Genomic DNA, 111,307 nt, shown 5'->3' on the forward strand with positions numbered 1-111,307 from the left:
GGTGGGGGGGGGCCGTCCGGCGGGGGGGGCCCTCTGGTGCGGGCGGGGGGGTGGTGGGGGGGCCGTTGGGCTCCCCGGTGGGGGGGGCGGGCGCCGAGTGTCTCGGCGCCGACCCGCTGGGGCCGCGGTCAGTTGGGGTTGTTGGCGTGCCGAGGGGCACCGACGTGGTCAGGGGTGCATGGTCGTGCCCTTGAACACCTTGTCCACCACGTTTCGTGGGGCGTGCAGCGCCAGGCCCACCAGGTCGAGCTTTTCCCGACCGACCGCCTGCACGGCTGCGCGGTTGTCCCGGTCGTTGCCGGTGGCGAACAGCTCAGACGTGAAGATCGACAGACGCAACCCGCGGGTGAGTGCGCGCGAGTGCGCGCCGACCAGTGCCGCCCGATCGCCGGCGAAGACCAGCACCGGCTGGCCGAACATCGGCAGGTAACGGGTGCCGTCCGCATCGCGGTACTCCTCGCCGAGCAGTTCCGGCTCGGCGTTCGCGATGCCGCTGACCAGGAAGGCGGTGACGTTCAGGCGCTGCCAGCTCGCCAGGTCGTTGCGGAGCAGCACGGCGATCTTGGTGGAAAATCGGATCGGTTCGGTCATGGCATCGAGCCTGCTCGCCCGCCGCCGACCGGTCTTGTACGTTCTTAGCGTGGCCACCCGCCCGACGGGCTCGCACGTCAGCGCGTGGCGACCCGCGGTAAGTGGGGTCGCCGAGGTCTTCCACGCCCACTTTGTGGATCACGCCTACCCCCGGCACATCCACGACGTGTGGACGTTGTTGATCGTCGACGACGGCGCGGTCCGCTTCGACCTTGACCGGCACCGGCACGGCGCGCTGCGCACGTCGGTCACCCTGCTGCCGCCGTACGTGCCGCACGACGGCCGCTCCGCCACACCGGACGGCTTCCGCAAGCGGGTCCTGTACCTCGACACCTCGGCGCTCGGTGCCGAGCTGGTCGGTCGGGCGGTCGACGAGCCGGACGTGGCCGATCCGCACCTGCGGGACCGGATCCACCACCTGCACCAGGTGCTCGCCGCACCCGGAGACGAGTTCGAGGCCGAGAGTCGGCTCGCGCTCATCCTGGACCGGCTTCGCCAGCAGTTGCGGCAGCGTGCCCCGGTCAGCGTCCAACCGGTCGTATGCGGCCTCGCGGTCCGACTACGTGAGCTGCTGGACGCCCGGACCATCGAGGGCATCACCCTGAGGGAGGCCGCCGAGGTGCTGCACGCCCACCCGACCCACCTGGTCCGGGCGTTCACCCACGTGCACGGAGTGCCCCCACACGCGTACCTGACCGGTCGCCGGGTCGAGCTCGCGCGCCGCCTACTCCTGGCCGGGCAGCGCCCCGCCGAGGCCGCCGCCGAGGCCGGTTTCTTCGACCAGGCGCACCTGACCCGCCACTTCCGGCGGTACCTGGGCGTCAGCCCGGCCCGATTCCCGGCCTTACGGTCTGGGCGCCGATGACGGAGAGCAGCCGCAGCTTCTCGTCGCTCTCCGACCCGGGTACGGCGGTGAAGACCAGCAACGTCTGGGACTGGTCGGGATCCACCAGGGTCTGGCAGTGCAGCTCCAGCGGCCCCACCTCGGGGTGGATGAAGTGCTTCGACGGGCAGTAGCCGCCCGGCACCGGGTGCTCCCGCCAAAACTGCGCGAACTCCGGGCTCGTGGCCAGCAGCGAATCGACGATCGTCGCGGCCCGCGAGCCCCGGCCGTCGCGGGTGTACGACGCGTGCAGGTGCGCCACGAGGAGCCGGCTCTGCGTCTGGTGGTCCTCCGCCGGGTGCAACTGCCGCGCCTGCGTGTCGGTGAACCAGCGGTGGTGTGCGCTGCGCGCCAGCCCGGTGTGCCGGGTCTCGTCGCCGAGCAGGGCGATGGCCGGTGCGGTCTGCGCCAGGGTTTCGCCGAGGTGGTTCACCACCTGGGCGGGAGTGTCGTGCAGCCGGTCGAGGATGCGCATCATTCCCGGGTTGACGTGATCGGCCCGGACCGTACGGTGCGGGACGGCGTGCCCGGCGAGCTGGAACAGGTGGTCCCGTTCGGTCAGGGAGAGCCGCAGGCCCCGGGCCAGGGCGGCGAGCATCTGCTCGGAGGGGTGCGGCCCCCGCTGCTGCTCCAGCCGGCTGTAGTAGTCGGTGGACATACCGCTCAACGCGGCGACTTCCTCGCGCCGCAACCCTTCGGTACGCCGGCGCTGACCCCGGGGCAGCCCCACGTCCTCAGGCTGGAGCGCCTCCCGTCGCGTACGCAGGAAGCTGGCCAGTTGGGCGCGGTCCACGGTGCCTCCGATCGGCGGACGCCGGCGGTGGACCGGCACGTTGAATGCAACACGCGTGCCGGGCCGCAGTGTTCCGCCTAGCGGGTCGACGCCCGGATCCTGGCCGGGCCAGGTCCGCCTCAGAGGGCGAGGACGATACGGCCGGAGGCGGTGCCGGCGTCCTGCCGGGCCCAGGCATCCGCGACCGAGTCGAACGGCACGATCTCGTGGTCGACGGTGAGCCGGCCCGCCGCCGCGTGCTCGGCCACCACAGTCAGCGCCGCCGCCCGCTGCTCGGTCGACAACCCGTTGTTGGTGTAGCCAATCATCCGCAGCGAGCCGCTGCGCAGCACGGCGGACTCGATGGGCGCGGTCGCGCCGCCGGCACTGCCCAGGTTGACCAGGCGGCCACCCGGACGCAGCACCCGCAGCGCCGCCGCGGCCGGAACACCGAAGACCGGGTCGAGGACGAGGTCGACCGGGCCGTCGGCGACGTGGCGCAGCCGGTCGGCCATGGACGCGACGTCGTCGTCGGGGAGCAGCGGGATGGCGACGGCGGCGCCGAGCTCCTCCGCGCGGGCCCGCGCGGAGGCCGAGCGGGCCACCGCGATGACCCGGCGGGCCCCGCCGAGCAGAGCCAGCTGGACTGCCGCCTGGCCGACCACACCGCCGGCGCCGAGCACGATGACCTGCTCGCCGACGCCCAGACCGCCGTCGTGGGTCAGGGCCGCGTGCGCGGCGACCGCGGAGAGGCCCAGGGCCGCGAGCAGGGTCAGGGGTACGCCGGGCGGCAGCGCCACCACGTCGACGGCAGGCACCGCGACCGTGGTCGCCATGCTGCCGTCGACGCCCGGCCTCATCCCGGCCGAGGTGCCGAACCACACGGGTGCGCCATCGGCAAGGCGGCCGACACCCTGCACGCCCGGCACGTACGGGGTGGTCGGCGTGCCGAAGTAGCTGGTGCCGCTGGCACAGAGCACGTCCAGCGGGGTGATCGGCACGGCCTCGACGGTGACCGCCGCCTCGCCGTCGACCGGTACGGGGGCCGGCCGCTCGGCAATCGTCGGTGGGGTGCCGCAGGCGTTGAGCAGGGCCGCGCGGATCACGTCGCGATGTCCGGGTAGGGCAGCGCGAAGTGGGCCAGCCGGGCGCCGTAGGACTTCTGGTACTCCAGCGGCTCGGTGTTGTCCCGTTCGAAGAGGGCGATGAAGAGGGTCAGGGTGAGGAACGGGTGCGCCCCCAACTCGAACAGCTTCACGTGGTCGTGGGTGGCCAGCGCCTCACGCTCCACCTCGTCGAAGCGCAGCCAGGTGCTCGCCTCGCCGGTGTGGCAGTTCAGCACCGTGTTGGCGCACTCGGCCTCCCACCAGGTGACCAGCTCGCGCGGGTCGCTCCGATAGCGCTCGACCAGCTCGGGGTCCCGGTCGACCATGAAGAGGAACTTGTTCAGCAGGTATTTGCTCATGCCGCCGGCGCTCCGTTCGGGTACCAGGTGAAGTACGCCTCCATGGTGTGGAACAGATCGAAGGTGTCGACGTAGTCGGCCTTCACGCCGGCCCCGGCCACACCCATCATGAGCATGAAGTCCATGAAGCCGTGGGTGGCATTGCCCGGGGAGTGCAGGCTGTCCAACGTGACCTCGCGCAGGCACCCGTCCAGGTCGCCGTTGGCGATCCACTCGACGGCGCGCTGGTCGAACTCCGGGTCCGGGCCGTGCGGACCGAACTGCCGGGGGCCGCCCAGCTCCAGGGAGAGGTGGCCGGTGCCGATGACGGCCACCCGCAGGTGCGACGGCCAGGACTCGACGATCTCGCGGATGGCCTCGCCGAGCTGGACGAAGCGCTTCGGCTGCGGCAGGGGCGGCGCGAAGATGTTCGTGTAGATCGGCACGATCGGCAGGTCGGCCTCGGGCCGCAGCGTGATGATCGGGCAGGTGATGCTGTGGTCGATTCGCAGCTCGTTGCTGAACGCGAGGTCGAACCCGGAGTCGAGCCCGGCTCGCAGGATGTGCCCGGACAGGTCCTCCTGGCCCTTGAGCAGCATCCGGGGCAGCCCGAACTCGCGCTCCTCGTTGTACCAGTTGGCGTCGTAGCTGGGCGCCTTGCCGACCAGGAACTGCGGCATGTTGTCCAGCCAGAGCTGGTGGAAGTGGTCGGAGCCGACCATCACCAGCACGTCGGGCCTGGCCCGCGTCAACGTCTCGCGGAAGGCCAGGATCTTGCGGGTCCACTCGTCGGCGAACGGTGGTCGATCCTCGCCGGTGGCCGTGCTGGCCCGGTAGTAGAAGGGGTGATGGGTGGAGGCGATGACCGCGACGACGGTAGCCATTCCGCTCCTTTCGCTGCAGCAGAGGGGGTCTCAGGGCTCGTAGACGGCGTTGCGGTCCACGGTGCGGTAGATGTCCATGCCGAGCGGCCGCCGCCGCTCCTCGGCGAGGTGCCCGAGCAGCCCCGCCGCGCGGGCCAGCAGGGCGAAACCGCGCAGCATCTCGACGGGAAGCCCGAGGTCGGCGAGCGCCGCGCCGCAGACCCCGGCGCCGTTGAGCGGCAGGGTCCGGCCGAGCACCTGCGGGTGCACCCGCCCGATCGCCTCGAACAGCCGCAGGTGCGGCCCGTGCAGGCCCTCCTCGGTGGCGATCCGGATCAGCACGGGGGTGCGCGGGTCCTGCTCCTTGTGCACGGGGTGCCCGAGCCCGGGGACCAGCCGGCGCTCCTGCTTGGCCCGGGTGACCGCGTCGAGCGCCACCGCGTCGTAGTCGGTCACCTCGCCGGCCTGCGCGAGCGTGTCGGCGAGGAACCGTCCACAGTCCTCGGTGACGCCGAGGAAGCGGGAACCACCGCCGAGCAGGCCCGCGGCGAGCGCGCCCTGCAACGACTCGGGCGCTGACAGGTACGTCAGCCGGGCCGCGATCGCCGTCGGGGTGAAACCGTGGTCGGCGAGCGCCACCAGCACCGCCTCGAAGACCCGTACCTCACCGGGGGTGGGACGGCGGCCGGCGACCAGCCAGTACGCCAGCTCGCCGAAGCCGACCTTGCCCATGAGGTCGCCGGCCAGGTCCTGCCCGAGCAGCGAGATGGTCGTCGGGTCGGACGTGCCGATCCCGGTCGGGAAGCTCAGCTCTTCAGCCACGCGCGGATCTCCTCGCCGTGTTCGTCGAGCCCGGGCGGCGGCAGCTCGTACCGGGCCGGGGTGTCGGAGAAGGTGATGGGGTTGCGGACACCGGGCACGTCGCCGACGGCGACGACCGGGTCGAGCCCCAGCTCCTGCGCGAGTGCCACACCGCCGTCGATGGTGTTGATCGGCGCGCACGGGACGCCCGCGGCGAGCAGGTCCCGGAACCACTCGTCCTTGGTCCGCTTGGCGAGTCGTTCGACCAGCAGGGGTCGCAACTCCTCGCGGTTGGCGGTGCGGTCCTGGTTGCGGCCGAAGCGTGGGTCGTCGGGCAGGCCGGGCAGGTCGAGCACCTGGCAGAGCTTGCGGAACTGCCCGTCGTTGCCGGCGATGACGATCAGCTCGCCGTCGGCGGTGGGCAGTGGCTCGTACGGGAAGAGGCTGGGGTGCGCGTTGCCCATCCGGAACGGGACGGTGCCGCCGGCGACGTAGCCGCTGGAGTGGTTGACCAGCCCGGACAGCGCCGAGCTGAGCAGGTTGACCTCGACGTGCTGACCCCGCCCGGTCTCTCCACGGTGGTGCAGCGCGGCGAGGATGCCGATGCTCGCGTGCAGCCCGGCCATCACGTCGAAGACGGAGATCCCGGCCCGGTACGGCGAACCGTCCGGGTCGCCGGTGAGGCTCATCAGGCCGGAGATCGCCTGCACCATCAGGTCGTAGCCGGGAAAGTCCTTGCCGGCGCCCGTGCCGAAACCGCTGATGCTCGCGTACACGATCTTCTCGTTGCTCGCGGTGACGCTGTCGTAGTCGAGGCCGAACCGGGCGAGGCCACCGGGCCGGAAGTTCTCGATCATCACGTCGGCGCGGCGGGCCAGCTCCTGCGCGGCGGCCAGGTCGTCGGGCTTCTTGAGGTCCAGGGCGACCGACCGCTTGTTGCGGTTGATGCCGAGGTAGTACGTCGAGACGCCGTCGCGGGTGGGCGGCATCCAGGTGCGGGTGTCGTCGCCACCGGGGCTCTCCACTTTGATCACCTGTGCGCCCAGGTCTGCCAGGAGCATCGTCGCGTACGGCCCGGCGAGGATGCGGGAGAAGTCCGCGACGAGCAGGCCGGCCAACGGCCCCGTCGAATGCTGCACCATGTTTCCGCCCGTTCTGCGGACACCTGTCCGCCCGAACAGCTTGCGTCACCTCGCAGTGCCTGTCAACGACTGGTTCAGCGTGCGGAACCATGCCCTTGACACCAATCGTGACCGGGACCACACTTGCGCCACTCGGGCTGGCCGCACAGCGGACAACGGTCCGGATCCCTCGTACCCGGAAAGGAATGGGTGGCGATGAGCGCAACCGACCGGCCGGTGGTCTTCCGTAACGGCCTGGTTCTCACCATGGACGACGCGCACACGGTGCTGCCCGGCGCCGACGTGCTGGTCGTCGGCGACCGGATCGCGGAGGTCGGTGTCGGCCTCACCGCACCCGACGACGCCCTGGAGATCGATGCCACCGACGGCATCCTCATGCCGGGCATGGTCGACACCCACCGGCACATGTGGCAGACGGCCATGCGCGGGTACGGCGCCGACTGGACCCTCACGCAGTACTTCGTCTGGTACTACCTCGAGTCCGGCAAGCTGTTCCGGCCCGAGGACGTCTACGCCGGCAACCTGCTCGGCGCGATCGAGGCGATCGACGCGGGTGTCACCACCACCGTCGACTGGTCGCACGGGCTGCAGACGCCCGAGCACGCCGACGCCGCCGTCGACGCCCTGGAGGCGGTCGACGGACGGTTCGTGCTCGCCTACGGCAACATCCAGCAGGGCCCCTGGGAGTGGGCCACCTCGCCGGAGTTCCGCGACTTCCATCGCCGCCGCATCGACGGTGGCAAGCTGGCCGGCTTCCAGATGGCGTTCGACGTCACCGGCGATCCCGCCTTCCCGGAGCGGGCCGCCTTCGAGGTGGCCCGGGAGTTGGGCGCCGCGGTGACCACGCACGCCGGCGTCTGGGGCGCCACCAACGACGACGGCATCCGGCTGATGCACGAGAACGGGTTCATGAACCCCTCGACCGTCTACGTGCACGCGGCGACGCTCACCCACGACTCGTACAACCGGATCGCCGCGACCGGCGGGTCCGTCTCCGTCTCGACCGAGAGCGAGCAGAGCGCCGGGCAGGGCTACCCGCCCACCTGGCAGCTGCGCCACCACGACATTCCCGTGTCGCTGTCGATGGACACCAGCGTGTGGTGGAGCGGTGACCTCTTCTCGGCGATGCGGAGCACGCTCGGCGCGGACCGCTCCCGGGAGCACCTGGAGGCGCACGCCAAGCAGGAGACCATCACCCACTGCCACCTGCGCGCCGAGCAGGTCGTCGAGTGGGCCACCCGAGGTGGCGCGCGTGCGCTCGGCATGGACTCCACGATCGGCGCCCTCACCCCCGGCCGGCAGGCCGACGTCGTCCTGATCAAGAACGACGCCTCGCCGGTGATGTTCCCGATCCTGAACCCGCACGGTCACGTCGTCTTCCAGGCTCAGCGTGGCGACGTGCACACCGTGCTGGTGGGCGGCCGGGTCGTCAAGCAGGACGGCCGCCTCGTCGGCGTCGACCTCGCCGCCGCGCGGGCCAGGGTGGTCTCCACCATCGACCACCTTCGCGAGGCGATGGGGGAGGAGGCGTGGCAGCGGGGCATGGACCCGGACATCCCCGAGACCGCGATCCTGGAGAACCCGTACCAGTACACCGAGTGGGACGCCGGCTCGGCGCAGTGGAAGCATTAGGACATGAGTGACACCGGAAGGGGCGCCGGACCCGACTTCATCGAGGCTCTCGCCCGTGGTCTCGACGTCCTGCGCTCCTTCCGTCCGGCCTGCCCGTCGATGACGCTCAGCGAGATCGCCGCCGCCACCGGCCTCGCCCGACCCACGGTCCGGCGCATCCTCATCACGCTCGAGGCGCTGGGCTACGTCCGCGCGGTCGGCCGTGGACACACCCTCACCCCGCGCGTCCTGGAACTGGGGATGGCGTACGTCAACGCGCTGAACATGTGGGACGTGGCCCGTCCGCACATGGAGAAGCTGGTCGCGCAGACCAACGAGTCGACCTCGATGGCCCAGCTCGACGGCAGCGACATCGTCTACGTCGCCCGCGTGGCCGTCCCGAAGATCGTCACGCTCGCCGTCACCATCGGCACCCGATTCCCGGCCCCCGCGACGTCGATGGGCAAGGTGCTGCTCGCGGCGCTGCCCCCGCAGACCCTGGCCGCCGTGCTCGCCGAGCCGACCCGCTCCGGCATCACGCCGCGCTTGCAGCCCTCGCCGGGCGACCTGGACGCCGCGCTGCGTGAGGTCCGGGCGAAGGGCTGGGCGCTCGCCGACCAGGACCTGGCCCCGGGAATCCGGTCCGTCGCCACCGGCGTACGCGACGGCGACGGCCGGGTCGTCGCCGCGATCAACGTGACCGTGCACGCGGCCGAGACCTCGTTGGAGACCCTGCGGGAAGAGCACCTTCCGAGGTTGCTGCGCGCCGCCGCCGACATCGGGCACGACTGGGCGCTGACCGCCGCCGTGCCGGTGGTCACCGCCTGATCGACACCCCGACGTCCGGTTGTAATCGGACGGCCGTTCGGATGCGCCGCCGGGTGGTCACGAAATTCGGCGGCGAATCGTCACACCTGGCGGATAGTCTGCCTCCGCGCTTCGTTGCCTCGGTACGTCGCGCCCCGCGCCTGGTCGGCGCGGCATCGCCGCCACCGCCCACCATGGCCGGCTCAATCGACTTCAGGAGAGTCTGTGACACAGCAATCCGTCGCGACGTCGGACAAACTCGACGCCGCGGTGCTCAAGGTGGCCGGCGTCGTCGTCCTTGGCGCGATCATGTCGATCCTCGACGTCACGGTGGTCAGCGTGGCGCTGCCCACCTTCCAGAGTGAGTTCGACGCGAGCTACGCGCGCGTCGCGTGGACGATGACCGGTTACACCCTCGCGCTCGCCACCGTGATCCCGCTCAGCGGGTGGGCGGCAGACCGGTTCGGCACCAAACGGCTCTACATGGTGGCGCTGGCCCTGTTCACGATCGGGTCGGGGCTCTGCGCCACGGCCGACACGATCGGTGAGCTGATCGGCTACCGCGTCCTGCAGGGTCTCGGCGGCGGCATGCTCATGCCGCTGGGCATGACCATCATGACCCGGGCGGCCGGCCCGCACCGGATCGGCCGGTTGATGGCCGTCCTCGGCATCCCGATGCTGCTCGGGCCGATCGGCGGCCCGATCCTCGGTGGTTGGCTGATCGACGTCGCGAGCTGGCACTGGATCTTCCTGATCAACCTGCCGATCGGCGTCGTCGCGCTGATCTACGCGCAGATGGCGCTCCCGAAGGACGCTCCCGAGCCGTCCCAGTCGTTCGACTTCATCGGCATGATCATGCTCTCGCCGGGCCTCGCCCTGTTCCTCTACGGCGTCTCGTCGCTGCCGGAGGCGGGCACCTTCTCCGAGGCCAAGGTATGGGCCCCGATGCTGGTCGGCGGCGCGCTGGTGGTGGCGTTCGTTCTCTACTCGTTCAAGCCCCGGCATCCACTGCTCGACCTGCGGCTGTTCCGCAACCGCAGTCTGACCATCGCCTCGGTGACCCTGTTCGTGTTCATCATCGCGTTCATGGGCGCCGGCCTGCTGTTCCCGAGCTACTTCCTGCAGGTGCGCGGTGAGACGACGCTGGCCGCCGGTCTGCTGATGGCCCCGCAGGGCATCGGCGCGATGATGACCATGCCGATCGCCGGCACGCTGGCCGACCGGGTGCCGATCGGCCGCACCGTCCCGTTCGCGCTGGCCCTCATCGTCATCGGGTTCTTCGGCTTCACCCAGGTCGACCCGCAGACCTCGTACTGGCTGCTCGGTGGGTCGCTGTTCGTGATGGGCCTGGGCATGGGCGGCACGATGATGCCGATCATGACGTCGGCGCTGCGGACGTTGCAGGCCCAGGAGGTGGCGCGCGGCTCGACGTTGGTCAACATCCTCCAACAGATCGGCGGGTCGGTCGGCGCCGCCGTGATGTCGGTGATCCTCACCAACGAGCTGAACGGCTCCCGGCCGATCCCCGGCATGGTCGACCCCAGCGGTAAGCCGGTCACCGAGGCCGGGCTGGCCATCGCCGCCCAGCAGCGGCCAGAGCTGCTCCAGCAGATGCCGGTGGACCCGTCGATCATCGAGCGCGGGCTCGACTTCGCCGCCAAGTCGTTCGCGACCACGTTCTGGGTCGCGTTCGCGCTGGTCCTGCTCACGTTCATCCCGGCCGCGCTGCTGCCGCGTCGGCGTCAGCCGGCGCAGCTCGACGACCCGCAGGGCGAGCAGGTCAAGACGCCCGTCGTCATCCACTGACCGACACCGCCGCGCTCAGCACCCGGTGCGGTGCTGAGCGCGGCGGGTACGGCGTCAGCGCAACGGGCCGTCGCCGGGCCCGTCGGGGTCCTCGACCACGTGCATCGCGGCTTCCTCCGCGCTGGCGGCACCCGCGTCGATTCCGGCGTCCCACGCCACCGACTCGGCTTCCTCGTCCTCGCGGACGCCCTCGTCGTAGGCGACGAGACGGCCCGCGCGGGCCTCCCGCTCGTACCCCCGGCGGGTCAGCTCGTCCTCGTCGTCGCCGCCCTCGGCGTACGGGTCGACGTCCGGTACCTCCTGGGCGAGGTACTGCTCCACAGACTCGCCCGCCCGCTGCTCGGCGGGCGTGGTGCCGAACCGGTTCGCCGCCGTCCAGTGGTCCTCGGCGATGATGCCGGTGTCGAGGGGGTCGCCGACCCGGTCGTCGTCCAGGGTGTCGGAGGCGTCCAGAACTCCGTCGTCCTCTGCCACGTTCCACTCGTCAACGGAATCCATCCGCTCGGTCTGGCTCACGGTGGTCTCCTCTTCGTCACGGTGTAGCGATGGACCCAGCCTATGGCTGTTCAACGCCGCCGCATCTTGAGGCCTGCCCGGTGTGACGGACGGACCTCGGGGCGCGTCGTGCGGCGAGGATCAGCGCCGCAGCAGCTCCACCACGGCCTGGGTGAACTCCACCGGCTGCTCGATGTGCCCGAAGTGCCCGCTCTGCTCCAGCAGCACCAGGCGGGAATCCTTGAGCCCCGCGTGCAACTGCTCGGCCCGGCGAGGGCCGCAGATGAAGTCGTACGCCCCCACGATCACCACGACGGGTGCGCTGATCTCACCCAGGTCGTCCCGCACGTCGAAGGGCGTGGGGTCCTGCGCGCCCGCTGGCGCCGACCAGATCCGCACAGCGGCCTGGAACGGGGCGAACTCGTCCTGGCGGCCCCAGAAGTCCGCGAAGTAGACCGGCACGGCCGCCCGCAGTGCCGCGCTCAACGTCTCGTCGTCGGTGGCAGCGCCGATCTGCCCGAAGGCCGCCGGGACCACCGCCGCCTCCGGCCGGTCCGGGTGCCGCTGCGGGTAGGCGGCGAGACCGGCCATCGCCTCGGCCCAGAACTCGGCGCCGGTGACGGGCGAGGTGTCGTACAGGGCGAGACCGGCGACCCGGTCCGGGTGCGTCAGCGCGTACCGCTGGACGACGAAACCGCCGTGCGAGTGCCCGAGGAAGTACACCCGGGGCTCCCCGAGATGCGCGACGACGGCGTCGAGGAACCGGACGTACGTGTCGAGACGGTAGTCGTCGGGGCTGCCGAGCCGCCCCGAGGCGCCCGTGCCGACCGGCTCGACGTACACCATCGTGAAGTGCTCTTCGAGGCTGGGCGTCCGCAGGTAGGCCCACTCGATGCCGGGGCCGCCGGAGTGCGCCACGCACACCGGGCCGGTGCCGGCGACGTGGTAGACCTGCCGAACGTCGTCGACGGTGAACGTGTGGGCACCCGGTGCGAGGGCGCTGACGTCGTGGTTTGTGGGACCCATGAACTATCTCCCGATCCGAGACCCGCGCGGCGTGTGCCGACACGGCAACTGGTGCATGACGCGGACCAGATGCGGGGGTCGAGGAAAAAGTTCGCTGGGACGGGAAAGTTCTTCTCAGATCAGCGCCGGCTGGCGGATCTCCCGCGCCGCGACGGGGTGGAAGAGGGTGAGCTGGCGCACCCGGCCCTCGCGCAGTACCTGCAACCACAGCGCCGCGGGCGGGCAGTGCTCCGGGTCGTCGGGCGGGCTGATCAGGTCGGTCTACGGCGGACGGGTGTGCCGTCGCCCCGGGTGGGCGCCCGCCCTACGCCACTGGTTGGCCGGCGGCGCGGGTGGCCCGGGTGCCGATCTGCCGCAGGTACGCGATCAGCTCAGGCGGCTCGTGCACCTCGACCTCACAACCGAGGGTCAGGAGGCGCCACGCCAGCCATTCCAGGGTGTCCGCGTCGCTACGCAACCGGCACGAGTTCGCGTCGATCGGCTCCAGGTCGACCCCGGCACCGCTGAGCGGTTCGGCCACCCGCTCGACGGGTGCGTGCAGTGTCACCACCGCCCGGTAGACGGGCGTCAGCTCAAGCAGCTTCTCCGTCATGAACGACGCGGCGTCAGGTGCCGGCAGTTGACGGGCGGCGACACGCGTCCGGGTGGGCCGCTGGTCGCTGATCCGGTCGACCCGGAAGATCCTCCAGTCGTCGCGGTCGTTGTCGTAACCCACCAGGTACCAGCGCCGGCCCGCCGACACCAGCTTGTACGGCTCGACGAGCCGTTCGCTGTGCACGCCGTCGCGGCGGCGGTAGGTGAATCGCAGTTGCTCCCGGTTGGTCACGGCGACGGCCAGGGCGGTCAGGTGCGCGGGATCAACCGTCGGGCGGTCCCAGGTGAGCAGGGGTTCGGTGGCAGCGCCCAGAACGCGCACCCGCTGGCGCAGTCGTGACGGCAGGACCTGTTCCAGTTTCGCCAGCGCCCGTACCGACGCTTCCTCGATGCCGGCCACCGAGTGACCGGCGGCGGTACGCAGACCGACCGCGATCGCCACCGCTTCCTCGTCGTCGAGTAACAGCGGCGGCATCGCCTTGCCCGCGACCAGGCGGTATCCGCCGACCGAGCCCATCGTCGCCTGCACCGGGTAGCCGAGGTCACGCAGTCGTTCCACGTCGCGACGGATGGTGCGCAGGCTGACGCCGAGCCGGGTGGCGAGTTCGCTGCCGGGCCACTCACGCGGGGTCTGCAACAGCGACAGCAGGCCCAGCAGCCGGGCGGGGGTGTCGGACATGGCTCCAGAATGCCAGCGATGTGTGCCAGAACCTGACCTAGATGGGTCGTAGCGTGGCCCGCATGACGCCATTCCGCATCGACATCCCCCAGTCGGACCTCGACGACCTGCGCGACCGCCTCGCCCGGACCCGGTGGCCCCGCTCGTTGCCCGGCGCCGGTTGGGACCGTGGGGTGCCGGTGGACTACCTCCGCGAGCTGGCCGCGTACTGGGCGAACAGTTACGACTGGCGGGCGCACGAGGCCCGGCTGAACGAGTTCCCCCAACTCGTCACCGAGATCGACGGGCTGGACGTGCACCTGCTGCACGTCCGCTCGCCCGAGCCGGACGCGCTGCCGTTGCTGCTCACGCACGGCTGGCCGAACTCCATGGTCGAGTTCACCGAGCTCATCGGCCCGCTGACCGACCCGCGTGCCCACGGCGCGGACCCGGCGCAGGCGTTCCACGTGGTGGTGCCGTCGGTGCCCGGCTACGGTTTCTCGCAGGCGCCCCCGGCCGGGTTCACTGTCGACCGGCTCGCCCGGATGTGGACCGAGCTGATGGCCGGCCTCGGCTACCACCGGTACGGCACCCAGGGCGGCGACCTCGGGGCGTACGTCGCGCCGGCGGTGGCGACGGTCGCACCGGAGGAGGTGGTGGGCGTGCACATCGACGGAGGTTTCGGCTTCCCGACCGCAGCCGACGTGCCGGGCATGAGTGAGCCGGAACGCGCCGAGTGGGAGCAGATGCAGCAGTGGATGAGCGGCGGCGTGGACCATCACGCGTTGCTGCGGGCCGCGCCGCAGACCTTCTCGTACGCCTGGAACGACTCGCCGGTCGGGCTGCTGGCCTGGATGATGCACAAGTTCAAGGAGTTCACCATGACGGTGCCGACGCCGGAGCAGGCCATCGACCGCGACCACCTGCTCACGAACGTGAGCCTCTACTGGTTCACCGGCACGTCGGGGTCGTCGTCGTGGCCCATGTACGAGCGCCTCACACTGGCCGATGACGGCGGGTTCGCCTGGCCCAGGGGCCAGCAGCGGGTGCCGTCCGGCGTGTACGGCGGCGGGTCCGCACTGATGCGCCGCCTCGCGGAGCGAGACAACAAGATCGTCCACTGGCCGCAGGGCAACCCGGGCAGCCACTTCGTGGCGATGGACGAGCCGCTGGCACACGCGGCGGACATCCGCGCCTTCTTCGCGGGCCTGCGATGACCGACCTGACCTGGGCTCAGGTATCCGCCCGGCGTCTTGCTCGGCACGGGCTCTCGGCACCGGCGTCATCCGAGGCGGAAGCGGCACCGGACGCCGAAGGCGTCGCCGACGTGGTGTCCGCGATGTGCGGCGCGCACGCCCAGGTCGCCTCCGCCGCCGAGTTGTCCGTCGGGCTCCGGGTCCCGGGTGCCACCCGTGCTCTGGTGCGCCAGGCGGTCTGGAGGGATCGCACCCTGGTCAAGACACGCGGGCCGCGCGGGACCGTCCATCTGCTCGCCGCCGCCGACCTGCCGATGTGGATCGGCGCGCTGTCCGCGTTGCCGGCCCCGGCGTGGGAGCAGAGCCGCGACCTGTTGACCCCCGAGCAGACCGAGCAGGTCCTCGCCGCCATCGCTGACGCGGTGGCCGAGGCCGAGTTGACGACCGTCGAGCTGACCGAGGAGGTCGTCGCCCGCACCGGCCCGTGGGCGGGCGAGCGGGTCATGGAGGCGTTCCAGGACAGGTGGCCCCGCTGGATCGCGGCGATGACTGCGGCCACCCGGGGCGGGGTGATCTGTTTCGGCCCGAACCGGGGCCGCGCCATCACCTACACCAGCCCGGCGCGTTGGCTACCCGGGTTCACGCCGATGGACGGCCGTGCCGCGCTGGCCGATCTCGTCCGCCGCTACCTCTACGCGTACGGGCCGGCCACCCCGGCGCAGTTCGCCCAGTGGCTGTCGGTGCCCCTGCGGTGGGCGACGTGGCTGTTCGGCTCACTGGAGCTGACCGAGGTGACGGTGGAGGGCGTTCCGGCGTGGGTGGCGGCCGGCGACACCGACTTTCCGGACGACCGGCCGTCGGGGTTGCGGTTACTGCCCTACTTCGACGCGTACGCAGTCGGCTGCCACCCGCGTGAACGGCTCTATCCCGGCGCCGCCGCCGAACGGGCGCTGGCTCGTGGGCAGGCCGGCAACTATCCGGTGCTGCTGGTCGAAGGGGTGGTCGCCGGAGTGTGGCACCAACGCCGCTCCGGCCGCGCCATCCACGTCACTGTCGAGCCGCTGCGGGCGCTCGACGCCGGTCGGCAGCAGGAGTTGGAGGAGGAGGTCGAGCGGGTCGGTCAGATCCTCGAAGGTAGAACCTCCCTGACCGTCGGCACGGTGAGCGTCGGTCCGCACGCCTGAGACCGCTACTGCCGATCCCCTCAGGCAGGATGAGTGTGTGGACATCGAACCGGTCGACTGCGCGCCCCGGCAGATCTTCCCCTGGGCGATCCTGCGGCAGCGCTGGGAGGACCTCACCTTCCTGCACTGGGCCGTCGCTCCGGAACTCGTCGCACCGCTGCTGCCTGCCGGCACTCGTCCGGACACTGTCGACGGTGTCAGCTACGTCGGGCTGATCGGCTTCCGGATGGTCGGGCTGGGCTTTGGCCGCGGCCCCGGGGTGCCGTACTTCGGCACCTTCTGGGAGACCAACGTCCGGCTCTACTCGGTCGACGACACCGGCCGGCGAGCTGTGGTGTTCCGGTCGCTCGACGCGTCCCGCCTGGTGCCGGTGCTGGTCGCCCGCGCGACGCTGCGGCTGCCGTACCTGTGGTCGTCGATGCGGTTGGACCGTGACGGCGACCGACTCACCTACCGGTGCCGGCGTCGCTGGCCCGGGCCCGCGGGTGCGGCGAGCCGGATGGTGGTGCGGGTGGGGGAGCAGATCGCCGAACCGACCCCGCTCGAGCACTTCGTCACCGCCCGCTGGGGGCTGCACACCCGGGCGTACGGCCGCACGCTGCACCTGCCGAACTGGCATCCGCGCTGGCCGCTGCACCGGGCCGAGCTTCTGCACCTCGACGACGAGTTGGTCACCGCCGCCGGGCTGCCGGTACCGGTCGGGCCGCCGGCCAGCGTGCTCTACTCGCCCGGTGTCGGGGTCAGGTTCGGCCCGCCGGTGGCGGTCCGGCGGCCCGGCTGAGTGAGGCCGGGCCGCCGGCCTGTCAGTATCGGCCGCCCTCGGGTGCGGGCAGGGCGTCGAGGTCGGTCAGGTCCTCGGCGCTGAGTCGGACGTCGCCGGCCGCGCAGTTGTCCACCAGGTACTTCGGGGTCTTGGTGCCGGGGATTGGAATGACCTGGTCACCCTGGGAGACCGCCCACGCGAGCGCGACCTGCGCGGGGCTGACCCCGGCCCGGTCGGCGATCTCCCGGACCCGGGCGACGATGGCGAGGTTGGCGCGTAGCGCGTCCTGCTGGAAACGCGGCAGGCCGCGGCGGAAGTCGTCGGCGGGCAGGTCGTCGAACGAGGTGAACCGGCCGGCGAGGAAACCGCGACCGAGCGGGGAGAACGGCAGGAAGCCGATGCCCTGCGCCACGCAGTACGGCAGCACCTCGGCCAGCGGGTCGCGGGTCCACAGCGACAACTCGGACTGCACCGCCGCCACCGGGTGGACCGCCTGGGCCCGCTCGATCTGGGCCACCGTCACCTCGGACAGACCAATCTGTCGTGCCTTGCCCGCCGCCACGACCTCCGCCATCGCACCCCAGGTCTCCTCGATGGGCACCTCTGGGTCGACGCGATGCAGCTGGTAGAGGTCGACGTGGTCGGTGGCGAGGCGGCGCAGGCTGTCGTCGATCGCCGTGCGGATGTGCTCCGGGCGGCCGTTGTTGCCGATCTTCGGGGAGTTGCCGGGACCGCCGGTGGGGGAGGTGACCACCAGGCCGGCCTTCGTCGCCAGAACGGCCCGTTCCCGGTGACCGCCGGCCAGGGCCCTGCCGACCAGTTCCTCGTTCGTGTACGGCCCGTACACGTCCGATGTGTCGATCAACGTCGCGCCCAGGTCCAGTGCCTGCCGGATGACGGAGATCGAGGTGTCGTCGTCACGGGGGCCGGTGATGTCGTATCCATGAGTCATGCCCATGCAGCCAAGGCCGATGACGCCGACCTCGGGACCTGCTTTGCCCAGCGTGGTTGTTCGCATGCGTCCTACGCTACGACCGGAATGCGCTTCGCGTCCCGGCGCGGGTGACACGGACGCAGCGTCCCGGCCCAGTAGCGTCGGCTGCGTCGACTACTCTCGCCGTCTCGCGACTGGCAGGGGGCTACGACATGATTCGCGTTCGTGAGTTCGGTTGGCCGGACTACGAGCGCGTCGCGGCACTGTGGACGGCGACGGGTCGCGACGTGCTGCCCCGCGCCGAGCTGACGGCGAAACTGACGCGTGACCCGCAGTTGTTCCTGGTCGCCGAGGTTGACCAGGCTGTCGCAGGGGTGGTGCTGGGCACCTATGACGGCCGACGCGGGATGATCCTGCGCCTGGCCGTCGATCCGGCGTACCGCCGACGGGGTCTTGCCACCCTGCTCGTCGCCGACCTGGAGGGACGGTTCGCGGCGTTGGGTTGTCCGCGGGTCAACCTGCTGGTCCTGCCGAAGGACACGGCGGCACTCAGGTTCTGGCAGGCGCTGGGGTATGTGCCGCAGCCCGACGTTCTCTGTTCCAAGCCGATGGGCGTCACCCGGGTCGGTAGGGCGTCGGGGGCGGTCTGACCGCCCCAACTTTCACTTAGGCCTTGACCTAAGTGACGTGTGCCGGCATAGTTAGGCACATGCCTAAGCATGTGGGTGGGGAGGACGGCGCACTCGACCGTGTGCTCCACGCGTTGTCCGACCCCACGCGCCGCCAGGTCATCGAGCGCCTCACCGAGGGGCCGGCCACGACCAGCGACCTGGCTCGTCCGTTCGACATGGCACTGCCGTCCTTCACCCAGCATCTGCACGTCCTCGAACACGCCGGCCTGGTGACGTCCGAGAAGAAGGGCCGGGTGCGCACCTACCGGCTCGCGCCCCAGCCGCTCGAACACCTCGACACCTGGCTCGCCGCGCAGCGCACGCGGTGGACCCGACGTCTCGACCAACTCGATTCGCTTCTCTACGACCTGAAGGAGCAACAGCGATGATCGCCTACACCGTGAACCCCGACCTCGACCTCGTCCTGGAGCGCACCGTCGACGTGGCGCCCGAGCTGGTCTGGCGGGCCTGGACCACGCCTGAGTTAATCGTGCAGTGGTTCAGCCCGAAGCCCTGGTCGACCGTCGCCTGCGAGATCGACCTGCGTCCCGGCGGCAGGTTCGACACGACCATGCGCTCGCCCGAGGGCGAGGAATTCCCGAGCAGCGGCTGCATCCTGGTGGCCGACGAGGGCTCGACGCTGGTCTTCACCTCCGGCCTTGGACCCGGCTTCCGTCCGCAGATCGCCGAGGACGGCTTTCTGTTCACCGCGGTGGTCCGGATCGAGCCGGACGGCGCGGGCACGAAGTACACCGCCATCGCCATCCACCCCGACGCGTCGGCGAAGAAGTCGCACGAGGAGATGGGCTTCCACCATGGCTGGGGCGCGGCGCTGGACCAGCTGGTCGACCTCATGAAGGCGCGCTGAACGCCGCCCGCCCCCCCACCAGGGCCGGTGCAGCTCCCGGCCAGCGGGAAATCAGCCGCCCGACCTTGAGTCGAATAGGCGATGATCGATAGGCTCGACCGTAGGCGCCGCCCCGCCTCAGTCCATCGCCATCGATCGACCGAAGCGGGTTCAGCATGCGCAAACTGAGATTTGTCACGGCTATGGCCGTCGCCGGCCTGCTCGCCGCTGTGGTGGCGATGGTCGCCACACCGGCCAGCGCGGCGACCGCCGTGTTCTCCGTGACGAACAGCTGGGGCAGTGGCTATCAGGGCCAGGTAACCGTCACCAACAACACCTCCACACAGATCACCAGCTGGCGGGTCGAGTTCGACCTGCCGTCCTCCTCGAGCGTCAGCCAGTCGTGGAACGTGCAGCAGGCGACCTCCGGCAGCCACTACACCTTCACCAACGTGTCCTGGAACGGGACACTCGCCGCCGGCGCCTCGACCTCGTTCGGCTTCCTCGTCAACGGCTCCGGCACCCCGGCGAACTGCACGGTGAACGGCGCGTCCTGCGCAGGCGGCCCGCCTCCGACGCCCACCCCCACCACGCCGAGGCCCACCCCCACCCCCACCACCCCGACCCCCACTCCGACGGTGCCGCCGACCTCCGGCACCCCGGTCGAGCGGTACGGGCAGCTACGGGTCTGCGGCACCGCCATGTGCGACAAGAACGGCGCGCGGGTCCAGTTGCGCGGTATCAGCAGCATGTGGCTCAACTGGGAAACCGCCCCGTACGCCGAGAACCTCTCCGCGCTGACCTGGATGCGGGACAACTGGAACCTCCAGGTGATCCGCGCGGCCATGGGCGTGGAGCCGGCGGGCGCTTACCTCAGTGACCCCGTCAAGGCACGTACGCAGGTGGAGACCATCATCAACAACGCGGTCACCGCCGGGGTGTACGTGATCGTCGACTGGCACGCACACGAGGCGCAGAACAACCAGTCCCAGGCGGTGGCGTTCTTCGGTGACCTGGCTCGCCGTTACGGCAACCTGCCCAACGTCATCTGGGAGCCCTACAACGAGCCGTTGCAGGTGAGCTGGACCAGCGTCATCAAGCCGTACCACCAGGCGGTGGTGTCCGCGATCCGCGCCGCCGACCCGGACAACATCGTCGTGCTCGGCACCCCGACCTGGTCGCAGGACGTGGATGCCGCGGCGGCCAGCCCGGTCGCCGGCACCAACCTGATGTACACACTGCACTTCTACTCGTGCACCCACGGGGCGTCGCTGCGCGCCAAGGGCGACGCCGCGATCCGCGCGGGCCTGGCGCTGTTCGTCACGGAGTGGGGTGCCAGCCACGCCGATGGCGGCCTCGACGGCCGGGCGTGCCTGCCGGAGGCGCAGTCCTGGATCGACTGGATGAAGGCGAACGGCATCTCCTGGACGGCGTGGAAGCTCGACGTCGGCACCGACACCACCAACCTGCTCAGCCCCGGCGCGCCGGTGACCGGCGGGTGGACCAACTACCTGCACGGCCACGCGCCGTTCGTGGTGGCGAACATGAGGTGACCCGAGCCCTTCTCGGGTTGTGATCAACTCCAGGTCGGCGATGTCGGGGTGCCTAGGTCGGCGGGATGCCCCGACATCGCCGATCTCGTGTCGATCACGCACGGGCAGCCCTCGCAGGGGCAACGCGTCGGTAGGCGTTATGCCTGTGAGTCATATAAATGCCCCTGAGGTATATCGCTTTGGACCGCGGCGGGGGCGGGGGCGGGGCGATCAGCGTGACGCTGGCGCCGGTGGTCGAGATGCAACATGCGCGAAGATCCGCCGAGCCCCGCCGTGCGCCTCACGCACGGTGGCCCGGAGGCGCAGGAGCGTCCCGGTTGCAACCCGCTGTTCCAGGCCCTCGTCGCGCAGGGTGTCGCGGTCTTCGCGCCCAACGTACGGGGATCGTCCGGGTTCGGCCGATCCTTCGTCGCCGCCGACACCCTCGCCGGCCGGTACGGCGCGATCGCCGACGTGGCGGCCTGCGCCGACTTCCTGGTCGACAGCCGCGTCGCCCGGCCCGGCCAGCGCCACTGACCCACATCGACCGGCTCGACGTGCCGGTGCTGCTCATCCACGGCGCCAACGCCACCAACGTGCCGGCCGGCGAGTCGACGCAGGTGGCGCAGGCGCTGCGGCCCGGGACGTGCCCCACGGACACCTGGTGCTCGTGGGCGAGGGGCACGACTTCCTGGCGCGCGCCAACCAGGAGGCGGCTCGTACGGCCACCACCGCCTGGCTCACCCGGCACCTCGCCGTGACCGCGAGCCCTTTCGGCTGAGGCGATATCCTGCGCCGGTGGAGGTCACGGCACAGGGGGAGCGGTTGGCCGCCGAGCTGGGTCGCTGGCTGGCCGACCTGACCTTCGTCGACCTGGACACCGACGAGGTCACCGCGCGGGTGATCGACTCGGTGGTGCGGTGGGCCGAGGCCCAGGGCTGGCGGGTCTACCGGCGCGCGCCCAGCGTGCTGCCGTTGCCACCGCCGCTGGCGCAGCGGCACTCGGTCCTCGACGTGGCGTGTGCCCGCCCCGACGGCCCGCCGGTGGTGGTGGAGGTCGACCACACCGACCGGGCCCGGACGGTGCAGAAACTACGCGCGGAGGCGGACGCCGGTCGGATTCCGATCTGGGTGCGGTGGGGCGTCGGGCGTTTAACCGCGCCGCCACTGCCAGTGCGGATGGTGACCGTCGAGGTGACCCGGCGTGCAGGGCCGGCGGGGCGCGGACGGTTGCACAGTCGTACCGGCGAACGCCCCGCGCCGGCGCACTCGACCGGAGGCGGCACGGCGGACGCGCAGGCACTGCCCATCCCGCTGTCCGACCCGGTTGCGGACGCGTAAGGGCATCTGAAGCGAATCGTAAGCGGGAGTTGGCAGAGTCCTGGATGTCACCGGAGAACACGACCGACACCCAGGAGATCCCGATGCGCAAGCTCATCAACTCGACCTATATCACCCTCGACGGCGTCATCGAGAACCCCATGTGGACCGGGCCGTACTTCGAGGAGGAGGCCGCCGCCCTCGCCGGCTCACAGACGGACGACGCCGACGCGATGCTGATGGGTCGGGCCACCTACGACGGCATGTCGGTCGCCTGGCCGAGCATGGACGAGAGCGACCCGAGCACCGGCGCGGCGTACTTCAACAACGTCAAGAAGTACGTCGCCTCGACCACCCTGACCAACCCCACCTGGAACAACACGGAGGTGCTCCAGGGCGACCTGGTCGAGGCGGTCACCAAGCTCAAGGCCCAGGAGGGCAAGGACATCATCCAGTACGGCTACGGCTCGGTCACCGCGCAGCTGGTCCGGGCGGGCCTGGTGGACGAGGTCCGGTTCTGGATCCACCCCGTGCTGGAGGGCGGCGCCAGCCTGACCACGCCGCTGACGGACGTCAAGGCCTCGTTCGAGCTGATCGACACCCGGGTGCACAAGAACGGCGTGATCATCGCCTCGTACCGGCCGAAGACGGCCGGCTGACCACCGATCAGAGCTGGGCCCGGGCCTCGCCCGGGCTCAGCTTCGCGCCCTCGGCGACCAGCGCGTCGAAGTGCTCCCGCCCCAGGGCGGCCAGCACGCGTCCGGCCACCCGGTCAATGTCGTCGCGTTCCGCCGGGGCGGCCGGGGCCTGTGCGGCGACCCGGGCGGCGGCCGCCGTGCCCAGCAGCCGGGCGGCGACCTCCGGGGAGCGCACCGCCGCCGCCATCCCCTCCAGGGGGTTGATCGCGTCCCGTGGGGTCGCCATCGCCTCCGCGGCGTCGAACGCCTCGATGTGCAGGGCCAACGCGGCATCCGGGTCGCCGCCCTGCTCGACCGCGTAGCCCAGCTCGACCAGGATCATCGGCAGGTAGAGCGCGGGCTGTGTCTCGCCGCGGCCCTGTTCGGCGAGGTGGGTGAGGTGGGCGACGGCCACGTCGAGCTTGCCGTCGCGGCGGGCGGCCATACCGAGGCTCATCTCCGCGAAGACCAGCGCACTGGGGGCGCCCTGCTCCACCGCCAGGCCGTAGGCGCGCTCGGCCAGCTCCCGGCCCTGCGCGTAGTCGCGGGTCTGCACGGCGAGCCAGGCCAGCCACGACAGTTTGCTGCAGACCTGCGGCCACAGCGCCAGCTCCTCGGCCCAGCGCAGCCCCTCCTGGTGCAGGGCGGCGGCGCGCTCGTGTTCACCGCGCATGTCGGCCAGCCCACCCACCCACTCGGTCGCCCGAAGCCGGCCCCACCGGTCGCCGATGTCGGCGAACAGCGCGGCGCTGCGCGTCGCGGTGCGCTCCAGGGTGGCCTGGTCACCGTTGGCGTGTGCGATGTGGGCCAGGGAGGTGAGCACCGCGGCTTCGGTCCACGGGTCGACGACGGCGGTGGGCAGCAGCTCCGACGCCAGGGCCAGGTCGCCGTGCTCGATCACCGCGTTGGCCGCGAACCAGGCGGCGTGGCCGTCCGGGGCGGCGGCCACCGCGGCGCGTACGTCGTCGGGTGCGACCGCCTCGCCCTGCGACAGGGCGAAGCCGATCCGCCAGGGGGCCGCGCGGGTCTCCTGCTCCGGATCACCGGGCACGGCCAGGGCTCGCCGTGCCTCGGTGAGCCGGCCGCGCAGGTGCCAGTACCAGCTCAGGGCGACCGCCAAGCGCAACCCGCCACCGTGCGACAGGGCCGATCGCAGGTTTGCCGTCTCGGCGTCCAGTTGTGCCAGCCACCGATGCTGGTCTGCCCCGCGCAGCCCGGGGTCGGCGCGTTCGGCCAGCTCGGTGTAGTAGGCGGCGTGCCGTGTGCGTACGTCGTCGGCGTCGGTCAGGCGGTCCAGGCAGAACGCGGCGACCGATTCGAGCAGCCGGTAGCGCGGCCCGGCGCCGGAGTCGTCGAGCACCACCAGCGACCGGTCCACCAGCCGAGCGAGGGTGTCCAGGTCGGTGCGGCAGACGTGCTCGGCGGCCTCCGGGGTGCAGCCGTCCCGGAACACCGCCAGTCGGGCGAGCACTGCCCGGTCGGTCTCGTCCAGCAGGTCCCAACTCCAGCCGATCACCGCGGTCAGCGTGCGCTGCCGGGCTGGCACGTCCCGTTGTGAGGTGGTGAGCAGCCGGAACCGGTCGTCGAGGCGGTCCACCACTCCCCGCAGGCCCAGGGCGCGAACCCGGGTCGCGGCCAGTTCCAACGCCAGCGGCAGGCCGTCGAGGCGGCGGCAGAGCTGGGCCACCGCGGGTGCGGTCCGCGCGTCGAGGCGGAAACCGCGCTGCTGCGCGGCGGCGCGGGCGGCGAACAACCGGGCCGCCGCCGAGCGCCGGACCGCGTCCAGGTCACCGTCGTCCGGCACGGGCAGTGGGGGTACCTGCCAGAGCAGTTCACCGGTCAGCCCGAGCGGCTCCCTGCTGGTGGCCAGCACGCTCACCCCGGGCGCATCCCGCAGCAGCCGGGCGACCAGCTCGGCGACCGGCTCGATCACGTGTTCGCAGTTGTCCAGCACGAGCAGCAGATGCCGGTGCCGCAGGGCCGTGACCACCCGGTCGGCGGGGGACAGACTCGTGCCGGCAGCCTCGTAGGTGCCCAGTGCGCCGAGCACCTGCTCGGCGACGCGTGCGTCGCCGGTCGGCAGCGGGGCCAACTCGACCAGCTGAACGCCGTCCGGAAAGGACTGCGTACGGGCCGTCTCGGTGGCCAGCCGGGTCTTGCCGACGCCACCCGGCCCGACCAGCGTGACCAGCCGCTGCCGGGGCAGCAGCGCCCGCAGCTCGGCCAGCGCCTCAGCTCGCCCGACCAGCTCGTCGAGCTGTGCCGGCAGGCCGTTGCGGATGATCGCGCCCTTGGGCGACGCGCTGAGGCCGGCGTCCTGTTCGAGGATCCTGCGCTGCAGGGCGACCAGCTCCGGGCCGGGGTCGAGGCCCAGCTCATCGGCGAGCCGGTCACGCAGGTCGGCGTAGCTGTCCAGCGCCTCGGACTGGCGGCCTGCCGCGTACAGCGCGCGGAGCTGCACTGCCCGCAGCCCTTCGCGCAGCGGATGCCGGGCGACCAGTTCGGCCAGGTCGGCGGCGACCAGATCGTGCTCACCCCGGGCCAGCCGTGCCTCGGCCAGCCGTTCGTGCACGGCAAGGCGCTGCTCGCCGAGGCGGGTCGCCTCCGCCCGGACGAACTCGGCGTCAGCCACGTCGGCGTACGTCTCGCCGCGCCACAACGCGAGGGCCTCGGTCAGTCGCTCGACGTCGGTGCAGCGGGCCAGTTCGGCGAACCGGTCGGCGTCGACCGCGTCGGCCCGCAGCAGGTAGCCGGGTGGCCGCGACTCGACCAGCTCGCGGGCGCCGGACTCGGCGTCGTTGAGTGCCTTGCGCAACTGGGACACCCGCACCTGCAGGGCGCCGGCGGGGTTGGCGGGGGAGTCCTCACCCCACAGATCGTCGATGAGGCGGTCAGCCGAGACCACCTGGTTGCGGTTGGTCAGCAGGTCGGCCAGCAACGCCCGTACCTTCGTGCCGGGCACCACCACCGGCTCGCCGGCGTCCGTGGTGACGGCGAGCGGCCCGAGCACCCCGAACTGCACGGCGGTCATCCTAGCGGCGCGGCGGTGACCTGAAGTCGACCGTGAGCGCGCCGAGGCACCGGCTGGCTGGCTCCGATCGACGAGGTCCTGGACGGCCGACCGTCCATTCCCGCCCGCCGGCCGTGAAGTTCGCCGTCCCCGGTCATAGCGTGCGGCCGATTTACCAGGTAGAAACATGCCAACCCCTTCGACCGGCCCCAACCACCGGTCGGAGGGATCAGAGAGCGCTCTCACGCCCCAGCTGTGCCGGGAGCACGATCCGGCCCGGAGAGGACTAACCGCATGACAACCCAGCCCCGACAGGTGCGCCGGCGATCCGGCCGCACCCTCATTCTCGCTCTGGTGCTGACCACCGCCGTCACGATGACCAGCACCGCCGCCAGCGCCGGTCGGCCGACGCATGGGGCCCCGGACTTCGGACCCAACGTCACGATCTTCGACCCGGGCATGCCGATCAGCGAGATCCAGCAGACCCTCGACGCGGCGCACGCCCGGCAGGTCGACAACGAGATGGGCACCGAGCGGCACGCCTACCTGTTCAAGCCGGGCACGTACGGCACGGCCGAGCAGCCGTTGCAGGCCAAGGTCGGCTACTACACCGAGGTGTCCGGTCTGGGCGCCTCGCCCACCGACGTCAGCGTCAACGGCAAGCTCGAGGTCTACAACCGCTGCCTGGCCGACGGCGGGACCGGCAACTGCATCGCGCTGGTCAACTTCTGGCGCACCCTGTCCAACCTCTCGCTCACCATCAACGCGGCAGGCCAGGACGGCTGTCGGTCGACGGCGAACTTCTGGGCGGTGTCCCAGGCGGTGTCGATGCGCCGGCTGAACATCAACGGCGGCGGCCTGTCGCTGATGGACTACTGCACCGCCGGCCCCCAGTTCGCCAGCGGCGGCTTCATCGCCGACTCCCGGCTGCCGGCCACCACCAACGGATCCCAGCAGCAGTGGCTGACCCGCAACAGCGAGGTCGCGGGCTGGTCCAACGCCGTGTGGAACCAGGTGTTCGCGGGGGTCGAGGGCGCGCCGGACGACGCCACCTTCCCCGACCCGCCGTACACCACCCTGGAGACCACCCCGCTGAGCCGGGAGAAGCCGTACCTGTACGTCGACGGCAAGGGCCGCTACAACGTGCGGGTGCCCGCGGCGCAACGTGACAGCCGGGGCGTCTCCTGGGCCGACGGCATGACGCCGGGGCGGACCATCGGGATCGGCGACTTCTTCATCGCGAAGCCGTCCGACTCGGTGCGCGTCATCAACAGCCAACTCGCGCGAGGCAAGCACCTGCTGCTCACCCCCGGCACGTACGACATCGCGCGCAGCATCGAGATCCGCCGCCCCAACACGGTGGTGCTCGGCATCGGGCACGCCACTCTCACCGCGGTGAACGGCGCCATCCCGCTGGACGTCGCCGGTGTCCCCGGCGTGGTCGTCGCCGGCGTCACGATCGACGCCGGCACCGTCGAGTCGCCGGTCCTGCTGCGGGTGGGGCGGCAGCACGGGCACAACGCCAGCAGCGCGGCCAACCCGACCACTCTGTCCGACGTGTACTTCCGGGTCGGCGGCCCGCACATCGGCCGGACGAACACCGCGCTGGAGGTCAACAGCGACAACGTGCTCATCGACCACACCTGGGTGTGGCGCGGCGACCACGGCGTCGAGGGCTTCACCGAGGGCGTCAACGGTGACACCGACCGCTGGCGCACCAACACCGGTCGCTACGGCGCCGTCATCAACGGCGACCACGTGACCGCCACCGGCCTGTTCGTCGAGCACTTCCAGCGCTACAACACGGTCTGGAACGGCGAGCACGGCACCACGATCCTCTACCAGAACGAGTTGCCGTACGACCCGCCGACGCAGGCCGACTGGATGAACGGCAAGGTCGAGGGCTGGGCCGGCTACAAGGTGGGCGACCGGGTGCGCCACCACACCCTGTACGGCGGCGGTGTCTACGTCTTCAACCAGAACAACCCGTCCATCCACACGGAGAACGGCTTCGAGGTCCCGAACAGGCCGGGCGTGAAGCTGCACCACATCATGACCGTCAACCTCAGCGCCGGCACGATCGACCACGTGGTCAACGGCGTCGGCGACGCGGCTGACATGACCAAGGTCGGGGTGCCGGTCTACCTCACGCAGTACCCGACTCCGTAGCGATCTCGGGCGTACCGACGGGGCCGGAGCCACAAGGCTCCGGCCCCGTCCGGTTTCGTCAAGGTCGACGCCCACACCCATCTTTTCGGCAGCTTGACAATTTATTCCATTGATTAGTCGAACTCTTGCGAGTCGGCATTCGCTGCTGCCACGATGACCGTCAATGCCTTCCGTCCCGAAGGAGTGGTCGTCATGGCGGTCTCCCGCCGCAGGTTCGTCACATCGGTGCTGGCGGGGTCCGCCCTCGCCGCCACCTCCACCACCGAGCTGCTCACCACCGTGGCCAGCCCCGCACACGCCGCCAGTCCCCCTGGGGACGTGGTCGGCAAGGTGACGGTCGGCTACCAGGGCTGGTTCAGCGCCCCCGGCGACGGGGCTCCGATCGGCGGGTGGTGGCACTGGGGCCGCGACCGGTTCCAGCCGCCCTCACCGGCCAACACCACAATCGTGTCCTGGCCGGACATGCGCGAGTACACGCGCACCTATCCCACCGCGTACCCCAACCTGGGCAACGGCTCGCCGGCCACCCTCTTCTCCTCCTACGACCAGCAGACGGTGGACACCCACTTCCGGTGGATGCAGGAGTACGGCTGCGACACCGCCGCGCTGCAACGGTTCAACCCGATGGGCGACGAGGGCCCGACCCGCGACGCGATGGCACAGAAGGTGCGCTCCGCCGCCGAGCGTTACAACCGCAAGTTCTACATCATGTACGACGTCACCGACTGGCTGACCTTCCAGTCGGAGATCAAGACCGACTGGAACACGAAGATGGCGGCGCACACCGCGTCCTCCGCGTACGCCCGGCAGAACGGCAAACCGGTCGTCTGCATCTGGGGTTTCGGCTTCAGCGAGCCGAGCCGGCCCTTCACCCCCGGGCCCTGCCTGGAGGTCATCAACTGGTTCAAGGCCCAGGGCTGTTACGTCATCGGTGGCGTGCCCACCTGGTGGCGGCAGGGCATCGAGGACTCCCGCCCCGGCTTCCTCGACGTCTACCACGCGTTCAACGCGATCTCGCCGTGGATGGTCTACCGGGCCAGGACCGTGGAGGAGCTGGACTCCTACTACAACAACGTCAACGTCGGTGACATGGCCGACTGCGCGGCACGCGGCATCGACTACCTGCCCTGCATAATGCCTGGCGACCTCGCCGGAGGGCACCGCAAGCACGGCGACTTCTACTGGCGGCACATCTACAACATGGTCCGGCTCGGCTCCCAGGGCCTGTACGTGTCCATGTACGACGAGTACAACGAGGGCAACCAGATCGCCAAGACGTCCGAGACCCAGGCCACCACCCCGGCCGGCGCGAACATCCGTGCGTTGGACGAGGACGGTGTCGCCTGCTCCTCCGACTACTACCTGCGGATCACCGCCGACGGCGGCCGGATGCTCAAGGGGCAGCTCGCCCTCACCGCCGTACGCCCGACGCCACCGACGGTTGGCACCCCGCCCCCGACCGGCGGCAACCTGGCCGCCGGTCGACCCACCTCGGCGAGCAGCCAGGGCGGCGGGTTCCCGTCGGGCAACGCGGTGGACTCGAACGTCGGCAGCTACTGGGAGAGCGCCAACGGCGCGTTCCCCCAGTGGTGGCAGGTCGACCTCGGCGCCAGCCACCAGATCAACCGACTCGTGCTGCGGGTCCCCGCCGGCTGGGGCGCGCGTACCCAGACGATCACCGTGCAGGGCAGCGTCGACGGCGGCAGCTTCAACACCATCAGCCCGGCCGCCGGATTCGCCTTCGACCCGGCCACCGGCAACACCATCACCCGCACGCTGCCGACCACCACGGCCCGCTACGTCCGCCTCAGCATCGGCGGCAACACCGGCTGGCCGGCCGCGCAACTCGCCCAGGTCGAGGTGTACGCCGGGACCACCGCACCGGACAACCCGCCGACCGCCCCGAGCGGCCTCACGGTGACCGGCAGGACGTCGACCAGCGTGTCCCTGTCCTGGACGGCCTCCACCGACGACACCGGAGTGACCGGTTACCAGGTACGCCAGGGCGGCACAGTGGTCGCCACCGTCACGGGCACCACGGCGACCGTGAGCGGGCTCAGCCCGTCCACCGCGTACACCTTCACGGTCACCGCCCGCGACGCCGCCGGCAACACCTCCAGCGCGTCCAACGCGGTCACCGCCACCACGGACGCCCCGGCCACCGCGGACCTCGCCCGGGGTCGGCCCACCAGCGAGAGCAGCCACGTCCAGAGCTACGCATCGGGCAACGCGGTCGACGGTGACCCGAACAGCTACTGGGAGAGCGCCAACAGCGCGTTCCCGCAGTGGGTCCAGGTCGACCTTGGTGCCTCGCGCACGGTCGGACGGGTGGTGCTGAAGCTGCCTCCGTCATCGGCCTGGGGGAGTCGGACGCAGACCCTATCCGTGCAGGGCAGCGTCGACGGGGGCAGCTTCAGCACGCTGGTCGGATCGGCACAGCGGACCTTCGACCCGGCGACCGGCAACCAGGTGACGCTCACGTTCACCGCCGCGCAGGCCCGCTACGTGCGGATCACCGTCACCGGCAACACCGGCTGGCCGGCTGGGCAGTTGTCGACCCTGGAGGTCTACGCCAGCTGACCGAGCGTGGGGCGGCCGCCGGACGCCGACCGGCGGCCACCCATAGCGACGGAGGCGCAACCCGCGCCTCGCCAAGGTCCACGTCATCCTGGCCCTGATCTCCCGGCGTGCGGGTGGTTGACACCGCCTCGCTGGACCCCTGGGATAGAAGGCGAACCTCGTAGCGCAAGGAGGAGTGCCATGCCTCATATCCCTGACCGCGTCATCCTTAGGGCATGGCGTCAGAGCGGCGAGTCTGGCCGCATCCACTACGTTGCCGCCAAGGCCGGCGGCGGGGAGCGGCGCCTCTACGTGGACGAAAGCAGCGCCCTGTACACCGTCCTTGAGGGTCACCTTCTCGCCCAGAGCTACACCGGACCTGCGAGCGGTAAGCCTGAGGAGTGAGCAAAGACGCCGGACTTCCCCCGGACATGTTGACCCAACCGCTGATCTTAGGCTCGTCGATGTCGATGTCGATGTCGATGTCGATGGGTCCGCTCGCCTCGCCCATGAATACGGCCCTGCCCGTCTCGTGCCCGATACGGCGGTCAACACCGGACAACGCCCCCGTACGTCGATGGCGTCAACTCCGACGTTCCGTGTTGCTCAGCCAGCCAGTACGGCCTCCCGACGTGTAGATCAATCCGATTTCTAAACTAAGAGTGCGCGACCGCCCCGCCAGGACCAGGATTCCGGCGGGTGGTAAAACGGGGCGTGGAGATCGCGCAGCTCAGCCAGGCGTTGGACGACATCTTCGACGGCGCGATCGTGTACCACGGGTACACCGACTACATTCGCGACTACGAAGTCATCGTCTACGTCACCACAGACCCGCGTACCGGCATCCCGCCCGTCCACCTCCGCTACCTCTTCAAGTACTGCGTCGCCGCCGAGGTGCAAACGGCGGTGAGTCCCGATACCTGGCGTTGCTCACTCGACGAGCGACTGACCGACAGGGAGACCGGTCCTGAGCTGGACGGCTTCGTGTGGGCAGTGCGCTGGCAGCCGCTCTATCCAGGTGCGAAGGTAGTGGCCGACTCCGAACGTGCGCGGTCGTGGGCCGACAAGATCGGCATTCCCTTTCACGAGGTCCGGTTCGCGACGAACGCTCACGCCATCACTCTCGTCTTCAGCGACCTTGACGTGACGGAGGTGGGGGAGGGTTACGCGCCCTTCACCGTCACCCAGGATGACTGACGAAGGATCTTGCAACCCGGGTGGGTGACGAACTTGGTGACGATCGGGACGGACGCCAAGCCGTAGCCGAGGATCGCTGCGACCTCGGCCGGGGAGTGCCACTTCGAAATGATCGGGACCAGGCTCCAAGGTGGTAGCGACGGCTGGTGGGGTGACGGTTGCGCCGGTCACGATGCGGGGCGGTTCCTGAATTTGCCCTGCCGGGGTGAACCTCGGGAGGGGCTGTAGGTCAAGATCGTGGTCATGAGCGCCTCTGACGTTGTAGCGGTCGACCTCACCTCGGACGAGCGATTCCTGTTGCGCCGCGGGCTTGGTGAGTGGGGCGGACCCGCGAGTCCAACGGATGATCTCGCCCGGGCTATGGGTTTCGACAACAAGGAGGACCTGTGGCAAGGCGAGGGACGCAGACTGCGGGAGGTGCTGGATTCCGGAGGGCCGCTGACGAGTTCGCAGTGGCGAAAGGCGCTGCTGTCCCTTGAGATCGTCTTCGCAAGCGACGTACTCGGTTCTGGCTGCGACTGGTCGATCACCACTGGCATCTCCGATGAGGAGACGATCAAGCTCCTGCGGGTGGTGCAGCGGAAGCTGGCTCGCGCAATATGGATCGCTTAGACGCGGGTCAGTCACCTTGCAGGTCGGCTGGCTACGAGGGGCTGATCGCCGTTGAGCTGGCGCGGGTGCTGGTGGCGGCGCAACGGGGTGACGCCGCCGAGGCGCTACGAAGGCACTCGACAGTGGTGCGGCGGGAGGGGTGGCGGCGACTACCGGCCGAGTATCGGGGTGCGTACCTGGTCGACGTCGCTCGGGCGTACCTCCAGGTAGGTGATCTGCGTGGGGCGGCCCGCGCGCTGGTTGACGCGGACAGTGTCGCGCCGGCTGAGGTTCGGTGTCGGCCGTTGGCGCGTACCGTGATCGCCGACGTTGCGCGCGCTCAGCCGGCGCCGGCCGGCGTGGCGCGGCTGGCCACGTTGGTCGGCCTCACCCGCTGACCGGCGGCTGATGGGAGAGCCGGCGGTGTACGTCGTCGGCTGGGCGGATGGTGCGGATCGGGCGGGGCACCGGCCCACGCCGCCTCCACTCGCGTGGATAGCCGAGGGAGACCTCCTCGAAACGCACCCCGTCGTGGAATGTGGTGCGGGGGATGTGCAGGTGTCCGTACACCACGGTGGCCGCACCGAAACGCAGGTGCCAGTCGCTGGTGCGCACGGTGCCGCACCACTGGGCGAACAGCGGGTACCGCAGGACGTCGGTGGGTGCCCGCACCAGCGGGTAGTGGTTGACCAGCACGGTCGGCAGCGCCGGATCGCGCTCGGCCAGCCGGCGTTCGGTCTCGGCCACCCGGGCCGCGCACCACGCCTCCCGGCTCGGGTGGGGGTCGGGGTGCAGCAGCGCCTCGTCCGTGCACACCACCCCGGCCGCGTACGCCAGGTCGAGCGACTCCTGCCGGGTGCGCGCCTCCGGGACCCGGAACGTGTAGTCGTAGAGCACGAAGAGCGGGGCGATCAGGGCGGGCCCGCCGTCGCCGTCCCACACCGGGTACGGATCCTCCGGGGTGACGACCCCCAACCGCCGGCACAGCCGGACCAGCTCGCGGTAGCGCTCCTCGCCGCGCAACGTGACCGGGTCGCCGGGTGGCGTCCACAGCTCGTGGTTGCCCGGCGCCCAGACGACGCGTGCGAACCGACTGCTCAGCAGCCCGAGCGCCCACTCGATGTCGGCGAACCGGTCGGCGACATCCCCGGCGACGAGCAGCCAGTCGCCGTCGTTGTCCGGGTGTAGCTCCTGGACGAACGCGCGGTTCTGTGGGTGCCCGACGTGCAGGTCGCTGACAGCCCGCAGTCGGGGCGGAAGGCTCACCACCCGAGGTTAGGCCGTCCCGGCCCGATTAGGACACCCCTGTCCCGCCAGCGGGCACGGTCAGCAGAACCAGCCGTCCTGCACCCAGCCGCGCCGGTTGATGTGCCCGTAGGCGAAGCCGTAGACGTAGCCGCCGCTGCGGGGACCCTCGACCAGGAACGTCTGACCCTGGTAGAGGGTGCCCATCCAGGCGCCGTTGGGCTGGGTGCGGACGAACAGATCACTTGCGCACACCGTCTCCCGTTGGCCGATCGTGCCGTTGGCGGCCCGGGCGGGGGCTGGCAGGGCGACTGTCGCGGCGACGATCCCGGCGAGCAGGCCGGCGATTGCCCGGGTGCGCCGTCGGGTCACCATGAGTCGTACCCGCCGATGCACTCGGCGCGCAGGTAGCCCCAGTCGTTGGGGCCGAAGTCGAACGAGGCCGCCCACCCGTTGTAGACCGGGTGCGCGCCCGGGGTGTGGCCGATCTTGTTGCCGTAGGTCAGAGTGCGTTTGAGGCCGGTAGGCCCGCGAGCGGAGTCGTAGTTCGCGTAGAAGCTGGCGCTCTGGCAGACCACGATGGCGTGCCGTGGCACCACCGGGTCGGCGTGGGCCGGCGTGGCGCCCAGCGCGACCGTGGCTGCTCCGATGGCCAACGCGGCGACCCTCGCGTGCATTCGTCGAGGCATGCCCACCTCCCGTACGCCGAAACTTTCTACCGGCGAGCGTACCGATGGGGTTGATAGATGTCGATGGGTGAGCTGGCCCCGGAGGTGCTTCCGGTGGTCCGCATATCCGTCGACCGGGCGGGAAAGCGCGCTGACGTCCGACAGCCCGAGACCGGAGCAGGAGACGACATGCCTTTCATCACCGTGGGAACGGAAAACTCCGCGCCCGTCGACCTGTACTACGAGGATCACGGTTCCGGTAAGCCGGTGGTGCTGATCCACGGTTTCCCGTTCAACGGCGCGACCTGGGAGAAGGAGACCACCGCGCTGCTCAACGCCGGATACCGGACGATCACCTACGACCGGCGCGGTAACGGCAACTCCGCCCAGCCGGCCTTCGGGTACGACTACAACACGTTCGCGGCCGACCTGGACGTGCTGATGACCGAGCTGGACCTGAACGAGGTGACCCTGATCGGTCACTCGATGGGCACCGGCGAGGTGGTCCGCTACCTGGCCAACTACGGCTCGCGACGGGTCAGCCGAGCCGTGCTGCTCAGCCCGCTGCAACCGATGCTGGCGAAGGCCAAGGACAACCCGGAGGGCGTCGACACGAGCCTGTTCAAGGGCTTCCAGGACGCCATCATCAAGGACCGCTTCGCCTACCTGACGTCGTTCTGCGACGCGTTCTTCAACCCGGATCAGAACATGGGCAAGCGGGTCAGCGAGGAGGCGTACCGGGCGCACTGGCAGATCGGCGCGATGGCCTCCGGTAAGGCCACCCACGACAGTGTGAACGCCTGGCAGGAAGACTTCCGCCCGGACCTGCCGAAGATCGACATCCCGGTGTTGATCGTGCAGGGTGACCAGGACCGGGTGCTGCCGTACCCGGTGACCGGTCAGCGGCTCGGGCCGATGATGCCAACCGGTCAGCTCATCACGCTCAAGGGCGCGCCCCACGGTATCCCGTGGACGCACGCCGACGAGGTCAACAAGGCGATCATGGACTTCATGAAGCAGCCGGCCAAGGCTCGCGCCTGACCCGGACCGGTAGCCGATCGGACACCAGCGTTGCGAGGACGCTGCGACACCCGGCCCTTCCTGGGCCGGGTGTCGTCGGCGGTCAGGGCCGGCGGGCCACGACCGCACCGTTGGCGCCGGGAGCGTCGAACGGCACCGTGCGGACGTCGACGAAGCCGGCGTCGGTGAGCCAGGCTGCGTACTCGGCGCCCGAGTAGTTCCGGCCGCCCTCGGTCTCCACCAGCATGTTCATGCCCATCAGCGCCGCCTCGGGCGGCCCGGTGCGCTCGTCGTTGAGCAGCAGCTCGCAGACGACGATCGCCCCACCGGGCGGCAACGCCGCGTGGCAGCGGGCCAGCAGCGCCCGGTTCGTCGGCTCGTCCCAGTCGTGCAGGATCATGCTCAGCAGGATGACGTCATGCCCGTCCGGCAACGCCGGGTCGGCGAGGAAGTCGCCGCCCACCGCGTCGATCCGCCCGGTCAGGCCGGCCTCCGCGATCCGCTCCTGTGCCCGGACGCAGACGTGCGGGAGGTCCAGGACGGTCGCCCGCAGATCGGGCAGGCGACGGCAGAGCTCGATCGGGAACGCGCCGGCCCCGCCGCCTACGTCGAGCAACCGGCGATGCGCGGAGAAGTCGTATGCGTCGGCCAAGGCGCTGGCGGTGAAGCTGGACGTGGAGTACATGGCGTCCCAGAACTGGGCCAGCATGTCCGGGTCGGCGGTGTCGAACATCGACTGCTGGGCCTGCGGGTCCCAGGTCAGCGGCCGGTCGGTGCGTAGAGCCTCGCCGATGCGGTGCCAGGGCAGGTAGGTGCGCAGGTCGGAGTAGCGGACCTGGGCCCCGAAGTAGTACGGGCTCCCCTCGACCAGGAACTGTTCGGCCAACTCGGAGTTGCGGTATCCGTCGCCGGCCTTCTCCAGCAGGCCGAGCGAGGCACTCGCGGCCAGCAGCAGGTCAGCGGGCCGGTCGGCCAGCCCGAACTCGACGGCGGCCTCCTCGACGGTCATCGTCCGCCCGCCGGCCAGCCGGGTGAACAGGCCGAGCTCGACGCCGACCGCGAGGGTCTTGAACCCCCACACGCCGGCCACCAGGCGCATGAGGGGAGTCGGGGTGATCATGGCGTCATGAGATCACACATACCGTCCATCCACTATGGCGCGTCGATGGACGGTCAGGCCCGGATCAGTGTCACCAGCCCGGCCGCGACCAGCACGCCGGCCCAGAGCCGATCGACGTTGAACCACGCCCGACGTAGCACCCCGACCCCGAGCACCTGGTAGACCAGCATCGCGATGGCCAGGGCCGTGCCGAGCATGGCCACGGTGTGCACCCCGGCCGCGGCGAGACCCGGCAGCGCACCCACCGGTGCGGCGGCCAGGTGCCCGGAGTGGCCCCCGGGCACCGGCTCGGCGACCAGCAGCGGCAGCAGCATCAGCCCCGCGCCGTGCGCCGACGACATGAGGAACGACCAGCCCGCGAGTTGCGCCGCGGACAGCCGCATCCCCGCCCAGCGGAAGTGCCGCTCGGAGAGCAGCCGCCACAGCCCGAAGGCGACCAGCAGCACCCCGCCGACCACCGCCAGGGCGCTGCTCGCCGTCACCGACCGGGTCGCGGTCACCAGTGCGGCGACGATCCCCACCGAGGCGAGATGCCCCGCCGCGATCGGCAGCAGCGAACGCAGCAGGACCGCCCGACTGCGCTCCTGCAGGCCGCGGGCCACCGCGAACAGCCAGCCCATCGCCGGGTTCAGGCCGTGGAACGCGCCGAGCGCGGCGAGCGTCGCCCAGGTCGTGACGGTCACGGAAAGCAGTACGAGTCGGAGGACGCGTCCCCGCCCTGCAGCCGGGTCTGGTGCACCCGCAGCCCCCGGAACTCGTCCCCGTGCGGGAAGAACCTCGAGTCCGGGGTGAGCCCGCCCGCGTCGACATCGACGTCGAGCTTGGCCAGCCAGGCGCCCACCCCGTCGGGGTAGAACTGGTCGTCCCAGGCGCCGTAGAGGGAGTTGCTGACGTAGACCCGCCGGCCGTCCCGGCTGACCTCCACCATCTGCGGTCCGCCGGCCAACGCCTCGTCGGGCGCGGACGGGTGTGCCGTGCGGCGGACGATCCCGCCGAGGTGCACCGAGCCCGTCTGCACGGGGTGCAGCGGGTCACTGACGTCGTACTGGCGTAGCTCCCCGGTGCCCCAGCAGGAGACGTAGAGGAACCGGTCGTCGACCGACAGGTCGATGTCGGTCACCAGCGGCGGCACCGCTCCGAACGGCTTGAGCAGGTCGGGCAGGTCCGCCGGGTCCGCCGGTTCGGCCGGGATGTCGATCACCTTGGTGACCGCCCAGGCATCACCGTCGCGGTGCCACAGCCAGACCGAGGCGGACAGGTCCTCGACGCTGATCACCACCCCGACGAACCCGTACGACTTCGTCGGGTCGTGCGCCGGGCGTAGCTCCAGCGGCATCTGGTACTGGTCGCCCAGGTCGACCCGCTGCACGTGTCGACGTTTCGCCAGGTCCCAGAAGTGGATGGCGTGGCCGTACCGCCGGCCCAGCAGCAACTCACCGATGATGCCGTCCTCGATCATCGACGGAGTGCCCCACTCGCTGGTCACCAGCACGTCCTGAGTGAGGTGCCACCACACGTCGTACGCCAGGAACTGTGGGCCCCGGTCGGCCTCCCACGCCCCGCGTACCTCGAAGGTGGTGTGGTCGAGGATGGCGATTCCTCCCGGGCCCTCCGCGCCGTCGGCGCCACCGAGGGCGGAGAGGTAGATGCCGTCCGGGCCACAGTGCACGGTGTGCGGACGGGAGTAACCGGCTCGCTTCGCCAGCTCCTCCGGCCCTATCACCTTGATGACCTGTGGCTGGCGCGGGTCGGGTTGGGTGTCGATGACGTGGATCCGCGACGAACGCAGACCCGGCACGATCAGGTACCGCCGCTCGACGTGCGGGTGTGGAGCGGTCGGGCAGAGTGCGCTGCTGCACGCGTTCCAACCGAAGTGGTGCAGCTCGTCGCCGAGGTGCGGCAGGTCGGTCCAACCGACGACTGTGCCGTAGTCGGGGGAGTCGGGGTCGGTGTCCAGCACCACGATGGCGTCCGGGCGGCTGGCCGTACGGTCGAAGGCCGCCACGTAGGCGAGCTTCTCCGCCGGCGCGGTCGCCGCCTCTCGGGGGGAGGGGTAGAAGGTGGGATCGGGAGTCCAGCGGGTCATCGGGTCTCCGCTCGTCAGGTGGTGGGAACGCCGAGTCGGTGGAGTAGGTGCCGGCGCAGCGCGCCGAAGGCCGGGTCGTCCGGCGTACGGGTGGGGGCCAGGTCGACGGGCAGGTCCGCGGCGATGCCGCCCAGCAGGGTCACCACCTCGCCTCGCGCGATGGTCAGGTCGACCCCGGCCGGCACGACCGTCGGCCCGAACGCCCGGCGCACCGCGTGGGCGGTCAACACCGGCGTCGCGCCGGTCAGGTGGCCCGCAGTCCGCGACGCCATGCCAACATCCTCCTCTCCAGCACGCGCAGCGCAAGGTCGGATATCAGCCGGATGGAACGTGGCGGTGAGGCGCTCGAAAACCAGTGGCGCAGCGCCGCCGCGTGCCCTTACGGTGCCGCCGAACCACGTCGTCTAGTCAAAGGTGTCCCGTTGTACACCCTGTGAGACCTCCCGAGCGCTGATTTGTCGCGCGTCGCGCCATGCGCGCCGCGCTCCTTTTGCTGCGGACTTCTCACTGAAACCGGTGTACTTCTGTGCTCAAAATCTGGGCGGTCGTGCCCACCTGCCTGCCACTCCTTCGCCGCCGTTGCCACGCGTGCGCATCCGAGCGCTTCCGGGCAAGCGGTAAATTTCGCGTCAACGCAAACCACAAGCTCATCGACGCCTGGCTCCTCGCGCTCTGTATCGCTTGCGGGGAAACCGCAAAGATCACGGTCCTGGAGCGGATGACTGTGCGCTCCATACGACCTGAGCTGCTGGACCGGTTGCATGACAACGACCCCGGCCTGACAGCTGAGCTGCTCCAGGATCCGGTCGTGCAGCACCGTAATCACATCGCCCTTGACTGGCGCAATGCCTGGCGCCTCGACACCGGCGGAACCGATCACCTGCACCGCGAGATGATCGACGTCTCGGTCCGCTTCGCGGCGCGGATCCCTGTCCGGCCGGTGCGACTGATCGCTGAAGGTTGCGGTCTTTCGCGGGCCGAGGTCGACAGACTGATCGCGGAGGGGAAACTCGTTTCGGCAGTCCGGCTCAGCGGCAAGCTTTCCAGCGACTTCACCTTCACGCTCAAGCGCTGAGCCTCCTCGGGACCACGGGTCTGTCCGGCATGATCCGCCGGGCAGGCCCTAGCCGCGGCGGCCGGCCGGACGACGGCTGAGCCGCCGCGCCGCGAGGCTCACCAGGGTGCTGCCGATCGCCATCCCGATCAGCACCAGCACCGCCCCGACAGCCCACAGCCCGCTGTCGTCACTGGACGCCGCCTGCCACGTCCAGGCCGCCGTGAAGGCCACCGCCATCACCGCCCCCACCAACCACGGGCTGAGTCGCGTACCGGCGAGGGCGGCCAGCAGCACGAGCGTCAGCACGCAACCGATCACCTGCCAGGGCTCGTAAGGGCCGCTGGTGTTGCCGGTCTCGGCATCGACCGTGTACTCGGTGTCCCAGCCCAGCCAGAGCAACCACACCCCGACCGTGGCAGCCGCCAGGAACAGAACACCGAGCAGTGCGCGCGTACCCCTCATCGCCGTCATCCGGTGATCATGCCCGGCGTGGCACCAGAAGCGGAATGAGCACCGGTACCCAGATGCGTACCTGACCACCCTCAGCGTCGCCAAGGTGATCGTTTTCGTGTCGGGACGTCGAACTGGGCACCGGTCCCGCCGCCACCCGGCGGCCCGGTCCGGCGACCTGGCCCGCAGGACCAGGTCCGGTTCGTAGAATCCCTGCCATGCCGCAGATCGTCGAGTTGTTGGCCTCGCCCGTGCACCGCTTCCTGGGCCGGCCCGCCGATGGTCCGGCGCCCGCCCCGCCCGGTGAGCTGGTCGAGATGGTCCAGATCCGGGCCGGCCTCGGCATCGTCGGCGACCGGTACTTCGGCCAGGAGGCGCACCGCGACGCCAGCGTCACGGTCATCGCCCGGGAGTCATTGCCGGTCGGCGTCGGCCTGGCGGAGGTCCGGCGCAACATCCTCACCACGGGGATCGCCGTGGACGAACTGATCGGCCGGGTGCTGGTCCTGGACTCCGGAGACGGGCCGGTCAGCCTGCGGGTCAACCGGGCGGCCCGGCCCTGCGCCTGGATGGACGTCACCGTCGGCCCGGGGGCGTGGAAGGCGCTGCGCACCACGGGTGGCATCCGCTGCACGCCCCTCAACGACGGCACCCTGCGCATCGGCCCGGTCGACGCCGTTGTGAGCTGAGGAGACGCCGAACGCGACCTCGCCGAGTTGCTGTCGCGGCTCGACCAGCGCAACACGACACCCGGCTGCCCGAGCAACCGGCCGGGTCGGCTCAGCTCAACGACCTGGTGGTGGCGGCACGGCTGGCGGATCCGCAGACAACCGGTGGGCCGGTCAGACCGGGCTGATGTGTGCCGCGATGACCCGCCAGCCGTGCAGGTCGTCGTGGACCCAGGTCCGGGTGTAGCGCAGGCGCGCGGCGACCGGTGCCCCCTCGAACACGCCAGCCACCCGGCCAAGGAAGAACGTCACTCCGGTCGACCCGACGACGAGCAGGTCAAGCTCCTCCTCGACCAACTCCTCCACCACCGACCGGCGGTCCCGGTACGCGGCCAGGTCATCCTGCTTGGTGTACGTACGGCCGTCCGGGCCGATGGCGATCAGCTGGTCGACGAGCAACTGGTCGAGGGCGGCGACGTCGCCGGCCCGCTGGGCGGCCTGCAGGGTGCGCTCGGCATCGAGCAGCTCTGCCTCGCGTGCGCTGTCCGGCATCGTGCCGTCCTCCCGATCGGGGCCAACCCGGTGTCACCGTCGGCCCGGGCTGTCCGCATTGTGGCAGCCAAGGTGGCCCGAGCGGGTGTGGATCGCCGCCCGGTTCACAGACTCAGGCGGATCCGTACGACGGTCCCATCGGGGCCGGTGAGCACGGCGACCTCGTCGCAGACCTGCTCCACGATTGCCAGCCCTCGACCCCGCAGCGCGTCAGCGGCCGGCATGCCCCGGCCGAACACCCGCGTCGGCCCATGGTCGACGACGTCGCAGAACAGCTGGCCCGGTTCGGCCCAGAGTCGGACCCGGCCGCCGTCGGTGGTGTGCTGCAAGGTGTTGGTGGCCAGCTCGCTGACCGCCAGCGTCAGCAGCTCCACGCGCTCGGGTGGCAAGCCCCGGGCCAGCGCCCCGGCGCTGACGAACGCGCGTAGCACTCGCACATCGGTCGCCACCTCGTACGCCATGGTGTCCGCGAGGCGGGCGGAGACGCGCTGCTCGGTCACGGTCTCCCGTCGCTCGGCTGGCATCAGCCCGCCGGTCGCGGGTCGCCGGTCATCGTCACCACGACCCGTCCGGGTGCCGCGGACGTGCGAGCCTCCAAGTGCGCCATCGGGCAGCAACAACCCTTCTCCTAGCGCCAGCTGGTTTCGCGACATCATGTCACCCGCCGGCCCCTTGGCTGTCTCGTCCGTTCGGGGGTCGATCAGCCCGGCCCTACGGACGGATGTCCAGGGCACCGATCAGGTCGTCGCGCAGTGTGAACCGGTACCGCAGTTCGACCGGGCTACCGGGAAAGTCGCCGGACACCCGGGTGAGGACCAGGTATGAGTCGCCCGCCTGCGGCGTGACACGTACCGGCTCGGACGTGTACGCGTAGGCATCCATCGTCTTCTGCCGCCAGGCGCGGATGGAGGCCCGTCCGTCGTACAGCCGGTCCTCGTCGGCAACGCTCGCGGTGTCCGAGAAGCAGGCGACGAAGGCATCCAGGTCCTGGTCGTTGATGGCCCGGAAGTACCGATCGATCACGTAGGGCAGGTCGACCGCCATCTGTTCCTCCTGCGGCACGGACCGCCGCCGGGCAGCGGCCGGGTTCCCGGTCCGACCTCACCGTACGAGAAGGGGACAGCGTGGCGCGGAGCAACCAACAGAACCATCGCGCTCCGGCTGCCGGGTTTGCTGCCGGTGGGCACGGGTAGCCACGCGTTTCCGGAACGAAGGGCGGGGGCATGGCCGAGCTGACGTTCGTCGACAAGGTTGCGGCGCGGGCGGGCGTCCCGCCGGAGCAGGCGCGCCCACTGACCGAGGCCGTTCTGCGGACTCTCACCGAGCGGCTCAGCGGCGGTGAGGCGGGCGCGTTGGCCCCCCACCTGGCCGACGAGCTGAGCCCGCTGCTGGTCAAGGCCGCCGAGCCGCCGGAAGCGTTCGGCTACGACGAGTTCCTGCGTCGGGTGGCCGACCGCGCCGGGATCGACCGGCCCACCGCCGAGCGGGGCATCCGGGCCGTCCTCCAGACGATGCACCGGGTGGTCGGGCATCGGGAGTTCGAGGACGCGCTGGCCCAACTCCCGGCGGATCTGCGGGCGTTGGCCCAGCCGCTGCCGCACGGCCCCTGACCGACAATTTCACCGGCGGACGCCCAGGCATCGATGACCGTTCGGTCCCTGGCGCGCCGTCGCGGCACCACGTCTACTGTGCGTTACCGATCGAACGCGCAGTGGTGGTGCCTGGTCGCGCCTACTCGCCGGGCCTCCGCCGCTCCGAGCCGAGGAGCGCCCCCTTGATGCCCATGGTGTCCCCGCGCACCCTGCTGACCGCTGCGGCGGCGACCGTCGTCGCGCTGACCACCCTTGCCCCCGCTCCCGCCGCCGCGTCCCCGCACACCTACCGGGTCATCGACCTCGGCACCCTGAGCGGGGGCGACGGCGCCGCGACGGCGATGAACGACCGCGGCGACATCGTCGGGTGGAGCACCGTCGCCAGCGGCGCCCGGCACGCCGTGCTCTGGCGCCACGGCGTCATCACCGACCTCGGCGTGCTGCCGGGCGACACGGATTCCACCGCCGTGGACGTCAACGAGTTCGGCGACGTGGCCATCACTTCCTTCGGCACGGATTACCTGACTCGTGCGGTGCTCTGGCGCGACGGCCACCTTCTCGACCTGGGCACCCTGGGCGGGGAGAACAGCGTGGCGATCGGCGTCAACGACCGGCGGCAGGTGCTCGGCACCAGCGAACCGGGTGGCGACATGCCGCACCGCTTCCTGTGGCGCAACGGCGTCTTCACCGACCTGGGTCGGGAGTACTTCTACGAGTTCACCAGCGACTTCAACAACTCAGGCGACGTCGTGGGCGGGTTCAACGTGCCACCGCAGGACTACCCGTGCACCTGCGTCGGCGGCCGGTTGCGCGACGGGGTGTTCACCCAGATCGGCGGCGAGGCCCTCGGGGTCAACAACCGGGGTCAGGTGGTGGGCTCGGCTGACGGACGGGCGTTCCGCTGGCAGAACGGGACGCTGACCGACCTGGGCACCCTCGGTGGAAGCTGGAGCCGAGCCACCGCCATCAACGACCGGGGCGTGGTGGTGGGCCTCAGCACCACCACCTCTCAGTGGCACCCGTTTCTCTGGCGCAACGGGGTGATGACCGACCTGACCACCCGGGGTGTGCTGGTGACGGACACGATCGAGGACATCAACATCCGGGGTCAGCTGGTCGGCGCCCGGGCGAATCGACCGGTGCTCTTCCGCTGAGCGACCGGGCGTGGCCTGACCAGCGGCCAGACCACGCCCCTCACCCACCGTCAGCCGGTTACCCCACTACTGACCACCCACTTCTGGTGGGCGCCGCCCGCGTACGTGCCGAGCTGGATCTGTGTGCCGTCCGCGGTGCTACCGCCTGCGGCCTCCAGGACCTTGCCGGACTGCGGATTGCGGATCGACCCATCGGCTTGCGGCTGCCATACCTGTGCGCCGGTGCCGTTGCAGGTCCAGAGCTGAACCTTCGTGCCGTTGGCGGTGCCGCCGTTGTCCACATCCAGGCACTTGCCCAGCACCCGGTACGTCTCGCCGACCCGGGTCCACAGTTGCGCTCCGGTGCCGTTGCAGTTCCAGAGCTGGATCTTCGTGCCGTCCGCGGTGCCGGCGTTGTCGACGTCCAGGCACTTGCCGCCCACCCCGGTGATGGTCCCTCCAGCCGGCGGTGGGGGACTGCCCGGGATCGAGTTGAGCGTGTACCACGCCTCGGTGCTCCACAGTGACTGGCCGCTGGTGGAGGTGAACGGGCGAGGCGAGCGCAGGTGGACGACCCGCCCGGCCTTGCGACCGGCCACCGCGAGGGTGACCTTCTTCCCGTCCGCCGAGAGGGTGGCCGAGGTGACGGTCAGCGTCTCCTCGTCGATCTTCGGGCCGCCGTAGCTTGCCGTCGCCTGGTACCGCCACTGCTTGATCTTGTAGTGCGCGGCCAGGTCGGCGGCGGTGTCGGTCGAGACGGGCTGGGTGTACTCCACCTCGAAGCCGGCCGTGGTGGCCCGCATGGCGAGCATCTCGAACGCGGTGGTGCTGTTCGGGGTGAGCTTCTGCAGGCCGTACGACAGCTTGCCGGTCTGGCCCCAGTTGCCGCCCGCGCCGAGCCCACCGACGTAGATGGCGCCGTCCGGGCCGAGGTTGACCTCGGAGACGCCCGCCTCCAGGCCCTGGGTGAGCCGGAACAGCGCGCCCTGGTACTCGCCGTTGACCTTCTCCACCGAGGCCCGTTGAAGGCCGCCGTACGTCACGTCGCCGATGACGAACTGGCCGGCGTATCGACCGCTGGTCAGGTACAGCGGCGTACTGGGCGAGTTGGCGATCTCGTTCTGTGGCATCCAGAGCACCGGCGGGGTGACCGGGTTGGTGTCGAACGGGCCGGCCGGGTTCGTGAAGTGGTTGAAGAACCGGCCCTGCTTGATGTGCACCAGCTTCGACGAGGGCAGCCAGCCGCCCTGGTTGTCGGTGACGAAGATGCCACCCTCCGGGCCCCATCCGATGCCGTGCGGGGTGCGCAAACCGCCGGCGACGTAGCTGACCGCGCCGGTGTCCTTGTTGACCTTGAGGGTGGTGCCCCGATTGGCGGCGGGCTGCGGGTTGGTGGTCGCGCCGCCGGAGTTGATCGACACCGACAGGTTCAGGTAGAAGAAGCCTCCCTGGTAGAGCAGGCCGAACGCGAACTCGTGGAAGTTCCCGCCGTACGGCCAGGTGGCGACCGTCTGGAGCTGGTCGGCCACCTCGTCGCCGGTCGTGTCCACCAGCCGGGTCAGCCGCTGCTTCTCCGAGACGTAGACGACCCCGTCGACGACCTTGAGCCCCATCGGCTCCTTGAGGCCGCCGGCGATCTTCTTGGTGGTCACGGTGCCCGGCCCGGTCGTGCCGCCGGTGTTGCTCATGATCCAGACCTCGCCGTCCTGCGAGGTGCCGGACTGGTCGCTGCCACCCCAGGTGGAGATGACCAGCCGGCCGTCGGTCAGCCAGTCCATGCCGGTGACCTTGGGCTGGAAGCCGGAGGGCCGCAGGTTGGTCAGCGTGTAGCCGGGGTGCACAGCGGTCAGCGGCAGGCCGTCACCGGGGGAGTCGGTGATCCCCAGGCACTCCTTGCGGCCCGGTGCGGTCACCCGGACCACGCCGGCGTCGGTGCTCAGCGCCGAGTTCGGCACGACCACGAAGGACGACGACCCGGGGGTCTTCCATTCCAGGGTGATCTGCTGCCCGCCGTCGCGCTCGAAGTGGTCGATGCGCAGGGGGTGCAGCCCGGCGGCGAGGGTGACGGTGCCCTCCTTCGGCGGGGTTGCGCCGTGCAGGCCGTCGTGGTTGATCACCACGGTGTTGCCGATCGACAGCTTGGATCCGTCGTCGCTGCTGAGCCGGAACGTGTAGCTGCCGGCCTGGGTGGTGGTGATGTTGCCGAGCACCTGCGAGACGAAGTTGTTGTCGAAGCCGAAGTCGGCGGTCGACGTCCAGTTGATCGTGGACATCAGCCTGTCCACGTTCGGGGTCTGTGCGGGCTTGAGGGTGCAGATCTCGGAGAGCGGCACCTGCACGTCGAAGACGCGCAGCGTGACACCCGGTTCCTGGGCGGGGGCTGCGGTAGCCGGGACGGCCCAGAGGCCGGCGGCGAGGACGAGTGTCAGCGCACCCAGGACAGGACTGCGGAGTCGGCGTAGCAGGCGTGTGCCCATCGTTCCTCCAGGAGAGAGCGGAGTGTCCGACGGCCTGTGGATCAGTGGTGGGGGTGGCCGCCGGCCCGGCTCCGAAACGTCCTCGACGCCGACGAGTGACGATGCGGAAACACCGGGTTGATGGGTCGAGACATTAAGGCGTTTCGATGGGACTGTCCATGGCTTCGCGTCGATACATCAAAAGTTCTCAATGTTCGTGCGAAAGTTCATGGCGGTACGCGAAGAATGCCGGGTACGGCGGCCTAGCGCCGCCCGCGCCGGGCCGGACCGCCGGCCCGATTGGCGGCCTTGCGGGCCGGAGCGCCGGCCTTGCGTGTCGAACTGGCGGGCCGGCGGCTCGGGGTCGAGGCCGAGCGCGCGGCGGGTCGACGGCGGGCCGCCACCAGCACGATGGCGGCGACCACGGCGACGATCAGGGCCGGCACCAGCCAGGCCGGGAACCCACCGTCCTGCTGCTTCTCGGTGGCGCCGGCCGGATCGTTCGCCGGGGCAGGGGTAACGGCCGCCGGACTGCCGGCCGCACCCGGGTTCGCCGATGGCGTGCCCTCCATCAGGGCGAGCAGTGCCGGCTCCGGCCCGGCCGTGGGCGCCGTCCAGCCGGCCGGCGCCGCCGTGCTCGCACCCTGGTAGTCGAAGGTGACGGTGCCGCGTACCGCCTCACCGTCGGAGGCGACGGAGAGGTAGTTGGCCGTGTAGCGGCCCTTCGCCGGCCAGTGCGCGACGGTCACCATGGCCGGGAAGCCCGTGTGGTAGAGCCGCGGCTCGAACACGCCGTTGACCATGAAATATTCCTGGACCGGCTTGTCCAGGCGCTTCGGCTCGCCGTTCGACCAGCCGCTGTCCACTCGCGACCCATTCGGCCCGGTGATGGTGAAGTGGGCGTTGGAGGCCGGCTTCTCGGTGAAGTACAACGCCACCTGCGTCAGTGGCTCGCGCACAACGGTGCCGGTCAGCGGCGTGGAGGTCGCCAACTGGCCGTGCGCGGAAGCCGGAGCGGCGGGCAGCAGCAGCGACACCACCAGCGTCGCGGCCAGCGCCGCCATCGTGCGGCTCAGGACGTGACGCGCAGTGACCAGTCTCGATCGCATTCGTTCATCATGGTCATTTCCCCGTTGCCGAACAAGACGTAGAGTTCTCACCCCGACGATCAACTCGACACCCCGTCCCCCTCGCGTCGTTCGGAGTCCGCCCGTGTTCGTCCGTACCCCCGCCTTCCGCACCTCCGCCGCCCTCGCCGCCAGCGTCCTCACCGCGCTGCTCCTCACGGGTTGCGGGCAGGGCGACGACCCCTCCGTGGCCACCCCCTCAACGCCACCGACGTCCGCCGCGCCGCCAAGCGCCGCCACGACCAGCCCCAGCGCCAGCGCCATTGCCAGCACCCCGGCCGCGGACCGGCAGATCACCGTGACGATCGCGAAGCGGCGGGTCGACCCACCGACCGGGCGGGTGACCGTGGGTAAGGGCGAGCTGGTCCGGATCACTGTCACCTCCGATGTGGCGGACGAGCTGCACGTGCACGGCTACGACCTGGGCGCCCGACTGCCGGCCGGCACGCCCGGCTCGGTGGAGTTCCGGGCCGACAAGACCGGGCTGTTCGAGGTGGAGACGCACGAGACCGAGCTGGTGCTGTTCCAGCTCGTCGTCCGCTGAGCGACATGACGGCCGCTCCCACGCTGCTGGCACACGGCGTCGGTGGCCGCCAGGACCTGCCGATCACGCTGCCGCAGCTCGTCATCGCCGCCGCACTGACCCTTGTCGTCACGTTCCTCGCGCTGGGCCTGCTCTGGCGCGAACCCCGACTCGACCGGGACGCCACCGGTGGCCGCCCGGTGCCGCAATGGCTCACCCGGCTCGTCGACGCGCCCACATCCCGGCGGGCACTGCGCGGGCTCGGCCTGCTCGCCGCCGCCTGGTTCTGCCTGGGTCTGCTGGGCGGGCCGGACACCGCGGACAACCCGACGGCGGGCGCGCTGTACGTGCTGCTCTGGGTCGGGCTGGCGCCGCTGTCGCTACTGCTCGGCCCCGTCTGGCGGACAGTCAACCCGCTGCGTACCGTGCACCTGCTCGCCGCACTGGCAGCGCGGCGCGACCCGAACCGTGGAATCCGAGCGCTGCCGGCCGGCATGGGCTTGTGGCCGGCCGCCGTCACCCTGTTCGGCTTCGTCTGGCTGGAACTGGTCGCACCCGACCGGGCCACCCTGCCGGTCATCACCGCCTGGCTCGCCGCGTACGCGGTGGTCATGCTGGCGGGGGCGGCGGTGTTCGGCGCCGGCTGGTTCGACCGCGCCGACCCGTTCGAGGTGTACAGCGCGCTGATCGGTCAGCTCGCCCCGATCGGCCGGGCCACGGATGGCGTGCTGGTGTGGCGCAACCCGCTCGACGGGATCGCCGGGCTGCGACCTCGCCCCGGGCTGGTCGCCGTGGTGACCGTGCTGCTCGGCTCGACCATGTACGACAGCCTCTCCAACGCGCCGGCCTGGCTGCGCTTCAGTCAGGAGAACGGCCTGCACCCGGCGGTCACCGGCAGCGTCGGGCTGATCCTCGTCGTCGCCGCCGTCGCGGTGGCGTACCTCGCCGCCACCCGAGCCGCGGCCCGCATCGGCCGCGCCGACCCGACCGACGCCCGAGGGGTGCCGGGCGAGATCGCCCACTCGATCGTGCCGATCGCGGTGGGCTACGTGGTGGCGCACTACTACTCGCTGCTGATCCTGGAAGGTCAGCGCACCGTGGCGCTGCTCTCCGACCCTCTGGGCACCGGTGCCAACTGGCTCGGCACCGCCGGCTGGGAGCCGTACACCGGGCTGGTCACGCCCTCCGGGGTGGCCACCCTCCAGATCACCGTCATCATCCTCGGGCACCTGCTCGGCACGCTGCTCGCCCACGACCGCGCCCTGTACCTGTTCCCCCGGGCCAGGGCGGTGGCCGGCCAACTCCCGCTGCTGGGGCTGATGGTCGCGTACACCGTCGCTGGTCTGCTGTTGCTCTACGCGGGGTAGTTCAGCCCGGTCCCGGCCCTTGAGTCAAGATGGCTCGTGGACTCCGAACTTCAGCGCTACCTCGATGACCTGGTCGACGCCGCCCGGGACGTGCTCGGGGCCGATCTGGTCGGCGCGTACGCGGCCGGGTCGGTGGGGCTCGGCGCGTACCAGGCCGGCCGCAGCGACGTGGACGTGGCGCTGGTCAGCGCCGGGCCGCTCACCGAGGCCGCCAAACGGGCGTTGGTGGCACGCCTGCGGCACGAGGCGTTGCCCTGCCCGGCGCGCGGGCTGGAGTTGGTCGTCTACCGACGGGCGGTGGCCGCCTCCGGCACCCCGGAGCCTGGTTTCGAGGTCGAGCTGAACACCGGGTCCGGCATGCCGTTCCGCTGCACCCTCGACCCCGCCGACCGGCCGGCCGCCGACGGCCGGTTCTGGTACGGGCTGGATCGCAGCATCCTGCACCAGAGTGGGCTGCCGCTGCTCGGGCCGCCAGCGGGGGAGGCCTTCGCCGACCTCACCCCGGCTGACCTGCGCCGCCTGCTGATCGAGGCGCTGTCCTGGTGGCTGGCCCTGCCGACACCGCCGGACGACCAGCCCGCACCCGGTACGGAGGACGCGGTGCTCGGCGCCTGCCGATCGCTGGTGCGTCACCGCGACGGCGTCTGGCTCGCGAAGGTGGCGGCCGGTCAGCGGCTGATCGACGCCGGTGACCGGGCCGAGGTGATCCGTCGCGCGGTCGCCGCGCGACACGGTGGTCCGCCGCCCACCGGGGTCCAGGCCCGGGCCTTCCAACAACGGGTACGCGACGAGATCGCCGCCTCCGCGCCAGCCGGCCGCGTCACCGTCAGCGGACCGGGCGGGACTGGATCGAGGCGAAGAGCAGATTGAGGCCCTCGGCCATCGTCGGGTGGGTGATGACCGCGTCCCGTAGGGCGGTCCACGGCATTCCGGCGAGCATGGCCAGTTGCACCGAGGTGATCACCTCACCGACTTCGGCGCCGAGCAGCGCCGCGCCGAGGATCCGGTCGGTGCCGGTGTCGATGACCGCCTTCCACATGCCCTCGGTCTGGCGCAGGGTGCGCGCCCGGGGGATCGCGGCGACCGGCAGGTGGGCGACCTGGACGTCATACCCGGCGCGGCGCGCCTCGGTCTCGGTGAGCCCCACGCGGGCCAGCTCCGGGGTGGTGAACACGGTGTACGGGATCAGCCGGTCGGCGGTGCTGCGCTGCCCACCCGCGAGATTCGCCCGGATGATCCGGTAGTCGTCCAGCGAGACGTGGGTGAACTGTGGGCTGCCGGCGACGTCCCCGGCCGCCCAGGTCCGCTCGGCGCTGGTACGCAGCTGCTCGTCGACCACCACGAAGCCCCGGTCGTCGAGCCGGACGCCGGCCGCGTCCAGGCCCAGCCCGTCGGTGACCGGTTCCCGGCCGACCGCCACCAGCACGTCATCCCCGGTCACCAGGCTGCCGTCGTCCAGCGTCACCTGGATCGTGTCGTCGGCGTCACGGTCGACGCGGGCGACCGTGACGCCGACGCGCACGTCGATGCCGTCGTCCAGGAAGACGCGCGTCACCGCGTCGCTCACGTCGGGATCCTCGCGGGTGAGCAGCCGGGGGCCGCCCTCGATCAGCGTCACCGTGCTGCCGAACGACGCGAACATCTGCGCGAACTCCACCCCGACGGCGCCGCCGCCGAGCACCACCAGCCGGGCCGGCAGCCGGTCCAGGCGCAGCAGCGTGTCGCTGGTCAGCACCCCGGCCTGGTCCATTCCGGGCACCGACGGCAGATGCGGGCGGGTACCCGTGTTGATCACCACGTCGGCGCCGCGCAGCAGCCGCTCACCGCCGTCGGCGAGCGACACCCGCACGGTCCGAGGGCCGACGAACCGGGCCTGGCCGATCACCAGGTGCAGACCGGAGTCGAGGAACTGCTGCCGGTTGGCGGCCACCATCCCCTCGACGACGTCCTGCTTGTGCGCGCGCAACAGGTCCACGTCGACCCGGCCGCCCTCGACCACCAGGCCGAGCGCGGAGGCGCCACGCAGGTGACGTGCCGCCCGCGCGCTGGTCACCAGCGCCTTCGTCGGGATGCACGCGACGTTGATGCAGCTGCCGCCGATCATGCCGCGTTCGACCATGGCTACCCGCTGCCCGGACCGGGCCACGTCCATGCTCAACGTCTTTCCGGCCTTGCCGCCGCCCACGACGAGCAGGTCGAACTCCTCCGGTCGGTCGGTCACCGGGCGCTCCTCTCGGTCGCCAGCCCGGGCCGGCAGGCCGCCGCTGATGGGCGGCGGCCAGCCCAGCCTGCCAGCTCCGACGGGACCGCCGCCCCGGATCCGGGCAGAAGCGCCTCGCTACCGCCGTGGAGCTCAGTCCTGGACGGCCGTTCTCGCTGACTGGCTGCCGTCCACCGCCCCTACCTCGATCAATTGATCACCACATATCGCCGCTGAGGTCAGTGCCGGGACGCGCCGTTTTCGCTGACCGGCTGCCCGAAGGCCAGGAACGGCACGGGCGTTGGGGCGTCAGGTCGGGTGAAGATCCGCTCGGCGACCGGCTCGGCATCGTCGGTGGGCCCGTCCGGGACGGCTGTCCGATCGGCGGACACGTTCGCCGGTACGTCCGCGATGGCCGGTCCGCCACGGTGCTCATCACCGAGCTGGTCGCTGCCGGCGTGGTCGATCACGGAATCGTCACTGCCGGCGTGATCGGCCACGGGCTGATCAGTGGAGGGTCGCTCAGCGACGCTCCGGTCGCCGGGTCGCTCGGCTCCGGGCCGGTCGAGGGTGTGCCGGTCGATAGTCTGCCGGTCGAAGGTGTGCCGGTCGGCGCTGGAACGGGAACCCACCATCGGGTATTCGGCGGTCTCCGGACCGCCGGCGGCCGCGGCCATGACCGCGGCGGAGGCGAGGTCGGCCACCCGCTTCGCTTCCCGTTGCACCCGGGCACGAACCTCCTTGGCGTGCCGCTCGGCGGAATCCCCGGCCCGTCGGGCCTCGTCCAGCCGGGCGCTCTCGGCGGTCAGATCCCGGCGGACCTCGCTCAGCCGCTGCTGCATCCGCGACAGCTCGTTCTCCAGCGTCTCGCCCTCCTGGCGGACCTCGGCGAGCTGCTCGCGGGCGGTGTCCAGCTCGGCGTGCAGCTGGGTGGCCTCCTCCTGGCGCTCCTCGATCTCCTGCTGCAGGGCGGTGAGCTGCTCCTGGTGGCTGGCGGCCTGCTCGTCGGCGCGGTTGCGCAGCTCGGTCACGTGCTGTTGCGCCTCGGCCAGCAGGGCGGCGATCTGCTGCTCGGTCGCGTTGCTCTGCTCGGCAAGCTCCTGCTCAGCGGCGGCCTGCTGCTCGGCGATCTCCTGCTCGGCGGCGGTCCGCCGCTCGTTGACCTCCCGCTCCACGGCGGCCTGCCACTGGGCCATCTCCTGCTGGTTCTTGGAGCGGGCGGACTGGAGCTCCTGCTGGATCTGGGTACGGGCCGACTTCATCAGCGCGTCGGCGGCGACCCGGGTCTGGTTGAGCTGCTGGGCGCTCTGTTCGGTGATCCGCTTCGCCTCGTGCTGGGCGCGCTCGTGCGTGGCCTCACCGTCGGCGCGCAGCTGCTCCGCGTGCTCGCGGATCGCGGTCAACTCGGCCTCGGCCAGGGCGCGCCGCTCCTCGTACGCCTGCTCCTGCTCGGCTCGCCGGGCCGCCACCTCCTCCGCCAGGTCCTGGCGTGCCTGCGCGGCCCGTTCTCGGGTGTCGGCGAGGATTCGCTCCGACTCGCTGCGCAGTTCGTTCGCCCGGTCGGTGGCCGACTCGGTGATCATCCCGGCCTGCTTCTCGGCGAGCGCCATGATCTCGCCGACCATCGGGCCCAGATCGTGGAATGAGGCGCGGTCCACCTGCACCGGTTGCTCCTGTAGGTCGGCCAGTTCGGCACGCAGCCGCTGCACCTCGGCGGTCAGCTCACGGACCCGTACGGCGGACTGCCCATGCTCCCGGCTCAGCATCGCGATCTGCCCGTCGAGCTGCTCCAGGTGCCGGTCCACCTGACGTTTGTCGTAGCCGCGCAGGGCGAGCTCGAAGCTCGGCCGCGAGGCCGCGTCGTCGCGTACTGCGTGCGGCTCAGCGCCGATGGACATGCACCATCCTCCGTATGATCGGGGTGCCAGGGTCGGCGGCCGCCTGCCCCGCGCGAGCCGTCAGTGTGGCGCAACGCTACCGCCGAGCCGACCCCATGCGAAGTCCCGCCCCTCCACCTTTCACACCACCGCGCAACGTCGCCCCCTTCCCGCGTCGATCATGGACTTGTGGTGCCGGGAAGCTGGCGATCCGCCACCTTTGTCACCCGCCACCACTCCATGATCGACGCGGGGTTGCCGACTAGCGGCGGCGAGCCAGGAGGACCGCGTCGTGGAGGGTTATGTCCTGGTCGTTCGGGTCGGTGGCCGGGCGGGGGCGGGCCTCGGCGGCCAGCACCTCCCAGCGCGACGGGTCCAGGGCGGCGGCGACGTCCTCGGCGGTGTACATCATGTCCGGCATGTGCATCCGGCGCGCCGACGTCCACAGATCCGACGGGTGGTGCCCGACGATCAGCAGGACACCGCCCGGTGCCACCGCTGCGGCCAACCGGGCGAACAACTCCTGCCGCTGCACCGGGGGCAGGTGCATGAACTGCGCGGACACCAGGTCGTACGCCTCCTCGGCGGGCGGCTTGTCGCGCAGGTCGGCGTGCGTGAACTCGATCCGGTCGCCGACGCCAGCGGCGTCGGCGTGCTCCGAGGCCCGGCCCAGCGCGGTGGCGGAGATGTCCACCGCCGTCACCCGCCAACCGCGCTCGGCCAGCCACACCGCGTCGGCGCCCTCGCCGCTACCCACGTCCAGCGCGCGCCCAGGGGCCAGGTCCGCGACCTCGGCGACCAACTGCGGGTTCGGCCGCCCACTCCACACCGCCGGCCGGGACTGATAACGCTCCTCCCACGCCGGCTCCTCGAACGTCGTGGCCACCAACTGCCGGTACGCGGCCACCGCGTCGCGGGTCTCCTCGGCGATGAGATCGGCGTTGATCGCCGCCCCGGCGTTCAGGCCGGCAGCGGCGGACGTGATGACCTGGCCACGCAGGTCGGCGACATTGCCGGCCACCCAGACACCCGGGACGGTTGTCGCCCCGGTGGCGTCGGCCGGGATCTGGGCACCGATCACGTGCTCACCCATCATCACCTCCTCCGGGGCCAGACCCAGCCCCACCAGCAGGTCGGCGCGGGGAGTCAACCGCGTCGCCACCACGACCGCGTCCAGCGCCACCACCCGGCCGTCGGCCAGGCGTACGCCGGTCAGCGCGTCCCCGGTCACCTCCACCGCGGCGACCGGACCCGGCACCACGGCGATGCCCCGGGCGGCGAGCCGCTCGGCGACCTCCTCGTCCGGTGCGGGGGCGTCGTGCAGCAGGAGCAAGACGTCGGAGCTCCACTGTCGCCACATCTCGGCCTGGTGCACGGCCAGCGGCCCGGTGGCCAGCACGCCGATCCGACGGTCCCGGACCTCCCAGCCGTGGCAGTACGGGCAGTGCAGCACGTCGCGGCCCCACCGTTGTGCCAGCCCGGGCACGTCGGGCAGCTCGTCGGTCAGCCCGGTGGCCACCAGCAGCCGACGGGCCCGCACCGAACCTCCGTCGTCGAGGCTGAGCCGGAAACCGTCGTCGTCGCGGGTCGCGGCCTCCACCCGCCCGGTGCGGAACTGCCCGCCGTACCCGGCAACCTCTGCCCGCCCGGCCGCCACCAGCTCGCCCGGCGGCGTCCCCTCCCGGCCCAGGTAGTTGTGCACCTGGTCGGCGGGCGCGTTGCGCGGCTCACCGGAGTCGATCACCAGCACGGACCGTCGGGCCCGGGTCAGCGCCAGGGCTCCGCTGAGCCCCGCGGCGCCGCCGCCCACCACCACCACGTCGTATGTCTCGTCCACCGGTATCTCCCTGTATTTGTCGGCTGAGCCCACCATCCGCCGTCGCCGGACCGGCGGCAACTATCCTTGCCGTTATGGCAAACGAGGACACTGCCGCGCTGGCGGCCGTCGGCCCCCGGCTGCGCGCCCTGCGCCACCAGCGAGGAACCACGCTCACCCAGCTCGCCGACCTGACCGGCATCTCGGTGAGCACCCTGTCCCGGCTGGAATCCGGCACCCGCAAGCCCACGCTGGAGCTGCTGCTCCCGCTGGCCCGGGCCTACCAGGTGCAACTGGACGAGCTGGTGGACGCGCCGGCCACCGGCGACCCACGGGTACGCCCCAAACCGATCGTCATGCACGGCATCACGTTTCTGCCGCTGACCCGCCGACCGGGCGGCATGCAGGCCTTCAAACTGATCTTCCCGCCGGACGCGCCCATCGGCGATCGGACCCAGCAGACCCACGAGGGTTACGAGTGGCTCTACGTGCTCTCCGGCCGGCTGCGCCTGTTGCTCGGCGAGAACGACCTGACGCTGACCTCGGGCGAGGTGGCCGAGTTCGACACCCGGATCCCGCACCGCGTCCTCAACCCTGGCCCCGGCACCGCCGAGGCCCTTGTCCTCTTCGGGCCGCAGGGGGAGCGGCTGCACGTCCGGGCCCGCCCCGCCGCCTCCGACAAGGGGTAGTCGGGGATCTTCGACGCGCATGACACCGAGCTCAACTTCAGTCCACGCGTGAGAACATGCGTCCATGAGCAGCGACGTCCTCCCCGAGGTCAGCGCCTTGGCCATCAACGTCACGATCCCGGAAGAGCTCCGCTGGACCGACGAACGACGCGGTGAGGAGTTCATGCTGACCACACTCAACGTCCGGCTTCTCCCGGACGGGCGCCTCGCGGCAAAGGCGTACGGCCGACCAACCGCTGGCGGTCGCGGCACCTACGTTTCGTTCCCACTGCCCGACAGGCCCGAGCTGGCCGCCCTCGTCGACCAGGCCGCCAGCCGCGCCAGCGCGCTGTGGTCCGCCCACCAAGGTCTTGGCTGACGGTACGACTACTGCCGCACGTCGAGTGTGGCGAACGCGTAGCCGACGCGATCAGACTGCCACACGCTCAGCCCGATCATCGGACTGCTTCGAACTGTGGACTCCGCAGCTCCGTGTTTATGATCGACGACCCTGACAGGGAACATGGAGAACGTGGCCGTTCGGTTCGGCCGGGAGCAAAGGTGAGGTGCGCGACGGTGATCCGCGAGGCGTACGCCTGCTGGGTGCGTGAGCCCGGCGTGGCGGAGATCCGGCCGGTGTCGCTGCCCGCCCCGGGCCCGGACGAAGTGCTGGTCCGAGCCTGTTACTCGGGGGTCAGCCGGGGCACCGAGACGCTGGTCTTCGCCGGCCGGGTGCCCCCCGACCAGTACGCCGCGATGCGCGCGCCGTTTCAGGAGGGTGACTTCCCCGGCCCGGTGAAGTACGGCTACCTCAGCGTCGGCGTCGTCGAGCAGGGCCCGCCGGAGCTGCTCGGGCGGACGGTGTTCTGCCTGCACCCGCACCAGAGCGCGTACGTCGTGCCGGCCACCGCCGTGGTGCCCGTGCCCGACGGGGTGCCGCCCGCCCGCGCGGTGCTGGCCGGCACGGTGGAGACCGCGGTGAACGCGCTCTGGGACGCGGCGCCGCTGGTCGGCGACCGGGTCAGCGTGGTCGGCGCGGGCATGGTGGGCTGCTGCGTCGCGGCGCTGCTCGCCCGGTTCCCGGGCGTGGACGTGGAGCTGATCGACACTGACACCCGCCGGGCCGGGGTGGCCGGGGCGCTCGGTGTCCGGTTCGCCCAACCGGCCGACGCGACCGGTGACCGGGACCTGGTCGTGCATGCCAGCGCCACCGGCGCCGGCCTGCAACGCTCGGTGGACCTGCTCGCGCCGGAGGGCACGGTCATCGAGCTGAGCTGGTACGGCGACCGCCCGGTGCAGGTGTCGCTGGGCGGCGCGTTCCACTCGCGACGACTGACCGTACGCAGCAGCCAGGTCGGGATGGTCGCACCCGCCCGACGGGGGCGGCGCAGTTACACCGACCGGCTGGCGCTCGCCCTGGACCTGCTCGACGACCCGGCCTTCGACGCGCTGATCACCGGCGCGTCCCGGTTCGCCGAGCTGCCCGACGTGCTCGCCCGACTGAGCACGGGTGACCTGCCCGCGCTCTGCCACCTCATCACCTATGACGACGGGGAGTGACCGTGTTCAGCGTGACCGTTCGGGATCACATGATGATCGCCCACAGTTTCCGGGGCGAGGTGTTCGGCCCGGCCCAGCGTCTGCACGGCGCGACGTTCGTGGTGGACGCGACGTTCCGTCGTGCCGACCTGGACGCCGACGGCATTGTGGTCGACATCGGCCTGGCCACGGAGCAGCTGCGGGCCGTGGTCGGTGAGCTGTCCTACCGCAACCTCGACGACGAGCCCGCGTTCGCCGGGGTGAACACCACCACCGAGGTGCTGGCCCGTACGGTCGCCGACCGGCTGGCTGAGCGGGTACACGCCGGTGAGCTGGGAGCCGGGGCGCGCGAGCTGGCTGGCATCACCGTCACCCTGCACGAGTCGCACGTCGCGTGGGCCAGCTACGAACGGTCGCTGTGACCGACGCGGGCGGGTCGGCGCCGCTCGACCGGCCCGGCGTCGCCCCGGTCCTCGGGCAGCACCGCCGTGCGGTGCACGTCGTCCTGCCCGGCGACATCGACGACCCGGTCGCGCCCAGCGGCGGCAACACCTATGACCGGCGGATCTGCGCGGGGCTCGGCGAGTGCGGCTGGGTGGTGCACGAGCACGCGGTGCCCGGGGCGTGGCCGCACCCCGGCCGGGCCGACCGGGCGGAGTTGGCCGCGCTGCTGGCCGCCGCGCCGGACGACGCCGTGGTGCTGCTCGACGGTCTGATCGCCTCGACCGTGCCGGACCTGCTCGCCCCGCACGCCAGCCGGCTGCGCCTGGTCGTCCTGGTGCACATGCCGCTGGACGACGAGGCCGAGGCCCGGGCGCTGGCCACCGCGCGGGCCGTGGTCACCAGCAGTGTGTGGACCGGTCGCCAACTGGTGGCCCGCCACCCGGCGCTCGCCGACCGGATCCGGGCCGCGCCTCCCGGGGTACGCCCGGCACCGCTGGCACCCGGCTCCGCCGACGGCAACCGGCTGCTCTGCGTCGCGGCGGTCAGCCGGCACAAGGGGCACGATGTGCTGGTCGACGCGCTGTCCGCCCTGGCCGGAGTGCCCTGGACGCTGGTCTGCGCGGGCACGCTGACCCGGGAGCCGGATCTCGTCCAGCGGTTGCGCGACCGGCTCGCCGGCGCGGGCCTCGCCGACCGGGTGCGGCTCGCCGGCCCGTTGACCGGGGAGGCGTTGGACGCCGCGTACGCCGCCGCCGACCTGCTCGTGCTGCCGTCGCGGGGCGAAACGTACGGCATGGTCGTCACCGAGGCGCTGGCCCGCGGCCTGCCGGTGCTGGGCACCGAGGTGGGCGGCCTACCGGAGGCGCTGGGGCGTACCCCTGATGGTGACCTGCCGGGGCTGCTGGTCCCGCCCGACGACCCGGCGGCCTTGGCCGGCGCGCTGAGCTGGTGGTTGGGCGACGCCGAGCTGCGGGCCCGGCTGCGGCGTGCGGCCCTCGCCCGGCGCGACACCCTGACCGACTGGCCGGTGACGACCGCGCTGCTGGCCGCCGTGCTCGAGGAGGTGGCGGAATGACCGTCGAGGAGACCCTGCCGTTCGCCGACTGGTTGCGGCTGCGCGAGCCGGCCGACGCGGCGGCCCGTGACGAGGACCTGCTGAACGCTGTCCGCCCCCGGCTGACCGGGGAGTATCCGACGGTGATCCACGACCTGGGCAGCGGCACCGGCTCGATGAGCCGCTGGCTTGCCCCCCGGCTGTCCGGCCCGCAGCACTGGGTGCTCTACGACCGCGACGCCGACCTGCTGGCCAGAGCCGCCGAGGGCATGGCCGGGGTGACCGCCGCCGACGGTGCCCCGGTCACGGTGAGTACCCGGTGCGGCGACCTCACCCGTCTGAGCGCCGCCGACCTGGCCGGCGGCTCCCTGGTCACCGCGTCCGCGCTGCTGGACATGCTCACCGCCGAGGAGGTCGACCGGGTGGTGGCTGCCTGTGTCGGTCGGCCCACCCTGTTCGCGATCTCGGTGACCGGGCGGGTCCGGTTCACCCCGGCGGATCCACTGGACGGGGAGGTCGAGGCCGCTTTCAACGACCACCAGCGGCGGACCGTCGACGGCCGGCGGTTGCTCGGCCCGGACGCCGTCGCCGCCACCGCCGCCGCGTTCGTCCGGCGAGGCGTCGACGTGCGGGAACGGCCCAGCCCGTGGCGCCTCGGCCCGGAGCAGGCCGACCTGACCGCCGAGTGGTTCCGGGGCTGGCTGGGCGCCGCCTGCGCGCAGCGCCCGGACCTGGCCGGCCCCGCCCAGGCGTACGCCCAGCGCCGGCTCGCCGACGCGGCGGCCGGCCGGCTCACCGTGCTGGTCGAGCACCGCGACCTCCTCGCGGGTGGATGAACCGTTCACGACCTGGGTACGTGGACTAGGGCAAGTGGACGATCTTCAAGGGGAGGACCGGCGCCGATGTTCTGGGCCTGGGCACGAGTGGTCGGCGGGGTGGGTCTGCTCGCCGTCCTGCTGTGGCAGGTGGGCAGCGGCCCGTTCCTCGCCGGAGTACGACTGATCGACGCTCCGGCGCTGACCGCGGCACTGCTCATCGGAGTGCTCACCACGGTCTGCGCCGCCTGGCGGTGGAGTCTGGTCGCCGGCGGCCTGGGCGTGCGGCTGCCACTGGCGACCGCCGTGGCGCACTGCTACCGGGCCGTGTTTCTCAACGCCACACTGCCCGGCGGGATGCTCGGCGACGTGCACCGGGCGGTACGCCACGGCCGCGACGCCGGTGACGTCAGCCGGGGCATCCGCGCGGTGGTCTGGGAACGTGTCGCCGGGCAGGTGGTCCTGCTGGGTATCGCGCTGGTGGTGCTCGCGGCCTTCCCGTCCCCGGTGCGGGCGTACCTGCCGGTCGCCGCCGCGCTCCTCGTCGCGGGCGGGTTGATCACCGTGCTGCTGGCACGGGCGGTGCCGAACGCCGGCCCCTCGCGGTGGGCGAAGGCGCTGCGTACCGCCGTGGCGGACGTGCGGTCCGGGCTACTGGCCCGGCGCACCTGGTTCGGAGTGCTGATCGCCTCCGCCGTGATGGTCGCCGGTCACCTGGCGACCTTCCTGGTGGCGGCGCGCACCGCCGGATCGGACGCCCCACTGTCGCGGCTGCTGCCGTTGACGCTGCTCGCCCTGCTCGCCATGGGCCTGCCGCTGAACGTCGCCGGCTTCGGACCGCGCGAGGGGGTGGCCGCGTGGGCGTTCGGCGCTGCCGGCCTCAGCGCGGCGCAGGGCGTCGCCACCGCCACCGTCTACGGTGCACTGGTGTTGGTGGCCAGCCTGCCCGGTGCCGCTGTGCTGCTGGCCCGGCGGTCCCGGGTTCCGGTCGCCGCCCGGGAAGCCGCCTCCGGCGGCGATTGTTGAGTCGGTTGTGAGACGGAACGCGCCGCCGCGCGACGGTGGCGCCGGACAAAGGAGTCCCATGCCCGAAGCATTGCCGATCGCCACGATCCGTACGCAGGTCACGGTGCCGCTGGCGTTTCCCGACGGCTACGACACGACCGTCCGGGTGTTCACGTTCAAGGGTCTGGTGGACGGTCGGGAGCACCTCGCCTTCGGCCTCGGCGACTGGGCGGGCGCACTGGACGGGCTCGCCGCCGGGGGCGACCCCCCGCTGGTCCGGCCGCACAGCGAGTGCCTGACCGGTGACGTGTTCGGCAGCCAACGCTGTGACTGCGGGCCGCAGTTGCGCGAGGCGGTGCAGCGGATCGCCGAGGCCGGTGGGTTCCTGCTCTACCTGCGGCAGGAGGGCCGTGGCATCGGCCTGTACGCCAAGCTCGACGCGTACGCGTTGCAGGACGCCGGGCTGGACACCTACCAGGCCAACGTCGCGCTGGGTCGGGGCGAGGACGAGCGGGACTACACCGCCGCCGCGCAGATGCTGACCACGCTGGGCGTGCCACGGATCCGACTGCTGAGCAGCAATCCGGACAAGGCCGAGCAGTTGACCCGGCTGGGCGTGGACGTCGCCGAACGGGTGCCCACCAGCATCTTCCTCTCCCCGGCGAACGCCGACTACCTGGCGGCGAAGGCGGCCAAGGCGGCGGAGACCGAGGCAGCGGAGGCGCTGTCGGGTCGTACCCCTGACCGGCCTGCCGCCCGGTGAGCTGCTGGCCGGCGCCGACGCGGCCGTACGTGCTGCTGAGTTGCGCCACCTCCATCGACGGGTACATCGACGACGCCTCCGACGAACGGTTGCTGCTGTCCAACGAGGACGACCTGGACCGGGTCGACGCGGTCCGGGCCAGCTGTGACGCGATCCTGGTCGGCGCCGGCACCGTCCGCCGCGACGATCCCCGGCTGCTGGTGCGCTCGCCGCAGCGCCGGGCCGAGCGGGTGGCGAGTGGCCGACCCGCCTCGCCCGCCAAGGTCACCCTGACCGCCCGTGGTGACCTCGACCCGACCGCCCGGTTCTTCACGGCCGGCGACCCGGCCAGGCTCGTCTACTGCGCCACGGGCGCGCTGGAGAAGACTCAGGAACGCATCGGCCGGCTGGCCACCGTGATCGACGCGGGCGAGCCGGTCGACCCCGGATGGCTGGTGACCGACCTGGCCGCGCGGGGCGTACGACGGCTGATGGTGGAGGGCGGCGGGACGATGCACGCCCAGTTCCTCACCGCCGGCCTCGCCGACGAGCTGCATCTGGTGGTCGCCCCGTTCTTCGTCGGTGACGGCCGGGCGCCCCGCTTCGTCGGCGAGGGCCGTTTCCCCTGGCACCCGGGTCATCGCGCCCGCCTGGCCGAGGCCCGCCAGATCGGCGACGTGGTCCTGCTCCGCTACGCCCTCTCCGACCGCTTCCCCGACGCCGACGCCTCAGGATCGTCGACGCTGGCGGCGCCAGGGGCTTGTTAGGGTGGCCGCCATGCCGAGTCTGGTGAAGATCAGCCAGGACAATGTGGAGGCGGCGTGCCGGCTGACCGTCCGGCCGGAGCAGGAGAAGTTCGCCTCTCCCGTCGCCTGGTCCCTCGCGGAGGCGTACGCGCAGCCCGAGATCGCCTGGCCACGCCTGATCGTCGAGGGTGACGAGATCGTCGGTTTCCTGATGGGCTTCTTCGACATCGTGTGGCACCCGGACCGACCCGACGACCTGCGCTCGGGCCTCTGGCGGCTGAACATCGCCGCCGAGCACCAGGGCCAGGGGTACGGCCGCTTCGCCGTCCAGTCCATCTGCGACGAGGCTCGTCGACGGGGGCGCGACCGCGTGTACACGACGTGGGAACAGGGGACGGGCGGTCCGGAGCGGTTCTACCTGAAGCTCGGGTTCCGCCCGACCGGGGAGACCAGCGACGGCGAGATCGTCGGAGAGCGTGGCCTGACCGAGTGATCAGCGGGGCGGTGCGGCCTGCGTACGATGCGAGGCTGGGTTTCCCTCGTCGCGGCGGAGGTATCGGGTAGATGGCAGGCCAGCACGAGGGTTTCGCCCTCGGCGTCGACCTCGGTACGTCGAACACGGTGGCGGTGCTGCGCTGGCCGGACGGGCGGACCCGTCCACTGCTGATGGACGGTCAGCCGGTCAGCCCCTCCGCTGTCTACGCCGACCCGAACGGCACCCTGCACACCGGTTGGGACGCCCGACGGCTGGCGCAGGCGGACCCGGCCCGGCTCGAGCCGAACCCGAAACGTCGGGTGGACGAGCCGACCGTACTGCTCGGTGACCGCTCGTACCTGCCGGCCGACCTTCTCGCCGCGCTGCTCGTGGCGGTCGCGCGGGCCGCGGTCGACACCGTCGGCTTCCTGCCCCCGGCGGTGCTCACCTGCCCGGCGGCCTGGGATGCGACGCGGCGGCAGGTCCTCGCCGACGCGCTGCTGCGGGCGGGCTGGCCGCAGATCGGCGAGCACACCCTCGCCGGGCCGACGCCGCCGGGCACCCGGCTGCTGCGGGAGCCGGTCGCCGCCGCCCGCTACTACACGCAGGTGCTGCACCGGCCGGTGCCGGTCGGCGGCGCGATCGCGGTGTTCGACTTCGGTGGTGGGACGCTCGACGTCGCGGTGCTGCGCAACGAGGGTGCCGACCCGTGGGGTGACTCCGGATTCAGCGTGGTCGCCGACGGTGGTCTGCCCGACCTGGGCGGCCTGGATCTCGACGCCGCGCTGGTGCGGCGGGTCGGCGAGTTGGTCGGTGAGCGGCACGCCGCGCAGTGGGCCCGGCTGATCCGACCGGCGGATCCGGCACAGCGCCGCGACCAGGTCCGGCTCTGGGACGAGGTACGAGGTGCCAAGGAGACGCTGTCCCGGTCCTCCGTGGCGCCGGCCGCGGTGCCCGGGATGGCCGAGACGGTTCAACTGACCCGGGCGGACGTCGAGCGGGTGGCCACACCGTTGCTGCGCCGCGCGGTGGACCGGGCCCGGGAGGTGATCGCCGCCGCCGGGCTCAGCCCCGACCAGCTCGCTGGGCTGTTCCTCGTCGGCGGCTCGTCGCGGATCCCGCTGGTGGCCCGGATGCTGCACGCCGAGTTGGGGATCGCCCCGACGGTGCTGGACCAGCCGGAGTTGCCGGTGGCCGAGGGCGCGCTGACCGACCTGCCGCTGCGTCGACCGCTGCCCGCACCGGCGTACGCCGGACCGCCGATCGCCCCGCCCGCACCGACTCCCGTGAGCCCACCCGCGCCGACCGCCCCGGCCTGGGCCGGACCAGTCGCGCCGACCGTACCGGCCGGGGTTGGACCAGTCGCGCCGACCGTACCGTCGCAGCCCTGGCCCGGGTCGACACCGCCGGCGGGGCCGCCCGGGCCGGGCTGGTCCGGCGTCACCCCGACCCCGGCTGCCGGCGGGGCGCGTTGGCGGCGGGCCCGCTGGGTGGTGCTCGGCGCGGTGCTGGCTCTGGCCGGCGTGGCTACCGCCGCGACGCTGTACCTCACCCGTGACCGCTACCCGGATCTGGAGTTCCGGTCGTTGCGCGAGCTGTCCCGGCCGGCGGCCGGCGCCGAGCGGCCCGCCAGCATGTGGACGGCGGTGCTCGGTGACCGGGCCTACCTCGGATACCCACTGCCGGACGACCGGCTGGAGGTGGTGGCCGTCGACACCAGGACCGGCAAACAGCTGTGGCGTAAGGCGACCGACGTGCGAGCCGACGACTGGGAGAGCCTGGTGGCCATCCCGGGGGCCGTCGCGGTCGTCGCCGACGCATCGGGCGACAGCACCCTGCGTCCGCTGGCCGTGCTCGACGGACGCACGGGCACGCAACGCTGGCAGCACCCGATCCGCGGTGACGACGACGTCTACTTCGCCGCTGACACGGCGGTGCTGGTGGACCGGGGCGCCGCCCAACTGGTCGGCCTGCGCCTGAGCGACGGCGGGACGGAGTGGACCCAGCCCAACCCCCGCGACCAGTACGACGGCCGCCGCACCGTGGTCCGGCCGGTGGGCAGCGATGAGGCGTCGGCTGGGCCGGCCTTCCTCGACGGCACGCCCCGCGACCCGTGGGCCAGCAAGGGGCGGCGACTCGTCCAGGTGGGCGCGGACCGGTCGGTGCGTCTGCTCGACATGGCTTCCGGCACCGTACTGCGCCAGTGGGGCAACGTCGCCGACCTCGACGACCTGGTGGTTGCCCATGAGGATCGGCTGTACGTGGCCGCCAACGAGGGCGGGTACCAGTTGTTGGCGTACGACCTGGGCTCCGACGCGGAGCCGGTGGTTCTCCACCGGTCCGGCAACGACGAGTACCGTCCGGCGGAGCTGGTGGCCTGCGGTGAGCGACGGGCGTGCCTGTTGCAGGTGCCGAACAGCAAGGTCGAGAAGACTGAGGTGGTGGCCGCGACCGAGGGCGAGCGCTCGCGCAGGTGGCCCGCGCCGGGCGTGACGGGCCTGGTCCCGTTGGGCGAGCGGCTGCTTGCCCAGCGGGAGTACCCGGAGCCCACCGTCACCCTCTTCGACGCCGCCGGCAAGCCGGTGTTGCGGGACCGTGGCGGTGTGGCGGTCCGGCTGGACGCGGGCAACCTGCTGGTCTTCGCCAAGGCGCCCAACATGGTCGCGGACAACCGCGTACTGGCCGGGGTGTGGGCCGAGTCCGGCGAGCACGACGACCTGGGCGAGCTCCAGGACGTCCGCAGCGCGTCCTGCTCGTGGAACACCACGGTCATCGCCTGCGGCGCGGACAAGGACTTCGTCCTGTACCAGTTCGCGGAAAACTAACCCTCCCCGCGGGGTTGTCAGGCGCGGAGGATTTCTTCGCCGTTGATTGTGACGGGGATTTCGGTGAGGCCCCGGGTGGCGGGGCCGCCCAGGCGGGAGCCGTCGCTGGGCGAGAAGGTGGAGTTGTGCGCGGGGCAGGTGACCACGCCGTCGCGGGGTGCGGCGACCCGGACGCCCTGGTGTGGGCAGGTCGCGTCGTACGCCTTGAAGCTGCCGGCCTCGGGCTGGACGACCAGCACACCTTCGGTGACCGTGCCGCCACCGACCGGCACGTCTCCGGTGCGGGCCAGCACGGTGCCGGCCTTGGCGGCCGCCTGACTGCCGGTCGGGCTGTCACCGGCGCCGCAGGCGCTCAGCAGCCCGGCGGCGCCGAGGGCGCCCGCGCCGGTCAGCAACCCGCGCCTGCTCAGGCACCAGCGGTTGTCGCGGAGAAACTCCTGTCCGTCGTACACCGTTGTCACCTCTCCGTCGGCGGCCCCGGACCACCGTCGTCCGATTGCTCGCCGGCCCAGCCTGCCGCACGTGGCTGAACGCGCGATGCGTCCGAGCTGAATGATGGCTGGGTGCGGTCGGTGGCCGAGCGCCGGGACCGTACGATGCTGCGGTGAATCTTCGGGGTACGGTCCGCGCCGATCGTCCGCTGGTGGTGCTCGCCGTCGGGGAGGAGGCCCGCTATCTGCCTCCCGAGCTGCCGGTCCTGCTCACCGGCATGGGCAAGGTGAACGCCGCCAGCGCGGTGGCCGCGGTGCTGGCCGCCGGGCCGCGCCCCTCCCTGCTGCTCAACCTGGGTACGGCCGGCGCGTTGCGCCCCGGGTGGGCCGGTATCCACGAGGTCGCCACCGTGCTCCAGCACGACCTGGACACCGACCTGCTGCGCACGCTCACCGGTGAGACCTACGGGGCGCCGCTGTCGCTGGCCACCGAGGGCGCGGTGCTGGCCACCGGCGACACGTTCGTGGCCGACGATGCGGCGCGGGGCCGGTTGGCGCAGCGTGCCGACCTGGTCGACATGGAGGGGTACGCGGTGGCGTGGGCCGCCGCGCAGGCGGGTGTGCCGTGCCGGTTGATCAAGCAGGTCAGCGACGAGGCGGGCGACGGCGCGGCCCGGACCTGGCGGGAGTCAGTGGACGCGTGCGCCCGGGACCTCGCCGAGTGGGCCGGTCGACACCTCGCCTGATTCAGCCTGAGGTCAGCGGTCGGGCTGTCTCATCTTCAGCCCGGGTGTGGTGGCTCGGGGAGTGCCGGCGGGTACCAGGACGTGACCGGCCAGCGCGAGCGCCACGACCGTGGTGACGACCACCGGCGGCCATCGGCCGGCCCACGGCAGCACCAGCAGCGGCAGCGGCAGCCAGATCACTCGCCGCCACGGCACGGACGTGGACACCAGCAGGGTGAACAGGAGGCGCCCGGTCACGAACAGCGCCGGCCCGCCGACGATCAGCATGAGCCACTGCACCGGCGTCGTTCCGGTGGGTCGGGCGACGACCAGGTCGAACGAGGCCGCCGTGCCGACCACGCCGGCCAGCATCACCAGATGGGTGTACGGGGCCAGTCGGGACGCGCGGCCGCGGGACGGCGGGTCGAGGCCGCGTACCAGCTCGTCGGCCCGGAAGACGTAGACCTGCCAGAGCAGCAGCATGGTGGCGAAGGCGCCGAGCAGGGCGGTGACCCGAAATCGGCCGAGATCGGTCTGGCTGACCTGCAAGGTGGGCACCAGAATGATGTCGCCGAGGGCCAGGATGACGAACTGCTGGTACCGCTCGCCCAGGTGCCCGGTGGTTCCCTCGTACTGGACAACAGGCACCCGGCCCAGCCAGGGCGTGGGGTAGCGTGCCGCCGCGGAGATCAAATCGATCGCGATGGCGATGGTCCAGAGCCCCCAGTTCACCGTGCCGGACAGCGCGCCGGCGATCCAGAAGACGCCGGACACCACGAACCAGAACACGAACCGGGTGGCCCGCTCCATCGCTGCGCGGTGCCCCTGGCGGTGCAACGTGGTGACCAGGACGATGCCGCGGATCACGTGCGTGGTGACGTACGCGATCGCGAAGACCAGCGCATGCCCGTCGGAGATCATCGGCAGGGATGCCGCCATCGCCACCGACCCGACCATGGCGACCATCAGGATGGCCTGAATCGGGCGTTGCTGTGGGTCGTAGAACTCGGTCGTGGTCGAGGTGACCGACCAGGTCCACCAGATCGCCGTCAGCATCAGCAGCACCGACGCGCCGTCATGCCAGGAGCCGCGGTCCGCCAGCTGCTTCGAGATCAGTGCGAGGGCGGCCACGAAGACCACGTCGAAGAGCAGCTCCAACAGCGTGGCCCGGGTAGACCCGTCCGGCCGGCGTACCAGCGCGGCGGAGCCCTCGGTGGTCATGCCCGGCCTCCCGCCGTGTCTCCCGAGGATTATCGGCGGCGTCGGCCTGGCTCGTCCCCGGATCGGTGATTCCCGCCCATTGGGGAAGAGCGCGCGTGAGGTTGCCACGGCGTCGGGCGCCGGGCGATGCTTGGCGACATCCATCAATCTCGATCTCTGCGGAGGTTCGGATGCGCCGCTCCCCGCTCGTCGCCCTCGTCCTGACCATCCTCCTGCTCGTCGCGCCCGGCGCGGCGCAGGCCGCCGTTCCCGACCGGGCCGCCCCGCCCGCCACCGACCCGGCGGCCGTGCTGGCCGGGGTACGCACAGCGGGCACCGCCTGGGGCCTCGACCCGGCCACCGGTCGGATGACCCTCAGCGTCGACGACACCGTCGCACCCGCCCAGCTGACCGCACTGCGGGCGGTGGCCGACCGGGCCGGCGCGCTGCTGCGCCGCGAGCCCGGAACGCTGCGCACCCTGATCGCCGGAGGGCAGGGCATCTACGGCGGTGGCGGTCGCTGCTCGCTCGGTGCGAACGTACGCAGCGGCAGCACCTACTACGTGATCACTGCCGGGCACTGCACCACCACCGCCAGCGCCTGGTACGCCGACAGCGCCCAGACCACCGTGCTCGGCACCCGCACCGCCACCAGCTTTCCCACCAACGACTACGGGCTGATCCGGTACACCGGCCGGATCGCCCATCCGAGCGCGGTCTACACCTACCCCGGGCTGCTGACCATCTACGGCGCCGGCAACGCGTACGTCGGTCAGGCGGTGTGTCGCAGCGGTGTCACCACCGGGGTGCGCTGCGGCACCGTCACCGGCCTCAACCAGACCGTCAACTACGCCGGCGGCGCGGTCACCGGTCTGATCCGCACCAACATCTGCGCCGAACCGGGGGACAGCGGCGGACCGCTCTACGTCGCGTCCACCGGCACCATCATCGGCATCCTCTCCGGTGGCAGCGGCAACTGCACCTCCGGTGGCACGACCTACTACCAGCCGATCGGGGAGGTGCTGGCCGCGTACGGGCTGACGTTGCCCTGACCCACGGTTCGCCGCGCGACGGGTTGCCCGTCTCGGGCGAGACACCTAGGCTCGGCGGCGTCCCGGACCCCGCCGCGAGGACGTGTGCCCCCATGCCGACCGACTCCCGACACGATCGAGCGAGCGTTCCGGCCGGGTCCCCCCCGGTCGAGGTGGCCGCGGTGGGGGAGACGATGGTGGTGCTCTGCCCCGCGCCGGGTGAGCCGCTGGAGCACGCCGACCAGGTAGCTGTGTCGGTCGGCGGCGCGGAGTCCAACGTGGCCGGCTACCTGGCCCGAATGGGGCACCGGGCGGCCTGGGTGAGCCGGGTCGGCGACGACCCCTTCGGCCGGGCCGTCGTCCGGCACGTCGCCGCCGCCGGCGTCCTCGTGGACCATGTGAGCGTGGACCCGGCCGCTCCCACCGGCCTGTACGTCAAGGACCCGGGCCCGGAGGGGACCGCCGTGCACTACTACCGGGCCGGGTCGGCGGCCTCCCGGATGGACCCGGGCACGCTGGCGAACCCTGGGCTGACCGGTGCCCGTGTACTGCACCTGTCCGGGATCACCCCGGCGCTCTCCGCCTCCTGCCGGGCGCTGGTCGAGCACGCGGTGGGCGACCGGCCGCTGGCGGGGGCACTGGTCAGCTTCGACGTCAACCACCGGGCCCGGCTGTGGCCCGCCGAGCAGGCCGCGCCGGTGCTGCGCGACTTCGCCGACCGCTGCGACCTGGTCTTCGTCGGTCAGGATGAGGCGGACGTGCTGTGGGGCACCGCCGACCCGATGGCCGTACGCCGGCTGCTGCCCGGACCGGAGACGGTGGTGGTCAAGGATGGCGCGGTGGGTGCCACCGCACTGAGCCGCGACGCCGAGCCGGTCTTCGTTCCGGCGCCCCGCGTGACGGTGGTGGAGCCGGTCGGCGCCGGAGACGCGTTCGCCGCCGGCTACCTGGCCGGGCTGCTGCGCGGCCTCGACCCCGTGCGGCGGATGCGGCTCGGTCACCTGGTCGCGGCCCAGGCGTTGACCAGCAGCGGCGACAACGCCCCGGTGCCGCCGTGGGCTTGGTTCGAGAAGCTGCTCGCTGCCCCCGTAGACGCCTGGTCGCCGCTCGACCTGACCGCCACGCGGGCGGGGGACTGAGTCGTGTCGTCGGGTCTCGGCCCGGCCGCCAGGCAACAGATGCACCGCGACCTCGGATGGAGTGCACCATGACCACAGCGGACTTCGACCACATCTTCGGCGGCGCCCGGGTGATGGCGATCCTGCGCGGCCTGCCGGTCGCCGAGACCGTTCGGCTCGCCGAGCGTGCCTGGGACCTCGGCATCGACGTGGTGGAGGTTCCGGTGGCCACCGCCGACGCGGTGCCGGCGCTGCGCGCCGCTGTCAAGGCGGGAGCCGAGCGTGGCCGGATCGTCGGTGCGGGCACCGTGCTCGACGTCGAGCAGGTGTCGGCGGCTGCCGACGCGGGTGCCGCGTTCACCGTCGCGCCTGGCCTGGACCTTGCGGTCGCCGACGCCGCCGCCGCGCGTGGCCTGCCGCACCTGCCCGGTGTGGCCACCCCCACCGAGGCCCAGCAGGCGCTGCGACACGGCCTCACCTGGCTCAAGGCGTTCCCCGCGATCTCCCTCGGGCCGGCCTGGTTCAAAGCCGTGGCCGGCCCGCTGCCACAGTTGCGCTTCGTCGCAACCGGCGGCCTCGACGCGGGCAACGCCGCCGCGTTCCTGCAAGCAGGTGTACGGGTGGTGGCGGTCGGCTCAGCCCTGTCCGACCCAAACCAGCTAGATCGACTAGCCGAACTGCTAGCCCTCAACTCCCCAACAAGCTGACCCACCCTCGGCCCACCCCCGCTCCACCCCACCACAACTCCGTCGATCATGGAGTTGTGGTGGGGTGCTAAAGCCGCAATTCACATGATGTCCGGCACCACAACTCCATGATCGACCGGGTGGGGTGGGGTGGGGCGGGGGTGGGGTGGGGTGGGGTGGGGTGGGGTGGGGTGGGTCGCGGACCCGGGCCGGCGGCCGATTCGCGGTCGATGACATTCAGTCGGCGGTCGGCGGTCGGCGGCCGGTCGAGGAAGAGCAGCCGCGCGCGTTTCTCCGGCAGGTCGATCAACGGTCCGGGCCGGAAACCCGTGCGGAGAAACCGGTTGATGGCACGGTCGTTGCGGGCGTCAGGTTCCATCACGACCCGCAGCCGGCCCGGGTCGGCGAGGACGAAGTCCAGGATCGCGCCGAACAGCGCACCGGTGAAGCCGCGCTCGACCACCGTCGGCGGCCCGATGAGCAGGTGGACGCCGACGTCGCCGGGGCGTACCTCGTAGCACTCGCCGACCGGGTCGGCCTCGGGCTGGTAGGTCTGCGCCAGCGCGGCCGGCACGCCGTCGCGGTGCACCAGGTACGCGTGGTGGGTGGCCAGCGAGTCCAGGTAGGAGTAGATCTCGCGCACCCGTTCGCGGCTTGCCTCCCGCATCCCCCAGAAGCGCGCCCGGTCCTGGGTGACCCAGCCGTGCAGCAGGTCGACGTCCTCGTCCGGCCGCACCGGCCGGATGGTGACCACACCGAAACCGCTGACCTCGCTGCGGTAGTGATGCCCATCAGTGTTCATGGTGCTCCTCGACGAGCCGGTCCCAGTCCGTGGTCACCGGCAGCAGCTTACCGGCCAGCCAGGCGGGGCTCTGGTCGTCGTGGTGCGGGGCGCCCGGCACCCCGCAGGCACCCAGCGGGACCACCCAGCGGCTGTCCTCGCGCCGGGCCAGGTCCCAGACGAAGCGCGCCGCCGGCCCTCGGAAGCACCAATGGGTCACCCCGGGCACGCTTGAGGTCGCCAGCACACAGTCGTGGTCACCGTCGAGTCGCGGGCCGGGCCCGTCGTCCGGGCCGGGCAGCGCCCGCCACGGCACCAACCGGTGCAGGTCTCCCCAGCGCACCGGTCCGGCCGCCACGTCGGCGACCTCGTCGGCCACGGCGCGTACCAGCGCGGCCATGTCCATGCCTGGCAGCGGGGTCGCGCCGAGCAGGTGCTCCAGCGCGTAACCGACGCGCGGCGTCAGCGCCAGCCAGGGCGCGAACACCTCCGGGTACGCGGGCGGCTCGGCCAGCGCGCCCAGCGCCGGGTGGGCGGCGATCCGGCGTACGACAGCAGCCCGCAGGGTGGCGAAGGCAGCCGCGTCGGTGCTGTCGGCTGCCATCCGACGGTCCCAGCGCAGCAACCGTTCGCGCAGCGCGGCGGCGGCCGGGCCCAGCCCGCTCGACTCGGCCAGCACCGCCAGCAGCGGCTCGGCCGAGCCCAGATACGTGTCGGTGTGCACCACGGCCATGGCGTCGGCCGACCAGGCCTGACCGGCGTCGAGCAGCTCGGCGATGCGGTGTGCCCGGTGCGGCGGGGCGAACTCGACCCCGAGCGGCGCCGCCAGCCCTCGCTCGTTGGCCATCACCGCCCGGCCGGCCACCTCGGCCCGGGGCATCGGCGCGTACCAGCCCTGCCAGGCGTGCGCGGCGTCCCACGCGGGGACCACCCGCCGGCCGTTGTCCGGATGCCGCACCGGCACCGCACCGGCGACCCGATGCAGCAGCCCTCCGGCGGTGTCCGCCGCCTGCACCACGTTGACAGGCTCCACCCAGTGCCGCAGCGCGCGGTCCACGTCCGCCACGGTGTGGGCGCGCAGCAGCTCCGGCAGCGTCGCGAAGCCGAGCTCGGCGCGGACCCGTGGCGGGTAGTGCAGGCTGATGGCCGTCTCGTCGTCCGGGCCACCGACGATCACCGGACCTCGGTCGGTCTCCACCACCTCGACCTCGACCGGGTCAGCCCCGGCCACCTCGATCGTCTCGACGTGGCGGTGGACGTCCCGCCAACCGTCCGGGCCGAGGGCCCGCACCTGCTGGCCGTGCCGGCGCAGCCGCTCGGCGTACAGGTCCTGGTAGTCGGCCATCGCGTTGGTGATCGACCAGGCCACCCCGCCGGTGTGCCCGAAGTGCGCGATCCCCGGCACGCCCGGCACCGCGAGCCCGACCACGTCGTACTCCGGGCAGGCCAGCCGGATCTGCTGGTAGACGCCGGGATCCTCAAAAAACCGGTGTGGGTCGCCGGCGAGCAGCGCTGCTCCGGTGCCGGTGCGCTCGGCGGCGAGCAGCCATCCGTTGCTGCCGGCGACGGCCGGCCCGTCGGTGGCGAACAGGTCGACCGCGGCCGGGCCGAGCTGTTGCGCCAGGTGCTCGCGCCAGAGCTTGCCGGGGAACCCGGCGAACAGGATGTGATGGCCCAGCCAGACCGCGAGCGGTGTCCACGGCTCCCACCGGCCCGGGCTCAGCCCGGTGGCTGCGAACTCCGGCGCCCGGGCCGCCCCGGCGGTGAGACCCGCGTTGACCCCGGCCACGTACGCGCCCACCCACTCGGCGGTCGCCGGATCGAGCGCCGCGTGGCAGCGGCGTGCGGTGTCGTCGAGCCGGACCTGCCGGGCGAACCGGTCCCAGCCGAGCGCGTCGGCGCCGAGGAAGGCGGCGCTGGTGCCCTGGGCCCGGTGCCGTTCCACCTCGATCTGCCAGGCCCGGTCGTACGCGGTCACCCGGCCCTGCGCCGCCGCCAGCGCGAGTGGGTCGTCGGCACGCAGGTGCGGCACCCCCCACCGGTCGCGGAAACGCCGCTCGCTCACGCCGGTTCCGGGACGGTGGCGGCGGCCCGGCGCCGCGCGGCGGGAACGACCAGCGGGGTGCCGGTCTCCGGGTCGTCGATGACCCGGCAGGGCAGCCCGAACACCTCCGCCACCAGGTCGGCGGTGACCACCGACGCCGGCTCCCCGGCGGCCACCACGCGTCCGTCGCGCATGGCGATCAGGTGGGTGGCGTAGCGGGCCGCGTGGTTCAGGTCGTGCAGCACCGCGACCAGCGTGCGCCCCTGCTCCTCGTGCAGCCGGGCGCAGAGATCCAGGATCTCGATCTGGTGGGCGATGTCGAGGAACGTGGTCGGCTCGTCGAGCAGCAGCAGCGGGGTCTGCTGGGCGAGCGCCATGGCGATCCAGACCCGCTGGCGCTGGCCGCCGGAGAGTTCGTCCACGGGCCGGTCGGCGAGGTCGTCGACACCGGTGGCGGCCATCGACTCCTCGACCACCCGCTCGTCCTCTCGCGACCACTGCCGCAGCAGCCCCTGGTGGGGGTATCGGCCCCGGGCGACCAGCTCGGCGACGCTGATCCCGTCCGGCGCGATCGATGACTGCGGCAGCAGCCCGAGGGTGCGGGCCACCTTCCGGGCGGGCAGGTCGTGGATGTCCCGGCCGTCCAGCAGGACCGTCCCGACGGTCGGACGCAGCATCCGGGACAGCGCCCGCAGCAGGGTCGACTTGCCGCAGGCGTTCGGACCGATGATCACGGTGAACGACTGGTCGGGCACCTCCACGGTCAGGTCCTCGGCGATGATGCGCCGGTCGTAGGCGAGGGTCAGCGCGGTGCCGCCGAGCCGGGAACTGGCGGGGTGCATGGGTGCTCCTTCGAGGGCGTCGCGGGTGTTCACAGCCGACCCGCCCGGCGTTCCATGGCCAGCAACCAGACCAGGTAGCCACCGCCGATCACTCCGGTCACCACACCGACCGGAAGTTGGTGCCCGGAAAACGCGCGCTGGGCCAACAGGTCGGCGCCGACCAGCAGCGCCGCGCCGACCGCCATCGACGGCAGCAGGTTCGGGCCGGGCGCCCGGGTCAGCCGCTTCGTCACGTGCGGTGCGACGAGCGCCACGAAGGACACCGGCCCGGCGGCGGCCGCCGCGAACGAGACGAGCAGCACCGCCGCGGCGAGCAGGACCAGGCGTAGTCGGCGCACCGGCACACCGAGGGCGTTGGCCGTGTCGTCGCCCAACTCCATCATCCGCAGCGCCGGCCCGCAGCCGACGAGCACCAGCGGCGCCAGCAGGGCGGTGACGACGAGCAGCGGCCCGGCGTTGGCCCAGCCCCGCCCGTCCAGGCTGCCGGTGAGCCAGAGCACCGCGCGGGCGGCGTCCATCAGCGGCGCCCTGGTCAGCAGGTAGCCGTTGACCCCGGTCAGGATCGCGGCGACGCCGATGCCGACCAGGATGAGCCGGAAGCCGTGCACCCCGCGCCGCCAGGCGAGCGCGTAGATCACCAGGCCGGTGGCGAGCCCACCGACGACCGCCGCGCCGGCCAGCGCCATGCTGCTACCGCCGAGGACGACCACCACCAGCGCGCCGGTCGACGCGCCCTGGGTGAAGCCGAGCATGTCCGGGCTGCCCAGCGGGTTGCGGACCAGCGACTGGAACACCGTGCCGGCGAGAGCCAGCGCGGCACCGACCAGCAGGGCGGTGACCAGCCGGGGCAGTCGTAGCTCCTGCACGATGAACTGCTCGGCCGGTGTGCCGCCGCCGGCCAGCGTGCGCAGCACGTCGGCCGGGCCCATCGGGTAGTCACCACTGCCCACGGCGATCAGGCCGAGCCCGGCCGCGAGCAGCGCGGCGCCGGCACCGACGGCCAGCGCGCGGGGGCGGAACCGCAAAGACAGCCCGCCAGGTGTACGGAGAACAGTCACGCCACCGCTCCGCTTCGCTCCGCGATGGCGCGACGCGCCACCGTGCTGAGCCTGCTGGTTCGCTCGCTCACGGGTGGGCCACCCTTCCACGGGTGACGAGCCACAGGAAGAGCGGGCCGCCCAGCACGGCGGTCACCATGCCGACCTGGAGTTCGCCGGGCCGGCCCAGCACCCGGCCGAGCACGTCGGCGCCGAGCAGCAGCACGGGTGCGAGCACCGCGCAGTACGGCAGCAGCCAGCGCAGGTCGGGGCCGGTCAGGGCGCGAACCAGGTGCGGCACCAGCAGCCCGACGAAGACGATCGGGCCGCACGCGGCGGTCGCCGCGCCGCAGAGCAGGGTGACCGCGACGATCACGGCGGCGCGGATCAGCGCGGGTCGCGCACCCAGGGCCCGAGCCGCGTCGTCGCCGAGCGCGAGCGCGTTCAGGGGACGGGCGGCGCCGAGCGCGACCAGCAGGCCGACCAGGATGAACGGCAGGATCCGGGTCACGGTCGCGGAGTCCGCGCTGGCCAGTGAGCCGACCGTCCAGAACCGCAGCCGCTCCAGCGAGGCCGTGTCCAGCAGCATCACCGCGCTCACGTACGAGTAGAGGGTGGCGTTGAGTGCCGCGCCGGCCAGCGCGAGGCGGGCCGGGGTGGCGCCACGCCCGCCGCCCACGGCGTAGACGAGCGCGGTCACCACCGCCGCGCCGAGCAGCGCGAACCAGACGTACCCGCCGATGGCGGTGACGCCCAGGAACGCGGCGGCGGTGGCGACGGCCGCGGACGCCCCGGCGTTGATGCCGAGCAGCCCGGGGTCGGCCAGTGGGTTGCGGGTGAGGGCCTGCATGACGGCGCCGGCCACGCCGAGCGCGGCGCCGGCGAGCAGCCCGAGCAGGGTGCGGGGCAGGCGCATCCGGTGCACCACCGCGTACTCGGTGGCGTCCCGATGCAGCAACCCGGACCAGACGTCGGCGAGCGGCATGGCTTTCGCCCCGACCGCGATGCTGAGCACCACGATCACGCCGAGCAGTGCCACGGCGGCGACCAGGCCGGCGGCGCGGGCCGCCTGACGGCCGCGCCGAACCGGGGGTGCGTCCGTGCTCCGTTCCGGCACGTGTCGTGCCGGTCTGGTGACGGTGGGTGTGGCGTCCAGTGTGGGCTCCGGAGGTGTGGCGACACGGCGAACCGCTGTTGACAAAGGCAGAGGTTAGGCTAACCTAACCCCGCTGCCCGGGTCGACCCCGACCAACCCCTGATCGAAAGACAACACCATGCCCGATGCCCTGTCTGCCCGCCGCCTCTCCCGCCGTGGCCTCCTGGCCGCCGGTGGTGCTGCCACCCTGGCCGCCCTGCTCGCCGGCTGCGGCAAGGACGACGCCGCAAAGCCCGCCACCAGCAACGGAAGCGGCCCGTGGTCGTTCACGGACGACCGCAACAAGAAGGTCGAGGCGGCGGCCCGTCCCGCCCGCGTGGTGGCCTTCACCGGCGTCGCTGCTGCTCTGGTCGATTTCGGTCTCGACAAGCAGCTCGTGGGCGTGTTCGGCGAGACGAAGCGCGCCGACGGCACCGCCGACCCGCAGGCCGGCGACCTGAACATCGAGGGCGTCGAGATCCTCGGCAACGTGTGGGGCGAGTTCAGCCTGGAGAAGTACGCGGCGCTGCGCCCCGAGCTGCTGGTCACCCACATGTACGACCCGGACGCGCTCTGGTACGTGCCGGACGAGAGTAAGGACAAGATCCTTCCGCTCGCGCCCAGTGTGGCTATCACCACCGCCCGGGTGCCCATGACCAAGCCCATCGAGCGGTACGCCGCGCTGGCCGAGTCACTCGGCGCGGACCTGTCCGCGAAGAAGGTCACCGACGCGAAGGCCCGCTTCGACGCGGCCGCCGAGGCGGTCCGGCAGGCGGTCAAGGCCAACCCCGGAATCAAGGTGATGGCCTGCTCCGGCAGCCCCGACCTGTTCTACGTCTCCAACCCGAAGGTCAGCACCGACCTGATGTACTTCGCTGAACTGGGCGTCGACATCGTGGTCCCCACCAAGCTCGAAGCCGGCGACTACTTCGAGGCGCTGAGCTGGGAGAGCACCGGCAAGTTCCCGGCGGACCTGATCCTGCTGGACAACCGCAGCACCGCGCTTCAGCCCAAGGACCTCGCCGCCAAGCCGACCTGGCAGCAACTGCCGGCGGTCAAGGCTAACCAGGTGACCCCGTGGGACGCGGTGCCCCGCTTCTCGTACGCCGGCTCCGCGCCGCTGCTGGAAAACCTCGCCACCGCCATCCGGAACGCGAAGAAGGTCAGCTGACACCATGACTACGAGCACCGTCGAACCGATCGCCCTGCAGTACCGCTTCTTCGCCGCGCACGTCGTACGGGCCCGCCGGGTCGGCGCCTCGCTGATCCGGGTCACCCTCGGCGGTACGGAGCTGATCGACTTCGCCGGTGGCGGCCGGGACCAGAGCGTCTCGCTGTTCCTGCCGCACCCGGGACAGGACGCCCCGGTGGTCCCGGTCGAGCAGGGCGAGGACTGGTTCGGCGCCTGGCGGGCACTCCCGCCGGACGTCCGTGCGGTGATGCGCTCGTACACCATCAGAGAGCACCGGCCGGCGGTCGCCGAGGTTGACATCGACTTCGTCAGCCACGGCGACACCGGCCCCGCCTCCCGCTGGGCGGCCCTCGCCGGGCCCGGCGACCGGGTGCTGCTGCTCGGCCCCGGCGTGCACGACAACCGCAGCGTCTGCTTCCGCCCACCGGACGGCACGGACCTCGTGGTGCTGGCGGCCGACGAGACCGCGCTGCCGGCCACCGCGGGCATCCTGGCCTGGCTTCCCTCCGGCACGCGGGTCCGCGCCTGGATCGAGGTGCCCGACGCCGCCGACATCACGGACCTGCCCACCGAAGCCGACGCCGAGATCAGGTGGATCGTGCGGGGCAGCACCCCACCCGGCAGTTATCCGCTGGTCAGCGCGGTTCGTGCGGCCCGTCTGCCCACCGGCACCCCGTACGCCTGGATCGCCGGCGAATCCGGTGTGGTGCGGGCGTTGCGCCGGCACCTGGTCGGCGAGCGCGGCCTCGACCGTCGGCGGGTGACCTTCGCCGGCTACTGGCGGCGCGGGCTCTCCGAAGAGGACCTGCGCGTCGAGGCGCTGGCCGGCGCCACCGCCTGAGCGGCGACCCATCCGAAAGGCGGCACTGCCTCCCGGCGCGCGACGCACCGGGGGGAGGGTTCCGGCTGCCCTCGTCGAGAACGTGGAAGGACTTCCCGTGACCGTGCCGACGTACCCCGTCGAGACCACCGCGCCGCCACCGGCGCCAGCCGCCGCGCGGGCCCATCTGCTGCATGACGGCTCGGTCGAGCAGTACCGGCGGACGATCGCCGATGGTGTCGACCGGGTCGCCCGTCGGGTGGCCACCGTGGACCGTCCGGTCACCGGGATCACCCCCGCCGAATTGGCACCCCTGGTCGACCGCGTGGACCTGGACCGGCCGCTCGGCGACGCCGGCGCCGCACTGGACGAACTGGAGGACGTCTACCTGCGCGACGCCGTCTGGTTCCACCACCCCCGCTACCTCGCCCACCTCAACTGCCCCGTGGCCATCCCGGCGCTGCTCGGCGAGGCGGTGCTCACCGCCGTGAACTCGTCGCTGGACACCTGGGACCAGAGCGCCGGGGCCACCCTCATCGAGCGACGGCTGATCGACTGGACCGCCGAGCGGATCGGCCTCGGCCCCAGCGCGGACGGCGTCTTCACCAGCGGCGGCAGCCAGTCCAACCTCCACGCGCTGCTCCTGGCCCGGGAGGAGGCGTGCGCCGAGGCGATCGGCTCGGCGGCGCGCGCCGAGCTGCTGCCCCGGCTGCGCGTCCTCACCTCCGCGGCCGGTCACTTCAGCGTGCAGAAGTCGGCCAAGCTGCTGGGCCTCGCCCCGGACGCGGTGATCGCGGTGCCCACCGACGCCCGGCGGCGGATCCGGCCGGCCGCCGTCCGCGAGGAGATCACACGGTGCCGGGAGGCCGGGCTGGTGGTGATGGCAGTCGTCGGCACTGCCGGCACCACCGACTTCGGCTCCATCGACCCGCTCACGGAGCTGGCCGGGATCTGCGCGGCGGCCGGCGTCTGGCTGCACGTGGACGCGGCGTACGGCTGCGGTCTGCTCGTCTCTCCGACGCGGCGGCACCTGCTCGACGGCATCGAGCGGGCCGACTCGGTGACCGTCGACTACCACAAGTCGTTCTTCCAGCCGGTCAGCTCCAGCGCGCTGCTGGTCCGCGACCGGCGGGCGCTGCGGCACGCCACCTACCACGCCGACTACCTCAACCCGGCTCGGATGGTGGAGCAGCGCATCCCCAACCAGGTCGACAAGAGCCTGCAGACCACCCGCCGCTTCGACGCGCTGAAGCTCTGGCTGACCCTGCGGGTGATGGGCCCGGACGCGCTGGGCGCGCTCTTCGACGAGGTGGTCGACCGGGCCGCCGAGGCCTGGCAGCTGGTCAGCGAGGACCCCCGCTTCGAGGTGGTGACCCGCTCCGAGCTGAGCACGGTGGTCTTCCGCTACCTGCCCACCGGCCCGGGCCGGGAGCTGGCCGACGCCGCCAACCTGTACGCCCGGGAGGCGCTGGCCGCGTCCGGCCTCGCCGTGGTCGCCGGGACCCGGGTGGACGGCCGGCACTTCCTGAAGTTCACCCTGCTCAACCCGGCCACCACCGTCGACGACGTCGGCCACGTGCTCGACCTGATCGCCACCCACGCCGGCCGGTACGTGCACGACCACGTCACCGCCGACCTGACTTGCCACGTCGGCTGACGCCGGTGACCACGAACCCGCGCCTGGAGACTCGGATGTCCACCCACGACTTCATCGCCATCGGGCTGGGTCCGTACAACCTGGGCCTGGCCTGCCTCACCGCGCCGATCGACGACCTGGACGGGGTCTTCCTGGAGGCCCGGCCGAGCCTCGCCTGGCACCCCGGCATGCTGCTGGAGTCGGCCCGGTTGCAGACCCCGTTCATCGCCGACCTGGTCAGCCTCGCCGACCCGACGTCGCCGTACTCCTTCCTCAACTACCTCAAGGAGATCGGCCGGCTCTACCCGTTCTACATCCGGGAGAGCTTCTACCCGCTGCGCAGCGAGTACGACGCGTACTGCCGGTGGGCGGCGGCGAAGCTGCCGAACGTGCGCTTCGGTCAGACCGTGACCACGGTGGAGTACGACCCCACCGACGAGCGGTACGTGGTGCGCGCCAGCACCGGCACGGGGGAGACCGTCGAGTATCGGGCCCGGCATCTCGTGCTCGGCACCGGCACCCCGCCGCACCTGCCCGACGCCGTCGCCGAGCTGCCCGGCGACGCCGTGCACAACTCCCGCTACCTGGAGCACCGGGACGCGCTGCGCACCAAGCGCAGCATCACCGTGGTGGGCAGCGGGCAGAGCGCCGCCGAGATCTACCACGACCTGCTCGGCGACATCGACCGGTACGGCTACCAGCTCAACTGGGTGACCCGGTCGCCGCGGTTCTTCCCCCTCGAATACACGAAGCTGACCCTGGAGATGACCTCACCGGACTATGTGGACTACTTCCACGCGCTGCCGGAGGCCACCCGCTACCGGTTGGAGTCCGAGCAGAAGGGCCTGTTCAAGGGGATCAACGCCGACCTGATCAACGACATCTTCGACCAGCTCTACGCGCACAGCGTCGACGGCCCGGTGAACACCCGACTGCTCACCAACACCGAGCTGGTCAGCGCCGCATACCAGGACGGGGCGTACACGCTGGGGTTGCGTCAGGTGGAGCAGGAACGGGACTTCGCCCTGCGTACCGAAGGGTTGGTGCTGGCCACCGGCTACCGCTACCAGGTGCCGGCGTTCCTCACGCCGGTGCGCGAGCGGATCCGCTGGGACGCGCACGGCCGCTTCGACGTGGCCCGCAACTACAGCATCGACCACTCCGGCCGGGGGATCTTCCTGCAGAACGCGGGCACCCACACGCACAGCATCACCTCGCCGGACCTGGGCATGGGCCCGTACCGCAACTCCTGGATCATCCGCGAGCTGCTCGGCCGGGAGCACTACCCGATCGAGAAGAGCATCACCTTCCAGGAGTTCGGCGCTTCGGGCGGGGCCGCGTCATGAGCGTCGTCTACACCCGCGCCGACGACCGGCTCGGTGAGTTCGCGCTGCGTACCCTCGACCCGGACGCCGACGCGGCGCTGCTGCACACCTGGGTCACCCACCCGAAGGCGGCGTTCTGGTTGATGCAGGACGCCGACCAGGCCCAGGTGGCCGAGGAGTACCAGCGGATCGCCGACCACCCGCACCACGACGCGTACCTCGGGCTGTGGCGGGGGAGTCCCGCCTTCCTCGCCGAGCGCTACGACCCGGCCCACGTCGAGCTGGTCGGCCTCTACGACAACCAGCCCGGCGACGTGGGCATGCACTTCCTCTGCGCGCCCGTCGGCACTCCCGTGCACGGCTTCACCCGGGCTGTGCTCGGCACCGTCATGGCCTGGCTCTTCGACGATCCGGCGACCAGGCGGGTGGTGGTCGAGCCGGATGTCGGCAACACCGCCGTGCACGCGTTGAACGCCGCCGTCGGCTTCGAGGTCGTCGACACGATCGCCAAGCCCGAGAAGGACGCTCTGCTCAGCGTCTGCACCCGAGCTCAGTTCCAGGCCGCGGCCGACCGCGCTGCCGCTGAATGGGCTGCGGCCGACCGCGCTGCCGCCACCCGAACCGAAGGAGCCCCGGCGTGACCGCCACCGCCGTCCCCACCCAGACGCCCGCATCCGCCGAGCACGCCGCCACCGGCGACCCGGTCGGGCATCTCACCCCGCAGCGCTGGGCCCGGGCCAACCGGCTGCTGGTCCGCAAGGCGCTCGCCGAGTTCACCCACGAACGGCTGCTCACCCCGGAACCCGTCGCGGGCCCCGACGACCGACAGTGGTACGAGGTCCACAGCGACGATCGCGCGGTCAGCTACCGGTTCGCGGCGTGGGTGCTCGCCCTGGCGCACTGGCAGATCGACGCGGACAGCATCACCCGGCACCGCGACGGCACCTCGCTGCCGCCCGACGCGGTGGACCTCATCGTCGAGCTGCGCGGCACCCTCGGGCTCTCCGCGCGGGTGCTCCCGGTCTACCTGGAGGAGATCACCTCGACGCTGGCCGGTACCGCGTACAAGCTGGCCCAGGCCGCACCGAGCGCCGCCGAGCTGGCCGGGGCGGAATTCCAGACCATCGAGACGTCGATGACCGAGGGCCACCCCTGCTTCGTGGCCAACAACGGCCGGCTCGGCTTCGGCGTCGACGAGTACCACCGGTACGCCCCGGAGGCCGCCGCCCCGGTCCGACTGGAGTGGTTGGCCGCGCACCGGGACCACTCGACGTTCAGCAGCGCCGCCGACCTCGACTACGACACGCTGATCGACAGTGAGCTGGACGCGGAGACCCGAGCACGGTTCGCGACGACGATGGCCGACCTCGGCCTGGACCTCGCCGACTACCACCTGATCCCGGCACACCCGTGGCAGTGGTCGAACAGGCTGGCGGTCACGTTCGCCGGGGAGTTGGCCGAGCGGCGGCTGGTGCACCTCGGCCCCGGGCCGGACGCGTACCTCGCCCAGCAGTCCATCCGCACCTTCTTCAACGTCACCGAGCCGAGCCGGCACTACGTCAAGACCGCGCTGTCGGTGCTGAACATGGGCTTCATGCGGGGTCTGTCGGCCGCGTACATGGCGGCCACCCCGGCGATCAACGACTGGGTGGCCGACCTGATCGCCGGCGACGAGGTGCTGACCGGCACCGGCCTGACCGTCATCCGGGAGCGGGCCGCGGTGGGTTACCGGCACCGGCAGTACGAGGCGGCGACCGACCGCACCTCCCCGTACCGGAAGATGTTGGCCGCGTTGTGGCGGGAAAGCCCGATGCCCGACCTGGCACCGGGACGCCGACTGTCCACGATGGCCGCGCTGTTGCACGTGGACAACGACGGCGGCTCGCTGGCGGCGTCGCTGATCGCCCGGTCCGGGCTTGCGCCCGAGGTCTGGCTGCGTCGCTACCTGGACGCCTACCTCACCCCGTTGCTGCACAGCTTCTACGCCCACGACCTGGCCTTCATGCCGCACGGCGAGAACGTCATCCTGGTCCTCGACGAGCGCGACACCGTCGAGCGGGTGATCTTCAAGGACATCGCCGAGGAGATCGCCGTGATGAGTAACGAGGTCGAACTGCCGGAAGCGGTGGAGCGGGTCCGGGTCGACGTGCCCGACGACACCAAGCTGCTGACCATCTTCACCGACGTGGTGGACTGCTTCCTGCGTCACCTCAACGCGGTGTTGGTCGAGGCCGGTGTGCTCGCCGAGGACGACTTCTGGCGTACGGTCGCGGCCTGCGCCGCCGACTACTTCGACCGGGTGCCGCACCTGGCCGAGCGGGTACGCCACTACGACCTGTTCGCACCGGAGTTCACGCTGTCCTGCCTCAACCGCCTCCAGTTGCGCGACAACCAGCAGATGATCGACCTGGCCGACCCGTCGGCGGCTCTCCAGTTCGTCGGCACCCTGACCAACCCGCTGGCCGCCCACGCCCCGGCCCGGTGACAGTCGAGGCGGGCCTGCTCAGTCGGTCGTCTCGGCCGTGCCGGCCCGCCGGAACGCGCGGGCCAGTTGGGCGAGGTCGAAGCTCTCGAAGTGCTGGAGGAACCGCCGGCGTACGGCGGTCAGGTGACTCGGCCAGGACTCTTCCAGGCGGGCGAAGCCCGCGTCGGTGAGGACGGCGTTCCAGCCGCGCGCGTCCTCCTCGCACCGTTCGCGCTTGACCAGGCCCTGCGTCTCCAACCGGATGATGGTGCGGGTCATGCCGCTGAGCGAGAGGTGGCAGGCCGAGGCGAGCTCGTTCATCCGCAACCGCCGGTCCGGCGCCTCGGACAGGTTCATCAGGGCGGTGTACTCGGTGAGCGGTAACTGACGGTCACCGACCATGTCGGCGTCGATCGTGCGGGGTAGCAGGTGCATCACCTGGCCCAGGGCGCGGACCAGGGCCTCCTCATCGGGCGTGAGGGGTTGCGGGGTCTTCGCGGAGGGGTCGGACATCCTCGCATCATACTTGCTTGACTGAGCAATTGCTCACTCTCGGTGTGACCACGACCATAGGATGTCTATTTGCTTGACGAAGCAAGTTCCGGTTAGCGTTCCCGGCGCCACCACGGCCAACGGCGGACGGCCACGTTCACTACCCTTGGCGCGATGAGCCGATCTGCCGACGCTGGGCGGGCTCCGCTCTGGCGGGACCGGACCTTCGGCACGTACTGGGTCGCGCAGTCGCTATCGGCGGCCGGCGACTCGTTCGCCTACCTGGCGGTGCCGCTGCTGGTGCTCCAGGCGACCGGGTCGGTGGCGCAGATGGGTCTGCTCACCGCCGTCGCGGGTGCGGCGTCCGTCGTCGCCGGGGTCTTCGGCGGGGTGCTGGTCGACCGGTACGACCGCCGCACGCTGATGATCGTGGCTGATTTGGCCCGGCTGGTGCTCTACGGCCTGGTGCCACTGGCCTGGCTCGCCGGCCCGCAGGTCTGGCTGCTCTTCGTCGTGCTGCCGATCTGCGGGGCCGCCGGGATGGTGTTCCAGGTCGCCGCGGTGACCGCCGTCCGCAACCTCGTCGACCGCGATCGGATCACCGAGGCCAACGGTCGGTTGCAGGCGACGTACGCGGCGGCGGCCGTCCTCGGGCCGCTGCTCGCCGGCGTGGTGGCGGCCCGCTTCGGCCCGGCGACCGCCATCGCCGTCAACGCGGCGAGCTTCGCGCTCTCCGCGGCCGGTCTGTGGCTGATCCGACTGCGCCCCGTCCAGGTGGACGAGGGGGTGGTCCGGCAGCGACCGCTGGCCGAATTCCTGGCCGGGGCGCGGTTCCTGTGGCGACAGCCCGTGCTCCGCGCGTTGACCGTCCTGCTGTCGGTCTTCATCTTCCTCACCTACGGCTTCATCGACGTGCTGATCTACCACGTCACGCACGACCTCGGCGGCTCCGAGCGCACCGTCGGCACGGTGCTCGGCCTGGCGGCGCTGGGCACGGTCGCCGGTGCGCTGCTGGTGGCCCCGCTGCGTCGCCGGCGCGGCTTCGGCGCGACCTGGATCGGCGCGCACGCGATCTGCGGTTTCGCGGTGGCGGGCGTCGGCATGGTGGCGAGCGTGCCGGCGGTTACCGCGCTGACCGCGGTCTACCTGTGCTGTCTCAGCATCGGTGGGATCTGCTCCATGTCGCTGCGTCAGGAGATCACCCCTGACCACCTGCTCGGCCGGGTCACCTCGGCGTTCTGGAGCACGCACTACGCCCTCGGACCGGCCGGCGCGGTCGCGCTGACCTGGGCCGCCGCCCGATACGGTGCGTCGACGGTCGCCCTCGTCGCGGGAGCGGGATGCCTGCTGGTCGCGGTCGGCGGCCTGTTCACCCCGATCCGCCGAGCTGGCGCGGAGCCGCATGGTCCGTCTGCCACCACCGTGCTGGGTCAGGTTGGTCAATCACCGGCGGACCATCCGTCAACGGCCTGAGCTGGCGCCGCGCCTAGGCGGTGGCTCCCGCCCGTATGTCCCGCCGTGCCTGTCGAGTTGCCCCACCTGTGGGGCAGGCACGTCCGTGGCCCGCCCGCCCGAATGGTCGTGGCCCGGAACGAGCGGCCTGCCCCGCTGATGGGGCAGCTCGACAGGCATTCAGCAGCACATCGCATCCGCCTGCCGCGAACCAGCGTCCGCTGGACTGCTCCGGTCAGAACTCCTGGTACATGACGTGCAGGCCGACCCGGCCGAGGGTGGGGTGGCGGAACGCGCCCGGCACCGTGCCGACCACGTCGAAGCCCTCCCGTTGGTAAAGCCGCACCGCCGACCGGTTGCTTTCGACGACAGCGTTGAACTGCATGCCCGCGTACCCCTGGTGGCGCGCCCAGGCCAGGGCGTCGCGGCACAGCGCGGTGCCGACGCCCCGACCCCGGGCGTCGGCGGCGACCATGAAACTCGCGGTGGCGACGTGCGCGCCCGGCCCGGGCCGGTTGGTGCCCATCTTCGCGGTGCCGAGCACCCGCCCGCCGTCGACCGCCACGACGGTCCGCCCCGGCGCGGCCTCCGCCCACATGCCGTACGACTGCTCGGCGGTCATCTCGGGGTCGTAGGGGAAGGTCTCCTGTGCCCGGATCACCTCCTCGATGATCGGCCACATGTGCGACCAGTCCTGGTCGACGAACTCCCGTATCAGCACCGGGGGAGGCTAAGCCCCGAACGGGCTCCGGACAATTCGTTTATCCGCAGGTGCATCCGGGCGGCGTACCCGGTGCGAAGCATGGGTCGTGACGAGACGTCACGGATCTGTCGCTTCGACGAAAGGCCCGCTGATGAAGATCGCACGACTCGCCGCCCGGATGGCGGTGGGCGCCATGGCCACCGCGCTGGCCACCACCGCCGTCGCTGTGCCGGCCGCTCAGGCCACTGGCAAGCCCAAGCCGCTCGGCACGACGTCACTCGCCCAGGTGCTCACCAAGGACACCAGCGGCTTCGACCGCAACTCACGGGACTTCGACGTGCTTACCGCGGCCGTGCTGGCCGTGCTGGAGGCCAAGCCGAACTCGCCGGTCAAGGTGCTCACCGACGGCACCGTCGCGCTGACCGCGTTCATCCCCACCGACGCCGCCTTCCAGCAGTTGGTACGCGAGATCACGAAGGCACAGAAGCTGCCGAGTGAGAGCGCCACCTTCACCGCCGTCGCCGGGCTGGGCATCGACACCGTGGAGAACGTCCTGCTCTACCACGTGGTGCCGGGCGCGACCATCGATCGCAAGACGGCGGTCCGGGCCGACGGCACGGACCTGACCACCGCGCTCGGCTCGGCCATTGAGGTCGACGTGCGCACCTACCTGTTCTTCTTCCGCCAGGTGCGGCTGATCGACGCCGACACCAACGACCGTGACGCCCGCGTCACCACCTTCGACGTCAACAAGGGCAACCGGCAGATCGCGCACGCCGTGGACCGGGTGCTCCGCCCGATCGACCTGCCCTGACCCGGCCGGGTGGCGTCCGACCACACGTCGGACGCCACCCGCGTGTCAGTCCCGGTCGAGTGCCGCGATCTCCTCGTCGAGCAGGGCCGCCAGCCGGTCGTGCCGCCCCGGATGGCTCCGTGCGGTCATGCCGCGGCTGGGCATCTCGACGGTCATCAGCAGGTACAGGTGCAGCCGATAGAGACCGAGCCGCCGAAGCGCGAGGGCGTCCAGCACCAGCGGCGCGGCGGCCCGGTAGCCGCGCAGCAGGGGATGCTCCGGCTCATCCTCGACGCGCCGGAAAAGTAGCGGCGAGACCAGATCCAGCAGCGGATCGCCGTAGAGGAAGCGTTCCCCGTCCACCAGACCACACAGCCGTAGCCGGCCGTCCAAGTCGGGCGCGGCCAGCACGTTGCCGTCCCAGCAGTCGAAGTGCAGCAGCGCCGGGCGGCGTACCTCGTCCAGCACGTCGGCGTGCCGCCCCACCAGCGCGCGCAGGCGGTCCGGGGTGACCGGCAGCCGGACGTCCCAGTCGGCCGCGTCGGCGAGCAGCGCGTCGAGCATCGCCGTGAACGCCGCCCGCCAGCTCGACCCGCTGGCCCGGTCGCCCTCGTACCCGAACCGGTCGCCGGTGATCCGGTGCAACGCGGCGAGGGTCACCCCGAGGTCGTACCGCGCCGGGTCGTCGTCGAGCGCGGCGCCCGCTTCGGTCAGGTCGGACAGCGACCGGCCGGGCAGCATCGCGGTGACCAACCACTCGCCGTACGCCGGGTCGGTGCCGTGGTGCAACACCGGGGGTACGGGCACCTGCGGCGCATGCTCGGCGACGAGCCGGAAGTACCGTGCCTCGGCCGCGCAGAGCCCGCGTTCGTAGCGCATTAGTGGCGTCTCCGCCGGTGGTGCCAGCTTCAGCACCACCCGGCGGTCGTCGTCGAGCAGCGCCCACCAGACGGTCGCGAACCCTCCGCCGCTCAGCGGGCCGGCGTCCCGGACCTGGGCCCGCGGCCCGAACGACGCGCGGACCAGGTGTGCCACGTCGTTCGTCGTGAGGGGACGCTGCGTGGGGCTGGAAGCGGTCACGACGTGGTGTCGCCCCGCCGCGCCCGGGGCGTCGACCCGGAAGTGGCGCGGGTGGAGCGCGGGGCGGGACCGGCGGTGTCGCGGCGGACCAGCTCTGCGGGGAGCACTTCGCGCCGGGGCGCCGGCGCCTCGACGCCGAGCACCAGGGACATCGCCCGCACTCCCATGTCGACCAGCGGCAGTCGCACGGTGGTCAGCGCCGGGGTCACGTCCCGGGCGATCGGCATGTCGTCGAAGCCCACCACGGAAATCTGCTGCGGCACGGCCAGCGAGCGCGCCCGCAGGGTGGCGAGCGCGCCGATGGCCATCGAGTCGTTGAGCGCCACGATCGCGGTCAGCTCCGGATCGTCGTCGAGCAGTCGGGCGGTGGCCTCGGCGCCGCCGTCGCGGTCGAATTCCGCGTACCGGATCCGCCGTTCCGGCAGCTCGCGGCCCTGCTCGGTGAGGGCCTGCCGGAGGCCGGCCAACCGGTCGGTCGTGGTGGTGAGGATCTGCGGACCGGCGACCACGCCGATCGCCCGGTGCCCCAGCCCGCACAGCTCCCGCCCGGCGAGGTAGCCGCCGGCCCGGTTGTCCGGCATCACCGCGTCGCCGGAGTGCTCGTGCCGGCCGATCACCACGACCCGCCCGCCGGTCGCCTCGTACGCGGCGAGCTTCTCGTTGAGCTGCCGGGTGAACGCCTCGTCGTGATAGCCCGAGCCGGCCAGGATCAGCGCCGCGACCTGGTGGCCGCGCAGCAGCTCCACGTACTCCAGCTCGCGGTCCGGGTTCCGGTAGCTGTTGCAGATCATCAACAGCCGGCCCTGGTCGGTGGCGACGCGTTGCAGCCCACGGGTGATCTCGGCGAAGTACGGGTCGGAGACGTCGTGCACGATCACGCCCACCGCGCTGCGATGCGAGCGGGCCAGCAGTTGGGCGTGCGCGTTCGGCACGTACTGCAACTCGGCGACGGCGGCGAGCACTCGCTCGCGTAGCTCGTCGGTGACCGGCTTGCTGCTGCCGTTGATCACGCGGGAGGCGGTGGCGGGTGAGACGCCCGCGCGTCGCGCCACGTCGGACAGGGTCGCCATGGCCCGCCCTCTCGGTCTGTTGACGGCGTGTCGCCGTGCCGGCTTGCGTCACGGTACCGCAGAGAAACCCCTTTCCCGCAGGGAGGTTCCGGGTCGCGAGTGTGCCGTCGGTGGGCGGGAAACGGATTGAGGAAAGGCCTTGCCTGCCGTCGGGGGAGCGCCCTACGCTCCACAGGAAAGCGTTTGCCTGCTACGCCGAGGAGCGCGCCTGTCCGGTCGAGCTTCCGGCACACCGCGACCACGCGCAGGTGCTGTCGGACCCCCTTCGATCGGCTCCCGAACTGCGCGGGTTGCTCGGCAGCGCGGCCGCCAACCACTGAGCGCGGATCGGTACGACCAGCACGACGGAAGGAACATCATGACCCGCAGGTCGATCGGCATCATCGTCAACGGCGTGACCGGAAGGATGGGCTACCGGCAGCACCTCGTCCGCTCGCTGCTGGCCATCCGCGAGTCCGGCGGCGTGGCGTTGGCCGACGGCACGACCATCTGGCCGGAACCGGTCCTGGTCGGGCGCAACGAGACGAAGCTCCGGGAGCTCGGCGAGCGGCACGGGCTGACCGACTGGACCACCGACCTGACCTCGGCGCTGGCCCGCGACGACGTCGAGATCTACTTCGACGCCCAGGTCACCCAGCAGCGGGAGAAGGCGATCCGGCAGGCCATCGAGGCCGGCAAGCACATCTACACGGAGAAGCCCCTCGCCGAGGACACCGCCGCCGCGCTCGACCTGGCCCGAGCCGCCGACGCGGCCGGCGTACGCACCGGCGTCGTGCAGGACAAGCTCTTCCTGCCCGGTCTGCGCAAGCTCAAGCGCCTCATCGACGGCGGCTTCTTCGGCCGGATCCTCTCGGTACGCGGCGAGTTCGGCTACTGGGTCTTCGAGGGCGACTGGCAGCCCGCCCAGCGCCCGTCCTGGAACTACCGGGCCGAGGACGGCGGCGGCATCACGGTCGACATGTTCCCGCACTGGCACTACGTGCTGGAGGAACTGTTCGGCCGCGTCAACGCCGTCACCTGCGTCACCGCCACCCATGTGCCCGAGCGGGTCGACGAGGCCGGCCGCCCGTATCCGGCGACCGCCGACGACGCCGCGTACGGCATCTTCGAGCTCGACGGTGGGGTGATCGCGCAGGTCAACTCGTCCTGGAGTGTGCGGGTGTACCGCGACGAGCTGGTGGAGTTCCAGGTCGACGGCACCGAGGGCAGCGCGGTGGCCGGGCTGCGCAACTGTCGCGTGCAGCATCGGGCGGTCACCCCGAAGCCGGTGTGGAATCCGGACCTGCCGGTCACCGAGGACTTTCGGGCACAGTGGACGGAAGTGCCCGACAACGAGGAGTTCGACAACGGCTTCAAGGTGCAGTGGGAGGCGTTCCTGCGACACATCGTGGCCGGTGAGCCGTTCCGGTGGGACTTCCGGGCCGGTGCCCGCGGCGTCCAGCTCGCCGAGCTGGGGTTGCGCTCCGCCCGCGAAGGCGTCCGTGTCGAGGTGCCGGAGCTGAACCGATGACCGCGGAGGTCGTGCTGCCGGGTGGGCGGCGGCACCGGCTGGCCGGGGGGAGCGGGTTCGCCCGCCCGGTCGCGCCGGCGACCAGCCGGATCGCGTACGCCGCCGCGCACGTGGTCGCCGACCCGAGCGCGGAGAACGTGCCGGGTGCCCCGGCTGCGGTGGACTGGGACACCACCCTCGCCTTCCGGCGGCACCTCTGGTCGTACGGGCTGGGGGTCGCCGAGGCGATGGACACCGCCCAGCGGGGGATGGGTTTGGACTACCCGGCCACCCGGGAGCTGATCCGTCGCAGTGCCGCCGAGGCCCGTGCGGTGGGCGGACGGATCGTCGCCGGGGTCGGCACCGATCAGCTGCCGACCGGCCCGGCCACCCTGGCGGCCGTCACCGACGCGTACCGGGAGCAGCTCGACGACGTCCGCGCGGCCGGTGCCCGGCCGGTGTTGATGTGCAGCCGGCATCTGGCCGCCGCGGCCCGCGGTCCCGAGGACTACCTCCGGGTGTACGACGAGCTGCTGACCGCCTCCGACGAGCCGGTGGTGCTGCACTGGCTGGGGCCCATGTTCGACCCGGCGCTGACCGGCTACTGGGGTGCGGTCGACCTGGACCTGGCCGCCGACACGGTCGTCGAGCTGATCAAGGCACACCAGTCCAAGGTGGACGGCATCAAGGTGTCGTTGCTGGACGCGGGGCGGGAGGTGGCGCTGCGCCGTCGGCTGCCCGCCGGGGTACGCCTCTACACCGGCGACGACTTCCACTATCCGGAGCTGATCCGGGGTGACGAGGTGAGCCACTCCGACGCGCTGCTCGGGGTGTTCGCGGCGATCGCACCGGCCGCCGCCGCCGCGTTGGCCGCGCTGGACTGCGGGGACCTTTCGACGTACGACGAGGTCTTCGCGCCGACCGTGCCGCTGGCCCGGCACCTGTTCGCGGCCCCGACCTGGCACTACAAGACGGGGATCGTGTTCCTGGCCTGGCTGGCCGGGCACCAGGACCACTTCACGATGGTCGGCGGCGCGCAGTCCGGCCGGTCCCCGGCGCATTTGGCCACCCTGCTCACCCTGGCCGACGCCGCCGGGCTGCTCCCCGACGCCGACCTGGCCGCCGCCCGCGCACGGGCGCTGTTCACCGTCGCGGGGGTGGCTCAGTGAGCGCGAGGAGTGAGCCGGTGTTGCGAGCCCCGCAGTCGCGAACGGAGGCGGCTCAGTGAGCGCGAGGAGTGAGCCGGTGTTGCGAGCCCCGCAGTCGCGATCGGAGGCCAATCCAGCAAACCTGGCCCGGTTCTCGTTCAACCAGGCGACCGCTCAGCGCTGGCCGCTGCCCGAGGTGGTGGCCGGGTGTGTGGCTGCCGGCGTACCGGGCATTGGGTTGTGGCGCGAGCCGGTCGCGGAGCATGGGCTGGCGCGGTCGGCGAAGCTGGTCCGCGACGCTGGCCTCGCCGTCACCTCGCTGTGCCGGGGCGGTTTCTTCTCCACCGACGACTGGCGGGCGGAGAATCTGCGGGCCATCGAGGAGGCGGCCACGCTCGGCGCTCCGGAGCTGGTGCTGGTGTCTGGCGGGCTGCCGGAGGGCAGCCGGGACATCGGCGGGGCCCGGCGTCGGGTCGCCGACGCGATCGGTGAGCTGGCCCCGCACGCGGCGGCGGCCGGCGTCCGGCTGGCCATCGAGCCGCTGCACCCGATGTTCGCTGTCGACCGCTGCGTGATCGTCACCCTCGGCCAGGCGCTGGACATCGCCGAGCATTTCGACCCAACGGTGGTCGGCGTGGTCGTGGACGTGTACCACGTGTGGTGGGACTACACGGTGTACGCGCAGATCGAGCGGGCGGGTTCCCGGATCGCCGCGTTCCAGGTCTGCGACTGGGTGACTCCGCTGCCGGAGGGGGTGCTGCTCGGCCGGGCGCTGCCCGGCGACGGCTGCATCGAGCTGCGTCGGCTGCGCGAGGCGGTGGACGCGGCTGGTTACGTCGGCCCGATCGAGGTGGAGGTCTTCTCCGCCGAGGTGTGGGCGCGTCCGGGCGCGGAGGTGCTGGACGCGGCGATTGCCGGCTACCTGCGCCACGTCGTCTGAGGCTCTCGAACGGCGGTGGCCGGCGGCGGTGGTGCCTGGCTGGGCATCGGCACCGCGCCGGCCTTCGGTCGACGGCGGGACGCTGACCGTGGTGCTGCCCCGCGTACCGTGCTCGCCTGGTGCTTGTTTGTCCGTTCAGGTCCAGCCTGCTGGCGCATCATCTCGGGCAGACTGATGCCGGCCGCAGAGATCAGACGTCACGGGGGATCCCATGAAAGCGCAAGACGACGTGGCGAGGCACTCCGGGGTGGGTGGTCGCGCCTCAGCCTTGCTGCTGACCGGCCTGCACAAGGCGTTCGGCGCCAACGTCGCGGTCGACCACGTCGAGCTGACCGTGCCGCAGGGATCGTTCTTCGGCCTGGTCGGCCCGAACGGTGCCGGCAAGACCACCTTGCTGTCCATGGCGGTCGGCCTGCTGCGTCCCGACGAGGGCCGCTCCGAGGTGTTCGGCGTGGACGTCTGGGACGGCCCGGTCCAGGGACGGGCGCTGATGGGCGTCCTGCCCGACGGGCTGGCTCTGCCCGAACGGCTCACCGGCCGGGAGCTGCTCACGTTCATCGGGCAGTTGCGCGGGATCGAGCCAGCCGTGCTCGCCGAGCGCACCCAGGAGCTGCTTGACGTGATGGAGCTCAACGACGCCGAGACCACCCTCGTGGTGGATTACTCGACCGGCATGCGCAAGAAGATCGGCCTGGCCACCGCATTGCTGCACGGGCCGCGACTGCTGGTGCTGGACGAGCCGTTCGAGGCGGTCGACCCGGTGTCCGCGGCCGCGCTCAAGGCGATCCTCGTACGCTTCGTCGAGTCGGGCGGCTCGGTGGTGCTGTCCAGCCACGTCATGGCGCTGGTCGAGCAGCTGTGCGACGCGGTCGCCGTCATGGTCGATGGCCGGGTCGTCGCGGCCGGGCCGCTGGCCGAGGTCCGCGGCGAGCAGACGCTGGAGCGGGCGTTCGTCCGGCTGGTCGGTGGCGACGAGCACGCCGTGAGAGGGCTGTCGTGGTTGGCGTCCTGATCCGGATGAAGCTCGCGATCATCCGGAACTCCATGACCGGCGGCAAGGCCGCCTGGATGGTCGCCGGCGGCATCTTCGGGCTGCTGTTCGCCGCCGCCACGATCTGGCTCACGTTCGTCGACATCGCCAAGCCGGGTGTGCTGGGCGATCTGCTCGCCTGCGTCTGGGTGACGTGGATGCTGGGCTGGGTGATCGGCCCGCTGTGGGGCGGCTCGGCCGTACTGCGCGCCGACCACTTCGCGCTGCTGCCGATGCCGCGCCGGAAACTCGCGGTCGGGCTGCTCGGCGCCGCCTTCGTCGGCATCACCACGGCGGTCACGGCCCTGGCCTTCCTCAGCCTGATCACGTACGCGGCGCACCTGGGCGTGGTGCCGGCCCTGATCGCCGTACCGGCCGCTGCCGGGGAACTCGTGTTCGTGGTGCTGCTGTCGCGCGTCGCGTACGCCCTCTTCGGTTTTGTCGCCACCTCCCGGATCGGCGCCGCGATCACCGGCGTGCTGTTCGCCGCCATGATCGTTCTTTCCCAGTCCGGCTGGATGATCATCGTGGCGGTCTTCTACTCGGACGTGCTCTCCACCGGCTTCTCGTCCACGTTCTCCACCGCGCTGCGCGGGATCCCGTCGAGCTGGGGCGTGGTCGCCGTCGAGGCCGCCGAGAATGGCGACTGGCTGCTGGTCCTCGGTGCGCTCGCCGGTCTGGCCGTACTCATCGGCCTGCTTCTCCTGGTCTGGGCGGCCACCCTCGGCACACCACGCCGCTCCCGGGTCACTGTCCGCGGGACCAGCCACGCCCCCGTGCCGACCGGCGGCCTGTTCGCCGGGCCGACCGGCGCGGTCTTCCGCAGGGAGCTGCGTACCTGGTGGCGTGACCCGCTGCGGACCACCACCGCCACCGTGCCGATCGTCTGGGCGCTGCTCACCGTGCTGCTGCCACTCACCTTCGACGAGAAGGTGCTACTGCCGTGGGCCGGCCCGGCCGTCGCCCTGTTCGCCATCACCTCGGCCTGCAACCTCTACAGCCAGGACGGCACGGCACTCTGGCAGACCATCATGACGGGCACCCACCATGCCGACGTCCGCGGCCGACAGTGGGCCTACCTGGCCGTGTTCGGCCCGATCTCGATCGCCCTCAGCATCGGCTTCACCATCTGGAGCGGCTACACCTGGGCCTGGCCGTGGGTCGCCGCCACCGTGCCGGCGCTGCTCGGCGGCGGCGCGGGCCTGATCATCTACGCCTCGGTGGCCGCGATGGTGCCCGGTCCCGACGCGCACAAGCGCCCGGACAACCCGCTCGAACGCGCCGATACGACCGGACAGTCCAATGTGCTGTTCTGGTTCGGCCTGATCCCGCCCGCCCCGGCGCTCACCGCCGTGATCCTCGGCGACCAGCTCGACCTGCCTCTGCTGCTGTGGGCCGGCGGACCGATCAGCCTGGCGACCGGCATCGCGCTCGCCGGGTGGCTGGGCTCGATGGCGAGTAGGCAGCTCACCGCCAAGGGCGCGGAGATGCTGTACGTCATGCGTACCGGCCGGAAGACGGCTGCTCCGACGGCGGCTGCGGGCCGGACGGCGGCGTCCGGCGGCGACAAGATCGAGGTGTCCAGGCGGGACGCGGCGCTCGGCCTCCTCCACTGGGTCGGCGGCTCGATCCTGCTGTTTCCGCAGGGCCTGCTGCCGCTGGTGTTCATCCTCACCGGCGTCGACACGAAGTCCTGGTTCCTGGCGATGCACCTGCCGCGCGAATGGGGGCTACCGGTCGCCGCCGTCAGCGTCCTTATCGGTGCCTTCCTGTACGCCCAGGCCATCCTGCCCATCATCCGCAACAAGACGATCAGGGCCGAGCACGAGGCCGGCGCGATCCGCGAGCGCGATGGAGCCCCGGGTGGCGACCCGGAACAGCAGCACGAACTCGAATCCGCTTGACGAGTGAAGGTCGGGGCGGGGCGGACCTCGGCGATGCTAGATCGGGAAGCGGCCGCGGCGGATGTGCCAGTTTCGGCCGGCCTTCAGGTGGTCGACGATCGCGCGCTGGAGCACGGTGCGGCGCGGCAGCTGGTCGAGCGGCGTGGTCAGGGTGCGGAACACGAACCGCAGCACCTCGACGTCGGCGTCCAGCCCTTCCGGCTCCTCGTAGGGCTCCAGCTCGAACCTCCGCTGGAACCGGACGATGTTGGAGTCCTCGGGGAGGTATTCCAGCAGCTGCGGGTCGAGCAGCCACGAGCCGCAGGCGAACGCCGTGTAGTGCTCGTCGGGAAAGTGGCGCGGGAAGAACGCGCGGGCCTCGTCGAGCGACGCCGTGACCGCCTCCGGGGTCATCGGCCCCGACTCCGCGATGTGCAGGTCGATGGCGGTGCCGCCACGCTGGTGCTGCAGACGGCCCAGCTCGTAGATGCCGCCGCGCGCGTGCAGGGTCAGCCAGCTCTGCATGACCGGCCAGCCCTCGCGGTGCATCCGCCGGTCGACCGCGAGGTTGCGGCCCAGGTCCGCGAGGGTCGCCCACGACACGGCATCGGCAATGCCGTGGTCGCGGTGGTATCCCGTGACGACGTCGACCATGGCCAGGTACGCGTACACGTAGAGATGCCGCCAGGCCGGGCCCCGATCGCGTGGCAGCTCGGGCCCGGGCACCAGCCAGCCGTGGCCCCCGAGATCGGCACGGACCAGGGCGATCGAGCGGTCGAGCAGCCAGCGCAGCTCCGGCGTCCACAGCGGAGAGTCGGGGTCGGGCCAGCCCGCCATGATCTCGGCGGCGTCGTCGGGCCGCACCGCGAGCCGGTCGAGGATCGCGGGCGCGTCGGCCTTGGCAGGCAGCGGAGCCGACGGCCGGTCGCCGGCGAGCCGGTGGACGCGGTCGACGTCCTCGACGGGGACTCCGAGCCGGGCGGCGGTGTCGTCCAGATTCACGCGGACGACCCTACCGGCGATGCCCGACGTCGTGGTGCTCGCCGGTGGCAGTGCCGGTACGCCGTCGGCCGCGCCGCCGTCGGCGGTAAGCGGTTTCGTGGCCTGGGGGCGGTCGGCCGACAGCGACGGCTACGGACCCCGCGCCGCACACGCAGCCCGTCACCGGCGCCTCCAACAGCCTCGACCCTCCCCTGTGAGAGGGTCAACCCCGCCCGGCCCTTTCTTCGCATTCGTCGCAACGCAACCATTGCGCGAGCTCACGCCATGGAGGCTGTCCGGGCACAAGAACCATGAGCTCGCACGGATAGCCGCACAGAGCGTTGTCGTTGTCGCGTATCTGAAGGTGGCAGGTGGCTGTCGGCCTTTCCGGTTCGACTGCGTAGGGCAGCCGCGTCTGTACCTCTCCCAGGAACATCGTGAGGGCATGCCAACACCGACGTCGAGGCCACCCCAGGCGCTCGGTGGCGATGAGATACGGCATGTTCCGCATGATTGCAGGGCAGTCCAGAGACTTACTCTTCTGCCGCTCCGGGTGGGCTGGTGTTCATCGCCGGCGGTGACGCCGGCACGCCGCCACCCGTCGGCTCAAGCACCTCGCCCCTGCGGCGGGGATCCGGATGCCGAGGATGCCCCCCGTGCTGCGCCACACCTTCGTCACCACCGCCTACATGGCCTCCGGGACTTAGCCAGCGCTCGCGGCTTTGCCGAATCGAGTAGGTATCTCGGTCAGATGGTCGGACTCCATACCCACGGAGTGGTGGTGCTGACTGCGTGCCGACCGAGTCGTTGAAGAATGGGCTTGCTGTCCTTGGATGCGTCGACCATGAGGTACTTGATGCCTCGGTCGGCGGCGATCTGTGCGCGGCGGGCCACCAGCGCGCGGTAGATGCCCTTCCGGCGCCATTGCGCAAGGGTCGATCCACCCCACAGCGCGGCGAACTCTGTGCCGGGAATGATGACCAGCCAGGCGGCCGACACGACCTCGTCCGCAGCCTCCGCGACGAGCACGACGATGTTCTCGGGGGCCGATTCGATGCGGTCTCGTAGGTCGTCGGCCAGCCACGACCAGTCGACGCCCCAGACCTCGGATTCCATGGCCGCGATCCGGTCCAGGTCGGCCAGGTCCGTGGTTGGGCGGATGGCGATGCAGTCGGGGACTTCGCCGGCGGCGGTCAACGTGGTTGCCAGACCGATGACTACCGTTTCCTGGTCCTCCGGCGCGAAGCCGGCCAGCCGTAGCCGCTCAGTCAAATCCTGGCGGTCGTGACCGTACGTCTTCCACTCGACCGCCTGGCCGAGCGCCGCGGAACGGTCACGCACCCGACCGATGAGCGCGTCTAGCCCCTCGACGCTGAGGCTATCGAGGTTCTGGGCGAAGGCGAGTCCTCGCGCGGCGGTGGCGATCTGTAGGACGGGGCCATCCCACGACGGCTTCCAGCTGTTCGGTAGTCGCGAGGCGATGGTGCCCCGCACCTGCTCGTCGTGTAAGGCCAGAAGTTCGTTGCGCGTAGTCATCGCGGCGGAGCATGACGTCTGCACCCCCTATCGCACGGGGGCCGGCTACACCACTGGTCCGACGTACTGAACTGCCGATGACGGTGCACGGCAATTTATCGAGCCGTCGCCTTCCGGAGTTCGCTCAGCCACTCGGTGCCGAGTCGGTGGCCGTCGGGCAATTGGTCGTCGCGATCCCAGCGCCATGTGGTGATCATCGCCAGTATGAGGGTCCGGCAATTTTGGAGCAGGTGGTGATCGACGCCTGGGTAGTGGTCTCCGACCTCGTCGGGTGCGTGGGCTAGGTCGAACTCGATCGGCCCCCGGCAGCATGTCTCGAAGTCGATGAAGAGCGGGCCGGTCGCGGTGGAGAGCAGGTTGCCCGGGTGAGGTTCGCCGTGCAGGAGCTGTTCGGGTCGGCCGCTATCGCTGACCGTTCGGCGCAGGCGGTCCAATGTGCCGGCGAGAAAGACCCGGTCGGCGTCGGCCAGCTTCGGCGTCCGGTCGTGGTCGGCCACGAGCGTCTGGGCCTCGGAAACCCGGTCCGTGAAGTGCGGGGTGGGCAGGTCGACCCGGCGCATTCCGGCGTGCAGGCGTTCGAGCGCTGCGGCGTAGTCCGCGGGTGGGATTGCTTGAGTGGTCACCGGTTCGTAGTAGGTCCACAGGGTGACCTCGTAGTCGTCGCGGACGAAGACCTCGGGTGCTTTCAGTGCGGCCACCGGGCTTCCGGCCTCGGACAGTTGCCGAGCGATATCCACTTCAAACTGGGCGCACTGATGCGCCGCCGGTGCCACCCGGGCCAGCACGTCGCAGGGCTGCAGACGCAGGGTGAGCTTGTTCGAGTTGTGCAGGACGGCGGCGTCGTGGGCGGTCAGGCCGAGCGATGAGGCGCTCGATATGGCTGCCCGTGTTGCCCGCTGGGCCTCGTACGCCTGCATCGGAGCACCGTAACTCAGCGTTCCCGGCGCAGCGGCCGTATTTCGGTCCCCCTACGTCAGTGGCTGTCGCCGCTGAACCGGGATTGTTAAGACGCAGCTGCGGATAGTGCGCAAGGTGCGCGGCGAGGCTTGGCGGTAGCGGCCCGGCATCTGGATCGGGGGATCCGCGCCGCCGAGGGCAACGCCGCAACCAGGTCCTGATCACAGCGTCGACCCGGGGCCGTCAGTCGGCCTCGTGGTTCGGCTCCGGCTCAGACCTGTCTCTGCGCCTTGACCCGGACTCGCCGCTCGGTCCCGGTCTGGCCCCGCCGGTCAGCTTCGCGTCGGGCTGATAGCGGTACGCCGCCTCCCGTACCGCCGAGTCGGACTCTAGTCCGGCGCCGAGCGCGCCGCCGACCGTCGCCAGCGAGCTGGCCAGCCAGCCCAGTTTGACCTGGTGGGCGACTCCGGCCGGTCGGCCGGTGGATTCAGCGAGCAGGTCCCAGGGTACGAGGGCGACCGCCCCGATGATGGTCAGCGCGGCGAGCGCCACGTACAGCGCGAGGACGCCGATCACCACGGTGAGCACGGTGACCACGTTGAAGAGAACGACCTGCTCCCGGGCACCCGGGTCGCGCGGAACCCGCTCCCAGAGGCGCGCGCCGAGCACCATGGTCAGCACCACCGCCAGGACGGAGCCGGCCGCGAGCAGCGCGAGCCGCAGGTTGCCCAAGGCCGCCGACAACTGCCAAATATCGGCGCTCACCAGGGCGAGGACGGCGGTCGCGAAGGCACCGACCAACAGCCGGGAGAGCCGGACGGCCAACCGCCACGGCCGGTTCGCCCGGAGCATGCCGAGCAGCAGCCGCACGTTGCCGCCGATCACCCCGGCCAGCAAGCCGATGCCGGACGCCTGATGGTTCACACGCGCGCCGAGGTCCCGGGCCCGCCGTCCGGTGGCCAGGCGCCGGCGGCGCGAGCCGGCCCGTACCGGGTCGCCGACCGCGTCGGCATCGCCAAGCAGTGCCGCGAGGAGCCGGTCCCCGGCCTCGGCCATCCGCCGGGCCACGGCGACGGGGCCGAGCGCGGGCATGGAAAGGACCGCGACGCCGTGGGTGGTGCTGGCGTGCGCGACCACGGGCCGCCGCGCGGTCTGCAACGGCAGGTCCGTCACACAGAGGACCAAACTCCAGCCCTCGGCAAGCATCCGGTGCCGGGTTGCCTCGATGAGCTGGCCGAGGTCGGCCGGCCCTTCGATGAGCCGTGCCACCTGGAGGCGTACCGCCCAGTCCACCTCCGGGACCCGGTTGCGGAGCCGGTCGGCGAGCTCCGTGGCGGCCTCCCGCGCCAGGTCGGCCGCGGCCCCGGGGGCGGCCACGACACCCACGACGACGCACCCGCGCCCGGTCACCACACTCCCGGAGCCAGCCCGGCCGTTCCCCCGGGCGCGGCGCCGATCCGTGGCAACGTCGTCAACACTCGAGGTCGTCCTTCAGGATGCTCATCGCCGGAACGAGAACGAGTTCGGCGGCTCCACCGTGAGCAGTTCTTCATCGGTGGTCGAGCCGTCGTCCGAGGCGTTCGTCCCGCGCAGGCCTGTGTTCCAGTCGGTGTGACGCTGCTGACGCACGATTGCCGGCGAGTGTTCGGTTCTAAGAAGATGTGGCTCAGGTCGACATCGATGACGTATTCGAAGACCTGACCGGTGGGAGCGTTGACGGTACGGGCGACCCGGACGAAGTCGTCCCCCACCTCGGTGGAGTCCCGGTCGACGCTCATGGCCGCCCCCGTCCCTGTCGCCTGGTCCAGCTAGTCCCCGGTAGGCGCCGACTCATTCATCCGCGCCCGCGCGATGACGCCGGACCCGCCGGTCAGGGCTGGTACTGGCTGCGGGTACGGGGCAGCCACTGGGGGTGCTGGTCGCGCAGGTAGCGGATCAGTCCCTCGCGCAGGTCGCAGCGCAGGTCCCAGGCGCTGGCGCCGTCCGCGGCCGAGGCCTGCACCTGGATGACCACGGTCTGCGTCGTGACGTCGACCATCTGGAGCACCCACCGGTCTCGATCCCACAGCGGTGAGGACTCGACCAGTCGGCGTGCCTCCCGGCGCATGTCGTCCAGGTCTGCGGTGTGGTCGACATGGATCTGGATCTTGCCGATCACCCGCGACTCGTCCCGGGTCCAGTTCTGGAACGGCCGCTCAGTGAAGTACGTGGTCGGCAGGATGAGTATCCGCTCGTCCCAGAGCCGGATCACCACGTTGGTCAGCTTCACCTCCTCGACCCGGCCCCATTCGCCGTCCACCACCAGCACGTCGCCGACGTGCAGCCCGTCGGCGAAGGCGACCTGGATGCCGGCGAACGCGTTACCGAGCGCGGTTCGGGCCGAGAGGCCGATCACCGCGCCGACCACCCCGGCCGAGGTCAGAATGGAGATGCCGAAGAGGCGTACCGGCCGGAAGGTGATCAGGATCAGGCCGATCGCGAGGACCGTGACAACGGCCACCGTGAGCCGCCGAACCGGACGGATCTGGGTCCGGGCCCGCCGGACCCGCCGGCTCGTGGCCAAATCACTCGGCAGTCGGCTGAACGCGACCGCTTCGGCGACGTGCAATGCCCTGACCACCAGCCACGCACCGACGGCGATCAGGACCAGCAGGATGGCGTGTCGCAGATAACGCTGCCACCCGGCCAGTCCGGGCGGCAGCGCGTAGTACAGCGCCCCGACCAGCAGAACCGTGGCTGCCGGGCGGCGGCAGGCGAGCCGCAGCGGCTCCAGCAGCCACTTGTAGCGGCCACGGGCAACCCGGCGAACCAGCACGCCTGAGACCAGGTCCACGACCACGGCCGCCGCCAGCGCAGCCAACACGATCAACGCGGTACGCATCAGAAGCTGTTCACCGTGATCCCGATGCCGCCTCTCCCGGGCTCGCGACCGCACCCGCACGTTCAGGGTGCCATCAGATCCGGTGGCCGGCGGCGGATATCGAGAATGCCAGGCGAGACGGTCGGCCTGCCCGCAGGCTTCCTGCGAGCCGACGCAGGATGCGTGATCGGGACCCTATGGCCGGTCGCCGACCTGCCGGGACCGCTCATGCAGCGCTGTCAGCTGCTCCTAGGCGTGCCGGAACGTGCGGCCGGGTGCCGCCCCCCGAGGCGCTGCGCGCCCCTCAGCGCTGGGTGGCCGGGAACGCGACGCGGAGCTGGCGGCGCCGTCCTACGGGCGCCCGCGCTACGGCAGCCTGCCCGGCCTCGGTGTGGTCCTCGGTGCTCGGGTGCTGGCCGAGTTCGGCGACGACCCCAAGCGTTACGCCGACGCCAAGGCGCGCAAGAACTACGCCGGCACCTCACCGATCACCCGAGCCTCTGGCACGAAGAGAACCGTGCTGGCGCGGCAAGTCCACAACGACCGCCTCAGCGACGCCGTGCACCAATGGGCCTCTGCGCTCTGCGTGGCTCACCTGGCGCCCGTGCCTACTACGACGCGATGAGAGCTCGAAAGATTGCTAGGACGTCCACCGGTGGGTGCGGCCGGTGAGTCCCAGGACTCGGTCGAGCAGGGGAGCACCAGCGGGCAGGGCAATTGACGGCCCGAACAGGCCGGGGGTGCCGTCGCTGCTGGCCTGTTGGGACACCAGGCGGTGGATCGTGTCGAGGGTCTGGTTATCAACGTCGTATGGCTGCCCTGTCGCGCTGGCGAGATCCCATCCGTGAACGACCAGTTCGTTGAGCGCGACGATGCCCATGATCTCGGCCGGCAGCACCACCCCGCCAGCCGCGGTCTGGCCCGTCCAGGCGCCTGGCTTGCGCCATGCGGCAACCAACTCGTCGAGTTGCACCGGCAGTCGGCTGCGCCACTTCGGGTCGAGGTTCGCAACTGAGGGGTTGCCCGGGCCAGCGGGCGCAGCGTCGGATCCTTTCTCAGCAGCGATCCGGAACGCGACCGTCAGCCCCATGAGGTGGTCGAGCAGATCGCCGACGGTCCACCCCTCACACGGAGTGGGACAGGTGAGCTGGTCATCGGTCACCCCGTGTAGCAGCGTCTCCAGTGCGCGGACCGCAGGCTCGAAATCCGAGGTGCCGTTGCTGTTGGTCATCTCTTCCTCCTTCGCGAATGCTTCTGGACGCTACATGTTCGGACCGACAAGACAGTCCACCTGCGAATGATCATGCTGATGGCGACCGATCACGCCACAGGCCGGGCAACGGTGCTCGATCGCCCAGCTGGCGACCGGCTCAACGTCGCAGCGCCTGTCACCACAGGCCCTGTCGGCGCCGGCCGTTCGTGTCCGAAGATGCCAATGTGCGGGAGTCGGCCAGGTCGCTTGCCTGTACGCGGTAGCGCAATTCGATTCGCACGCAATAAACCCGGGGCGGCATCGATGATCATCCCGCGATAATGGCCGATGTGGAAGAAGTTGAGGTCGTCGTCGCCCATGACGAGCGGGCGACCCTGCGTGTCGGTGATGTGTTCCTGAAGATCGACGCTGATCAGTCGCGCACCGACGTCGAGGTCGAGGCGATGGCACTGGCGCCGATCCCGACTCCGCAGGTCCTGTGGCGCAAGCCACCCGTGCTCGCGCTCGCCGCCCTGCCCGGGATAGCACTGGGCCGCCTCGGCGAGCCGTCGCCCGCGTCGTCGGCGGCGTGGGCAGCGGCGGGTGCGGCCGCGCGGACGCTGCACGACGCGCCCCTGCCGCCATGGCCCGGTCGGCGCCTCGACGAGATCGCATCGCGCCTCGACGGCGAATGCGAGTGGCTCGTCACGAATGGTGTCCTTCCCACGGACGTGGTCACCCGCAACCGCCAGGTTGCTGAGGCTGCGCTGCGGCCGTGGAAGTCGGTGTTCATGCACGGCGACCTGCAGATCACCCACGTGTTCGTCCACGATGACGAGATCACCGGTGTGATCGACTGGTCCGAGGCGGCCCAGGGCGATGCCCTGTACGACCTCGCCGTCCTGACGCTCGGACACGAGGAGCGCCTTGACGATGTGGTCGCCGGCTACGGCACCGATGTCGACCTCGACGTGATCCGCGGGTGGTGGTCGTGGCGAAGCCTGGTGGCGGCCCGCTGGCTGGTCGAGCACGGCTTCGACCCGTCCCTGCCCGGCTGTGAGTTCGACGTGTTGAGATCCCGGATGTGAGGCTGCACGAACCCGACGGTCACGAGCTGTGACAGCGGGTTCGTGTAACCGGCTGGAGACGGCCGGCGGATGACCTGGTCGGTGAGCGGCCGACACGTTGCGCGAGCGCCCGCTCTGACGTCAGCGGTCGAGGGCGCGGCTGAGGAAGCGTGCACCGACCTCGGTGATGTCCTCGGTGGTCCACTCGAGAGCGGGTGTGGCGACGGTGATCTCGGTCATGGCCACGCCCGGTAGGTTTGTGTCCTGCCAGCCGGCGACAAACCACACCCTCTCATCCGCGGCGAGTTCCAGCGCGGCGTCGTTGAGCGCTTGCGCTGGGTGAGGCAGCCACAGGCGGAATCGATGGGTATGCGGAGGTTCTGGATATACCCGCGCGCCGGGAAGCGTGGCGAGTGCCGCGGCGACTGTCTGCGCATGGCGCACATACTCGGGGATTCGCGGCAGTTCCCTGTCGAGACCGGCGAGGGCGCTCAGAGCGGCTGGCCACTGTTGAAACACCTCGCCGCCGTAGCGGTGTCGCCAGATGCGGGCGTAGGAGGCGAGCTGTGCGGTGCCCGCGAGCGCCGCACCGCTGATACCGCCGATCGTCTTGTAGAACGAGACGTACGTGCTGTCGGCGAGGTCGGCGATATCGCTGAGAGTGTGCGCCAGGTGTGGGGTGGAGTCCCAAATTCGGGCGCCGTCGAAGTGGACACGTGCACCGATGGTGTGCGCTGCGGCGGACACGGCGGCGAGTTCGCCCCAGGACGGAAGGACGAAGCCGGCGTCTCGCAGCGGGAGTTCGATGACGACGGTGCTCACGGGTTCGGCGAGCGCGGTGACCTCCTCGGCCGTGGGGTTGCGGGGCGCGGTGGTCGGCCAGGTGCTGCGCAGGCCGCTCAGGTGGGCGTAGGCATGCCGTTCGTCCGCCTCCACGTGGCCGAGTGGGTGAAGAGCGACCGTCGGGTGCCCGCTGTGGTCGGCGCCATAGCGCAGTGCGACCTGCTGGGCCATCGTGCCGGTGGGGAAGAAGACGGCGGCCTCGGTGCCCAGTAGGTCTGCCACACGTTCTTCCAGCGTGGTCACCGGACCGTCGCCGTAGAAGTCGGGCTGACCATCCAGATCGCCGCCTGCGTCCATGTCTGCGAGCTGCTCCCTCATGCTCCTGGTCCGGATGCCGGACAGGATTCGGTCGCAGGCGCGCTGCGCGGCAAGCCGACGCTGCCGTGTGTTGTGGGACATCAGCGGATCGTCGCAGGTCAGCGCAATAGGGGCCAGGGCCCTCCTGAGCGGGTAACGCCGAAACGCCACTCTCAGGAGGGTGGCGGGGACGCCCCGACGTGTCGCAGCGAGTATTCGGCGGTGGTGTAGGCGCCGCCTTGAAAGGCGGCGGCGTCGATCGGGGCTTCCGAACCGGGCACACGTTCGGCATAACTTTCCGCGTCGTCTACCGGCAGATAGCCGAGCGGCGCCCCGGCGGCGGTATCCCAGAAGGCGCGGGTGTTGGCGGAAACGGCATAGGCGGTCACGAAGTGCACCCCGGGTGCGGTGATAGCCGCACGGATGAAGCCTATGCCGTCGCGCGGGCTCAACCATGTGGCCAGATAACGGGCCTCGGTCGGCTCGTCCTCGAAGCTGCCGATTCGCAGGCACACCACCGACAGGCCAAACTTGTCGGCGTAGAGGCGCCCGAGTGCTTCGACGGCGACCTTGCTCACCCCGTAGAACCCGTCCGGCCGGGCCGGTGCGTCCGGTGCGACGACCTGCCCGACCGGGTAGAAGCCGGTGACACGGTTGCTGCTGGCCAGGACGACTCGTCCGACCCTCTGTCGGCGAGCAGCTTCCAGCACGTGGTACGTGCCCAGCACGTTGCTCTCCAGCAGGTCGGCCATGGGCGCCTCATCCGGGAGCCCGGCCAGGTGCACCACGGCGTCCGCTCCCTCCAGCGCGGCGACTACGGCGTCCAGGTCTGCCAGATCCAGTTGAATCGCCCGATCTGTCGGGGACTGCGGATGCAATGGAACCCGATCGACCAGCACGAGTTGGCGAACCTCATCGCGCAGGTGTCGGCAGACTTCCGCACCGATTCGACCTGCAGCACCCGTGACCACGACCGTGCCCAGACGTGAACTCATGGCCTACATCCTGGCGGCATGTACCGACAAGATGGTCATCGCCAATCTCACGGTTATCGAGGACCTCTCTCTCCTTCCGCCGAAGACGCTATGAAGTCAGCATGGCCCGGACCATGAGGTCAACCACCGACCTCAGCAGGCCGACCTCACCCGCCGGGGTGCGGAAAACCGCAGCCCGGCGGGTGGGCACTATCGTTCTGGCGTGCACATCCGTTTTGACATCCCCGCCGATCCCGCCTACCCAGGCCGCGTGGCCGCTGTGCTCAGCAGCGTCCGGCTGCGTATGTACGGCTACATCGGCGCGGCGCTGGCGGCGGTCGGGGCGATCGGTTTCGCCGTCTCGCGGGGGTTCGCGTGGGGCGAGCAGATCTCACCGCTGTGGATGGCGCTGATCGTGGGTGGTCTGCTGTCGATGCTGTATGGGCCGTGGGTGCGGTTGCGCGCCCGGCGCCGCTCCAGTCGCTACGCGGTCGAGGGCGCCTACGACATCACCGATGACAACATCATGATGCGCAGCGGCTCGGAGTCCGGCGGCATCGCCTGGGACGGGGTCGCCCAGGTACGGGACACCCCTGAGTTCTGGATCGTGTACGTCGGCCGGATGCCGGCGACCGTGATCCCACGCCGCTTGATGTCCGCCGAGGACGCGGAGACGTTGCGAGCCTTCATGGCCGAACGTGGGCTGCTCCAGTTGCGGTGAACTCATCAGCCGCCGGCACCCCAACGACATCCTGGCCACGTACGCGGCCTCCGGGTACATAACCTGCCGCTCGCGGCTTCGCCGGTGAGTGGATGCTGACCTCTCCGTCGGTGTCGGCGGACCTGGACGGCTATCCGGTCAGCGACTCGTGCTGCTCGCGCGTGATGCAGCGTCACCGCCTGTGCACCTGGTCGCCACCACGGCACCCGTCCCGGCGCGTCCAGTGGTAGCTCGCATCGCCCAGGTCAGCCATGCCCGCCAGTTTTCCTTACGGCCGTCAGCCCAGCGGCACCTGCGCCGGCCGATCACCGCCGCCAGCGGCACCGACGCCCTCAGGCGCGGTGATTGGTGCGGTGGTGATCCGGCTCGGCAGCACCGGCGCGTCCCGGCCCGTGCCCCGCCGGCCGTCGCCGCCGGACGACTGCTCGTGGTAGTCCTGCTCCACGTTGACCGACCAGACATCGTGCGCGCTGCCGGTGGCGATGTTCTCGACGGTGAGCATCGCGGTCAGCATCGAGTGGTCCTGGTTGTTGTAGCGGTGCATCCCGTTGCGCCCCACCGGGTGCACGTTCGGCACCGCCTCGGCCAGCCAGGCCCGGATCACGTCCACGTTGTGCTGATAGCGCTCGTCGTACACCGGGTAGGCCTTCGGCATCCGCACGACGTAGCCGGCCTCCACCACGCCGGGCCGGGCCAGACCCAACCGCTCCAGCTCCGCGGTGGCCAGCGCCACCAGGTCGGCATCGGGGGTACGCCACATCTCGTCGTCCTCGAAGACGAAGTACTCCAGGCCCAGGCAGGTGCGTCCGTCCTTGACGAGGTACGGCGACCAGGAGCCGAAGTTCTGGATCCGGCCCACCCGTACCCCCTGGTCGTGCACGTAGATCCAGTTGTCCGGGAACGAGAACTCCGCCGGCACCACCAGGGCGACCGTCAGGAAGTCGCGATAGCGCAGGTCCGCGGCGCAGGCCAGCACCTCCGGCGGCGGCGGCGGGCGCAGCGCGGCCACCAGCTCCGAGATCGGCATGGACGAGATCACGTGGTCTGCTGATTCGGTACGCTGCCCGCCCGCGCCGTTGACCGTCACGCTGATCGCCCGCCGTTGGGCCGGGTCGCGGTGCACGGCGGTGACCCAGGTGGCGGTCGACACCTGCCCGCCCCGGTCGCGCACCTGCTCGGCGCAGCGTTCCCACATCATCCCCGGCCCGTACTTCGGGTACTGGAACTGCTCGATCAGGCTGGTCACGTCCGTGCGGTACCGCCGGGGTAGCACCGCGTTGCGGATCGCCTTGGCCAGCGACAGGTTCTTGATCCGCTGCGCGGCCCAGTCCGCCTGCAACCGGTCCGCCGGCATCCCCCAGACCTTCTCGGTGTACGTCTTGAAGAAGATCGAGTACAGCCGCCAGCCGAAGCGGGCCGACACCCAGCCCTCGAAGTGCGACTGGTCTCGTGGCGGGCGCAGTCGGGCCCGGGCGTACGACCCGAGGCAACGGGCCGCCTCCGGTAGCCCCAGGTTGCGCAGCGCGTTCACCGCGCTCAGCGGGTAGTTGAACAGCGCACCCCGGTAGTAGATCCGGCTCATTCGGGGCCGGGTCAGGAAGTCCTCGTCCGGCAGGATCTCGTGCCAGAACGCCTCCACCCGGGGCACCTTCGTGAAGAACCGGTGCCCGCCGATGTCGAAACGCCACCCGTCGCGCTCCACGGTCCGGCTGATCCCACCGACCACCTCGTCGGCCTCGAAGACCCGGACCGACCGGCCGTGCCGGAGCAGCTCGTACGCCGCTGTGAGCCCCGCCGGCCCCGCGCCGATGACCACCGTGCCGTGCTGCTCGCTCATGCTGCCGCGCTCCCTGCTCACCGTCATGGTTGAGGCGCGGCGCGTACCCGTTCTGCGCCGAATGTCACCCTCGGTGGTGGTGGTTTCCGCTTCGGCGGGTCGCGCGGCGGCGTACAACGGGAAGGGCGACACCCCGCGCACGGCGGGTGGGCCGGCGGACCGGGGGAGCGGAGCGGATGCACCGGTGGCGAAGCGTCGCGGCGGCGCTGGCCGCCCGGTTGGTCGCTGCCGGCCGCGTCGGGGCACGCACGGCCCGTCGGGTGCCGGCGCCCTGGCCGTACGTGATCGCCCTGTTCCTCGGCGCGAAGTTGCTGCTGACCCTGCTCGGGCTGCTGGCCCTGCACGCCTGGGACGGCATTCCCGGGGCGCCGCCGCCGGACGAGGCGTTGATGTGGGCGCAGCAGCGGGAGATTTCCGGGCACCGGTGGATCTCCTTCTGGTTCGCCTGGGACGCGCTGCTCTACCTGCGGCTGAGCGAGCTGCCCCTGACCGGGCCGTGGAGGGACTTCGGTTTCCCCCTGCTCTACCCGTTCCTGGCCCGGCCGGTCGGCGCGCTGCTCGGCGGCGACAACGCGCTGGCCCTGCTGTTGATCAGCAACGTCGCGTTCCTGCTGGCCCTCTGGTACGGCTACCGGTTGGCCGAGCTGCTGCTCGGCGACGCGGACGCGGCCCGCCGGTTCACCCGGTACCTGGTGCTGCTGCCGACCGCGTTCCTCTTCCAGGCCGCGCTGACCGAGTCGCTCTTCGTCTGCCTCGCGTTGGCCGCGTTCTACCACGCCGAGCGGCGCCAGTGGCTGCTGGTCGGCGTGCTCGGCTACTTCCTGGCGATGAGCCGTTCCGTCGGCCTGATCGTCGCGCTGCCGCTGGCCCTGGTGCTGCTCCGCCAGCACGACTGGCGACTCGGCCCGCGCGCCCTGCTCGGCTACCTGCGGATTGGCTGGCCGTTGCTGCTGCTGCCCGCCGGGTGGTTCACCTTCATGGCGTTCTGCCGGTGGCGCGGCGGGGACTGGTTCGCCTACCAGCACGCCCAGCAGACCGGGTGGGGGATCGAGGTGCAGAACCCGGTGCCGGTGCTGTTGAACGGGCTGGCCGGGGAGCCGCGCGACGCCGCCCGGATCTGGTTCGCCGTGGCCGTGTTGGGGGTGCTGGTCGCCGGGTTCCGCCGCCGGGAGCTGGCCTACCTGGTCTACGGCGTACTCATGGTGCTGGTGCCCCTGTCGATGGGCCCGGCGGTGTACAAGAGCCTGCTGCGCTACCTGCTCGCCGCCTTCCCGGTGGCCCTGGTGCTGGCCCGCTGGGCCCGTCACGCCAGCGTCGACGTGTGGCTGACCGCGGGGCTCGCCGTGGTGCAGGGCGCGCTGTTCGTGCTCTGGCTCAGCTACTGGACCCACATGATCATCTGATCGGGCCGGGCAGGCAGTGACCTGGCCGCGGGTGTGCCCGACCGACGCGTCTGTGCGAGCCTGCTACGGACGTTCGACGCGTACCCGAGTGGAGGCCCCGTGTTCGCCCTGCCGTTGACCGAGGAGGTCGAGCTGCGCCCGCTGGACCCGTGGCGGGCCGAGGAGTTCCTCGCCAACCTGGACCGGAGCCGCGAGCACATCCAGCCCTGGGTGTCGCCGACCTTCGTCGCCACCGACCTGCCGTCGGCCCGCGCGGTGTTGCAGCGGTACGCCGACCGGTGGGCCAGCGACAACGGTGGCATCTGGGGGCTGTGGTGGCGGGGCACACTCGTCGGCGGGGTCATGTTCGTGTCGTTCGACGTGACCCGGGGCGTCTGCGAGGTCGGATGCTGGGTGGAGCCGGAGGCGCAGGGAAGGGGCATGGTCGCGCCGGCGGTCCGCCTGATCGTCGACTGGGCGGTCCGCGAGCGCGGCATCCAGCGGGTGGAGTGGCGAACCGACGCCGACAACACCCGCAGCAAGGCCCTCGCCCGCAGGCTCGGCCTGCGCCTCGACGGCACACTCCGCCAGGTCAGTCCAGGCCCGCACGGTCGGATCGACCTTGAGGTCTGGTCGGTGCTGGCCGACGAGTGGATCGCCGCGCCGAGCGAACCGCAGCCCACCGTCCACTGACGACGGCGCGTTCTGTCGTACCCGGGCGGCACCATGCATCCATGGCCGTCCCCGCGCTCACCCCTCA

Annotated in this window: 110 protein-coding genes and 2 pseudogenes (1 of these 112 cut by a window edge); 63 read left to right on the forward strand and 49 right to left on the reverse strand. The window is 71.4% G+C overall.

Going from position 1 to position 111,307, the window contains the following annotated elements; genetic code table 11:
* Positions 1 to 168: 168 nt before the first annotated feature.
* Complete coding sequence (locus ABZT18_RS10455; protein WP_354991913.1) at positions 169 to 591, reverse strand: DUF2000 domain-containing protein; 423 nt, start codon at positions 589 to 591, stop codon at positions 169 to 171.
* A 49-nt stretch (positions 592 to 640) separates the two neighbouring features.
* On the opposite strand from ABZT18_RS10455, the gene ABZT18_RS10460 reads away from it, so the two are divergent.
* Complete coding sequence (locus ABZT18_RS10460) at positions 641 to 1,456, forward strand: AraC family transcriptional regulator (protein ID WP_354991912.1); 816 nt, start codon at positions 641 to 643, stop codon at positions 1,454 to 1,456.
* Here the strand turns inward: ABZT18_RS10460 and ABZT18_RS10465 are convergent.
* The 6 genes from ABZT18_RS10465 to ABZT18_RS10490 form a co-directional block, all read right to left on the reverse strand.
* The gene (locus ABZT18_RS10465; RefSeq protein ID WP_354991911.1) at positions 1,413 to 2,267 is read right to left on the reverse strand and encodes a helix-turn-helix transcriptional regulator; all 855 of its coding nucleotides are present in this window, start codon (positions 2,265 to 2,267) and stop codon (positions 1,413 to 1,415) included. The two genes, ABZT18_RS10460 and ABZT18_RS10465, sit on opposite strands and share 44 nt — an antisense overlap.
* Positions 2,268 to 2,386: 119 nt before the next feature.
* Complete coding sequence (locus ABZT18_RS10470; protein WP_354991910.1) at positions 2,387 to 3,352, reverse strand: zinc-binding alcohol dehydrogenase family protein; 966 nt, start codon at positions 3,350 to 3,352, stop codon at positions 2,387 to 2,389.
* Positions 3,349 to 3,711, reverse strand: a complete 363-nt coding sequence (locus ABZT18_RS10475) for a hypothetical protein (RefSeq protein ID WP_354991909.1) — start codon at positions 3,709 to 3,711, stop codon at positions 3,349 to 3,351. Before ABZT18_RS10475 ends, ABZT18_RS10470 begins: the two co-directional genes overlap by 4 nt.
* The gene (locus ABZT18_RS10480) at positions 3,708 to 4,574 is read right to left on the reverse strand and encodes an extradiol ring-cleavage dioxygenase (protein ID WP_354991908.1); all 867 of its coding nucleotides are present in this window, start codon (positions 4,572 to 4,574) and stop codon (positions 3,708 to 3,710) included. Before ABZT18_RS10480 ends, ABZT18_RS10475 begins: the two co-directional genes overlap by 4 nt.
* A 30-nt stretch (positions 4,575 to 4,604) precedes the next feature.
* Complete coding sequence (locus ABZT18_RS10485; protein ID WP_354991907.1) at positions 4,605 to 5,375, reverse strand: citryl-CoA lyase; 771 nt, start codon at positions 5,373 to 5,375, stop codon at positions 4,605 to 4,607.
* The gene (locus tag ABZT18_RS10490; protein WP_354991906.1) at positions 5,360 to 6,496 is read right to left on the reverse strand and encodes a CoA transferase; all 1,137 of its coding nucleotides are present in this window, start codon (positions 6,494 to 6,496) and stop codon (positions 5,360 to 5,362) included. Before ABZT18_RS10490 ends, ABZT18_RS10485 begins: the two co-directional genes overlap by 16 nt.
* 195 nt (positions 6,497 to 6,691) lie before the next feature.
* Here ABZT18_RS10490 and ABZT18_RS10495 point away from each other — a divergent pair, with 195 nt between their 5' ends.
* From ABZT18_RS10495 to ABZT18_RS10505, 3 genes are all read left to right on the forward strand, one after another.
* Positions 6,692 to 8,128 carry an amidohydrolase family protein gene (locus tag ABZT18_RS10495; RefSeq protein ID WP_354991905.1) on the forward strand — a complete coding sequence of 479 codons (1,437 nt, stop codon included), beginning with the start codon at positions 6,692 to 6,694 and terminating at the stop codon, positions 8,126 to 8,128.
* Between the two features lie 3 nt (positions 8,129 to 8,131).
* A complete protein-coding gene (locus ABZT18_RS10500) occupies positions 8,132 to 8,935 on the forward strand; it encodes an IclR family transcriptional regulator C-terminal domain-containing protein (protein ID WP_354991904.1) in 804 nt (267 codons plus the stop codon).
* A 204-nt stretch (positions 8,936 to 9,139) separates the two neighbouring features.
* Positions 9,140 to 10,720 carry a DHA2 family efflux MFS transporter permease subunit gene (locus ABZT18_RS10505; RefSeq protein WP_355251032.1) on the forward strand — a complete coding sequence of 527 codons (1,581 nt, stop codon included), beginning with the start codon at positions 9,140 to 9,142 and terminating at the stop codon, positions 10,718 to 10,720.
* A gap of 54 nt (positions 10,721 to 10,774) precedes the next feature.
* Here ABZT18_RS10505 and ABZT18_RS10510 read toward each other — a convergent pair whose 3' ends face one another.
* From ABZT18_RS10510 to ABZT18_RS10520, 3 genes are all read right to left on the reverse strand, one after another.
* Positions 10,775 to 11,236 carry a DUF5709 domain-containing protein gene (locus tag ABZT18_RS10510; protein WP_354994381.1) on the reverse strand — a complete coding sequence of 154 codons (462 nt, stop codon included), beginning with the start codon at positions 11,234 to 11,236 and terminating at the stop codon, positions 10,775 to 10,777.
* 120 nt (positions 11,237 to 11,356) lie between these two features.
* Entirely contained in the window at positions 11,357 to 12,241 is an 885-nt protein-coding gene (locus tag ABZT18_RS10515) for an alpha/beta hydrolase (protein WP_354994380.1), read from the reverse strand.
* A 304-nt stretch (positions 12,242 to 12,545) separates the two neighbouring features.
* Entirely contained in the window at positions 12,546 to 13,514 is a 969-nt protein-coding gene (locus tag ABZT18_RS10520) for a YafY family protein (protein WP_354994379.1), read from the reverse strand.
* A 62-nt stretch (positions 13,515 to 13,576) separates the two neighbouring features.
* Between ABZT18_RS10520 and ABZT18_RS10525 the strand changes: the two genes are divergently transcribed.
* The 3 genes from ABZT18_RS10525 to ABZT18_RS10535 are packed head-to-tail and all read left to right on the forward strand — an operon-like array spanning position 13,577 to position 16,654.
* On the forward strand, positions 13,577 to 14,710 hold the full coding sequence (locus ABZT18_RS10525; RefSeq protein ID WP_354994378.1) for an epoxide hydrolase: 1,134 nt from the start codon (positions 13,577 to 13,579) through the stop codon (positions 14,708 to 14,710).
* Entirely contained in the window at positions 14,707 to 15,873 is a 1,167-nt protein-coding gene (locus ABZT18_RS10530; protein ID WP_355251035.1) for a winged helix DNA-binding domain-containing protein, read from the forward strand. Before ABZT18_RS10525 ends, ABZT18_RS10530 begins: the two co-directional genes overlap by 4 nt.
* A 37-nt stretch (positions 15,874 to 15,910) precedes the next feature.
* Entirely contained in the window at positions 15,911 to 16,654 is a 744-nt protein-coding gene (locus ABZT18_RS10535; protein WP_355251038.1) for a DUF2071 domain-containing protein, read from the forward strand.
* 22 nt (positions 16,655 to 16,676) lie between these two features.
* Here ABZT18_RS10535 and ABZT18_RS10540 read toward each other — a convergent pair whose 3' ends face one another.
* On the reverse strand, positions 16,677 to 17,654 hold the full coding sequence (locus ABZT18_RS10540; protein ID WP_355251041.1) for an aldo/keto reductase: 978 nt from the start codon (positions 17,652 to 17,654) through the stop codon (positions 16,677 to 16,679).
* 128 nt (positions 17,655 to 17,782) lie between these two features.
* On the opposite strand from ABZT18_RS10540, the gene ABZT18_RS10545 reads away from it, so the two are divergent.
* From ABZT18_RS10545 to ABZT18_RS10580, 8 genes are all read left to right on the forward strand, one after another.
* A complete protein-coding gene (locus ABZT18_RS10545) occupies positions 17,783 to 18,220 on the forward strand; it encodes a GNAT family N-acetyltransferase (protein WP_354994374.1) in 438 nt (145 codons plus the stop codon).
* Positions 18,221 to 18,279: 59 nt separating this feature from the next.
* Positions 18,280 to 18,630: a metalloregulator ArsR/SmtB family transcription factor gene (locus tag ABZT18_RS10550; protein WP_355251044.1), complete on the forward strand. Its 351-nt coding sequence runs from the start codon at positions 18,280 to 18,282 to the stop codon at positions 18,628 to 18,630.
* On the forward strand, positions 18,627 to 19,109 hold the full coding sequence (locus tag ABZT18_RS10555; RefSeq protein WP_355251047.1) for an SRPBCC family protein: 483 nt from the start codon (positions 18,627 to 18,629) through the stop codon (positions 19,107 to 19,109). Before ABZT18_RS10550 ends, ABZT18_RS10555 begins: the two co-directional genes overlap by 4 nt.
* Before the next feature lie 155 nt (positions 19,110 to 19,264).
* The gene (locus tag ABZT18_RS10560) at positions 19,265 to 20,641 is read left to right on the forward strand and encodes a cellulase family glycosylhydrolase (protein WP_355251050.1); all 1,377 of its coding nucleotides are present in this window, start codon (positions 19,265 to 19,267) and stop codon (positions 20,639 to 20,641) included.
* Between the two features lie 246 nt (positions 20,642 to 20,887).
* Complete coding sequence (locus ABZT18_RS10565; protein ID WP_355251053.1) at positions 20,888 to 21,157, forward strand: prolyl oligopeptidase family serine peptidase; 270 nt, start codon at positions 20,888 to 20,890, stop codon at positions 21,155 to 21,157.
* 109 nt (positions 21,158 to 21,266) lie between these two features.
* A complete protein-coding gene (locus tag ABZT18_RS10570) occupies positions 21,267 to 21,401 on the forward strand; it encodes a hypothetical protein (RefSeq protein WP_355251056.1) in 135 nt (44 codons plus the stop codon).
* Positions 21,402 to 21,418: 17 nt separating this feature from the next.
* On the forward strand, positions 21,419 to 21,961 hold the full coding sequence (locus ABZT18_RS10575; protein WP_355251059.1) for a hypothetical protein: 543 nt from the start codon (positions 21,419 to 21,421) through the stop codon (positions 21,959 to 21,961).
* Between the two features lie 44 nt (positions 21,962 to 22,005).
* Complete coding sequence (locus ABZT18_RS10580) at positions 22,006 to 22,599, forward strand: dihydrofolate reductase family protein (protein ID WP_354994367.1); 594 nt, start codon at positions 22,006 to 22,008, stop codon at positions 22,597 to 22,599.
* Positions 22,600 to 22,606: 7 nt separating this feature from the next.
* Here the strand turns inward: ABZT18_RS10580 and ABZT18_RS10585 are convergent, their stop codons facing one another.
* Complete coding sequence (locus ABZT18_RS10585; protein WP_355251062.1) at positions 22,607 to 25,639, reverse strand: BTAD domain-containing putative transcriptional regulator; 3,033 nt, start codon at positions 25,637 to 25,639, stop codon at positions 22,607 to 22,609.
* 282 nt (positions 25,640 to 25,921) lie between these two features.
* On the opposite strand from ABZT18_RS10585, the gene ABZT18_RS10590 reads away from it, so the two are divergent.
* The 6 genes from ABZT18_RS10590 to ABZT18_RS10615 all read left to right on the forward strand — a co-directional run bounded on the left by ABZT18_RS10590 (position 25,922) and on the right by ABZT18_RS10615 (position 32,541).
* On the forward strand, positions 25,922 to 27,796 hold the full coding sequence (locus ABZT18_RS10590) for an adenylyl cyclase (RefSeq protein ID WP_355251065.1): 1,875 nt from the start codon (positions 25,922 to 25,924) through the stop codon (positions 27,794 to 27,796).
* A 192-nt stretch (positions 27,797 to 27,988) separates the two neighbouring features.
* On the forward strand, positions 27,989 to 30,376 hold the full coding sequence (locus ABZT18_RS10595) for a discoidin domain-containing protein (protein ID WP_355251068.1): 2,388 nt from the start codon (positions 27,989 to 27,991) through the stop codon (positions 30,374 to 30,376).
* Positions 30,377 to 30,556: 180 nt separating this feature from the next.
* A complete protein-coding gene (locus tag ABZT18_RS10600) occupies positions 30,557 to 30,760 on the forward strand; it encodes a hypothetical protein (protein ID WP_355251071.1) in 204 nt (67 codons plus the stop codon).
* Positions 30,761 to 31,069: 309 nt separating this feature from the next.
* Complete coding sequence (locus tag ABZT18_RS10605) at positions 31,070 to 31,552, forward strand: hypothetical protein (RefSeq protein ID WP_354994362.1); 483 nt, start codon at positions 31,070 to 31,072, stop codon at positions 31,550 to 31,552.
* A 243-nt stretch (positions 31,553 to 31,795) separates the two neighbouring features.
* A complete protein-coding gene (locus ABZT18_RS10610; protein ID WP_354994361.1) occupies positions 31,796 to 32,164 on the forward strand; it encodes a hypothetical protein in 369 nt (122 codons plus the stop codon).
* On the forward strand, positions 32,152 to 32,541 hold the full coding sequence (locus ABZT18_RS10615; protein ID WP_355251074.1) for a hypothetical protein: 390 nt from the start codon (positions 32,152 to 32,154) through the stop codon (positions 32,539 to 32,541). The genes ABZT18_RS10610 and ABZT18_RS10615 overlap by 13 nt, the downstream gene beginning before the upstream one ends.
* On the opposite strand, the gene ABZT18_RS10620 is transcribed toward ABZT18_RS10615, so the two are convergent.
* Genes ABZT18_RS10620 through ABZT18_RS10630 form a run of 3 tightly spaced genes read right to left on the reverse strand, consistent with a single transcriptional unit; the run spans position 32,531 to position 34,077 of the window.
* Entirely contained in the window at positions 32,531 to 33,409 is an 879-nt protein-coding gene (locus ABZT18_RS10620) for a metallophosphoesterase (protein ID WP_355251077.1), read from the reverse strand. The two genes, ABZT18_RS10615 and ABZT18_RS10620, sit on opposite strands and share 11 nt — an antisense overlap.
* A 60-nt stretch (positions 33,410 to 33,469) precedes the next feature.
* Positions 33,470 to 33,763 carry a hypothetical protein gene (locus ABZT18_RS10625; protein ID WP_355251080.1) on the reverse strand — a complete coding sequence of 98 codons (294 nt, stop codon included), beginning with the start codon at positions 33,761 to 33,763 and terminating at the stop codon, positions 33,470 to 33,472.
* A complete protein-coding gene (locus ABZT18_RS10630) occupies positions 33,757 to 34,077 on the reverse strand; it encodes a hypothetical protein (protein ID WP_355251082.1) in 321 nt (106 codons plus the stop codon). Before ABZT18_RS10630 ends, ABZT18_RS10625 begins: the two co-directional genes overlap by 7 nt.
* Positions 34,078 to 34,245: 168 nt before the next feature.
* Between ABZT18_RS10630 and ABZT18_RS10635 the strand changes: the two genes are divergently transcribed.
* On the forward strand, positions 34,246 to 35,097 hold the full coding sequence (locus ABZT18_RS10635; RefSeq protein ID WP_354994356.1) for an alpha/beta hydrolase: 852 nt from the start codon (positions 34,246 to 34,248) through the stop codon (positions 35,095 to 35,097).
* Between the two features lie 82 nt (positions 35,098 to 35,179).
* On the opposite strand, the gene ABZT18_RS10640 is transcribed toward ABZT18_RS10635, so the two are convergent.
* From ABZT18_RS10640 to ABZT18_RS10655, 4 genes are read right to left on the reverse strand one after another with little or no spacing between them, the layout of a single operon-like run.
* Positions 35,180 to 36,196: a methyltransferase gene (locus ABZT18_RS10640; RefSeq protein WP_355251084.1), complete on the reverse strand. Its 1,017-nt coding sequence runs from the start codon at positions 36,194 to 36,196 to the stop codon at positions 35,180 to 35,182.
* A gap of 53 nt (positions 36,197 to 36,249) precedes the next feature.
* A complete protein-coding gene (locus ABZT18_RS10645) occupies positions 36,250 to 36,879 on the reverse strand; it encodes a hypothetical protein (RefSeq protein WP_355251086.1) in 630 nt (209 codons plus the stop codon).
* Positions 36,876 to 38,282: a selenium-binding family protein gene (locus ABZT18_RS10650; RefSeq protein WP_355251089.1), complete on the reverse strand. Its 1,407-nt coding sequence runs from the start codon at positions 38,280 to 38,282 to the stop codon at positions 36,876 to 36,878. The genes ABZT18_RS10645 and ABZT18_RS10650 overlap by 4 nt, the downstream gene beginning before the upstream one ends.
* Before the next feature lie 14 nt (positions 38,283 to 38,296).
* Positions 38,297 to 38,554 carry a hypothetical protein gene (locus tag ABZT18_RS10655; protein ID WP_354994352.1) on the reverse strand — a complete coding sequence of 86 codons (258 nt, stop codon included), beginning with the start codon at positions 38,552 to 38,554 and terminating at the stop codon, positions 38,297 to 38,299.
* 254 nt (positions 38,555 to 38,808) lie between these two features.
* On the opposite strand from ABZT18_RS10655, the gene ABZT18_RS10660 reads away from it, so the two are divergent.
* Positions 38,809 to 39,357, forward strand: a complete 549-nt coding sequence (locus ABZT18_RS10660) for a DUF1062 domain-containing protein (protein ID WP_354994351.1) — start codon at positions 38,809 to 38,811, stop codon at positions 39,355 to 39,357.
* A gap of 48 nt (positions 39,358 to 39,405) precedes the next feature.
* Here the strand turns inward: ABZT18_RS10660 and ABZT18_RS10665 are convergent, their stop codons facing one another.
* A complete protein-coding gene (locus ABZT18_RS10665; protein WP_354994350.1) occupies positions 39,406 to 39,810 on the reverse strand; it encodes a hypothetical protein in 405 nt (134 codons plus the stop codon).
* Between the two features lie 197 nt (positions 39,811 to 40,007).
* On the opposite strand from ABZT18_RS10665, the gene ABZT18_RS10670 reads away from it, so the two are divergent.
* Complete coding sequence (locus tag ABZT18_RS10670; RefSeq protein WP_354994349.1) at positions 40,008 to 40,478, forward strand: molybdenum cofactor biosysynthesis protein; 471 nt, start codon at positions 40,008 to 40,010, stop codon at positions 40,476 to 40,478.
* A gap of 153 nt (positions 40,479 to 40,631) precedes the next feature.
* On the opposite strand, the gene ABZT18_RS10675 is transcribed toward ABZT18_RS10670, so the two are convergent.
* The 3 genes from ABZT18_RS10675 to ABZT18_RS10685 all read right to left on the reverse strand — a co-directional run bounded on the left by ABZT18_RS10675 (position 40,632) and on the right by ABZT18_RS10685 (position 42,053).
* Positions 40,632 to 41,009: a nuclear transport factor 2 family protein gene (locus ABZT18_RS10675; protein WP_354994348.1), complete on the reverse strand. Its 378-nt coding sequence runs from the start codon at positions 41,007 to 41,009 to the stop codon at positions 40,632 to 40,634.
* Positions 41,010 to 41,113: 104 nt separating this feature from the next.
* Positions 41,114 to 41,533 carry an ATP-binding protein gene (locus tag ABZT18_RS10680; RefSeq protein WP_354994347.1) on the reverse strand — a complete coding sequence of 140 codons (420 nt, stop codon included), beginning with the start codon at positions 41,531 to 41,533 and terminating at the stop codon, positions 41,114 to 41,116.
* Positions 41,534 to 41,720: 187 nt separating this feature from the next.
* The gene (locus tag ABZT18_RS10685) at positions 41,721 to 42,053 is read right to left on the reverse strand and encodes a nuclear transport factor 2 family protein (RefSeq protein WP_355251092.1); all 333 of its coding nucleotides are present in this window, start codon (positions 42,051 to 42,053) and stop codon (positions 41,721 to 41,723) included.
* A gap of 179 nt (positions 42,054 to 42,232) precedes the next feature.
* Here ABZT18_RS10685 and ABZT18_RS10690 point away from each other — a divergent pair, with 179 nt between their 5' ends.
* The gene (locus tag ABZT18_RS10690) at positions 42,233 to 42,619 is read left to right on the forward strand and encodes a DUF2267 domain-containing protein (RefSeq protein ID WP_354994345.1); all 387 of its coding nucleotides are present in this window, start codon (positions 42,233 to 42,235) and stop codon (positions 42,617 to 42,619) included.
* 167 nt (positions 42,620 to 42,786) lie between these two features.
* Positions 42,787 to 43,755 (forward strand): hypothetical protein, encoded by a 969-nt coding sequence (locus ABZT18_RS10695; protein ID WP_355251095.1) that lies wholly within the window; start codon positions 42,787 to 42,789, stop codon positions 43,753 to 43,755.
* Positions 43,756 to 43,805: 50 nt separating this feature from the next.
* Here the strand turns inward: ABZT18_RS10695 and ABZT18_RS10700 are convergent, their stop codons facing one another.
* Both ABZT18_RS10700 and ABZT18_RS10705 read right to left on the reverse strand, forming a co-directional pair.
* Positions 43,806 to 46,211, reverse strand: a complete 2,406-nt coding sequence (locus ABZT18_RS10700; protein WP_355251098.1) for a ricin-type beta-trefoil lectin domain protein — start codon at positions 46,209 to 46,211, stop codon at positions 43,806 to 43,808.
* Positions 46,212 to 46,453: 242 nt separating this feature from the next.
* A complete protein-coding gene (locus ABZT18_RS10705; RefSeq protein WP_355251101.1) occupies positions 46,454 to 47,299 on the reverse strand; it encodes a copper resistance protein CopC in 846 nt (281 codons plus the stop codon).
* Positions 47,300 to 47,402: 103 nt separating this feature from the next.
* Between ABZT18_RS10705 and ABZT18_RS10710 the strand changes: the two genes are divergently transcribed.
* From ABZT18_RS10710 to ABZT18_RS10720, 3 genes are read left to right on the forward strand one after another with little or no spacing between them, the layout of a single operon-like run.
* Positions 47,403 to 47,861 (forward strand): hypothetical protein, encoded by a 459-nt coding sequence (locus ABZT18_RS10710; protein ID WP_355251104.1) that lies wholly within the window; start codon positions 47,403 to 47,405, stop codon positions 47,859 to 47,861.
* Positions 47,862 to 47,866: 5 nt separating this feature from the next.
* Positions 47,867 to 49,207: a hypothetical protein gene (locus ABZT18_RS10715; protein WP_355251107.1), complete on the forward strand. Its 1,341-nt coding sequence runs from the start codon at positions 47,867 to 47,869 to the stop codon at positions 49,205 to 49,207.
* A 36-nt stretch (positions 49,208 to 49,243) separates the two neighbouring features.
* Entirely contained in the window at positions 49,244 to 50,077 is an 834-nt protein-coding gene (locus tag ABZT18_RS10720; RefSeq protein ID WP_355251110.1) for a nucleotidyltransferase domain-containing protein, read from the forward strand.
* Here the strand turns inward: ABZT18_RS10720 and ABZT18_RS10725 are convergent.
* The 3 genes from ABZT18_RS10725 to ABZT18_RS10735 all read right to left on the reverse strand — a co-directional run bounded on the left by ABZT18_RS10725 (position 50,034) and on the right by ABZT18_RS10735 (position 55,121).
* Positions 50,034 to 51,428, reverse strand: a complete 1,395-nt coding sequence (locus ABZT18_RS10725) for an FAD-dependent oxidoreductase (RefSeq protein WP_355251113.1) — start codon at positions 51,426 to 51,428, stop codon at positions 50,034 to 50,036. The two genes, ABZT18_RS10720 and ABZT18_RS10725, sit on opposite strands and share 44 nt — an antisense overlap.
* A 218-nt stretch (positions 51,429 to 51,646) precedes the next feature.
* Entirely contained in the window at positions 51,647 to 53,305 is a 1,659-nt protein-coding gene (locus ABZT18_RS10730; RefSeq protein ID WP_355251116.1) for a hypothetical protein, read from the reverse strand.
* Between the two features lie 241 nt (positions 53,306 to 53,546).
* Positions 53,547 to 55,121, reverse strand: a complete 1,575-nt coding sequence (locus tag ABZT18_RS10735) for a bifunctional NAD(P)/FAD-dependent oxidoreductase/class I SAM-dependent methyltransferase (RefSeq protein ID WP_355251119.1) — start codon at positions 55,119 to 55,121, stop codon at positions 53,547 to 53,549.
* 74 nt (positions 55,122 to 55,195) lie between these two features.
* Between ABZT18_RS10735 and ABZT18_RS10740 the strand changes: the two genes are divergently transcribed.
* The 11 genes from ABZT18_RS10740 (at position 55,196) to ABZT18_RS10790 (ending at position 65,413) form a co-directional block, all read left to right on the forward strand.
* Positions 55,196 to 55,789, forward strand: coding sequence for an XRE family transcriptional regulator (locus ABZT18_RS10740; RefSeq protein WP_355251122.1), 594 nt, complete (start codon positions 55,196 to 55,198; stop codon positions 55,787 to 55,789).
* Between the two features lie 64 nt (positions 55,790 to 55,853).
* Positions 55,854 to 56,147, forward strand: coding sequence for a hypothetical protein (locus ABZT18_RS10745; RefSeq protein WP_354994335.1), 294 nt, complete (start codon positions 55,854 to 55,856; stop codon positions 56,145 to 56,147).
* A 197-nt stretch (positions 56,148 to 56,344) separates the two neighbouring features.
* Positions 56,345 to 57,328 carry a zinc-binding alcohol dehydrogenase gene (locus tag ABZT18_RS10750; protein ID WP_355251125.1) on the forward strand — a complete coding sequence of 328 codons (984 nt, stop codon included), beginning with the start codon at positions 56,345 to 56,347 and terminating at the stop codon, positions 57,326 to 57,328.
* 2 nt (positions 57,329 to 57,330) lie between these two features.
* Entirely contained in the window at positions 57,331 to 57,729 is a 399-nt protein-coding gene (locus ABZT18_RS10755) for a 6-carboxytetrahydropterin synthase (RefSeq protein ID WP_354994333.1), read from the forward strand.
* Positions 57,730 to 57,800: 71 nt separating this feature from the next.
* Positions 57,801 to 58,826, forward strand: coding sequence for a glycosyltransferase family 4 protein (locus tag ABZT18_RS10760; RefSeq protein ID WP_354994394.1), 1,026 nt, complete (start codon positions 57,801 to 57,803; stop codon positions 58,824 to 58,826).
* Positions 58,823 to 59,641, forward strand: a complete 819-nt coding sequence (locus ABZT18_RS10765) for a class I SAM-dependent methyltransferase (protein WP_354994332.1) — start codon at positions 58,823 to 58,825, stop codon at positions 59,639 to 59,641. The genes ABZT18_RS10760 and ABZT18_RS10765 overlap by 4 nt, the downstream gene beginning before the upstream one ends.
* A 66-nt stretch (positions 59,642 to 59,707) precedes the next feature.
* The gene (locus tag ABZT18_RS10770) at positions 59,708 to 60,646 is read left to right on the forward strand and encodes a lysylphosphatidylglycerol synthase transmembrane domain-containing protein (RefSeq protein ID WP_354994331.1); all 939 of its coding nucleotides are present in this window, start codon (positions 59,708 to 59,710) and stop codon (positions 60,644 to 60,646) included.
* Positions 60,647 to 60,704: 58 nt separating this feature from the next.
* The gene (gene ribA / locus ABZT18_RS10775) at positions 60,705 to 61,388 is read left to right on the forward strand and encodes a GTP cyclohydrolase II (protein WP_354994330.1); all 684 of its coding nucleotides are present in this window, start codon (positions 60,705 to 60,707) and stop codon (positions 61,386 to 61,388) included.
* On the forward strand, positions 61,385 to 62,134 hold the full coding sequence (locus tag ABZT18_RS10780; protein ID WP_355251128.1) for a dihydrofolate reductase family protein: 750 nt from the start codon (positions 61,385 to 61,387) through the stop codon (positions 62,132 to 62,134). The genes ribA and ABZT18_RS10780 overlap by 4 nt, the downstream gene beginning before the upstream one ends.
* A 10-nt stretch (positions 62,135 to 62,144) precedes the next feature.
* Positions 62,145 to 62,606 carry a GNAT family N-acetyltransferase gene (locus tag ABZT18_RS10785; protein ID WP_355251131.1) on the forward strand — a complete coding sequence of 154 codons (462 nt, stop codon included), beginning with the start codon at positions 62,145 to 62,147 and terminating at the stop codon, positions 62,604 to 62,606.
* Positions 62,607 to 62,677: 71 nt separating this feature from the next.
* Complete coding sequence (locus ABZT18_RS10790) at positions 62,678 to 65,413, forward strand: Hsp70 family protein (protein WP_355251134.1); 2,736 nt, start codon at positions 62,678 to 62,680, stop codon at positions 65,411 to 65,413.
* Positions 65,414 to 65,430: 17 nt separating this feature from the next.
* On the opposite strand, the gene ABZT18_RS10795 is transcribed toward ABZT18_RS10790, so the two are convergent.
* Positions 65,431 to 65,865: a Rieske (2Fe-2S) protein gene (locus tag ABZT18_RS10795; protein WP_355251137.1), complete on the reverse strand. Its 435-nt coding sequence runs from the start codon at positions 65,863 to 65,865 to the stop codon at positions 65,431 to 65,433.
* 152 nt (positions 65,866 to 66,017) lie between these two features.
* Here ABZT18_RS10795 and ABZT18_RS10800 point away from each other — a divergent pair, with 152 nt between their 5' ends.
* Positions 66,018 to 66,590 (forward strand): nucleosidase, encoded by a 573-nt coding sequence (locus ABZT18_RS10800; RefSeq protein ID WP_355251140.1) that lies wholly within the window; start codon positions 66,018 to 66,020, stop codon positions 66,588 to 66,590.
* Positions 66,591 to 66,602: 12 nt separating this feature from the next.
* On the opposite strand, the gene ABZT18_RS10805 is transcribed toward ABZT18_RS10800, so the two are convergent.
* Entirely contained in the window at positions 66,603 to 67,790 is a 1,188-nt protein-coding gene (locus tag ABZT18_RS10805) for a low temperature requirement protein A (RefSeq protein ID WP_354994324.1), read from the reverse strand.
* A gap of 170 nt (positions 67,791 to 67,960) precedes the next feature.
* Here ABZT18_RS10805 and ABZT18_RS10810 point away from each other — a divergent pair, with 170 nt between their 5' ends.
* The 3 genes from ABZT18_RS10810 to ABZT18_RS10820 all read left to right on the forward strand — a co-directional run bounded on the left by ABZT18_RS10810 (position 67,961) and on the right by ABZT18_RS10820 (position 70,625).
* The gene (locus tag ABZT18_RS10810; RefSeq protein WP_354994323.1) at positions 67,961 to 68,821 is read left to right on the forward strand and encodes a S1 family peptidase; all 861 of its coding nucleotides are present in this window, start codon (positions 67,961 to 67,963) and stop codon (positions 68,819 to 68,821) included.
* Between the two features lie 161 nt (positions 68,822 to 68,982).
* On the forward strand, positions 68,983 to 69,939 hold the full coding sequence (locus ABZT18_RS10815) for a sugar kinase (protein ID WP_355251143.1): 957 nt from the start codon (positions 68,983 to 68,985) through the stop codon (positions 69,937 to 69,939).
* Between the two features lie 68 nt (positions 69,940 to 70,007).
* Positions 70,008 to 70,625, forward strand: a complete 618-nt coding sequence (locus ABZT18_RS10820) for a bifunctional 4-hydroxy-2-oxoglutarate aldolase/2-dehydro-3-deoxy-phosphogluconate aldolase (RefSeq protein WP_355251146.1) — start codon at positions 70,008 to 70,010, stop codon at positions 70,623 to 70,625.
* A gap of 241 nt (positions 70,626 to 70,866) precedes the next feature.
* Here the strand turns inward: ABZT18_RS10820 and ABZT18_RS10825 are convergent.
* The 5 genes and pseudogenes from ABZT18_RS10825 to ABZT18_RS10845 all read right to left on the reverse strand — a co-directional run.
* Positions 70,867 to 71,406 (reverse strand): annotated as a pseudogene (locus tag ABZT18_RS10825) (GNAT family N-acetyltransferase); the annotation flags it as partial.
* A complete protein-coding gene (locus ABZT18_RS10830) occupies positions 71,396 to 73,450 on the reverse strand; it encodes a penicillin acylase family protein (protein ID WP_355251149.1) in 2,055 nt (684 codons plus the stop codon). The pseudogene ABZT18_RS10825 and the gene ABZT18_RS10830, both read right to left, overlap by 11 nt.
* On the reverse strand, positions 73,447 to 74,271 hold the full coding sequence (locus tag ABZT18_RS10835) for an ABC transporter ATP-binding protein (RefSeq protein ID WP_354994318.1): 825 nt from the start codon (positions 74,269 to 74,271) through the stop codon (positions 73,447 to 73,449). The genes ABZT18_RS10830 and ABZT18_RS10835 overlap by 4 nt, the downstream gene beginning before the upstream one ends.
* A 29-nt stretch (positions 74,272 to 74,300) precedes the next feature.
* Complete coding sequence (locus ABZT18_RS10840) at positions 74,301 to 75,329, reverse strand: iron chelate uptake ABC transporter family permease subunit (protein ID WP_354994317.1); 1,029 nt, start codon at positions 75,327 to 75,329, stop codon at positions 74,301 to 74,303.
* A gap of 67 nt (positions 75,330 to 75,396) precedes the next feature.
* Entirely contained in the window at positions 75,397 to 76,464 is a 1,068-nt protein-coding gene (locus ABZT18_RS10845) for an iron chelate uptake ABC transporter family permease subunit (protein ID WP_354994393.1), read from the reverse strand.
* A gap of 118 nt (positions 76,465 to 76,582) precedes the next feature.
* On the opposite strand from ABZT18_RS10845, the gene ABZT18_RS10850 reads away from it, so the two are divergent.
* The 6 genes from ABZT18_RS10850 (at position 76,583) to ABZT18_RS10875 (ending at position 83,901) form a co-directional block, all read left to right on the forward strand.
* The gene (locus ABZT18_RS10850; RefSeq protein ID WP_355251152.1) at positions 76,583 to 77,614 is read left to right on the forward strand and encodes an ABC transporter substrate-binding protein; all 1,032 of its coding nucleotides are present in this window, start codon (positions 76,583 to 76,585) and stop codon (positions 77,612 to 77,614) included.
* Positions 77,615 to 77,618: 4 nt separating this feature from the next.
* On the forward strand, positions 77,619 to 78,476 hold the full coding sequence (locus ABZT18_RS10855; protein WP_355251155.1) for a siderophore-interacting protein: 858 nt from the start codon (positions 77,619 to 77,621) through the stop codon (positions 78,474 to 78,476).
* 97 nt (positions 78,477 to 78,573) lie between these two features.
* Positions 78,574 to 80,112: an aspartate aminotransferase family protein gene (locus ABZT18_RS10860; RefSeq protein ID WP_354994314.1), complete on the forward strand. Its 1,539-nt coding sequence runs from the start codon at positions 78,574 to 78,576 to the stop codon at positions 80,110 to 80,112.
* Positions 80,113 to 80,147: 35 nt separating this feature from the next.
* Complete coding sequence (locus ABZT18_RS10865) at positions 80,148 to 81,437, forward strand: SidA/IucD/PvdA family monooxygenase (protein WP_354994392.1); 1,290 nt, start codon at positions 80,148 to 80,150, stop codon at positions 81,435 to 81,437.
* Entirely contained in the window at positions 81,434 to 82,057 is a 624-nt protein-coding gene (locus ABZT18_RS10870) for a GNAT family N-acetyltransferase (protein ID WP_354994313.1), read from the forward strand. The genes ABZT18_RS10865 and ABZT18_RS10870 overlap by 4 nt, the downstream gene beginning before the upstream one ends.
* The gene (locus ABZT18_RS10875) at positions 82,054 to 83,901 is read left to right on the forward strand and encodes an IucA/IucC family siderophore biosynthesis protein (RefSeq protein WP_354994312.1); all 1,848 of its coding nucleotides are present in this window, start codon (positions 82,054 to 82,056) and stop codon (positions 83,899 to 83,901) included. The genes ABZT18_RS10870 and ABZT18_RS10875 overlap by 4 nt, the downstream gene beginning before the upstream one ends.
* 18 nt (positions 83,902 to 83,919) lie before the next feature.
* Here the strand turns inward: ABZT18_RS10875 and ABZT18_RS10880 are convergent, their stop codons facing one another.
* Positions 83,920 to 84,393 (reverse strand): MarR family transcriptional regulator, encoded by a 474-nt coding sequence (locus ABZT18_RS10880; protein WP_354994311.1) that lies wholly within the window; start codon positions 84,391 to 84,393, stop codon positions 83,920 to 83,922.
* Positions 84,394 to 84,546: 153 nt separating this feature from the next.
* Here ABZT18_RS10880 and ABZT18_RS10885 point away from each other — a divergent pair, with 153 nt between their 5' ends.
* Positions 84,547 to 85,845, forward strand: coding sequence for an MFS transporter (locus ABZT18_RS10885; protein WP_354994310.1), 1,299 nt, complete (start codon positions 84,547 to 84,549; stop codon positions 85,843 to 85,845).
* Between the two features lie 214 nt (positions 85,846 to 86,059).
* Here the strand turns inward: ABZT18_RS10885 and ABZT18_RS10890 are convergent, their stop codons facing one another.
* Positions 86,060 to 86,545, reverse strand: a complete 486-nt coding sequence (locus ABZT18_RS10890; RefSeq protein ID WP_354994309.1) for a GNAT family N-acetyltransferase — start codon at positions 86,543 to 86,545, stop codon at positions 86,060 to 86,062.
* A 133-nt stretch (positions 86,546 to 86,678) separates the two neighbouring features.
* Between ABZT18_RS10890 and ABZT18_RS10895 the strand changes: the two genes are divergently transcribed.
* A complete protein-coding gene (locus tag ABZT18_RS10895; RefSeq protein ID WP_354994308.1) occupies positions 86,679 to 87,341 on the forward strand; it encodes a fasciclin domain-containing protein in 663 nt (220 codons plus the stop codon).
* Between the two features lie 45 nt (positions 87,342 to 87,386).
* Here the strand turns inward: ABZT18_RS10895 and ABZT18_RS10900 are convergent, their stop codons facing one another.
* Together ABZT18_RS10900 and ABZT18_RS10905 are read right to left on the reverse strand one after the other, a co-directional pair.
* Positions 87,387 to 88,355 (reverse strand): aminoglycoside phosphotransferase family protein, encoded by a 969-nt coding sequence (locus tag ABZT18_RS10900; protein ID WP_354994307.1) that lies wholly within the window; start codon positions 88,353 to 88,355, stop codon positions 87,387 to 87,389.
* Between the two features lie 41 nt (positions 88,356 to 88,396).
* Positions 88,397 to 89,470: a LacI family DNA-binding transcriptional regulator gene (locus ABZT18_RS10905; RefSeq protein ID WP_354994306.1), complete on the reverse strand. Its 1,074-nt coding sequence runs from the start codon at positions 89,468 to 89,470 to the stop codon at positions 88,397 to 88,399.
* Positions 89,471 to 89,828: 358 nt separating this feature from the next.
* Here ABZT18_RS10905 and ABZT18_RS10910 point away from each other — a divergent pair, with 358 nt between their 5' ends.
* The 5 genes from ABZT18_RS10910 (at position 89,829) to ABZT18_RS10930 (ending at position 95,981) form a co-directional block, all read left to right on the forward strand.
* Positions 89,829 to 90,980 (forward strand): Gfo/Idh/MocA family oxidoreductase, encoded by a 1,152-nt coding sequence (locus tag ABZT18_RS10910; RefSeq protein ID WP_354994305.1) that lies wholly within the window; start codon positions 89,829 to 89,831, stop codon positions 90,978 to 90,980.
* Positions 90,977 to 92,128, forward strand: a complete 1,152-nt coding sequence (locus tag ABZT18_RS10915) for a dihydrodipicolinate synthase family protein (RefSeq protein ID WP_354994304.1) — start codon at positions 90,977 to 90,979, stop codon at positions 92,126 to 92,128. Before ABZT18_RS10910 ends, ABZT18_RS10915 begins: the two co-directional genes overlap by 4 nt.
* A 121-nt stretch (positions 92,129 to 92,249) precedes the next feature.
* Positions 92,250 to 93,047, forward strand: a complete 798-nt coding sequence (locus ABZT18_RS10920) for a sugar phosphate isomerase/epimerase (protein WP_354994391.1) — start codon at positions 92,250 to 92,252, stop codon at positions 93,045 to 93,047.
* 211 nt (positions 93,048 to 93,258) lie between these two features.
* Positions 93,259 to 94,059 (forward strand): ABC transporter ATP-binding protein, encoded by an 801-nt coding sequence (locus ABZT18_RS10925; protein WP_354994303.1) that lies wholly within the window; start codon positions 93,259 to 93,261, stop codon positions 94,057 to 94,059.
* A gap of 5 nt (positions 94,060 to 94,064) precedes the next feature.
* Positions 94,065 to 95,981 (forward strand): hypothetical protein, encoded by a 1,917-nt coding sequence (locus ABZT18_RS10930; RefSeq protein ID WP_354994302.1) that lies wholly within the window; start codon positions 94,065 to 94,067, stop codon positions 95,979 to 95,981.
* 36 nt (positions 95,982 to 96,017) lie between these two features.
* Here ABZT18_RS10930 and ABZT18_RS10935 read toward each other — a convergent pair whose 3' ends face one another.
* The 6 genes from ABZT18_RS10935 to ABZT18_RS10960 all read right to left on the reverse strand — a co-directional run bounded on the left by ABZT18_RS10935 (position 96,018) and on the right by ABZT18_RS10960 (position 102,255).
* Positions 96,018 to 96,962 carry an acyltransferase domain-containing protein gene (locus ABZT18_RS10935; protein ID WP_354994301.1) on the reverse strand — a complete coding sequence of 315 codons (945 nt, stop codon included), beginning with the start codon at positions 96,960 to 96,962 and terminating at the stop codon, positions 96,018 to 96,020.
* A 726-nt stretch (positions 96,963 to 97,688) separates the two neighbouring features.
* Positions 97,689 to 98,477 (reverse strand): GNAT family N-acetyltransferase, encoded by a 789-nt coding sequence (locus tag ABZT18_RS10940; protein WP_354994300.1) that lies wholly within the window; start codon positions 98,475 to 98,477, stop codon positions 97,689 to 97,691.
* Between the two features lie 95 nt (positions 98,478 to 98,572).
* Complete coding sequence (locus ABZT18_RS10945; RefSeq protein WP_354994299.1) at positions 98,573 to 99,394, reverse strand: aminoglycoside phosphotransferase family protein; 822 nt, start codon at positions 99,392 to 99,394, stop codon at positions 98,573 to 98,575.
* 223 nt (positions 99,395 to 99,617) lie between these two features.
* The gene (locus ABZT18_RS10950; protein WP_354994298.1) at positions 99,618 to 100,760 is read right to left on the reverse strand and encodes a hypothetical protein; all 1,143 of its coding nucleotides are present in this window, start codon (positions 100,758 to 100,760) and stop codon (positions 99,618 to 99,620) included.
* 114 nt (positions 100,761 to 100,874) lie between these two features.
* A complete protein-coding gene (locus ABZT18_RS10955; RefSeq protein ID WP_354994297.1) occupies positions 100,875 to 101,003 on the reverse strand; it encodes a hypothetical protein in 129 nt (42 codons plus the stop codon).
* A gap of 241 nt (positions 101,004 to 101,244) precedes the next feature.
* Positions 101,245 to 102,255: a mechanosensitive ion channel domain-containing protein gene (locus ABZT18_RS10960; RefSeq protein WP_354994296.1), complete on the reverse strand. Its 1,011-nt coding sequence runs from the start codon at positions 102,253 to 102,255 to the stop codon at positions 101,245 to 101,247.
* A gap of 346 nt (positions 102,256 to 102,601) precedes the next feature.
* On the opposite strand from ABZT18_RS10960, the pseudogene ABZT18_RS10965 reads away from it, so the two are divergent.
* Positions 102,602 to 102,864, forward strand: a pseudogene (locus ABZT18_RS10965) (transposase); the annotation flags it as partial.
* Positions 102,865 to 102,874: 10 nt separating this feature from the next.
* Here ABZT18_RS10965 and ABZT18_RS10970 read toward each other — a convergent pair.
* Entirely contained in the window at positions 102,875 to 103,465 is a 591-nt protein-coding gene (locus tag ABZT18_RS10970; RefSeq protein ID WP_354994295.1) for a TIGR03086 family metal-binding protein, read from the reverse strand.
* Between the two features lie 302 nt (positions 103,466 to 103,767).
* Here ABZT18_RS10970 and ABZT18_RS10975 point away from each other — a divergent pair, with 302 nt between their 5' ends.
* Positions 103,768 to 104,514 (forward strand): phosphotransferase, encoded by a 747-nt coding sequence (locus tag ABZT18_RS10975; protein ID WP_354994294.1) that lies wholly within the window; start codon positions 103,768 to 103,770, stop codon positions 104,512 to 104,514.
* A gap of 120 nt (positions 104,515 to 104,634) precedes the next feature.
* Here the strand turns inward: ABZT18_RS10975 and ABZT18_RS10980 are convergent, their stop codons facing one another.
* Positions 104,635 to 105,804 (reverse strand): beta-eliminating lyase-related protein, encoded by a 1,170-nt coding sequence (locus ABZT18_RS10980; protein WP_354994293.1) that lies wholly within the window; start codon positions 105,802 to 105,804, stop codon positions 104,635 to 104,637.
* 2 nt (positions 105,805 to 105,806) lie between these two features.
* Complete coding sequence (locus ABZT18_RS10985; RefSeq protein WP_354994292.1) at positions 105,807 to 106,628, reverse strand: NAD(P)-dependent oxidoreductase; 822 nt, start codon at positions 106,626 to 106,628, stop codon at positions 105,807 to 105,809.
* 202 nt (positions 106,629 to 106,830) lie between these two features.
* Here ABZT18_RS10985 and ABZT18_RS10990 point away from each other — a divergent pair, with 202 nt between their 5' ends.
* Positions 106,831 to 107,328: a YcxB family protein gene (locus ABZT18_RS10990; RefSeq protein WP_354994291.1), complete on the forward strand. Its 498-nt coding sequence runs from the start codon at positions 106,831 to 106,833 to the stop codon at positions 107,326 to 107,328.
* A gap of 277 nt (positions 107,329 to 107,605) precedes the next feature.
* On the opposite strand, the gene ABZT18_RS10995 is transcribed toward ABZT18_RS10990, so the two are convergent.
* A complete protein-coding gene (locus ABZT18_RS10995) occupies positions 107,606 to 109,165 on the reverse strand; it encodes an NAD(P)/FAD-dependent oxidoreductase (RefSeq protein ID WP_354994290.1) in 1,560 nt (519 codons plus the stop codon).
* Positions 109,166 to 109,341: 176 nt separating this feature from the next.
* Here ABZT18_RS10995 and ABZT18_RS11000 point away from each other — a divergent pair, with 176 nt between their 5' ends.
* The 3 genes from ABZT18_RS11000 to ABZT18_RS11010 all read left to right on the forward strand — a co-directional run.
* Complete coding sequence (locus ABZT18_RS11000; protein WP_354994289.1) at positions 109,342 to 110,568, forward strand: hypothetical protein; 1,227 nt, start codon at positions 109,342 to 109,344, stop codon at positions 110,566 to 110,568.
* A gap of 99 nt (positions 110,569 to 110,667) precedes the next feature.
* Entirely contained in the window at positions 110,668 to 111,240 is a 573-nt protein-coding gene (locus ABZT18_RS11005; protein WP_354994288.1) for a GNAT family protein, read from the forward strand.
* 41 nt (positions 111,241 to 111,281) lie between these two features.
* Positions 111,282 to 111,307, forward strand: the 5' end (the start) of a protein-coding gene (locus ABZT18_RS11010; RefSeq protein WP_354994287.1) for a type II toxin-antitoxin system Phd/YefM family antitoxin. Its footprint extends 388 nt past the window's final position; 26 of the gene's 414 nt are visible here — the first part of the coding sequence; it begins with the start codon at positions 111,282 to 111,284; the stop codon falls past the right edge of the window.

This window comes from Micromonospora sp. NPDC005291 (genome assembly GCF_040607415.1).
Taxonomy (GTDB): Bacteria; Actinomycetota; Actinomycetes; order Mycobacteriales; family Micromonosporaceae; genus Micromonospora.

Excerpts from the sequence above, each read along its gene's own strand:
- ABZT18_RS10455 (WP_354991913.1), bottom strand. The coding sequence starts at position 591 with ATGACCGAACCGATCCGATTTTCCACCAAGATCGCCGTGCTGCTCCGC.
- ABZT18_RS10475 (WP_354991909.1), bottom strand. The coding sequence starts at position 3,711 with ATGAGCAAATACCTGCTGAACAAGTTCCTCTTCATGGTCGACCGGGAC.
- ABZT18_RS10480 (WP_354991908.1), bottom strand. The coding sequence starts at position 4,574 with ATGGCTACCGTCGTCGCGGTCATCGCCTCCACCCATCACCCCTTCTAC.
- ABZT18_RS10490 (WP_354991906.1), bottom strand. The coding sequence starts at position 6,496 with ATGGTGCAGCATTCGACGGGGCCGTTGGCCGGCCTGCTCGTCGCGGAC.
- ABZT18_RS10495 (WP_354991905.1), top strand. The coding sequence starts at position 6,692 with ATGAGCGCAACCGACCGGCCGGTGGTCTTCCGTAACGGCCTGGTTCTC.
- ABZT18_RS10500 (WP_354991904.1), top strand. The coding sequence starts at position 8,132 with ATGAGTGACACCGGAAGGGGCGCCGGACCCGACTTCATCGAGGCTCTC.
- ABZT18_RS10515 (WP_354994380.1), bottom strand. The coding sequence starts at position 12,241 with ATGGGTCCCACAAACCACGACGTCAGCGCCCTCGCACCGGGTGCCCAC.
- ABZT18_RS10520 (WP_354994379.1), bottom strand. The coding sequence starts at position 13,514 with ATGTCCGACACCCCCGCCCGGCTGCTGGGCCTGCTGTCGCTGTTGCAG.
- ABZT18_RS10525 (WP_354994378.1), top strand. The coding sequence starts at position 13,577 with ATGACGCCATTCCGCATCGACATCCCCCAGTCGGACCTCGACGACCTG.
- ABZT18_RS10530 (WP_355251035.1), top strand. The coding sequence starts at position 14,707 with ATGACCGACCTGACCTGGGCTCAGGTATCCGCCCGGCGTCTTGCTCGG.
- ABZT18_RS10540 (WP_355251041.1), bottom strand. The coding sequence starts at position 17,654 with ATGCGAACAACCACGCTGGGCAAAGCAGGTCCCGAGGTCGGCGTCATC.
- ABZT18_RS10545 (WP_354994374.1), top strand. The coding sequence starts at position 17,783 with ATGATTCGCGTTCGTGAGTTCGGTTGGCCGGACTACGAGCGCGTCGCG.
- ABZT18_RS10550 (WP_355251044.1), top strand. The coding sequence starts at position 18,280 with ATGCCTAAGCATGTGGGTGGGGAGGACGGCGCACTCGACCGTGTGCTC.
- ABZT18_RS10555 (WP_355251047.1), top strand. The coding sequence starts at position 18,627 with ATGATCGCCTACACCGTGAACCCCGACCTCGACCTCGTCCTGGAGCGC.
- ABZT18_RS10560 (WP_355251050.1), top strand. The coding sequence starts at position 19,265 with ATGCGCAAACTGAGATTTGTCACGGCTATGGCCGTCGCCGGCCTGCTC.
- ABZT18_RS10565 (WP_355251053.1), top strand. The coding sequence starts at position 20,888 with ATGCGCGAAGATCCGCCGAGCCCCGCCGTGCGCCTCACGCACGGTGGC.
- ABZT18_RS10580 (WP_354994367.1), top strand. The coding sequence starts at position 22,006 with ATGTCACCGGAGAACACGACCGACACCCAGGAGATCCCGATGCGCAAG.
- ABZT18_RS10590 (WP_355251065.1), top strand. The coding sequence starts at position 25,922 with ATGACAACCCAGCCCCGACAGGTGCGCCGGCGATCCGGCCGCACCCTC.
- ABZT18_RS10595 (WP_355251068.1), top strand. The coding sequence starts at position 27,989 with ATGGCGGTCTCCCGCCGCAGGTTCGTCACATCGGTGCTGGCGGGGTCC.
- ABZT18_RS10600 (WP_355251071.1), top strand. The coding sequence starts at position 30,557 with ATGCCTCATATCCCTGACCGCGTCATCCTTAGGGCATGGCGTCAGAGC.
- ABZT18_RS10610 (WP_354994361.1), top strand. The coding sequence starts at position 31,796 with ATGAGCGCCTCTGACGTTGTAGCGGTCGACCTCACCTCGGACGAGCGA.
- ABZT18_RS10615 (WP_355251074.1), top strand. The coding sequence starts at position 32,152 with ATGGATCGCTTAGACGCGGGTCAGTCACCTTGCAGGTCGGCTGGCTAC.
- ABZT18_RS10625 (WP_355251080.1), bottom strand. The coding sequence starts at position 33,763 with ATGGTGACCCGACGGCGCACCCGGGCAATCGCCGGCCTGCTCGCCGGG.
- ABZT18_RS10630 (WP_355251082.1), bottom strand. The coding sequence starts at position 34,077 with ATGCCTCGACGAATGCACGCGAGGGTCGCCGCGTTGGCCATCGGAGCA.
- ABZT18_RS10635 (WP_354994356.1), top strand. The coding sequence starts at position 34,246 with ATGCCTTTCATCACCGTGGGAACGGAAAACTCCGCGCCCGTCGACCTG.
- ABZT18_RS10640 (WP_355251084.1), bottom strand. The coding sequence starts at position 36,196 with ATGATCACCCCGACTCCCCTCATGCGCCTGGTGGCCGGCGTGTGGGGG.
- ABZT18_RS10650 (WP_355251089.1), bottom strand. The coding sequence starts at position 38,282 with ATGACCCGCTGGACTCCCGATCCCACCTTCTACCCCTCCCCCCGAGAG.
- ABZT18_RS10655 (WP_354994352.1), bottom strand. The coding sequence starts at position 38,554 with ATGGCGTCGCGGACTGCGGGCCACCTGACCGGCGCGACGCCGGTGTTG.
- ABZT18_RS10665 (WP_354994350.1), bottom strand. The coding sequence starts at position 39,810 with ATGACGGCGATGAGGGGTACGCGCGCACTGCTCGGTGTTCTGTTCCTG.
- ABZT18_RS10670 (WP_354994349.1), top strand. The coding sequence starts at position 40,008 with ATGCCGCAGATCGTCGAGTTGTTGGCCTCGCCCGTGCACCGCTTCCTG.
- ABZT18_RS10675 (WP_354994348.1), bottom strand. The coding sequence starts at position 41,009 with ATGCCGGACAGCGCACGCGAGGCAGAGCTGCTCGATGCCGAGCGCACC.
- ABZT18_RS10680 (WP_354994347.1), bottom strand. The coding sequence starts at position 41,533 with ATGCCAGCCGAGCGACGGGAGACCGTGACCGAGCAGCGCGTCTCCGCC.
- ABZT18_RS10685 (WP_355251092.1), bottom strand. The coding sequence starts at position 42,053 with ATGGCGGTCGACCTGCCCTACGTGATCGATCGGTACTTCCGGGCCATC.
- ABZT18_RS10690 (WP_354994345.1), top strand. The coding sequence starts at position 42,233 with ATGGCCGAGCTGACGTTCGTCGACAAGGTTGCGGCGCGGGCGGGCGTC.
- ABZT18_RS10695 (WP_355251095.1), top strand. The coding sequence starts at position 42,787 with ATGCCCATGGTGTCCCCGCGCACCCTGCTGACCGCTGCGGCGGCGACC.
- ABZT18_RS10700 (WP_355251098.1), bottom strand. The coding sequence starts at position 46,211 with ATGGGCACACGCCTGCTACGCCGACTCCGCAGTCCTGTCCTGGGTGCG.
- ABZT18_RS10705 (WP_355251101.1), bottom strand. The coding sequence starts at position 47,299 with ATGCGATCGAGACTGGTCACTGCGCGTCACGTCCTGAGCCGCACGATG.
- ABZT18_RS10715 (WP_355251107.1), top strand. The coding sequence starts at position 47,867 with ATGACGGCCGCTCCCACGCTGCTGGCACACGGCGTCGGTGGCCGCCAG.
- ABZT18_RS10730 (WP_355251116.1), bottom strand. The coding sequence starts at position 53,305 with ATGTCCATCGGCGCTGAGCCGCACGCAGTACGCGACGACGCGGCCTCG.
- ABZT18_RS10740 (WP_355251122.1), top strand. The coding sequence starts at position 55,196 with ATGGCAAACGAGGACACTGCCGCGCTGGCGGCCGTCGGCCCCCGGCTG.
- ABZT18_RS10745 (WP_354994335.1), top strand. The coding sequence starts at position 55,854 with ATGAGCAGCGACGTCCTCCCCGAGGTCAGCGCCTTGGCCATCAACGTC.
- ABZT18_RS10765 (WP_354994332.1), top strand. The coding sequence starts at position 58,823 with ATGACCGTCGAGGAGACCCTGCCGTTCGCCGACTGGTTGCGGCTGCGC.
- ABZT18_RS10770 (WP_354994331.1), top strand. The coding sequence starts at position 59,708 with ATGTTCTGGGCCTGGGCACGAGTGGTCGGCGGGGTGGGTCTGCTCGCC.
- ribA (WP_354994330.1), top strand. The coding sequence starts at position 60,705 with ATGCCCGAAGCATTGCCGATCGCCACGATCCGTACGCAGGTCACGGTG.
- ABZT18_RS10785 (WP_355251131.1), top strand. The coding sequence starts at position 62,145 with ATGCCGAGTCTGGTGAAGATCAGCCAGGACAATGTGGAGGCGGCGTGC.
- ABZT18_RS10790 (WP_355251134.1), top strand. The coding sequence starts at position 62,678 with ATGGCAGGCCAGCACGAGGGTTTCGCCCTCGGCGTCGACCTCGGTACG.
- ABZT18_RS10805 (WP_354994324.1), bottom strand. The coding sequence starts at position 67,790 with ATGACCACCGAGGGCTCCGCCGCGCTGGTACGCCGGCCGGACGGGTCT.
- ABZT18_RS10810 (WP_354994323.1), top strand. The coding sequence starts at position 67,961 with ATGCGCCGCTCCCCGCTCGTCGCCCTCGTCCTGACCATCCTCCTGCTC.
- ABZT18_RS10820 (WP_355251146.1), top strand. The coding sequence starts at position 70,008 with ATGACCACAGCGGACTTCGACCACATCTTCGGCGGCGCCCGGGTGATG.
- ABZT18_RS10835 (WP_354994318.1), bottom strand. The coding sequence starts at position 74,271 with ATGCACCCCGCCAGTTCCCGGCTCGGCGGCACCGCGCTGACCCTCGCC.
- ABZT18_RS10850 (WP_355251152.1), top strand. The coding sequence starts at position 76,583 with ATGCCCGATGCCCTGTCTGCCCGCCGCCTCTCCCGCCGTGGCCTCCTG.
- ABZT18_RS10855 (WP_355251155.1), top strand. The coding sequence starts at position 77,619 with ATGACTACGAGCACCGTCGAACCGATCGCCCTGCAGTACCGCTTCTTC.
- ABZT18_RS10865 (WP_354994392.1), top strand. The coding sequence starts at position 80,148 with ATGTCCACCCACGACTTCATCGCCATCGGGCTGGGTCCGTACAACCTG.
- ABZT18_RS10870 (WP_354994313.1), top strand. The coding sequence starts at position 81,434 with ATGAGCGTCGTCTACACCCGCGCCGACGACCGGCTCGGTGAGTTCGCG.
- ABZT18_RS10880 (WP_354994311.1), bottom strand. The coding sequence starts at position 84,393 with ATGTCCGACCCCTCCGCGAAGACCCCGCAACCCCTCACGCCCGATGAG.
- ABZT18_RS10885 (WP_354994310.1), top strand. The coding sequence starts at position 84,547 with ATGAGCCGATCTGCCGACGCTGGGCGGGCTCCGCTCTGGCGGGACCGG.
- ABZT18_RS10895 (WP_354994308.1), top strand. The coding sequence starts at position 86,679 with ATGAAGATCGCACGACTCGCCGCCCGGATGGCGGTGGGCGCCATGGCC.
- ABZT18_RS10905 (WP_354994306.1), bottom strand. The coding sequence starts at position 89,470 with ATGGCGACCCTGTCCGACGTGGCGCGACGCGCGGGCGTCTCACCCGCC.
- ABZT18_RS10910 (WP_354994305.1), top strand. The coding sequence starts at position 89,829 with ATGACCCGCAGGTCGATCGGCATCATCGTCAACGGCGTGACCGGAAGG.
- ABZT18_RS10915 (WP_354994304.1), top strand. The coding sequence starts at position 90,977 with ATGACCGCGGAGGTCGTGCTGCCGGGTGGGCGGCGGCACCGGCTGGCC.
- ABZT18_RS10925 (WP_354994303.1), top strand. The coding sequence starts at position 93,259 with ATGAAAGCGCAAGACGACGTGGCGAGGCACTCCGGGGTGGGTGGTCGC.
- ABZT18_RS10930 (WP_354994302.1), top strand. The coding sequence starts at position 94,065 with ATGAAGCTCGCGATCATCCGGAACTCCATGACCGGCGGCAAGGCCGCC.
- ABZT18_RS10940 (WP_354994300.1), bottom strand. The coding sequence starts at position 98,477 with ATGACTACGCGCAACGAACTTCTGGCCTTACACGACGAGCAGGTGCGG.
- ABZT18_RS10945 (WP_354994299.1), bottom strand. The coding sequence starts at position 99,394 with ATGCAGGCGTACGAGGCCCAGCGGGCAACACGGGCAGCCATATCGAGC.
- ABZT18_RS10960 (WP_354994296.1), bottom strand. The coding sequence starts at position 102,255 with ATGCGTACCGCGTTGATCGTGTTGGCTGCGCTGGCGGCGGCCGTGGTC.
- ABZT18_RS10970 (WP_354994295.1), bottom strand. The coding sequence starts at position 103,465 with ATGACCAACAGCAACGGCACCTCGGATTTCGAGCCTGCGGTCCGCGCA.
- ABZT18_RS10975 (WP_354994294.1), top strand. The coding sequence starts at position 103,768 with ATGGCCGATGTGGAAGAAGTTGAGGTCGTCGTCGCCCATGACGAGCGG.
- ABZT18_RS10985 (WP_354994292.1), bottom strand. The coding sequence starts at position 106,628 with ATGAGTTCACGTCTGGGCACGGTCGTGGTCACGGGTGCTGCAGGTCGA.
- ABZT18_RS10995 (WP_354994290.1), bottom strand. The coding sequence starts at position 109,165 with ATGAGCGAGCAGCACGGCACGGTGGTCATCGGCGCGGGGCCGGCGGGG.
- ABZT18_RS11000 (WP_354994289.1), top strand. The coding sequence starts at position 109,342 with ATGCACCGGTGGCGAAGCGTCGCGGCGGCGCTGGCCGCCCGGTTGGTC.